This window comes from Pseudomonas retamae (assembly GCF_043496865.1).
In the GTDB taxonomy this organism is placed as follows: Bacteria; Pseudomonadota; Gammaproteobacteria; order Pseudomonadales; family Pseudomonadaceae; genus Aquipseudomonas; species Aquipseudomonas retamae.
In genome coordinates this window covers 1-113,220 of the sequence record NZ_JBIEIL010000011.1, presented here as the reverse complement: position 1 = coordinate 113,220, position 113,220 = coordinate 1, and the positions used below count along the sequence as shown (strand labels likewise).

General features: G+C 59.5%; 103 protein-coding genes and 5 tRNA genes (1 of these 108 only partly in view). 50 read left to right on the top strand and 58 right to left on the bottom strand.

Translation table 11 applies throughout. The annotated features are described in order from the left end of the window. The 3 genes from ACGSLL_RS21125 to ACGSLL_RS21115 all read right to left on the bottom strand — a co-directional run. Window positions 1-631, bottom strand: the start of a protein-coding gene (locus ACGSLL_RS21125) for an OmpP1/FadL family transporter (RefSeq protein WP_394507806.1). Its footprint begins 641 nt before the window's first position; 631 of the gene's 1,272 nt are visible here — the first part of the coding sequence; it begins with the start codon at window positions 629-631; its stop codon lies beyond the left edge, outside the window. 146 nt (window positions 632-777) lie between these two features. Further along, window positions 778-1,260, bottom strand: coding sequence for a hypothetical protein (locus ACGSLL_RS21120; RefSeq protein ID WP_394507805.1), 483 nt, complete (start codon window positions 1,258-1,260; stop codon window positions 778-780). A 274-nt stretch (window positions 1,261-1,534) separates the two neighbouring features. Continuing rightward, window positions 1,535-1,759, bottom strand: a complete 225-nt coding sequence (locus ACGSLL_RS21115) for a hypothetical protein (protein WP_047736507.1) — start codon at window positions 1,757-1,759, stop codon at window positions 1,535-1,537. A gap of 963 nt (window positions 1,760-2,722) precedes the next feature. On the opposite strand from ACGSLL_RS21115, the gene ACGSLL_RS21110 reads away from it, so the two are divergent. Together ACGSLL_RS21110 and ACGSLL_RS21105 are read left to right on the top strand one after the other, a co-directional pair. Next, complete coding sequence (locus ACGSLL_RS21110; protein WP_394507804.1) at window positions 2,723-3,046, top strand: SEL1-like repeat protein; 324 nt, start codon at window positions 2,723-2,725, stop codon at window positions 3,044-3,046. A gap of 175 nt (window positions 3,047-3,221) precedes the next feature. Beyond that, window positions 3,222-4,586: a DNA recombination protein RmuC gene (locus tag ACGSLL_RS21105; protein ID WP_394507864.1), complete on the top strand. Its 1,365-nt coding sequence runs from the start codon at window positions 3,222-3,224 to the stop codon at window positions 4,584-4,586. A gap of 478 nt (window positions 4,587-5,064) precedes the next feature. Here the strand turns inward: ACGSLL_RS21105 and ACGSLL_RS21100 are convergent, their stop codons facing one another. Both ACGSLL_RS21100 and ACGSLL_RS21095 read right to left on the bottom strand, forming a co-directional pair. Next, window positions 5,065-8,535, bottom strand: coding sequence for a hybrid sensor histidine kinase/response regulator (locus ACGSLL_RS21100; protein ID WP_394507803.1), 3,471 nt, complete (start codon window positions 8,533-8,535; stop codon window positions 5,065-5,067). 223 nt (window positions 8,536-8,758) lie between these two features. Continuing rightward, window positions 8,759-9,301: a TetR/AcrR family transcriptional regulator gene (locus ACGSLL_RS21095; protein ID WP_394507802.1), complete on the bottom strand. Its 543-nt coding sequence runs from the start codon at window positions 9,299-9,301 to the stop codon at window positions 8,759-8,761. 91 nt (window positions 9,302-9,392) lie between these two features. On the opposite strand from ACGSLL_RS21095, the gene ACGSLL_RS21090 reads away from it, so the two are divergent. The 4 genes from ACGSLL_RS21090 to ACGSLL_RS21075 all read left to right on the top strand — a co-directional run bounded on the left by ACGSLL_RS21090 (window position 9,393) and on the right by ACGSLL_RS21075 (window position 14,174). Then, window positions 9,393-10,580 (top strand): MFS transporter, encoded by a 1,188-nt coding sequence (locus ACGSLL_RS21090; RefSeq protein ID WP_394507801.1) that lies wholly within the window; start codon window positions 9,393-9,395, stop codon window positions 10,578-10,580. Window positions 10,581-10,632: 52 nt separating this feature from the next. Continuing rightward, window positions 10,633-10,944 (top strand): cupin domain-containing protein, encoded by a 312-nt coding sequence (locus ACGSLL_RS21085; RefSeq protein WP_394507800.1) that lies wholly within the window; start codon window positions 10,633-10,635, stop codon window positions 10,942-10,944. A gap of 104 nt (window positions 10,945-11,048) precedes the next feature. Continuing rightward, window positions 11,049-12,200: a TDT family transporter gene (locus ACGSLL_RS21080; protein WP_394507799.1), complete on the top strand. Its 1,152-nt coding sequence runs from the start codon at window positions 11,049-11,051 to the stop codon at window positions 12,198-12,200. A 99-nt stretch (window positions 12,201-12,299) separates the two neighbouring features. Continuing rightward, entirely contained in the window at window positions 12,300-14,174 is a 1,875-nt protein-coding gene (locus ACGSLL_RS21075) for an MFS transporter (RefSeq protein WP_394507798.1), read from the top strand. 114 nt (window positions 14,175-14,288) lie between these two features. Here the strand turns inward: ACGSLL_RS21075 and sugE are convergent, their stop codons facing one another. The 3 genes from sugE to rdgC all read right to left on the bottom strand — a co-directional run bounded on the left by sugE (window position 14,289) and on the right by rdgC (window position 16,757). Then, window positions 14,289-14,603, bottom strand: a complete 315-nt coding sequence (gene sugE, locus ACGSLL_RS21070; protein ID WP_394507797.1) for a quaternary ammonium compound efflux SMR transporter SugE — start codon at window positions 14,601-14,603, stop codon at window positions 14,289-14,291. A 119-nt stretch (window positions 14,604-14,722) separates the two neighbouring features. Then, window positions 14,723-15,688, bottom strand: a complete 966-nt coding sequence (locus ACGSLL_RS21065; RefSeq protein WP_394507796.1) for a bile acid:sodium symporter family protein — start codon at window positions 15,686-15,688, stop codon at window positions 14,723-14,725. 148 nt (window positions 15,689-15,836) lie between these two features. Beyond that, window positions 15,837-16,757: a recombination-associated protein RdgC gene (gene rdgC, locus ACGSLL_RS21060; RefSeq protein ID WP_090282462.1), complete on the bottom strand. Its 921-nt coding sequence runs from the start codon at window positions 16,755-16,757 to the stop codon at window positions 15,837-15,839. 159 nt (window positions 16,758-16,916) lie between these two features. On the opposite strand from rdgC, the gene ACGSLL_RS21055 reads away from it, so the two are divergent. From ACGSLL_RS21055 to ACGSLL_RS21040, 4 genes are all read left to right on the top strand, one after another. Then, window positions 16,917-16,992: transfer RNA gene (locus ACGSLL_RS21055), tRNA-Val, on the top strand. A gap of 19 nt (window positions 16,993-17,011) precedes the next feature. Next, window positions 17,012-17,088: transfer RNA gene (locus tag ACGSLL_RS21050), tRNA-Asp, on the top strand. 190 nt (window positions 17,089-17,278) lie between these two features. After that, window positions 17,279-17,354 (top strand) — tRNA-Val (locus ACGSLL_RS21045). A 19-nt stretch (window positions 17,355-17,373) separates the two neighbouring features. After that, window positions 17,374-17,450: transfer RNA gene (locus ACGSLL_RS21040), tRNA-Asp, on the top strand. A 102-nt stretch (window positions 17,451-17,552) separates the two neighbouring features. Here ACGSLL_RS21040 and ACGSLL_RS21035 read toward each other — a convergent pair. Both ACGSLL_RS21035 and ACGSLL_RS21030 read right to left on the bottom strand, forming a co-directional pair. Beyond that, window positions 17,553-18,686 carry a catalase family protein gene (locus ACGSLL_RS21035; RefSeq protein ID WP_394507863.1) on the bottom strand — a complete coding sequence of 378 codons (1,134 nt, stop codon included), beginning with the start codon at window positions 18,684-18,686 and terminating at the stop codon, window positions 17,553-17,555. A 26-nt stretch (window positions 18,687-18,712) separates the two neighbouring features. Next, window positions 18,713-20,521 carry a di-heme-cytochrome C peroxidase gene (locus ACGSLL_RS21030; protein ID WP_394507795.1) on the bottom strand — a complete coding sequence of 603 codons (1,809 nt, stop codon included), beginning with the start codon at window positions 20,519-20,521 and terminating at the stop codon, window positions 18,713-18,715. Window positions 20,522-20,791: 270 nt separating this feature from the next. On the opposite strand from ACGSLL_RS21030, the gene ACGSLL_RS21025 reads away from it, so the two are divergent. The 7 genes from ACGSLL_RS21025 (at window position 20,792) to ACGSLL_RS20995 (ending at window position 28,925) form a co-directional block, all read left to right on the top strand. Continuing rightward, window positions 20,792-21,508: an FKBP-type peptidyl-prolyl cis-trans isomerase gene (locus ACGSLL_RS21025; RefSeq protein ID WP_007919751.1), complete on the top strand. Its 717-nt coding sequence runs from the start codon at window positions 20,792-20,794 to the stop codon at window positions 21,506-21,508. Between the two features lie 294 nt (window positions 21,509-21,802). Beyond that, on the top strand, window positions 21,803-22,258 hold the full coding sequence (locus ACGSLL_RS21020) for a YkvA family protein (protein ID WP_394507794.1): 456 nt from the start codon (window positions 21,803-21,805) through the stop codon (window positions 22,256-22,258). A gap of 112 nt (window positions 22,259-22,370) precedes the next feature. Further along, window positions 22,371-22,712, top strand: coding sequence for a helix-turn-helix domain-containing protein (locus ACGSLL_RS21015; RefSeq protein ID WP_394507793.1), 342 nt, complete (start codon window positions 22,371-22,373; stop codon window positions 22,710-22,712). Continuing rightward, window positions 22,709-23,080, top strand: coding sequence for a hypothetical protein (locus ACGSLL_RS21010; RefSeq protein WP_007898892.1), 372 nt, complete (start codon window positions 22,709-22,711; stop codon window positions 23,078-23,080). Before ACGSLL_RS21015 ends, ACGSLL_RS21010 begins: the two co-directional genes overlap by 4 nt. After that, window positions 23,081-23,488 (top strand): SEL1-like repeat protein, encoded by a 408-nt coding sequence (locus ACGSLL_RS21005; protein ID WP_394507792.1) that lies wholly within the window; start codon window positions 23,081-23,083, stop codon window positions 23,486-23,488. It abuts the gene before it with no gap. Between the two features lie 239 nt (window positions 23,489-23,727). Continuing rightward, window positions 23,728-28,509 (top strand): RHS repeat-associated core domain-containing protein, encoded by a 4,782-nt coding sequence (locus ACGSLL_RS21000; RefSeq protein ID WP_394507791.1) that lies wholly within the window; start codon window positions 23,728-23,730, stop codon window positions 28,507-28,509. Then, the gene (locus ACGSLL_RS20995; RefSeq protein WP_394507790.1) at window positions 28,506-28,925 is read left to right on the top strand and encodes a hypothetical protein; all 420 of its coding nucleotides are present in this window, start codon (window positions 28,506-28,508) and stop codon (window positions 28,923-28,925) included. Before ACGSLL_RS21000 ends, ACGSLL_RS20995 begins: the two co-directional genes overlap by 4 nt. Window positions 28,926-28,938: 13 nt before the next feature. On the opposite strand, the gene ACGSLL_RS20990 is transcribed toward ACGSLL_RS20995, so the two are convergent. Together ACGSLL_RS20990 and ACGSLL_RS20985 are read right to left on the bottom strand one after the other, a co-directional pair. Beyond that, entirely contained in the window at window positions 28,939-30,729 is a 1,791-nt protein-coding gene (locus tag ACGSLL_RS20990; RefSeq protein ID WP_394507789.1) for a bifunctional diguanylate cyclase/phosphodiesterase, read from the bottom strand. A gap of 131 nt (window positions 30,730-30,860) precedes the next feature. Beyond that, on the bottom strand, window positions 30,861-32,945 hold the full coding sequence (locus ACGSLL_RS20985; RefSeq protein WP_203421307.1) for a carboxy terminal-processing peptidase: 2,085 nt from the start codon (window positions 32,943-32,945) through the stop codon (window positions 30,861-30,863). Between the two features lie 138 nt (window positions 32,946-33,083). Between ACGSLL_RS20985 and ACGSLL_RS20980 the strand changes: the two genes are divergently transcribed. Next, window positions 33,084-34,046: a zinc-binding dehydrogenase gene (locus ACGSLL_RS20980; protein WP_394507788.1), complete on the top strand. Its 963-nt coding sequence runs from the start codon at window positions 33,084-33,086 to the stop codon at window positions 34,044-34,046. 154 nt (window positions 34,047-34,200) lie between these two features. Here ACGSLL_RS20980 and ACGSLL_RS20975 read toward each other — a convergent pair whose 3' ends face one another. The 7 genes from ACGSLL_RS20975 to ACGSLL_RS20945 form a co-directional block, all read right to left on the bottom strand. After that, window positions 34,201-35,262 carry a hypothetical protein gene (locus ACGSLL_RS20975; protein ID WP_394507787.1) on the bottom strand — a complete coding sequence of 354 codons (1,062 nt, stop codon included), beginning with the start codon at window positions 35,260-35,262 and terminating at the stop codon, window positions 34,201-34,203. Between the two features lie 863 nt (window positions 35,263-36,125). Then, the gene (locus ACGSLL_RS20970) at window positions 36,126-36,779 is read right to left on the bottom strand and encodes an HAD family hydrolase (RefSeq protein ID WP_258449942.1); all 654 of its coding nucleotides are present in this window, start codon (window positions 36,777-36,779) and stop codon (window positions 36,126-36,128) included. 111 nt (window positions 36,780-36,890) lie between these two features. Further along, window positions 36,891-37,880 (bottom strand): ABC transporter ATP-binding protein, encoded by a 990-nt coding sequence (locus ACGSLL_RS20965; protein ID WP_394507786.1) that lies wholly within the window; start codon window positions 37,878-37,880, stop codon window positions 36,891-36,893. Beyond that, window positions 37,877-38,677, bottom strand: coding sequence for an ABC transporter permease (locus ACGSLL_RS20960; RefSeq protein ID WP_090282475.1), 801 nt, complete (start codon window positions 38,675-38,677; stop codon window positions 37,877-37,879). Before ACGSLL_RS20960 ends, ACGSLL_RS20965 begins: the two co-directional genes overlap by 4 nt. Next, window positions 38,664-39,500 carry an ABC transporter permease gene (locus tag ACGSLL_RS20955; protein WP_208941129.1) on the bottom strand — a complete coding sequence of 279 codons (837 nt, stop codon included), beginning with the start codon at window positions 39,498-39,500 and terminating at the stop codon, window positions 38,664-38,666. The genes ACGSLL_RS20960 and ACGSLL_RS20955 overlap by 14 nt, the downstream gene beginning before the upstream one ends. A 5-nt stretch (window positions 39,501-39,505) precedes the next feature. After that, window positions 39,506-40,312 (bottom strand): alkaline phosphatase family protein, encoded by an 807-nt coding sequence (locus ACGSLL_RS20950; protein WP_394507785.1) that lies wholly within the window; start codon window positions 40,310-40,312, stop codon window positions 39,506-39,508. Between the two features lie 181 nt (window positions 40,313-40,493). Beyond that, window positions 40,494-41,561 (bottom strand): ABC transporter substrate-binding protein, encoded by a 1,068-nt coding sequence (locus ACGSLL_RS20945; RefSeq protein WP_394507784.1) that lies wholly within the window; start codon window positions 41,559-41,561, stop codon window positions 40,494-40,496. A 351-nt stretch (window positions 41,562-41,912) separates the two neighbouring features. Between ACGSLL_RS20945 and ACGSLL_RS20940 the strand changes: the two genes are divergently transcribed. Beyond that, on the top strand, window positions 41,913-42,626 hold the full coding sequence (locus ACGSLL_RS20940; RefSeq protein ID WP_093103228.1) for a UTRA domain-containing protein: 714 nt from the start codon (window positions 41,913-41,915) through the stop codon (window positions 42,624-42,626). 582 nt (window positions 42,627-43,208) lie between these two features. On the opposite strand, the gene ACGSLL_RS20935 is transcribed toward ACGSLL_RS20940, so the two are convergent. From ACGSLL_RS20935 to minC, 8 genes are all read right to left on the bottom strand, one after another. Further along, window positions 43,209-44,543: an amidohydrolase gene (locus ACGSLL_RS20935; protein ID WP_394507783.1), complete on the bottom strand. Its 1,335-nt coding sequence runs from the start codon at window positions 44,541-44,543 to the stop codon at window positions 43,209-43,211. A 63-nt stretch (window positions 44,544-44,606) separates the two neighbouring features. Beyond that, window positions 44,607-46,760, bottom strand: coding sequence for a mechanosensitive ion channel family protein (locus ACGSLL_RS20930; protein ID WP_394507862.1), 2,154 nt, complete (start codon window positions 46,758-46,760; stop codon window positions 44,607-44,609). A 75-nt stretch (window positions 46,761-46,835) separates the two neighbouring features. Beyond that, window positions 46,836-47,012: a hypothetical protein gene (locus tag ACGSLL_RS20925; RefSeq protein ID WP_167359889.1), complete on the bottom strand. Its 177-nt coding sequence runs from the start codon at window positions 47,010-47,012 to the stop codon at window positions 46,836-46,838. A gap of 228 nt (window positions 47,013-47,240) precedes the next feature. Continuing rightward, a complete protein-coding gene (locus ACGSLL_RS20920; RefSeq protein WP_394507782.1) occupies window positions 47,241-48,530 on the bottom strand; it encodes a M18 family aminopeptidase in 1,290 nt (429 codons plus the stop codon). A 178-nt stretch (window positions 48,531-48,708) separates the two neighbouring features. Beyond that, entirely contained in the window at window positions 48,709-49,344 is a 636-nt protein-coding gene (locus ACGSLL_RS20915) for an RluA family pseudouridine synthase (protein ID WP_208938147.1), read from the bottom strand. A gap of 90 nt (window positions 49,345-49,434) precedes the next feature. Further along, window positions 49,435-49,689: a cell division topological specificity factor MinE gene (gene minE / locus ACGSLL_RS20910; protein WP_003223146.1), complete on the bottom strand. Its 255-nt coding sequence runs from the start codon at window positions 49,687-49,689 to the stop codon at window positions 49,435-49,437. Continuing rightward, complete coding sequence (minD, locus tag ACGSLL_RS20905) at window positions 49,689-50,501, bottom strand: septum site-determining protein MinD (RefSeq protein WP_007913953.1); 813 nt, start codon at window positions 50,499-50,501, stop codon at window positions 49,689-49,691. The genes minE and minD overlap by 1 nt, the downstream gene beginning before the upstream one ends. 170 nt (window positions 50,502-50,671) lie before the next feature. Then, window positions 50,672-51,409: a septum site-determining protein MinC gene (minC, locus tag ACGSLL_RS20900; protein ID WP_090282485.1), complete on the bottom strand. Its 738-nt coding sequence runs from the start codon at window positions 51,407-51,409 to the stop codon at window positions 50,672-50,674. 117 nt (window positions 51,410-51,526) lie between these two features. On the opposite strand from minC, the gene ACGSLL_RS20895 reads away from it, so the two are divergent. After that, on the top strand, window positions 51,527-52,459 hold the full coding sequence (locus ACGSLL_RS20895) for a lipid A biosynthesis lauroyl acyltransferase (RefSeq protein ID WP_394507781.1): 933 nt from the start codon (window positions 51,527-51,529) through the stop codon (window positions 52,457-52,459). 35 nt (window positions 52,460-52,494) lie between these two features. Continuing rightward, window positions 52,495-53,664, top strand: a complete 1,170-nt coding sequence (locus ACGSLL_RS20890; protein WP_394507780.1) for a patatin-like phospholipase family protein — start codon at window positions 52,495-52,497, stop codon at window positions 53,662-53,664. 130 nt (window positions 53,665-53,794) lie between these two features. Here ACGSLL_RS20890 and ACGSLL_RS20885 read toward each other — a convergent pair whose 3' ends face one another. The 9 genes from ACGSLL_RS20885 to puuE all read right to left on the bottom strand — a co-directional run bounded on the left by ACGSLL_RS20885 (window position 53,795) and on the right by puuE (window position 61,936). Next, window positions 53,795-54,580, bottom strand: coding sequence for an outer membrane protein OmpK (locus ACGSLL_RS20885; RefSeq protein WP_394507779.1), 786 nt, complete (start codon window positions 54,578-54,580; stop codon window positions 53,795-53,797). A gap of 38 nt (window positions 54,581-54,618) precedes the next feature. Continuing rightward, complete coding sequence (locus tag ACGSLL_RS20880; RefSeq protein WP_394507778.1) at window positions 54,619-54,954, bottom strand: hypothetical protein; 336 nt, start codon at window positions 54,952-54,954, stop codon at window positions 54,619-54,621. Between the two features lies 1 nt (window position 54,955). Beyond that, window positions 54,956-55,741, bottom strand: a complete 786-nt coding sequence (locus tag ACGSLL_RS20875; RefSeq protein WP_394507777.1) for an outer membrane protein OmpK — start codon at window positions 55,739-55,741, stop codon at window positions 54,956-54,958. A 163-nt stretch (window positions 55,742-55,904) separates the two neighbouring features. Further along, window positions 55,905-57,257, bottom strand: a complete 1,353-nt coding sequence (locus tag ACGSLL_RS20870) for a nucleobase:cation symporter-2 family protein (RefSeq protein ID WP_394507776.1) — start codon at window positions 57,255-57,257, stop codon at window positions 55,905-55,907. A 168-nt stretch (window positions 57,258-57,425) separates the two neighbouring features. Continuing rightward, window positions 57,426-58,739: a urate hydroxylase PuuD gene (locus ACGSLL_RS20865; protein WP_394507775.1), complete on the bottom strand. Its 1,314-nt coding sequence runs from the start codon at window positions 58,737-58,739 to the stop codon at window positions 57,426-57,428. Between the two features lie 51 nt (window positions 58,740-58,790). Continuing rightward, the gene (locus ACGSLL_RS20860) at window positions 58,791-59,294 is read right to left on the bottom strand and encodes an ureidoglycolate lyase (RefSeq protein ID WP_016982872.1); all 504 of its coding nucleotides are present in this window, start codon (window positions 59,292-59,294) and stop codon (window positions 58,791-58,793) included. A 120-nt stretch (window positions 59,295-59,414) separates the two neighbouring features. Next, window positions 59,415-60,410, bottom strand: coding sequence for an allantoicase (alc, locus tag ACGSLL_RS20855; protein ID WP_122602866.1), 996 nt, complete (start codon window positions 60,408-60,410; stop codon window positions 59,415-59,417). A gap of 87 nt (window positions 60,411-60,497) precedes the next feature. Beyond that, entirely contained in the window at window positions 60,498-61,013 is a 516-nt protein-coding gene (gene uraD, locus ACGSLL_RS20850) for a 2-oxo-4-hydroxy-4-carboxy-5-ureidoimidazoline decarboxylase (protein WP_394507774.1), read from the bottom strand. Then, window positions 61,010-61,936, bottom strand: coding sequence for an allantoinase PuuE (gene puuE / locus ACGSLL_RS20845; protein ID WP_208938137.1), 927 nt, complete (start codon window positions 61,934-61,936; stop codon window positions 61,010-61,012). The genes uraD and puuE overlap by 4 nt, the downstream gene beginning before the upstream one ends. A 430-nt stretch (window positions 61,937-62,366) precedes the next feature. Here puuE and uraH point away from each other — a divergent pair, with 430 nt between their 5' ends. Further along, window positions 62,367-62,720 carry a hydroxyisourate hydrolase gene (uraH, locus tag ACGSLL_RS20840; RefSeq protein ID WP_394507773.1) on the top strand — a complete coding sequence of 118 codons (354 nt, stop codon included), beginning with the start codon at window positions 62,367-62,369 and terminating at the stop codon, window positions 62,718-62,720. Between the two features lie 100 nt (window positions 62,721-62,820). Here the strand turns inward: uraH and ACGSLL_RS20835 are convergent, their stop codons facing one another. The 7 genes from ACGSLL_RS20835 to ACGSLL_RS20805 form a co-directional block, all read right to left on the bottom strand. After that, window positions 62,821-64,338: a hypothetical protein gene (locus ACGSLL_RS20835; protein WP_394507772.1), complete on the bottom strand. Its 1,518-nt coding sequence runs from the start codon at window positions 64,336-64,338 to the stop codon at window positions 62,821-62,823. 89 nt (window positions 64,339-64,427) lie between these two features. Then, window positions 64,428-66,089 carry a hypothetical protein gene (locus ACGSLL_RS20830; protein ID WP_394507771.1) on the bottom strand — a complete coding sequence of 554 codons (1,662 nt, stop codon included), beginning with the start codon at window positions 66,087-66,089 and terminating at the stop codon, window positions 64,428-64,430. 236 nt (window positions 66,090-66,325) lie between these two features. Further along, window positions 66,326-68,194: a hypothetical protein gene (locus ACGSLL_RS20825; RefSeq protein ID WP_394507770.1), complete on the bottom strand. Its 1,869-nt coding sequence runs from the start codon at window positions 68,192-68,194 to the stop codon at window positions 66,326-66,328. 170 nt (window positions 68,195-68,364) lie between these two features. After that, the gene (locus ACGSLL_RS20820) at window positions 68,365-71,877 is read right to left on the bottom strand and encodes a calcium-binding protein (RefSeq protein ID WP_394507769.1); all 3,513 of its coding nucleotides are present in this window, start codon (window positions 71,875-71,877) and stop codon (window positions 68,365-68,367) included. A gap of 237 nt (window positions 71,878-72,114) precedes the next feature. Next, complete coding sequence (locus tag ACGSLL_RS20815) at window positions 72,115-72,744, bottom strand: LysE family translocator (protein ID WP_394507768.1); 630 nt, start codon at window positions 72,742-72,744, stop codon at window positions 72,115-72,117. Between the two features lie 86 nt (window positions 72,745-72,830). After that, the gene (locus tag ACGSLL_RS20810) at window positions 72,831-74,180 is read right to left on the bottom strand and encodes an NCS2 family permease (RefSeq protein ID WP_090282498.1); all 1,350 of its coding nucleotides are present in this window, start codon (window positions 74,178-74,180) and stop codon (window positions 72,831-72,833) included. Window positions 74,181-74,496: 316 nt separating this feature from the next. After that, window positions 74,497-74,943: a MarR family winged helix-turn-helix transcriptional regulator gene (locus ACGSLL_RS20805; RefSeq protein ID WP_394507767.1), complete on the bottom strand. Its 447-nt coding sequence runs from the start codon at window positions 74,941-74,943 to the stop codon at window positions 74,497-74,499. Window positions 74,944-75,025: 82 nt separating this feature from the next. Here ACGSLL_RS20805 and ACGSLL_RS20800 point away from each other — a divergent pair, with 82 nt between their 5' ends. Next, window positions 75,026-76,192, top strand: coding sequence for an aminotransferase-like domain-containing protein (locus ACGSLL_RS20800; RefSeq protein WP_394507766.1), 1,167 nt, complete (start codon window positions 75,026-75,028; stop codon window positions 76,190-76,192). 161 nt (window positions 76,193-76,353) lie between these two features. Here ACGSLL_RS20800 and ACGSLL_RS20795 read toward each other — a convergent pair whose 3' ends face one another. From ACGSLL_RS20795 to ACGSLL_RS20775, 5 genes are all read right to left on the bottom strand, one after another. Further along, complete coding sequence (locus tag ACGSLL_RS20795) at window positions 76,354-76,725, bottom strand: glutathione S-transferase N-terminal domain-containing protein (protein WP_394507765.1); 372 nt, start codon at window positions 76,723-76,725, stop codon at window positions 76,354-76,356. Between the two features lie 105 nt (window positions 76,726-76,830). Then, window positions 76,831-77,376 carry a GTP cyclohydrolase I FolE gene (folE, locus tag ACGSLL_RS20790; RefSeq protein WP_003236739.1) on the bottom strand — a complete coding sequence of 182 codons (546 nt, stop codon included), beginning with the start codon at window positions 77,374-77,376 and terminating at the stop codon, window positions 76,831-76,833. A 79-nt stretch (window positions 77,377-77,455) separates the two neighbouring features. Continuing rightward, the gene (locus ACGSLL_RS20785; RefSeq protein ID WP_394507764.1) at window positions 77,456-78,013 is read right to left on the bottom strand and encodes a Smr/MutS family protein; all 558 of its coding nucleotides are present in this window, start codon (window positions 78,011-78,013) and stop codon (window positions 77,456-77,458) included. 74 nt (window positions 78,014-78,087) lie between these two features. After that, window positions 78,088-78,408 (bottom strand): hypothetical protein, encoded by a 321-nt coding sequence (locus ACGSLL_RS20780; RefSeq protein ID WP_007914024.1) that lies wholly within the window; start codon window positions 78,406-78,408, stop codon window positions 78,088-78,090. Between the two features lie 130 nt (window positions 78,409-78,538). Next, window positions 78,539-79,129: a cysteine hydrolase family protein gene (locus ACGSLL_RS20775; protein WP_090282502.1), complete on the bottom strand. Its 591-nt coding sequence runs from the start codon at window positions 79,127-79,129 to the stop codon at window positions 78,539-78,541. A gap of 238 nt (window positions 79,130-79,367) precedes the next feature. Between ACGSLL_RS20775 and prmB the strand changes: the two genes are divergently transcribed. After that, window positions 79,368-80,276: a 50S ribosomal protein L3 N(5)-glutamine methyltransferase gene (prmB, locus tag ACGSLL_RS20770; protein WP_394507763.1), complete on the top strand. Its 909-nt coding sequence runs from the start codon at window positions 79,368-79,370 to the stop codon at window positions 80,274-80,276. 99 nt (window positions 80,277-80,375) lie between these two features. Here prmB and ACGSLL_RS20765 read toward each other — a convergent pair whose 3' ends face one another. Both ACGSLL_RS20765 and ACGSLL_RS20760 read right to left on the bottom strand, forming a co-directional pair. Next, window positions 80,376-81,167, bottom strand: coding sequence for a hypothetical protein (locus ACGSLL_RS20765; RefSeq protein WP_394507762.1), 792 nt, complete (start codon window positions 81,165-81,167; stop codon window positions 80,376-80,378). A 99-nt stretch (window positions 81,168-81,266) separates the two neighbouring features. Beyond that, the gene (locus tag ACGSLL_RS20760; protein ID WP_394507761.1) at window positions 81,267-82,220 is read right to left on the bottom strand and encodes an alpha/beta hydrolase; all 954 of its coding nucleotides are present in this window, start codon (window positions 82,218-82,220) and stop codon (window positions 81,267-81,269) included. 130 nt (window positions 82,221-82,350) lie between these two features. On the opposite strand from ACGSLL_RS20760, the gene aroC reads away from it, so the two are divergent. The 5 genes from aroC (at window position 82,351) to mtnC (ending at window position 86,571) form a co-directional block, all read left to right on the top strand. Further along, window positions 82,351-83,442, top strand: coding sequence for a chorismate synthase (gene aroC, locus ACGSLL_RS20755; RefSeq protein ID WP_394507760.1), 1,092 nt, complete (start codon window positions 82,351-82,353; stop codon window positions 83,440-83,442). A 34-nt stretch (window positions 83,443-83,476) separates the two neighbouring features. Next, complete coding sequence (locus ACGSLL_RS20750) at window positions 83,477-84,622, top strand: MFS transporter (RefSeq protein ID WP_394507759.1); 1,146 nt, start codon at window positions 83,477-83,479, stop codon at window positions 84,620-84,622. Beyond that, window positions 84,619-85,245, top strand: coding sequence for a methylthioribulose 1-phosphate dehydratase (locus ACGSLL_RS20745; RefSeq protein ID WP_394507758.1), 627 nt, complete (start codon window positions 84,619-84,621; stop codon window positions 85,243-85,245). The genes ACGSLL_RS20750 and ACGSLL_RS20745 overlap by 4 nt, the downstream gene beginning before the upstream one ends. A gap of 92 nt (window positions 85,246-85,337) precedes the next feature. Beyond that, a complete protein-coding gene (locus ACGSLL_RS20740) occupies window positions 85,338-85,883 on the top strand; it encodes a 1,2-dihydroxy-3-keto-5-methylthiopentene dioxygenase (RefSeq protein ID WP_093106868.1) in 546 nt (181 codons plus the stop codon). Window positions 85,884-85,887: 4 nt separating this feature from the next. Further along, the gene (gene mtnC, locus ACGSLL_RS20735; RefSeq protein ID WP_394507757.1) at window positions 85,888-86,571 is read left to right on the top strand and encodes an acireductone synthase; all 684 of its coding nucleotides are present in this window, start codon (window positions 85,888-85,890) and stop codon (window positions 86,569-86,571) included. Window positions 86,572-86,751: 180 nt separating this feature from the next. On the opposite strand, the gene ACGSLL_RS20730 is transcribed toward mtnC, so the two are convergent. After that, window positions 86,752-87,030, bottom strand: coding sequence for a DUF3509 domain-containing protein (locus tag ACGSLL_RS20730; RefSeq protein WP_016773780.1), 279 nt, complete (start codon window positions 87,028-87,030; stop codon window positions 86,752-86,754). A 383-nt stretch (window positions 87,031-87,413) separates the two neighbouring features. Between ACGSLL_RS20730 and ACGSLL_RS20725 the strand changes: the two genes are divergently transcribed. From ACGSLL_RS20725 to ACGSLL_RS20680, 10 genes are all read left to right on the top strand, one after another. Continuing rightward, window positions 87,414-89,252: a long-chain-acyl-CoA synthetase gene (locus ACGSLL_RS20725; protein ID WP_394507756.1), complete on the top strand. Its 1,839-nt coding sequence runs from the start codon at window positions 87,414-87,416 to the stop codon at window positions 89,250-89,252. Window positions 89,253-89,348: 96 nt separating this feature from the next. Further along, window positions 89,349-89,867, top strand: a complete 519-nt coding sequence (locus ACGSLL_RS20720) for an ankyrin repeat domain-containing protein (protein WP_394507755.1) — start codon at window positions 89,349-89,351, stop codon at window positions 89,865-89,867. Between the two features lie 86 nt (window positions 89,868-89,953). Then, on the top strand, window positions 89,954-90,484 hold the full coding sequence (locus ACGSLL_RS20715; RefSeq protein ID WP_394507754.1) for a hypothetical protein: 531 nt from the start codon (window positions 89,954-89,956) through the stop codon (window positions 90,482-90,484). Window positions 90,485-90,556: 72 nt separating this feature from the next. Next, entirely contained in the window at window positions 90,557-90,748 is a 192-nt protein-coding gene (locus ACGSLL_RS20710; RefSeq protein ID WP_090282512.1) for a PLDc N-terminal domain-containing protein, read from the top strand. A gap of 243 nt (window positions 90,749-90,991) precedes the next feature. Continuing rightward, window positions 90,992-91,867 carry a polyamine aminopropyltransferase gene (gene speE / locus ACGSLL_RS20705; RefSeq protein ID WP_090282513.1) on the top strand — a complete coding sequence of 292 codons (876 nt, stop codon included), beginning with the start codon at window positions 90,992-90,994 and terminating at the stop codon, window positions 91,865-91,867. Between the two features lie 206 nt (window positions 91,868-92,073). Continuing rightward, window positions 92,074-92,307, top strand: a complete 234-nt coding sequence (locus ACGSLL_RS20700; protein ID WP_394507753.1) for a hypothetical protein — start codon at window positions 92,074-92,076, stop codon at window positions 92,305-92,307. A 211-nt stretch (window positions 92,308-92,518) separates the two neighbouring features. Further along, entirely contained in the window at window positions 92,519-92,866 is a 348-nt protein-coding gene (locus tag ACGSLL_RS20695; protein WP_007960698.1) for a ribonuclease E inhibitor RraB, read from the top strand. A 484-nt stretch (window positions 92,867-93,350) separates the two neighbouring features. Continuing rightward, complete coding sequence (locus ACGSLL_RS20690) at window positions 93,351-94,760, top strand: circularly permuted type 2 ATP-grasp protein (RefSeq protein ID WP_090282516.1); 1,410 nt, start codon at window positions 93,351-93,353, stop codon at window positions 94,758-94,760. A gap of 12 nt (window positions 94,761-94,772) precedes the next feature. Next, entirely contained in the window at window positions 94,773-95,723 is a 951-nt protein-coding gene (locus ACGSLL_RS20685; protein ID WP_007914063.1) for an alpha-E domain-containing protein, read from the top strand. Further along, on the top strand, window positions 95,720-96,523 hold the full coding sequence (locus ACGSLL_RS20680) for a transglutaminase family protein (protein WP_394507752.1): 804 nt from the start codon (window positions 95,720-95,722) through the stop codon (window positions 96,521-96,523). The genes ACGSLL_RS20685 and ACGSLL_RS20680 overlap by 4 nt, the downstream gene beginning before the upstream one ends. Window positions 96,524-96,641: 118 nt before the next feature. Here ACGSLL_RS20680 and ACGSLL_RS20675 read toward each other — a convergent pair whose 3' ends face one another. Beyond that, window positions 96,642-97,421 (bottom strand): c-type cytochrome, encoded by a 780-nt coding sequence (locus ACGSLL_RS20675; RefSeq protein WP_394507861.1) that lies wholly within the window; start codon window positions 97,419-97,421, stop codon window positions 96,642-96,644. 627 nt (window positions 97,422-98,048) lie between these two features. On the opposite strand from ACGSLL_RS20675, the gene ACGSLL_RS20670 reads away from it, so the two are divergent. The 3 genes from ACGSLL_RS20670 to ACGSLL_RS20660 all read left to right on the top strand — a co-directional run bounded on the left by ACGSLL_RS20670 (window position 98,049) and on the right by ACGSLL_RS20660 (window position 102,245). Then, window positions 98,049-99,254 (top strand): acetyl-CoA C-acetyltransferase, encoded by a 1,206-nt coding sequence (locus tag ACGSLL_RS20670; RefSeq protein ID WP_394507751.1) that lies wholly within the window; start codon window positions 98,049-98,051, stop codon window positions 99,252-99,254. Between the two features lie 25 nt (window positions 99,255-99,279). After that, window positions 99,280-101,424, top strand: coding sequence for a 3-hydroxyacyl-CoA dehydrogenase NAD-binding domain-containing protein (locus ACGSLL_RS20665; protein ID WP_394507750.1), 2,145 nt, complete (start codon window positions 99,280-99,282; stop codon window positions 101,422-101,424). A 92-nt stretch (window positions 101,425-101,516) separates the two neighbouring features. Continuing rightward, the gene (locus ACGSLL_RS20660; RefSeq protein WP_394507749.1) at window positions 101,517-102,245 is read left to right on the top strand and encodes an amidotransferase; all 729 of its coding nucleotides are present in this window, start codon (window positions 101,517-101,519) and stop codon (window positions 102,243-102,245) included. A 91-nt stretch (window positions 102,246-102,336) separates the two neighbouring features. On the opposite strand, the gene ACGSLL_RS20655 is transcribed toward ACGSLL_RS20660, so the two are convergent. The 3 genes from ACGSLL_RS20655 to ACGSLL_RS20645 all read right to left on the bottom strand — a co-directional run bounded on the left by ACGSLL_RS20655 (window position 102,337) and on the right by ACGSLL_RS20645 (window position 105,071). Further along, the gene (locus ACGSLL_RS20655) at window positions 102,337-103,308 is read right to left on the bottom strand and encodes a magnesium and cobalt transport protein CorA (RefSeq protein WP_206414991.1); all 972 of its coding nucleotides are present in this window, start codon (window positions 103,306-103,308) and stop codon (window positions 102,337-102,339) included. Between the two features lie 132 nt (window positions 103,309-103,440). Continuing rightward, window positions 103,441-104,163 (bottom strand): lysophospholipid acyltransferase family protein, encoded by a 723-nt coding sequence (locus ACGSLL_RS20650; protein WP_394507748.1) that lies wholly within the window; start codon window positions 104,161-104,163, stop codon window positions 103,441-103,443. A gap of 218 nt (window positions 104,164-104,381) precedes the next feature. Then, the gene (locus tag ACGSLL_RS20645) at window positions 104,382-105,071 is read right to left on the bottom strand and encodes a crotonase/enoyl-CoA hydratase family protein (protein ID WP_332761749.1); all 690 of its coding nucleotides are present in this window, start codon (window positions 105,069-105,071) and stop codon (window positions 104,382-104,384) included. A 292-nt stretch (window positions 105,072-105,363) separates the two neighbouring features. Between ACGSLL_RS20645 and ACGSLL_RS20640 the strand changes: the two genes are divergently transcribed. The 4 genes from ACGSLL_RS20640 to ACGSLL_RS20625 all read left to right on the top strand — a co-directional run bounded on the left by ACGSLL_RS20640 (window position 105,364) and on the right by ACGSLL_RS20625 (window position 107,767). Then, window positions 105,364-105,453 (top strand) — tRNA-Ser (locus ACGSLL_RS20640). A gap of 198 nt (window positions 105,454-105,651) precedes the next feature. Further along, the gene (locus ACGSLL_RS20635; protein WP_394507747.1) at window positions 105,652-106,083 is read left to right on the top strand and encodes a LexA family protein; all 432 of its coding nucleotides are present in this window, start codon (window positions 105,652-105,654) and stop codon (window positions 106,081-106,083) included. Further along, window positions 106,070-107,350, top strand: coding sequence for a Y-family DNA polymerase (locus ACGSLL_RS20630; protein WP_394507746.1), 1,281 nt, complete (start codon window positions 106,070-106,072; stop codon window positions 107,348-107,350). The genes ACGSLL_RS20635 and ACGSLL_RS20630 overlap by 14 nt, the downstream gene beginning before the upstream one ends. Before the next feature lie 96 nt (window positions 107,351-107,446). Then, window positions 107,447-107,767: a YbjQ family protein gene (locus ACGSLL_RS20625; RefSeq protein ID WP_394507745.1), complete on the top strand. Its 321-nt coding sequence runs from the start codon at window positions 107,447-107,449 to the stop codon at window positions 107,765-107,767. A gap of 55 nt (window positions 107,768-107,822) precedes the next feature. Here ACGSLL_RS20625 and ACGSLL_RS20620 read toward each other — a convergent pair whose 3' ends face one another. Next, window positions 107,823-108,101, bottom strand: coding sequence for a hypothetical protein (locus tag ACGSLL_RS20620; protein ID WP_394507744.1), 279 nt, complete (start codon window positions 108,099-108,101; stop codon window positions 107,823-107,825). 225 nt (window positions 108,102-108,326) lie between these two features. On the opposite strand from ACGSLL_RS20620, the gene ACGSLL_RS20615 reads away from it, so the two are divergent. The 4 genes from ACGSLL_RS20615 (at window position 108,327) to ACGSLL_RS20600 (ending at window position 110,028) form a co-directional block, all read left to right on the top strand. Then, on the top strand, window positions 108,327-108,515 hold the full coding sequence (locus ACGSLL_RS20615; protein WP_394507743.1) for a hypothetical protein: 189 nt from the start codon (window positions 108,327-108,329) through the stop codon (window positions 108,513-108,515). 300 nt (window positions 108,516-108,815) lie between these two features. Beyond that, entirely contained in the window at window positions 108,816-109,187 is a 372-nt protein-coding gene (locus ACGSLL_RS20610) for a bacteriocin (protein WP_394507742.1), read from the top strand. 135 nt (window positions 109,188-109,322) lie between these two features. Next, window positions 109,323-109,742, top strand: a complete 420-nt coding sequence (locus ACGSLL_RS20605) for a YMGG-like glycine zipper-containing protein (protein ID WP_090282530.1) — start codon at window positions 109,323-109,325, stop codon at window positions 109,740-109,742. Window positions 109,743-109,860: 118 nt separating this feature from the next. Continuing rightward, window positions 109,861-110,028, top strand: a complete 168-nt coding sequence (locus ACGSLL_RS20600) for a hypothetical protein (RefSeq protein WP_394507741.1) — start codon at window positions 109,861-109,863, stop codon at window positions 110,026-110,028. 89 nt (window positions 110,029-110,117) lie between these two features. On the opposite strand, the gene ACGSLL_RS20595 is transcribed toward ACGSLL_RS20600, so the two are convergent. Next, window positions 110,118-110,543, bottom strand: coding sequence for a DUF6896 domain-containing protein (locus ACGSLL_RS20595; RefSeq protein WP_394507740.1), 426 nt, complete (start codon window positions 110,541-110,543; stop codon window positions 110,118-110,120). Continuing rightward, on the bottom strand, window positions 110,540-113,220 hold a 2,681-nt coding region (locus ACGSLL_RS20590), incomplete at its 5' end, for an RHS repeat-associated core domain-containing protein (RefSeq protein WP_394507739.1). The genes ACGSLL_RS20595 and ACGSLL_RS20590, both read right to left, overlap by 4 nt.

Here is a 113,220-nt window from a genome sequence, read left to right as displayed (position 1 = left end):
CCAGCACGCCGATGTTGTAGCCCAGCGCGGTGTCGTCACCCTTGATCTTGACCTTGCCGTCCGGCAGCGCCTGGGTGATCGACAGGTTCGATTCCAGCGAGCCGTCGATGCGGTTGATGGTCGGGCCAAAACCGATCGACACCTTGTCGTTGAAGGCGTAGCTGACGGTTGGCTGGAAGGTGATGACCTGCACTTCGGACTTGCTGCCGAAGTAACGGCCGGCAAAGCCGTTTTCGTAATCGGTGATCAGACCGAACGGCACGTACACGCCCAGACCGAATGCCCAGTGATCGTCGATCGGCTTGACGTAGAAGCCCATCGGCACGGCGGTCAGGGGCACCATGTCGCCCTTGTTGCTGCCACGGTTTGGGCTGGAGCTGGCGTCGCTGATGTCGGTATGTGCGTCGACCAGGGCTACACCGCCAGTGACTTGTTCGCGCTTGATGCGCGCCATGCCGGCAGGGTTGCCATAAACAGTGCTTGCGTCGTCGGCAGAAGAAGATCGCCCGGCAAAACCAGTCCCCATCCCGCTAATGCTTTGTTCGTTGAGGGCAAAACCTGCCGCGAAAATTTGCGTGGAGGCGAGGGTTACGGCGAGGCTAAGGGTGGTTTTGAGCATGACTTTTTTCATTATTAGAACTCCTGGTGATCACCGGGGCGAAAATTACCAACATTTTCGCCGCAGCGCTATAGCCCGTATGCCTTGAGTTAGAGCGGTTTTGTAGGACAATCCGACCAAAATGGCGGCTTGTTACGAGAACTTGCGAAACCGCTTGGTCAGCAGGCGACCTGATTCAGCGGTGAAACACAGCTTTGCCACGCGCATGTGAAGTCGCGCAGACGACCCTGGGGCTGGAAGGTCTGACGCCAGATGCGCGCCATGGCCAACAGATCGTCGGGTGCGGGGAGGGTGGGGTTTTGTTCTTCGACCAGCAGCCAGGCGATGGCAGTGGCGTAACGCAGGTTGACGGTCAATTCGACATGTGGACCGCTGAGAAACGCATGCTGACTGGCGAGGCCGCGTACCAGGCTGGCACGCTCCGGGTCGAGCGCAATGTAGTCGTCCCATAGCGCTTGATGGCGCTGCTCGGCAATGCGGTATAGCCCGTGGCCACGGCGGTCATGCAGGGCGGATCCGAGGGCTGACTGGCTGGCGGCGATGCCCAGCAGCAGTGCTTCGGCGGTGGCGCAGTGACGGCCCAGATAAATCAGCGTGGGGCGGATCACATATCGACACAGTTCGCTGGCAGCGATACCCATAAATCCCTCGGTTCACGTAGTGAGTGGCGAGGCCTGAAGGAGGCTTGGCAGCGGTGGATCGGTTCAGGCCCGCCATGAGCGGATCATGCCGCTCGAGTTGAAGTGTAGTGTCATATTCGCGACGTAAAGGCCTGTTTTTAAATTCTTTTCGGCTTCGAGTTATAACTGTTATATCCGAAGGTGCTTAAACGCGGCAGGCAAAAAGCGAAACATCGGGCAATAAAAAGCCCCGCATATTCATGCAGGGCTTGTGCTTTTGCAGCCTTTTCGGCTCTCAGGCAATCAACGCCTGACGTGTACGCTCGATCACGGCCTGCAGCGGTTCGGCGCTGGAGTACTGATCGGGGTACAGACGCTCGCTGTGGCGGGCGATCCCGTGTTCATTGACCACGGTGAAGCTGAAGCAGCCTTTGCGAGCGGCCATGATCAGGCAGTTCATCGGTGCAAAGGCGTTGGTTAGGGTGCGGATGGCATCCTGAGTCTGGATTTGAGTAGACATGATTATTAGGTGTTCCTACAAATGACACGGATAAGAACCGTGCAACGTTAAAACGTTCCAGTAACGTCGATCACCATTGACCGAACGAAGAACCCGACTGGAACAAAGCAGCCAGTTGCAGCGCTATTAAGTTGGCGCGCTTGGGCTGGCAGGTAGGTACTTAGGAGGACAGGCATCACAACAAGGGCAAAGGTTCTGGGCCCGGGGTGAAGATCCTGATCAATTTGCAGGTTGGTTCGGTCAGAGTAAGTGTTCCTGGCAACACCCTTCACATCGGAGGAAGGCTGTGTTGACGCAAGATTTACCTGGAAACCATCGAGGGGTCGTTTCCCGCTTTTTTCGGTCTGGCTTCTTTACGAAAGGTTGACCGTGGGGGATGTGTTCGACCGGAATTGACTTTCAGCTTGGTACTAACGCCGCGGATAGTAACGGATCGATATCGTTAAAGCAAATGGCCTGCGGAAAAAACATTGCAGCCCAGCAATGGGTTTGCCTGGGCACGGAATCTGGCCGCCCGAAAACGGGCATTTTTCGACCGTCGGTCGGTGAGGTTTCGCTGATCGGCCGTACTGGCAAGCGGCTTATCAGACAATCAACTGTCAAAACGACCCGAAAAAGCGCAGCGATATAACCAGGTAACAGGTACTTGTGCACATTAGTTGCGCGGCCTGTCACAGCGCTGTCATATCCATCCTGACCCCGGTGGCTGCCTGCATCGAAAGTTTAAGTCAATGAAAAACATCGCTTTTTTTTGTTGGTGAAAAAATCGTCAGTTTGACTGCGAGCCCCGTTCCATAAGGCTTTGCGCGGATTGCAGGACGGTTGTCCACTGAGTTATCCACAGCTTCTGTGGATTGTCCCGAGCGCTTGCTCTAGCACGGGCGTGCCGGGTTGTTTTTAGACTTTACCTGTAAGAAAAAAAGAGTAGAGTGGCGCGCCTTCCGATTCGTCCCACAGTGCTTTATGAAGTTTCGCTCAGTATCAGACTCTGTTACCCCAGACCTTCCGCCTGTTACCTCGCCCAAGCGATTTTCCGTACGCGTTGCGGAATGGCTGCTCGACAGCCCGCGTCTGAGCGCCAGCCATAACGCCAAGCACCTCGCTGGCCGCCTGCTCAAGCAACCGGCGCGCGAAGGCGTGGTCACAGCGCAGAGCCGCCTCGGTCAACTGATGTGCCGCGAGTGCGGTAACGCCAGAGATCGACGCATCGGCCAGGAGCTGCTGCGCCAGGCCGCCCGCGCTGGCGACCGTCGCGCGCAACGGGAACTCGGCCTGCTCGAAGACTGAGCTGTCCAAGACCTGACACCTTGGTTAACCTTCAGGCTTTATCGGATCGGCAGGAGTCGCTATGGCTATGGACTTGACCAGCGTATTGCTCGGTCTCGCAGCGGCAGGGCTGCCCTTGTTGGCACTCGCCTGGCAACTGCAGCGCCGGGCGAGCAACGGGCAAGCTGCGCAGGCCTTGCTGGAAGAGCGGCTGGCGATGGCGCAACTGGCCCAGGACGGCCTCAACGCGCAGCTTGAGGCCTGTCGCGATGAAGTCGCCGATCTTGGCCAGGCCAATGCGGCCAAACAGGCTGAGCTGGCGGCCCTGCGTCGCGAAGTCGAACTGCTGCAGATCGAGCGCGACGATGCCCGCGACGCCGCCCACGCCTGGAACCTGGAACGCGCCAACAAAGAAGCCGAACTGCGCCGCCTTGATGCGCAAGCCGCGTCGCTGAACGCCGAGTTGCGCGAACAACAGGAAAGCCATCAGCAACGCCTCAACGATCTGCAAGGCTCGCGCGATGAACTGCGCGCGCAGTTTGCCGAACTGGCCGGCAAGATCTTCGATGAGCGCGAGCAGCGCTTTGCCGAAACCAGTCAGCAACGGCTCGGCCAGTTGCTCGATCCGCTGAAGGAACGCATCCAGTCCTTCGAAAAACGCGTCGAGGAGAGTTATCAGGCTGAGGCTCGTGAGCGCTTTTCCCTGGCCAAGGAACTCGAACGTTTGCAGGCGCTGAACCTGCGCCTGAGCGACGAAGCGACCAATCTCACCCGTGCCCTGAAAGGGCAGAAGACCCAAGGCAACTGGGGCGAACTGATTCTCGAGCGGGTGCTTGAGCACGCCGGTCTGGAGAAGGGCCGCGAGTACCAGACCCAGGTCAATCTCAAAGGCCCGGACGGCGAGCGCTTCCAGCCGGACGTGATCATTTACCTGCCCGGCGACAAGCAGGTGGTAGTCGACTCCAAGGTCAGCCTTACCGCCTATCAGCAATACGTGGCCGCCGACGATGACACCCTCGGGCAGATCGCGATCAAGCAGCACGTGCTGTCGCTGCGCAATCACGTCAAGGGCCTGGCCGGCAAGGATTACAAGCGTCTGGAGGGGCTGCACAGCCTCGATTTCGTTTTGCTGTTCGTGCCGATCGAAGCGGCGTTCTCGGCGGCGTTGCAGGCCGAGCCGACGCTGTTTCAGGAAGCGTTTGACCGCAATATCGTGATTGTCAGTCCGACCACCTTGCTTGCTACGTTGCGGGTGATTGACAGCCTGTGGAAGCAGGAGCGTCAGAGTCAGAATGCCCGGGAAATCGCTGAGCGCGCCGGGTGGCTGTATGACAAGTTTGTGTTGTTCATTCAGGATCTGGACGAGGTGGGCAATCGCTTGCAGCAGTTGGACAAGGCTTACAGTTCGGCGCGTAACAAGCTGACCGAAGGGCGGGGCAATCTGGTCAGTCGCAGTGAGCAGTTGAAGTTGTTGGGGGCGCGGGCGAGCAAGAGTCTGCCGGCTGATTTGCTGGAGCGGGCGATGACGGATGTTGATGGGCTGGTTGAGTTGCCTGACTAGAAGCTTGGCGCGCTCGGTTGTTGAGTGTATATCCGTTGCTTCGGGTGCTGCGGCCGGCGGTTTCGCCCTTACGGCGAGTCCCTTTTTCAGACGCCAAAAAGGAACCAAAAGGCTTTGCTCCTGCGTCCGGCCCTCGCAGGCTCGGGTTCCTTCGCTCCGGGATCGACCCCTCCACTCAGCCTTCCGACGTCGCCGGTTAGGCGAGATCAAGATCAAGGGCACTCGAGCTAACGCTCATTGTTGAGTGGTTAGAGGCGGTTGTTCGGCTTGGGATTTGTGGTGTGGCTGCCCCTCACCCCAGCCCTCTCCCGAGGGAGAGGGAGCCGATCTTGGTTGGCTTCTAAGTTTGCGTACGACTCGGTATCGCAGGTCGGTGTAGCTCTCGCATTCACCACGGTCAGTTCCCTCTCCCTCCGGGAGAGGGATAGGCGGGCGGCGTTCCGATGAGGGGCTTTTGATTCTTTCTTTGAGGTCACCCTTACAACGGCAAATACCTGCTCAACAACGCCCGCAACGCCGCCGGTTTCACCGGTTTGGCCAGATAATCCAGACCCGCTGCATGCACTTGGGCAACCATTTCCGGGCGCCCGTCAGCACTGATCACCACACCCGGCACCGGTTCACCGAGGCGCGTGCGTAGCCATGCCATCAGTTCGGTGCCGGTGTCGCCGTGGTCGAGGTGATAGTCGACCAGCGCCAGTTGCGGGCGGACGCCTTCGCTGAGCAGCGCTGCGCATTCCTCGCGGTTGCGCGCGGTCCAGACTTGGCAGCCCCAGCGGCTCAAGAGGCTGTTCATGCCGATCAGGATGCTGTCTTCATTGTCGATGCACAGCACCTGCGCACCGCTGAGCAATTTGCCATTGATTTCCGCGATGACGCTTGCCGGCGCGGCCTGCGATTTCGCGAGTGGCACGCTGACGCTGAATACGCTGCCACGCCCTGGCCACGAACGTACGCGTAGGGTATGACCGAGTACTCGGCATAAGCCGTCGGCGATCGCCAGGCCGAGGCCGAGGCCTTTTTCGGCGCGGGTCTGGTGGCTGTCGAGGCGTTTGAATTCCTCGAATATCACCTGCTGTTTGTCCTCGGGAATGCCCGGCCCGCGATCCCACACTTCCAGGCACAGCTCGCCACTGCGCCGACGTACGCCAAGCAGCACCGGGCCTTTGGCGTAGCGAAAGGCGTTGGTGAGGAAGTTTTGCAGAATCCGCCGCAGCAACTTGATGTCGCTGTCGATGCGCAAATGACTGCCGCGCACGCGGAAGGTCAGGCCCTGTTCCTGCGCCAGTGCCTTGAATTCGGCGCCAAGAATGTCGAACAGTTCGTTGAGCGCAAAGGGCTTGCGATCGGGATTGATCTTGCCGTTTTCCAGGCGGGAAATATCCAGCAGATCGCTGATCAGGTCTTCGGCTGAGCGCAACGAGCTGTCGAGGTGCTGCACCAGTTTTTGCGCGTCGCTGCTCAAGCCTTCGCTTTGGTGGGAGAGGGCGGCGGAGAACAGGCGGGCGGCGTTGAGCGGCTGCATCAGGTCATGACTGACCGCCGCCAGAAAGCGGGTTTTCGACTGGCTGGCCGCTTCGGCGGTGCCTTTGGCCGCGGTCAGCGCAAGGTTGAGCTGCGACAGCTCCTGGGTACGTTCGCTGACCCGTTGCTCCAGCCCTTCGTTGGCTTCGGTCAGCGCCTGTTCGGCTTCGCGGAACGCGGTGATGTCGGTGAAACTCATGACGAAGCCGCCGCCGGGCATCGGGTTGCCGATCAACTCGATCACCCGGCCGTTGGGGAACAGCCGCTCGGAGGTATGCGCGCGGCCCTGGCGCATCCAGTGCAGGCGCCGCGCGACGTGGACTTCCGCTTCGCCGGGGCCGCACAAACCGCGTTCGGCGTTGTAGCGAATGATGTCGGCAATCGGCCGGCCGACGCTGATCAAGCCGTCGGGATAATTGAACAGCTCCAGATAACGGCGATTCCACGCCACCAGTTTCAGCGACTGGTCGACCACGCTGATGCCTTGAGTGATGTTTTCAATCGCGCCTTGCAGCAGCGCGCGGTTGAATTGCAGCACTTCGGAGGCTTCGTCGGCGATGCGCACGACGTCCTCCAGCTGCATTTCCCGACCTTCGATGGCGGCTTTTACCACCGCGCGCGTTGAAGACGCGCCGAGTACACCAGCCAGCAAGCGTTCGGTGTGGGCGATCCATTCGCTGTCGGCATTCTGGTTCGGGTTGAAGCCTTTGCCCTGGCGGTAGGCGAAGCGAATAAAGCTCTGCCGCGCACGTTCTTCACCGACGAAGCGCGCGGCCAGTTGCAGCAGATCGTCGATCTGCACCGCCAGCATCGAGCGTGCGCTGGGTCGTGCGCTGATCTCCTGGCCGATGAAACGCCCGGCCTGCCAGTGTTCCGATACCCGCGTGCGCGACAGCACCGAGACCCAGGCGAACAGGGTGAAGTTGCCGGCCAGCGACAGCACCACGCCTTGGGTCAGCGGGCTGATCGGCAGGTTCAGCGGATTGCTGTGCAGCCATGCCAGCCCCGGAAAGCTGTTCAGTGACCAACCGAGACTGTGCGCGGCAATCGGCAAGACCAGTGTGTAGAACCAGAGGAATGTGCCTGCGGCGAGGCCGGCAAACACACCGCGGCGGTTGGCCTGTTTCCAGTACAGCGCGCCGAGCATGGCCGGGGCCAGTTGCGTCACTGCAGCGAAGGCGATCTGGCCGATGGTTGCCAGGCTCGCGGTGGAGCCGAGCAAACGGTAGCTGACGTAGGCCAGCAACAGAATGACCACGATGCTCACGCGGCGCACCGACAGCATCCACTGACGGAACACTTCAAACGGCCGCTCGGCATTGTTGCGCCGCAGCAGCCACGGCAACAGCATGTCGTTGGAGACCATGGTCGACAGCGCCACGCTGGCGACAATCACCATGCCGGTGGCCGCCGACGCGCCGCCGATAAACGCCAGCATCGCCAGCGCCGGATGCGCCTGAGCCAGTGGCAGGCTGATCACGAAGGAATCGGGCAGCACGTCACTGGGCAGCATCATCTGACCGGCCAAAGCAATCGGCACTACAAACAGCGCCGCCAGTGCGAGATAAGCCGGAAACACCCATTTGGCCAGGCGCAGATCCTGCGGATCGATGTTCTCCACCACGGTGACGTGGAACTGCCGCGGCAGGCAGATGATCGCCATCATCGCTACGCCGGTCTGCACCACCATCGACGGCCAGTTGATCGTTTCTTTCCAGTATTGCTCGAGGCGCGGCGCGAGCATCGCTTGATTGAACAGATCATCGAAACCGTCATACAAGCCGTAAGTGACAAACGCGCCGACCGCGAGAAATGCGAACAGCTTGACCAGCGATTCGAAGGCAATCGCCAGGACCATGCCGCGGTGGTGCTCGGTGGCATCGAGGTTGCGCGTACCGAAGACAATGGTGAACAGCGCCAGCACCAGCGAGACGATCAGCGCGGTGTCCTGCGCACGCGTGCCCATCGCGTCGGCGCCGGCGCCAATCAACAGGTTCACGCCGAGGACGATGCCTTTGAGTTGCAGGGCGATGTAGGGCAGCACGCCGACCAGACAGATCAGCGCCACGACCACCGCCAGCGATTGCGATTTGCCGTAGCGCGCGGCGATGAAGTCGGCGATGGAGGTGATGTTCTCCTGCTTGCTGATCATCACCATTTTCTGCAGGACCCACGGCGCGCCGACCAGCAGCAGGATCGGCCCGAGGTAGATCGGCAGGAATGACCACAGTTGTTCCGCCGCCTGACCGACCGCGCCGAAAAACGTCCAGCTGGTGCAATAAACCGCCAGCGACAGGCTGTACACCCAGGCACGCACACGCGGCGGCAACGGCGTGCTGCGACGGTCGCCGTAAAAGGCGATGGCGAACATGATGGCCATATAGGCCAGGGCGACGGCGGCGATCAGCCCGGTGGACAACGACATGCAACACTCCCGACAAAAGACTCCCGGGGCACTCCTGCCCGGGCGGACAGTCTGGCATGCGCGCGGCGGTTAGTCAGTGTCGACCATGGTCGTGGCGTGGCGGGGTGTCGCAGGTGTGGAGCCAGAGGGTTTTGTGCTGACCGACCTGGCCTTTTCGCGAGCAGGCTCGCTCCCACAGGGAGAGCGCATTGCCAAGGTGGGAGCGAGCCTGCTCGCGAAGGCGTCAGTCCAGACGCAGTGCAATATCGATCAGCCGATGCAGTTCTTCAATTTCCAGCGCCGCCGCCGAAAACAGAATCCGGAACACCACCGGCGCTACCACCAGATTGATCAGCCGATCGACACTCGGCGCCGGTTCATCCGGATAACGGTCAACGATGGTCTGCAACTGTGCACCGATAATCGTCACGCAATAGCCCGGCGTCGCGCTCGCCTGCACGTCGCGCATCATGTTGCGTCCGATCTCCGAACTCATCTCATCAAGATACTGCTCGGCCCAGGCCCGAACATCGCCGCGCAGACTGCCGGTGTCGGCCGGTTCGCTGTCCGGGCGCAGGCGGGCGAGGGCGACATCGGCAAGCAATGCCGCCAGATCGCCCCAGCGGCGATAGATCGTCGAGGGGGTAACCCCCGCGCGCGCGGCGATTTGCGGCACGGTCACGGTAGAGCGCTCCTGTTCTGCGAGGAGCGCACGGACAGCCGAATGAACCGACTCTTGCACCCGGGCACTGCGGCCGCCGGGGCGTAAACCTTCTTTAATAGCCATGGCGCAGACCTTAACACAAAGAATTTGCTTTAAGCGCGAGGCAGTAGCACACTCCGCAAAAGCAAAAAATTAGCTTTTGCGGAGTGTGCCCATGTCCAGCCTTGCATCCAATCGATCCAGCCTGTGGTTTCTGGCGATCACCTTACTGAGTTTTCTTGCCGCCTCCACCGCGCCAACCCCGCTGTATCATCTGTATCAGGAGCAACTGCAATTTTCCGCGACGGTGCTGACGCTGATCTTTGCCGTGTATGCGCTCAGTCTGCTTGTGGCGTTATTGACCGTGGGTTCGCTGTCCGATCACCTCGGCCGCAAACCGGTAATCTTTGCGGCGGTGGTGCTCAATGTTCTGGCGATGCTTTTGTTTATCTACGCCAACAGCGTGGAATGGCTGATCAGCGCACGCGTGCTGCAAGGTTTCGCCACTGGCATGGCCACCGCAGTATTAAGCGCGACATTGCTCGATACCGATCGCCAGCACGGCCCGCTGATCAACAGCGTGGCACCGTTGCTGGGCATGGCGCTGGGCGGGATGGGTTGCGGTTTGCTGGCCGAATTTGCCCCGGCACCGTTACAACTGACGTACTGGCTGTTGCTGGCGCTGTTTGTCTTGCAGGGCTTGTATGTCTGGCGGTTGCCGGAAAGCGTTACTCCGCAAGCGGGCGCGTGGGCTTCTTTGCGGCCGACCTTGCATGTGCCGATACAAGCCCGATCGACCTTGTGGCGGGTCTTGCCGCTAAACACAGCCACGTGGGCGCTTGGCGGGTTTTACGCCTCTCTCGCGCCATCGCTGGTGCGCACCGCGACCGGGTCGACGTCAAATCTGATCGGCGGCGCAACGGTAGCCGTGTTGACCGTGACCGGCGCGATGATGATTTTTATCATGCGTCAGCGACCTGCATCGCAAGCGCTGCGTTCAGGCGCCAGCCTGCTGCCGGTTGGTGTGATTTTGATTCTGCTGGGCGTGCACAGCGCCAGCCTGCCGTGGTTTTTCTTCGGCACACTGGTGGCCGGTTGTGGCTTCGGTTCGGGTTTTCTCGGCGCCGTGCGCAGCCTGGTGCCGCTGGCCTTGCCCCACGAGCGCGCCGGGTTGATGGCGGCGTATTACGTGCTCAGTTATCTGGCGTTCTGTTTGCCGGCGCTGCTTGCCGGGCACTTTTCGCATAGCTACGGGCTAGTGCGGGCAACGGATGGTTACGGCGCCGTGCTGATCGTTATGGCTGTCGCGGCACTGCTGCTCAGCTTGCGTGCAGCGTCCGCCAAAATGTGCAGCGCTCCATAATCCTCGAGGTTTCGGTTAGCCTTGCCTTCGCCATTCTTCTCACGGACCGATCATGAAGATTATCCGCAGCAAAGCCTTCACCGCCGAACGCGCCTGGGGCGCGCTGGACATTGCCAACATGAACGGCATCACCACGCGTCTGCACTGGACTGATCAACCGTACAAGTGGCACGTCAACGATGGCGAAGAAGTGTTTGTCGTGCTCGATGGCCAAGTGACGATGCATTACCGCGAGCAAGGCGAAGAAAAACAGGTGCAGCTCGACGTCGGTGACATTTTCTACGCCAGCGTTGGCACCGAGCATGTCGCCCATCCGCAAGGCGTGGCGCGGATTTTGGTAATCGAAAGCGAAGGCAGCGTTTGACCGCTTATTGATAAACCAGATAACAGTTAGAGAAATTACCCGTTATATAGATATTCGATTCGGTTCTACCATGGGCTCAACCTCACCGGAGGAAGGAGTTCCTGATGATTTGCCCACACACCGCCAAACCCGGCCTCAAGCCGTTCAGCCAGCTTCAGCACCCGCGCGAAGTGATTCGTCAGTTCACCCCCAACTGGTTCGCCGCGACCATGGGCACCGGTGTGCTGGCGCTGGCGCTGGCGCAACTACCGTTTGCCGTCCCCGGCCTGCACGTCGTGGCTGAAGCGCTGTGGTTGTTCAACATCCTGTTGTTCACCCTGTTTACCGCTGCCTACGCCGCGCGCTGGATCCTGTTTTTCGATGAAGCCCGGCGCATCTTTGGTCATTCCACCGTGTCGATGTTCTTCGGCACGATTCCGATGGGGCTGGCAACGATCATCAATGGCTTTCTCGTTTTCGGCCTGCCGCGCTGGGGTGAGGGCGTAATTGATCTGGCCGAAGTGCTGTGGTGGCTGGACGTGGCAATGTCGCTCGCTTGCGGCGTATTGATTCCCTACATGATGTTTACCCGCCAGGAGCACAGCATCGACCAGATGACGGCGGTGTGGCTGTTGCCGGTGGTCGCTGCGGAAGTGGCCGCGGCCAGTGGTGGCCTGCTTGCGCCGCACCTCACCGATGCCCACGCGCAACTGGTGGTGCTGACCACAAGCTACGTGCTCTGGGCATTTTCCCTGCCCGTGGCGTTCAGCATTCTGACCATTCTGCTGCTGCGCATGGCCCTGCATAAATTGCCCCACGAAAACATGGCCGCGTCGAGCTGGCTGGCGCTCGGGCCGATCGGCACCGGTGCGCTGGGCATGCTGCTGCTGGGCGGCGATGCGCCGCTGATTTTCGCTGCCAACGGTTTGCCGGGCATCGGTGAAATCGCGGCGGGGCTCGGGCTGGTGGCCGGTATCACGCTGTGGGGCTTTGGCCTTTGGTGGATGTTGATGGCCCTGCTGATCACCGTGCGCTACCTGCGCGATGGCATCTCGTTCAACCTCGGCTGGTGGGGGTTTACCTTCCCGCTGGGCGTGTATTCGCTGGCCACTTTGAAACTGGCGAGCACCCTGAACCTGACGTTTTTCAGCGTCGTCGGCACGGCGCTGGTGATACTGCTGGCGCTGATGTGGCTGATCGTCGGCAAGCGCACCGTGCAAGGCGCCTGGCGTGGCGAGCTGTTTGTCTCGCCTTGTATCGCAGGTTTGAAGCAATAACCTGAAAAGTTTAGGTAAGGTGTGGCCTGGAACGCGCTTCGAGATTCCAATAAGCAGTATCCAGGCCTCGCTACCTTAAACATCAGGGAAACACGGAAGATGAGTCACCCCTCACAGTTCAACCTGCTGCGCACCCGGCGCTTCCTGCCGTTCTTCATTACGCAGTCGCTCGGTGCGTTCAACGACAACGTGTTCAAGCAGTCGTTGATTCTCGCGATTCTCTATCGGCTGACCATCGAGGGTGACCGCTCGATCTGGGTCAACCTGTGTGCGCTGTTGTTCATCCTGCCGTTCTTTCTGTTCTCGGCACTGGCCGGGCAGTTTGGCGAAAAGTTCGCCAAGGACGCGCTGATCCGTCTGATCAAACTCGCGGAAATCGCGATCATGGCCGTAGGATCAATCGGTTTTCTTTTCGATCATTTGTCGCTGATGCTGGTGGCGCTGTTCGCTATGGGCACTCATTCGGCGCTGTTCGGGCCGGTGAAGTATTCGATCCTGCCGCAGGCGCTGCGTGACGATGAACTGGTGGGTGGCAACGGTCTGGTGGAAATGGGCACTTTTCTGGCGATTCTCGCCGGGACGATTGGTGCCGGGATCATGATGTCCTCAGAGCACTACGCGCCGGTGGTGTCCGCCGCCATCGTCGGCATTGCCGTGCTGGGTTATCTGGCCAGCCGCAGTATTCCGCGCGCCGCTGCGTCCACCCCCGAAATGCGTTTGAACTGGAACATTTTCAGCCAGTCCTGGGCGACGTTGAAGCTCGGCTTGGGCCAGACGCCCGCCGTGTCGCGCTCGATTGTCGGCAACTCGTGGTTCTGGTTCGTCGGGGCGATTTACCTGACGCAGATTCCGGCCTATGCCAAGGAGTGGATGCACGGCGATGAGACCGTGGTCACCCTGATCCTCACTGTGTTTTCGGTGGGCATTGCGCTGGGTTCGATGCTTTGCGAGAAGCTGTCCGGGCGCAAAGTCGAGATCGGTCTGGTGCCGTTCGGTTCGTTCGGTCTGACGGTGTTCGGCCTGCTGCTGTGGTGGCATTCCGGCGGGATTCCCGACAGCGTCAACGGCCATAGCTGGACTGAGGTGCTGGGCTTCGTTCACACCTGGGCGGTGCTGATCGACATTCTTGGCCTCGGGATATTCGGCGGCTTTTATATCGTGCCGCTGTACGCGCTGATCCAGTCGCGCACCGCCGAGCACGAGCGCGCGCGGGTGATTGCCGCGAACAACATTCTCAACGCGCTGTTCATGGTGGTTTCGGCGATTGTTTCGATCGTTTTGTTGAGCGTGGCCAATCTGTCGATCCCGCAGTTGTTCCTTGTGGTGTCGCTGCTGAACATCGGCGTCAACGCCTACATCTTCAAGATCGTGCCTGAGTTCAGCATGCGTTTCATGATCTGGCTGCTCAGCCATTCCATGTACCGCGTCGAGCACCGCAACCTTGAAGCGATTCCCGATGAAGGCGCGGCGTTGCTGGTGTGCAACCACGTGTCGTTCGTCGATGCCTTGCTGATCGGGGGCGCAGTGCGCAGGCCGATTCGCTTTGTCATGTACTACAAGATCTACAACCTGCCGGTGCTGAACTTTATCTTCCGCACCGCTGGCGCGATTCCCATCGCCGGACGCCAGGAAGATATCCAGATTTACGAAAAGGCCTTCAGCCGTATTGCGCAATATCTGAAGGATGGCGAACTGGTGTGCATCTTCCCGGAAGGCAAATTGACTGCCGATGGCGAGATCAACGAGTTCCGCGGCGGGCTGACGCGGATTCTGGAAGAGACGCCAGTTCCGGTGATTCCGTTGGCGTTGCAGGGGTTGTGGGGAAGTTTTTTCAGTCGCGATCCGAACAAGGGCTTTTTGCGCCGGTTGTGGTCGCGGGTGACGCTGGTGGCGGGTGCGCCGGTAGGCGTTGAAGCGGCTGAGCCGGCGAATTTGCAGGTGTTGGTGGGGGCGTTGCGCGGGGCAGTCAGATAGTCGACGATTTTAAGGACCTCTTCGCGAGCAGGCTCGCTCCCACAGTTGATCGTATTCCTCTGACGGAACGCGATTGAATGTGGGAGCGAGCCTGCTCGCGAAAGCGGTAGTGGCCTAAGCGCTGATCTTAAGGCCAATCAACCCCGTGACGATCAATGCCACACTCGCCAGCCGAATCAATGCCATCGATTCGCCAAACAGAATGATCCCGGCGATCACCGTGCCGACGGCACCGACACCGGTCCAGATCGCATAAGCCGTACCCAACGGCAAATCCTTCACCGCCAGCCCCAGCAGGCCAAGGCTGACGGCCATGGCTGCAATGGTCAGTACGGTGGGCAGGGGGCGGGTGAAGCCGTCGGTGTATTTCAGGCCGACGGCCCAGCCAACCTCGAACAGGCCGGCGAAAAACAGAATGATCCAGGACATGCAAGACCTCCATCGATTGACGGGGTCGTCCCCAGATTGATGACTCGAGCGAGCCGCAGGGTCGTCCCCGCGTTGCGCCACAGTCTGCCGAGCATTAACCCGGGGATCAAGTTTGCGCCTCAGTCGGCCGCTTGTTGCGCCGCCGTCTCACGGTCTGCCTTTTCACTCATCCGGCGGAAATACGTTGATAGCAGTGCGCCGGAAATATTGTGCCAGACGCTGAACAATGCACTCGGCACTGCCGCCAGTGGCGAAAAGTGTGCACTGGCCAGCGCGGCGCCCAGCCCCGAATTCTGCATGCCGACTTCCAGCGCCAGCGACTTGCGCTGCGCCAGCGGCAATTTGAACAGGCGTCCGGTGAAGTAGCCGAGCAAATAACCAAAGCTGTTGTGCAGCATCACCACCGCCATGATCAGCAGGCCCGACTCGGCGATCTTCGCCTGACTGGCCGCCACCACCGCCGTGACGATGATGACGATGCTGACCACCGACACCAGCGGCAGCACGTCGACCGCATGCCGAACCTTGTCGCCCAGCATGCGCTGGGCCACCACGCCCAGAACGATCGGCAGCAGCACCACTTGCAGGATCGACCAGAACAGCTCCATGAACGACACCGGCAGCCACGCCGAAGCCAGCAGCCAGATCAGCGCCGGGGTCAGCAGCGGGGCGAGGAGGGTGGTGACGGCAGCGATGGCTACCGACAACGCCAGATCACCGCGCGCCAGCCAGGTCATCACGTTGGACGACGTGCCGCTCGGGCAGCAGCCGACCAAGATCACGCCGACGGCGATTTCCGGCGGCAGGTGAAACACCTGGCAGAGCAACCACGCCACACCGGGCATGATCACGAAATGCGCAACCACGCCCAACGCGACACGCCACGGATGGCGGGCAACGGCAGCGAAGTCGTCGAGTTTGAGGGTCAGGCCCATGCCGAACATCACCAGCCCCAGCAGCGGCACGATGGCGCTTTTCAGGCCGAGGAACCACGCCGGTTGCAGAAACGCGATCACGGCGAAAATCAGAACCCAGTAAGCGAAGGTATTGCCGACGAAGCGGCTGAGTGCAGCCAGTGCGCGCATGACCTGGTCCTTGTTATTCAATGAACACCACAAATCGAACTGTGGGAGCGAGCCTGCTCGCGAATGCGGTCAGCCAGACAATAATGTTGACTGACCCACCGCATTCGCGAGCAGGCTCGCTCCCACAGGTTACAAACTCACAAGGTTTTTAGATCCCCTGCGGAGTCTCTTCCCCGCCCAGCGCTTCCACCAGTGCCGGCAGGAAGTCGCCGAAGGTCAGCATCATCAGGGTGAAGCTGGCGTCCAGTTGGCCGAGAGCTTCGTCGCCGCCGTCCTGTTCCGCCTGATCCTGCAGCAAGTCCTCGAACTTCAAGCGCTTGACGGTCATTTTGTCGTCGAGCATGAACGACAATTTGTCCTGCCACGCCAGCGACAACTGGGTGACCACTTTGCCGGTGCTCAGGTGCAGCTGGATTTCTTCGCTGGTGAGGTCCTGACGCTTGCAGCGCACAATGCCGCCGTCTTCATGGGTGTCACGCAGTTCGCACTCGTCCAGTACATAGAAGTCGTCGGCGGCTTTTTGCGTGGTGACCCAATCGGTCATCACGGCGGTCGGTGCCATTTTCACCGTCAACGGACGCACGGGCAGGGTGCCGATCACCTCACGCAGGGTCGACAACAAGTCTTCGGCGCGTTTCGGGCTGGCCGAGTTGACCAGGATCAGCCCCTGTTTCGGCGCGACGGCAGCAAAGGTCGACGAGCGACGGATGAATGCGCGTGGCAGGAACGCCTGGATGATTTCATCCTTGATCTGGTCGCGTTCCTTTTTATAGACCTTGCGCATCTGCTCGGCTTCGATCTCTTCGACCTTTTCCTTGACCGCGTCGCGCACGACGCTGCCCGGCAGAATGCGTTCTTCCTTACGCGCAGCAATCAGCAGGAAGTCACCGCTGACATGCACCAGTGGCGCGTCTTCGCCTTTGCCGAACGGCGCGACGAAACCGTAGGTGGTCAACTCCTGGCTTGCACATGGACGCGCCAGTTTGGTGGCCAGTGCAGTTTCCAGCGCCTCGGCATCGACAGGCAGGTCTTGGGTCAGGCGATAGATAAGCAGGTTCTTGAACCACATGGGGTGAGTCTCTCCTTTATACAAAGGGGGGCATTATTGTCTTCGCCGTGGCATAGGCCAACCCTTCTCTAAGCCTTTGGAAGGCCTCGGAAAATTATTTAAAAAAGTGCTTGCCAGAGGTGGGGGCGCTCCGTAGAATGCGCGCCACACCGAAGCGAAGGGTGATTAGCTCAGCTGGGAGAGCGTCTGCCTTACAAGCAGAATGTCGGCGGTTCGATCCCGTCATCACCCACCATTCGTTTCAAGTGTTTAGCGCAGCGGTAGTTCAGTCGGTTAGAATACCGGCCTGTCACGCCGGGGGTCGCGGGTTCGAGTCCCGTCCGCTGCGCCATATTCGGTAACCTGGACCACTGAACGCCAGGTACCACGGAAGAGCCCGCTGAAGCGGGCTTTTTTCTGCCCCAAGGTTGTACCCGCGGGATGCATCGTTTCACCGGTTTTCGGATTTATTTGAAAAAAACTTCAATTAAATCAACACATTACGAAAACTTGTGGCATAATGCGCCCCGTAACGAAGCGAAGGGTGATTAGCTCAGCTGGGAGAGCGTCTGCCTTACAAGCAGAATGTCGGCGGTTCGATCCCGTCATCACCCACCATTCGTTTCAAGCGTTTCGCGCAGCGGTAGTTCAGTCGGTTAGAATACCGGCCTGTCACGCCGGGGGTCGCGGGTTCGAGTCCCGTCCGCTGCGCCATATTCGGCATCTGGAACACTGAACGCCAGATACCACGGAAAGCCCGCCTAGTGCGGGCTTTTTGCTGTCTGGCGTTTGGGTATTCTGCGCTGCGTGCGGTTCTTATTCGCCGTTGCGTTGATGACGATAGTCGCTGATGGCCTCGTACACCGCTTTGCGCAGGCGATTGATGCCACCAATCGGGCGATGCGCTTCGATGCCGAACCACGGGTTGAATGACAGGTTGTCGCATTGCAGATTCAGCGCCGGGATGTCGAAATCCTGCGGTGGCAAAGTGATCCGCGCGACGGTTTCAAAAGGCGAATCCTCTTCGCGCCATTCAATGCTGGTGTCCTCGATCGGCATGAATTTGTTGGCATCCTGACGCTGAATCTGCAGAACGAAGCAGGCCGGCACGCGGTCGGTCGACAATTGTTGAATCAAAGCACTGCGCAGAAAGTTCGGCAGATCATGGTTTTGCTTCGGCAATGTATAGGCCGGGCAATTGTCCGGGTCCGGTGCAACGCGAAACTTCGCGTTGGCCTCGCCAAATTTATACGGCGATACCGAAAAGTACGTCGTTTCGGTCGGACTGTCCGGTGGCGGTGCGAGGGTTGCCAGCGCGATAAACAAATGGCGAACCTGCCAGGTGCGTGGATCCCAGGCAGGGAAGAACGCCATGACCTTTTTACCATCGGCCTGCGCCGCCACATTCTGCCGGTACTCGGCGACATCACTGACAAAGAAGTTCGGGTGACTGAACATGACGAAATCCTGTTCAGCCAGAGCCTGGCGCGTGCCGAGCAGCTGTTTACCCGGCACATCGAGCAGTTTGATCGCCATGCCGCGAGCGTCGCGGATGCTGTCGAACTGCGGATAGGCATTGCCGTTCGATAGCCGGATCAGCGCCTGCCAGGTTTTTCCCGGCTCACTGAACACGCCTTGACGCAGGGACTGCTCGAGATCCGGCAAAACCTGCACCTGCGCTTTGACACAGCCGTGGGCCTTGGCGTGCGCATCGCGCAGGTAGCGCGTCGGTTCGCGATGCTGATCGACGATACGCACGGCGGTCTGGATCACGCTTTGCGTCAGTGCCGCTTCGCCGGGCGGAATCTGCTCGAGTGCCGACACCGGGCCGCGGTGCTGCCACGCGAACCAGGCGCTGGCAATGGCCCAGCCGAGCAGGCCGACGGCGAGCACGATCAGTAACAGCTTGCCGAGCCATCGGCCGATGCGCAGCCAGATCCGCGCCAGCAGTGGCAGTTCTTTCTTGAAGGTCGAGATCATGGCAATTGCGCCTCCAGCGGGCCGCCGAGCACTTTCAGGTATTCCAGCAAGGCCCAGCGCTCTTGCGGCTGCAACAACCGGCCAATCACGCCGTTGCCGCGTTCGCCGGCACGAAATTCATGACCGCTGTTGTGGTTGCCGCTGATGCGCGTATCGAACAGGAAGCCATTGGTAAAGGCTTCGGTGCGGTAACCCAGATGTCGCGGATCGTATTCGAAACTGCCTTTATAGAAGGTGGTGGCGCGCTCATCCTGCGGCGACAGCAACTGATAAATACTCGGCACCGAACCGTTGTGCAGAAACGGCGCTGTAGCCCAGACCCCGGCCAGTGGCCGCGCCTTGTAGGCGACTTTTTCTCGGACGCCGATCGGCAGGCCGAAACCGTCCAGTTGCGGTTTCTCCTGCGGCGTGACGTTGGCTTCACGATAGGCGCGGTCCTCGACAAAAGCGGTGACGTACGCCAGGCCCTTGGCCACGGACAACTGGCTGAGGTCCAGCGGTTCCTTGGGCGTCGGGTGCAGTTTGACGTCCATCGTTTGCAGCTCTTTCAGGTCCCATTGCAGCGCGCTCAGGTCGAAACGGTGGCTGGCAATGTTGTTGGCGGCGTTCGGATCGGTACCGATCACAGCGACCGGCAGCATGTGCAGACTTTGCACCCAGCGCTCGCCTTCCAGCTTCTGCGGCGGCACATGGCAACCGGCGCAATTCTCGGTAAACAGTGCGCGGCCCTTCGCGGCCAGCGGCTTGTCGATGGCACCGAACAGCGTCTCAGGCCAGGCAGGCGGGCGGAGTCTTTGCAAGCTTTCTTCGATGGTGTGCAGATCACGCACCCTTACGCTGGATGCGTAGCGCGCATCGCCTTGCAGCGGTTGGCCGTTGCTGTCAAAAAAATTCAGCGTGGCGCCGACACCCAGCGCTTCGCCGATATTGCGCGCCATCGGCTGTTGCGCCGAGCCGTTCCACTGCACCCAATCGAACGTCCACATGTTCCACAGTTGCGGGTAATCCACCGGCGCATCGGCCACTCGGTAATTGCTCGCGGAAATCGCATCGCCGAATGTGGCGTTGGCGATCCGCCCGAACGCATCGGCGCGTCCGGGGCCTTCTTCAGTCGGATAGAGGCCGCGATGAGTATCGTTCCAGGCCACTTTAATAAAGGTGTCCAGCGAGGATTTGAAGTCTCTGCGCAACTGTTGGTGACCCGCATCGTAGGCGTCGCCCAATACGTTCCTGGCGAAACGTTCGAATTTCCATGGGTTGTAGTAAGTCGAGGTCAGACTGGCCACCAATGCCTGTCCAAAACTGCCTCCGCGCAGCGTAGGAACGCTGGAAGGCAGCACGTGTTGTGCCGTGCCGCCGTCAATTCGCAGCGCCTGGCCTTTGAAACGCAATTCGCCGGTGTGGCAGGCGGCGCAGGTGATGTCCAGATAATGTTCGCCACTGCCAGGGTTCTGATGCCGAGCGAAGCCGACGGGCAGGTTGCCGGGGTTGTTCGGCGAGGCTTTCTGCTGCGGATCGATCAGGAAGCCGAAGCGTGCGAGGTACTCGGGCGAGGCGAAACGCTGCTGCGAAAAGGGCAGTTCGAGTGCCTGGAACCATTCGTAGCGCAGGCCTTTGACCTGCGTGCCTTGTGGCGTGAAGTAATAGGTTTGCCGGTCCTGCTCGCTCCACTGGTCAAGGTAATGCACCTGCTCGGCGGGCGTGTAAAAGGGCAATTTCGGATTGGCGACGTAATACAGCACCACGGCCAGAACGAGGCCCAGCAGTACGACGATCAGGGTCAGTACACGGAATAAGAGGCGCAAGATAAACGTCCTTGTCGAATTGTTGCGCTGTTATGCCTGAGCGAGGCCCTGTGCGGCAAGTGGCCATTACGCCAGATATGGCGAGAAGGGCTGACTGCGATTGTCGGAAGAAGATGACAGAAGCTTCATCGTTGCTTGCGGCCAATGCGTTTGAGTCCCTGAACTTATCGCAAGTTTGCTGCTCTCATGCCGGTAGCCATTGGTCGTGGCGGCCTGATAAGCTCGCGGCTTTACTCGATTGCCCATTCGGCGCATGAACAAGGAAATAGCATGAAACAGCATCGGTTGGCGGCGGCGGTAGCCCTGGTTAGCCTGGTACTCGCGGGTTGTGACTCGCAGACCAGCGTAGAGCTGAAAACCCCGGCGCAGAAAGCTTCCTACGGCATCGGCCTGAACATGGGCAAAAGCCTGGCTCAGGAAGGCATGGATGACCTGGACTCCAAAGCGGTAGCCCAGGGCATCGAAGATGCCGTCGGCAAGAAAGAACAGAAGCTGAAAGATGAAGAACTGGTCGAAGCCTTCGCCGCACTGCAAAAGCGTGCCGAAGAGCGGATGGCCAAGATGAGCGAAGAGTCGGCAGCCGCCGGCAAGAAGTTCCTCGAAGAAAACGGCAAGAAGGCCGGCGTGACCACTACCGCTTCGGGTCTGCAGTACGAAGTCGTCAAGAAAGCCGACGGCCCACAGCCCAAGCCGACTGACGTAGTGACCGTTCACTACACCGGCAAGCTGACCAACGGCACCGTGTTCGACAGCTCCGTCGAGCGCGGCAGCCCGATCGATCTGCCGGTAAGCGGCGTGATCCCGGGTTGGGTTGAAGGTCTGCAACTGATGCACGTTGGCGAGAAGTACAAACTGTACATCCCTAGCGATCTGGCTTACGGCGCACAGTCGCCAAGCCCGGCAATCCCGGCCAACTCGGTTCTGGTCTTCGACCTTGAACTGCTGGCCATCAAGGATCCAGCCAAAGAAGCTGCCGCTGCCAAGTAATTGGTAAACGCATCGACAACAACGCCTCGCTAATGCGGGGCGTTGTTGCATCTGGACCCCGGCAAGGGTAAACAGAACGAACCGATGCCGCTTGGCACAGTCATAGCCATTGAGGCTGCCCGCGCTAGCCGCCCTGAGCAGCCAAGTCAATGAAATATTGGGGTTTTTTATGTGAGTAAAAAACGCCCGATCTGAGCGCAGCCCTTATGAAACGGGGCTTTCAGCGCTGAAATGCAGCTCTGTTCACAAGGTTATCCACAATTTGTGTGGATAACATTTCAGTGGGAGGAATAGATGAAAGCTCCGTGGAATTTCGTTCGATTCCTGCCCTTGGCCGGGCGTCTGCTGGCCCGAGGTCGTTTGCCGACATTGCTGTTCGCGGTGGCCAGCAAGGGGGCCGCGCAAGGCAATCGTCTGGGTAAGCTCAAGGATGATCTGCGCCTGCTTCAGTCCTTGTGTCTGGCCTACTGGCGTGGCGAGTACCGGGCCATCAGCGGCAAAGCGCTGATTTCGGTAGTGGCGGGTTTGATGTACTTCCTCAGCCCGGTGGATGCGGTGCCGGATTTCATTCCCATGTTCGGCATGCTCGACGACGTCGCCGTGCTCGCTTGGCTGATGAAAACCCTCAGCGATGAGCTCGACGCCTTTCGCCAGTGGCGCAACCGTCAGCATCCGGAAAAACTGGCGGTGGTCGAACGCCTGCCGGACACCCCCGAACAACTGCAACTTCAGGGACCCAAAAAGCCCTGAATGTGTAAACCTGCCTGCAGATAGATACCCCCCGCGACCTTGGCCGCTGTTAGGATTACACTTCTAGGGAAAAGTGCCGACTCGCTAAGTGTTGTTGTCCTACGGGGTAGTCATGGATATTCAGATCATTGCACGCGATGGCGAACCCGAATACGCGGTTCTGCCGTGGGCTCAATATCAGGCTCTACTAAAAGCAGCAGGTATCGACGAAACACCAAAACGCGCGGCAGCCACGCCGCTCGCGGCCACAGCAGACCCGATTCTTCCGGGTCTGGATCAACTACGCAGTTTGCGCGAAGGGAAGGGCATCGCCATCGAGGCGCTGGCCCGCACGGTAGGCATCAGCCCGTCTTATCTGGCCATGATCGAAAGTGGCGAGCGTCAGCCCGACGCCGCGATTCGCCGCAGCCTGGCCTGGGAACTGACGGTGCCAGGGTGGAGGGAGGAATCGTGAGCGTACGCATCAGCCGTCAACATTGGGATGGATTGCTGGGGGAGCTGGATCAAGCGCGACGTCAGCGCCATCTGCTGACCTATCGGGCCTTGCTGGAGCGGTTGCAACTGCCGACCCCGGCCATGCAGACCCTGACCGCCGCGCTTGAACATCTGGCGGCGCTGGACGCCAGGGCCGAACAGCCGCTGCGCAGTTCACTGGTGATCAGCCAGGGCGCAAGCCGTTTGCCCCGCACCGGTTTTTTTGAATGCGTTGAACGTCTCGGACGTTTTTCCGGGCCGTCCGATGGCGTCGCTGCGGCCTCCTGGCATGCCTCGGAAGTGGTGCGTGTCTTTGAATACGAGTACCCCGAATCGGCGGAGGCCTGAGTGTTCTTGCGCCTCAAGGCGCGGGCCGGCTACTGGCTGGCCCGCCGGCTGTTTCATTGGTCGTGGCTGGTGCGCCAGCCGCGTGGCTGGCACTGGCTGGAAGGCCAGTTTGCGCGCATGGCCAACCTTGGCGATGTCGGTGCGCAAAGCTTCTACGGGCACATCCTGACCTTTCGCGGCGTCGGCCTCGGTGCGCGCGAAGAGGGCGTGCGCTTGTTGCGTCTGGCAGCGCTCGGTGGTGACGGCAAAGCGGCTTATCAGCTCGGCGTGATCAGCCTCGCCGGCACACCGAGCAAGGCGCCGGACGCCGTCGAAGCTGCGCGCTGGTGGGGCATCGCGGCCAAGGCTGGGCACCCTTTGGCCGAGCTAAAATTGCAAGAACTGAGCCGCGGCGATTCAACGCAGTAAATCCGTTTCTGTCAGTTCTATAAACGTGGCGTGAGGTTTTCCTCACGCCACGTTTGCGTTTTTGCGTATCTGTTTATCAGGTAGCGATTTATTACAGACAAGTCCTACAGGCAGCGCCTACTTGCCTGACTTCTTTCCCGATTGATCCCCCGCACAGTTCCCGCGCCTAACTTTTTGCGCGAGGGAACGCTCATGTTTGACCCGCTGAACCCTTCCACTTCGCACCTGCGCGTGCGCTGATGGACGCCATCAACCGCATCGAGCAAGCACTCGACAGCTTTCCCGGCACCCTCAGTCTCTATCGCCAGCAACTCGAGCATTGGCTCAGCCGTACAGCCGACTCGGTCAGCCATGCGGCGGATCTGCCATCGCTGATGGGCATGGAGCGAATCATTCGCTTCGGCGAACACAGCACCACCGTCAGCAGTGCCGACGACCAGTTTTTCTCAGGGGTCGTGCAGTGTCCGCAGGGCGGGGTGATGCAGATCGAGAGCAAGTTCGAGTCGGTCTACGACATTGCGCTCGGCAACATTCAAGTCGATGTGATTGCCATGGACGGTGGCGAAACGACGCCGGTGACTCTTGACGCACAAGGCAAGGGCTCGTTTGAAGGCACGCCGGGCAAGTTCTACCGGGTGCAGGTGCACAGCGAAGTCACGCCAGGCCAGCTCGACGATCTTTTCAAAGCCTACGATGGGCTGACCCGCGAACTGGACGGCTGGCTGCGCAGCGAATGGCAAGGCTTCAAGCCGCAATGGTCGCAGTCGGTGGCGACGGCAGCCGGCAACGGCATGCTGGCCGGCAGTTGGGCGGCGATCGAGGGCGTCTGGGACAGCATCGGCCTGCTCTCGGACATCTTGCGAGACCCCGGCGCGTTTGTTGAACGACTGGGCAGCGGCGCAACCGAGTTGATGGAACTGGCCACGACGGCGCCTGAGCTGATGGAAAAGCTGCAGTTGCTGGCCAGTGACGAAGCGGCGCTGTGTCTGCTGCTGCGTACGGCCAGCCTTTGGCTGGAGATGTTGCCGCCCAGTGAGATCGCCGGCAAGACCGCCGAAGCCGCATCAATGATGATGGTTCAGTTGCTCATCGATGTGCTGATCGGCGTGGTCCTGACGTTCGCCAGTGGCGGCGCGGGCATTGCCTATCTGAGCCTGCGTCTGGCCGACCGCGCCGTGCAATTGCTCGCGGCGGTGAAGCGTCTGGTCCAGGCCATCTTTGGCATCGTCAGCACGTTCATTGAATACGTCGACCGCTATAAAAGCGTCGCCGCTCGCGGTATCGCTGCCGGGGTGAAAAAAGGCCGGATGCAACTGCGCTGGGATGCCAGGCGCAACACCACGCTGAAGAAAGACGAACCGCACGACGACTCCCCCGACCAGGCCAAAAACCCCAACGGCGACAGCGCCGATTGCGTGCCGCACACCTGCACCAATGGTTGCCCGGTGTCGATGGTCACCGGCGAAGAGCTACTGACGCTGACCGATGCGGTGCTCGATGGTGTGCTGCCGTTCGAGTTCAGCCGTTTGTATCGCAGCAGTGCGGCTGAAATCGATGTGGGGATGGGTTTTGGCTGGAGCCATTCGCTGGCGCATCGGCTGGAGTTTGAGGGCGACTTTGTTGTCTGGGTCGACCATGAAAACCGGCGTACGCGGTTTCCCTTGCCCAGCGCGACGCGGCCGGCGATTCACAACAGTTTGTCGCGGGCGGCGGTTTTTCTGGGGGATGAACCGGAAGAGCTGATTCTCGCGCTGGCCGGCGAGGCGGCGCGGTTTTATCACTTTCGCGCCGGGCGGCTGACGGTTGTCAGTGATGCGTATGGCAATCGGCTTTCGGTGCAGCGTGATCGGGCTGATCGGGTGCAGCGACTGGATAACGGCGCCGGTCGGGCTTTGTCGCTGCGTTATGACCGCGCACAACTGGTTGGCGTGGATTATCAGGTGTTTCGTGAGGGCGCCTGGTACACCGAACAGACGCTGGTCAGCTACCGCTACGACGCCTATCAAAATCTGATCGAAGCCACCAACGCGGTCGGCGACAGCGAGCGTTACGACTACGACGACGCTCACGTCATCCTGCAACGACAACTGGCCGGCGGCGCCAGTTTCTTCTGGGAATGGGAGCGCTCCGGCAAGGCGGCGCGTTGCGTCAGGCACTGGGCCTCGTTCTCGCAGATGAACACCCGTTACGTCTGGGCCGACGATGGCAGCGTCGCGGTGCAGTACGTCGACGGCACCGAAGAAACCTACGTCCACGACGACCGCGCGCGGCTGGTGCGCAAGGTCGAGGCGGACGGCGGCGAACACCTCAAGGCCTATGACGCTGCCGGTCGATTGGTGGCCGAACAAGATCCGTTGGGTGCCGTCACCGAATACCGCTACGACGAAGTCGGACGGCTGATCGCGCTGATTCCGCCGGACGAAGCGCCAACGTCCTACGAATACCGCAATGGTTTCCTCTACCGGCGTTCGCGCGGCGATGCGGTGTGGACCTACCGGCGCAACGCCGAGGGCGATGTCACCGAAGCGGTCGATCCTGACGGCCAGGTCACCCATTACTACTACAACGTGCGCGGGCAACTGCTGTCGATCCGCTACCCGGACAGCAGCCGCCATAAGCTGGTGTGGAATCCGCTCGGCCAGTTGACCGAAGAAACCCTGCCCGACGGCGGCGTGCGGCGTTTTTCCTACGACGCGTTGGGGCGAAGGACCACGACCGCCGACGAACACGGCGCCGTCACTCGCCAGCAGTGGGATGCCGTTGGCCGACTGATCCAGACGACTTTTCCTACCGGCAACACCCGCGCCTACAGCTACGGCGCCTACGGCCAGGTCACCGCCGAGCGCGACGAACTCGGACGCATCACCCGCTACGAGTACGACGATGAATTGCACCTGGTCTCGCGGCGGATCAATCCCGACGGCACGCAAGTGCAGTACCGCTACGACCATGCGCAACTGCTGCTCACCGAGATTGAAAACGAGTCTGGGGAAAAATACCGGCTGGACTACACGCCAAGCGGATTGATCCGACAGGAAACCGGGTTTGATGGGCGGCGCACCGCGTATGCCTATGACCTGAACGGGCATCTGCTGGACAAGACCGAGTTTGGTGATGACGGCTCGCAGTTGGTCACCGCCTACAAGCGCGATGCTGCCGGACGCTTGCTGGTCAAGACCCTTCCCGATGGTGTGAAGGTCGAATATTCCTACGACCGACTCGGCCGTCTGATCGCCGTCGATGACGGCCACAACCACCCGCTGGCCTTCGAATATGACCGCCAGGATCGGCTGATCACCGAGCATCAGGGCTGGGGCACCCTGCGCTACGCCTACGACGCCTGCGGTCAGCTCAAACGTCTGCGCCTGCCGGACAACAGCAAGCTCGATTACCACTACGCCAAGGGCGGCGCGCTGACCGCGATCGACCTTAACGGCACGCCGCTGACCCGGCACGTCTACCAGTTCGGTCGCGAAGTGCAGCGCCAGCAAGGCCTGCTGCTCAGCGAATATGCCTACGACGAACAGGGAAGATTGCTCGCCCACGCCGTAGGCCATCAGCGCGATTCGGTCTACCGCCGCGATTATGCCTACAGCGCCAACGGCAACCTTGCCCACATCGCCGACAGCCGCCACGGCCAGCGCACCTACGGCTACGACGCGCTTGATCGACTGATCCGCGTCCGCCATTCGCGCGACGAACTGCCGGAATCCTTCGCCCACGACCCGGCCGGCAACCTGCTGATGCAGGACCGCCCCGGTCCGAGCCGGATTCAGGGCAATCGCCTGTTGATGCAGGGCGACCGCCATTATGACTACGACGCCTTCGGCAACCTGATCCGCGAGCGCCGTGGCAAAGCACAAACACTCGTCACCGAATACCGCTACGACAGCCAGCACCGCCTGATCAGCCTGACCCGCCCCGACGGCCAGACCGCCACTTACCAATACGACGCCTTCGGCCGGCGCATCCGCAAAACCGTCGATGGCCAGATCACCGAGTTCTTCTGGCAAGGCGACCAACTCGTCGCCGAAAGCAGTCAGAACGAATACCGCAGCTACGTCTACGAACCGGGCACTTTCCGCCCACTCGCACTGCTCGACGGCAAAGGCCCGAAAAAAGCCTGCCCGTTCTACTACCAGCTCGACCACCTCGGCACCCCGCAGGAACTCACCGACTACGGCGGCGACATCGTCTGGTCCGCGCAATACGACGCCTACGGCAAAACCGCCGCGCTGACCCTGGCCGGTGACGATTACCTGAACCAGCCGCTGCGTTTTCAGGGGCAGTATTTCGATGTTGAAAGCGGTTTGCATTACAACCGGCACCGGTATTACGACCCGAGGCTGGGGCGGTATCTGACGCCCGATCCGGTGAAGCTGGCGGGTGGGTTGAATCAGTACCAGTACGTGCCGAATCCGACGGGGTGGGTGGATCCGTTGGGGTTGAGTTGCAATTGCCCGCCGTCAGCGCCACGACGTTCGATGCGGTACGAGGCTGGCCGCGTAGTAGTCGAAGAGGGAGCTCCCCCGCTGCCAAAGATGACGACGCAGGAGCGACGGGCGAGACTTGATGAGGTTGCTGAGGAGAATGCAAAACGTCGGGTACATGAATATGAAGAACTTTATGATATGCACACTGTAAAAAAACATAGCTCGGAAATCCACGATCGAGCCCTTAAGCAGCGTGGGATTAATGGAGCGGATCCTCATACCGGGGAGGTGCCGAAAGGTGCCAAAGGTAATCTAAGCTCACAGTTCCATAGTTGGCGTATGCATTTGGGAGCCTTAAATAAAGCGATGACAAAGGATAAAAACGGAATGATTAAGCATACGGGAAAAGATCATAATAAAAATCCAATAGTTAGGTTGGAACTGCCTGGGGCCGGACGCGGATACAAACCCAATAAAAAAGATGCAGAAAAACCGGGGCTTAACGAAACTATGAATTGGTTTGAGGTTAAATTCGACAAAGTAAATACACAGGAGCCCTTCACAGGCTTCCCTGCGGAGGGGAAATGATGCTGACGGACCCATTTTTAAATGAGCTTTTTGTACCTGACTTGATGTGGTTCGTAGGTGTATTTGATGTTTATGATAGAGAAGAGTCCAAAGGTGTAGAACTCGGGAGTTATAATCCGAATGATGAAATTGATAGAAGTGTGCTAATAGCTAAATATTGCCTAAATCAACCTTATTTCTCACATAGGCATAAACTGGCTCTCATTGAAAATCTAGAGGCTGCGCTTGAAGATCCGAACTTCGACTTTCAAGGCGTATTCGAAATAGATGAATGTGAGGCAAATAGCTGGCCGCGTGAGGAATGGTATTTATTAGAAAGTCCGCGCGGTTTTTTTTACGATGTCTATCAACTAGCGAAAGAAATTTGGAAAGAGGATCTGTTGACGGCAGCTAGTGAGGATAGGTCGGCTTGGTGAACTAAAAACGAAGTCAACGTTGGCCGATTAGCTGTGCTGGATGGACGTCGGAAGTGGCAAGGCTATCAATCAAATGCACACTAAACCCCGCCACATTCTTCGCATGATGCTTCGCCTGCGAAGCCATCTCCGCCAGCTGGCTCGCATCCAGCTCCGCGCAGGCTTCCGGGCGAAGGTGCACCACCCCGATCGATAACGACAACAACGCAAACTCCTGCCGCACGCCCTGACGATTCGGCGCGATAAAACACCCCGCCTCAAGATGCTCAGGCCGGTAAAACCGGCGGCATTGGCTCTGAAAGTCGTCGAGCAGTTGATTGAGGCGCTTGCGCCAGTCTTCCGGGCCGAGGACGAGGAGGAAGTCGTCGCCGCCGATGTGGCCGACGAAGTCGCGGGTGGGGTCGATGCGTTCGTTGAGGCATTGGGCGAGGCAGAGCAGGACTTCGTCGCCACGGCCGTAGCCGTAGATGTCGTTGAAGGGTTTGAAGCTGTCGATGTCGACGTAGCAGATGATCGACTCGCGGCCTTGCTGCAGCAAACGGGTCAGGCACTGCTGAATCGGTACGTTGCCGGGCAGCAAGGTCAGCGGGTTGGCGTAGCGGGCCTGCTGGATTTTCAGTTCGGTGATCAGCTTGAGCACGTCGATGACCCGGCCGAGGCCGAGGTAGCTGCCGTTGAGGGTGATGATGAAGTCTTCTTCGATGCGCTGGCGGGCGCGGCTGGTGATCAGGCGGCTGACTTGTTGCAACGATTGGCTCATTTCCACGGCGAGGAAATCTTCGCTCATCAGGCGGCTGATCGGTTTGCGTGCGAACAGGTCGGTGGCGAAAGGCTTCAGCAGGGCGTCGGACAACGAGTGACGGTGGACAATGCCCACTGGTTGGCCCTGTTCGTCGAGCACCGCCAGCGAGTTGAGGTTGGCCTGGCGGCGGAACGCTTCGAGCACGGTCGCGGTGGGGGTATCGCGGTGCACCGCCGGTTGCTCGTTGAGCAGCGCGCTGAGGTCGCTGCCTTCGTCGTTCAGCGCTACGGCGCTACTGTCGTGTTTCGGCATCAAGGCGCGGGCGTCGCGAGGCGGCTGTTCCTGAGGGCGACCAAGCAAATAGCCTTGCACCAGATCGACACCCATTTCAGTCAGAACGGCGAGTTCTTCCGGCAGTTCGATGCCTTCGGCGATCACTTGTGCCCGCGACGCTTTGGCGATCTGCAGGATCGACCCGACAAACTCGCGCTTCAACGCATCCTGATGAATGCCATCGATGAAATGCCGGTCGATCTTCACGTAATCCGGGCGCAGCTCTGACCATAGACGCAGGCTCGAATACCCGGCGCCAAGGTCATCCAGCGCAATGGAAAAACCCATCGCCCGGTAGTGATGCAGGGCGGTTTGCAGCAACTGGAAGTCATCGATGGGCGTCTGTTCGGTGAGTTCGATGACCACCTGACTGGGCGGAATGCCGAAGTCCTGCAGGAGCTGCAAGGTTCGTCCCGGTTGGTGCGCCGCCTCGAGTAACGACTCCGGCGAGACGTTGAGAAACAGTTTGCCCGGGAGCTTTTGCTCATTGAAGCGCCGGCAGGCAGATTGGCGGCAGGCGATCTCCAGCTCACTCAGGCGGCCGGCCTGACGCGCCACGGCAAACAGGGCGATCGGTGAGTGCAGAGGGCTGTTGGACGGGCCCCGAGTCAGCGCTTCGTAACCGAGGATGCGTCGCTCGGAAAGACTGATGATCGGCTGGAACAGGCTGTGCAAACCGCTTTGAGTCAGGATCGAGCTCAACGCGCTCAGCTGTTCGGTCGTGGTCATGGCAGTCTCTGGCGATAAAAAAAGGACCGGGAGCACTCTTGGTTAAGAGTGACTCCCGGTCCTTTATTGCACGACAGAATGATGACTGTTTGATGACGATCCGGGGATCGTCAGCATTAATTTGCCATCACTTACTTCTTGGCCACCTGATTGCTCAGCTTCAGGTAATCGAGCAGTACGCGCCCGGTTTCGCTCAGGTAGGCATCGTCTTCCGGTTTGACTTTGTCCGGATCGGCTGCCGCCAGTGCGTCCTCGTCTTCTTTCTTCAGCTCTTTGAGCGGTTCTTCGCCTTTGGCCTTGCGACGCAGGTTCTCCATCGTCAGCTGCTTGGCGTCGATGTCGGCGTGCTGGGCACGACGCTCGGCTTCGTTGAGGCTGACGGTTTTTTCTTCCATCAGTTTCTGCGCCAGCGCCAGCTTGTCACGGATGAACACGAACTCGGCATCCTTGGCGGTGCGCGTGTCATGTTCGGACTTGAGCTGAGCCAGGTACGGCTTGAACGGATCGGCCGCCGGCTTGATGGCTGCGCGGATGGTGTCCCACGGCATGGCTTCCGGCAAGGCGCTCTCGCCGATTTCCTTGGTGTCGATCAGCGACGGGTAGTCGATATCCGGCAGCACGCCCTGGTGCTGGGTGCTCTGCCCGGAAACCCGGTAGAACTTGGCCAGGGTCAGTTTCAGTTCGCCATGGTTCAGCGGCTGAATGGTCTGCACGGTGCCTTTACCGAAGGTCTGGCCGCCGATGATCAGCGCTCGGTGGTAGTCCTGCATGGCGCCGGCGAAGATCTCCGAAGCCGAAGCGGACAAGCGGTTGACCAGCAACGCCATCGGGCCTTTGTAGAACGCGCCCGGGTTCTCGTCTTCCAGCACGTCGACGCGGCCATCGGCGTTACGTACCAGTACGGTCGGGCCCTTGTCGATGAACAGGCTGGTCAGCTCGGTGGCTTCCTGCAGGGAACCGCCGCCGTTGTTGCGCAGGTCGATGACCACGCCGTCGACCTTGTCTTTCTGCAGTTCGGTCAGCAGCTTCTTCACGTCGCGCGTAGTGCTCTTGTAATCCGGATCACCGGCACGGAACGCCTTGAAATCGAGGTAGAAGGCCGGGATCTCGATCACGCCGAGCTTGTAGTCCTTGCCGTCCTGTTTCAGGTTCAGCACCGACTTCTTCACGGCCTGGTCTTCGAGCTTCACCGCTTCACGGGTGATCGGCACGATCTTGGTGGTCTGGTCGTTCGGCGCATTGCTTGCCGGGATCACTTCCAGGCGCACCACGGTGCCTTTCGGCCCGCGGATCAGCTTGACCACTTCGTCCAGACGCCAGCCGACCACGTCGACCATCTCTTTGTTGCCCTGGGCAACGCCGATGATCTTGTCGGCCGGGGCCACTTGTTTGGTTTTGTCAGCCGGGCCTGCCGGCACCAGACGCACGACTTTCACCTGATCGTTGTCGCTCTGCAACACCGCGCCGATACCCTCAAGGGACAGGCTCATGTTGATGTCGAAGTTCTCCGCGTTATCCGGCGACAGATAGTTGGTGTGCGGATCGTACGACATGGCGAAGGTGTTGATGTACGCCTGGAAGATGTCCTCCGGACGGGTCTGGTCCAGGCGCGCCAACTGGTTCTTGTAGCGCTTGGTCAGAGTTTCCTGGATCTGCTTGGGCTCTTTGCCGGCGATCTTCATCCGCAGCACTTCGTCCTTGACGCGTTTGCGCCAGAGGTCGTCGAGTTCAGCGGTGGATTTGAGCCAAGGCGCGTCCTTGCGATCGATCAGCAAGGTCTCTTTGGTGGTGAAGTCCATCTTGTCGACGCCTTTGTTCAGCTCGGCAAGAGCGAAGTCCAGACGCGCCTTGACGCGGTCCAGATAGCGCTTGTAGATGGTGAAGCCGGCGTTGAGGTCGCCGCTCTTGAGGAAGTCATCGAACTGGGTCTTCCACTTGTCGAATTCAGCGATGTCGCTGGACATGAAATAGCTGCGCGACGGGTCCAGCAGCTTGAGGTAGCTGTCGTAGATGATCACCGAACGCGCATCGTCGAGCGGCGGCTTGCTGTAGTGGTGACGCTTGAGCAACTCGACGACGTTCAGGCTGGCGATGACTTCATCGCGATCAGGCTGCAACTTGTCCCAGCTGTTGGCTGCGAATGTAGTGCCCGACACCGGCAACAGACCGATACCGATGAAAAGAGCGAGGGCGGTGCTGGGGAGCAGATGCTTCATGCTGATTCGACGCGGGGACAATTGATAACGCATATTAGGCCGTCTTTGAAGTCGCCGGTTCTACGAGAGCCGGTCGCATAATGCAAAAAGCCCGGCGCTACAGCTTCGGGCTCAGTCCAGACTCACTATGGAGGCACTGTGAAGGCATTGCAAGGCGTTGACGGTCAAGTGGCATGGGTTGAAGAGCCGAGTCCTACGTGCGATGTAGGACAAGTCCGCATTCGGGTGGCGGCAGCCGGCCTCAATCGCGCCGATTTATTACAGAAAGCGGGGCTGTATCCGCCACCGCCGGGTGCCAGCCAAGTGCTCGGTCTTGAGTGTTCCGGGGTCATCAGCGAGGTCGGCGCGGGCAGCGCGTGGCAGGTCGGCGATCGGGTGTGCGCCTTGCTGGCCGGGGGCGGCATGGCTGAAGAGGTGGTCGTCGATGGACGCCACGTGCTGCCGGTTCCCGAAGGCGTTTCGCTGATCGAAGCCGCTGCATTGCCAGAGGTTTATGCAACAGTCTGGCTGAATCTGTTTCAACTTGCGGCGCTCAAACCCGGTGAGAAAGTTCTTCTGCATGCCGGCGCCAGTGGAATCGGTTCAGCCGCCATTCAGTTGTGCAAGGCGTTCGGTAACCCGTGCTGGGTCAGTGTCGGTTCGGCCGAACGTCTGGCTTATTGCGAGTCGCTGGGCGCGATAGGCGGCGTGCTGCGCACTGACGATCTGCAAAGCCTGCGCGACTTCGGCCCGTTCGATGTGATCCTCGATCCGGTCGGCGGCAACTACTCGGCGCTGAATCTGCAACTGGTGGCGCTGGACGGACGTTGGGTGCTGATCGGTCTGATGGGTGGCCGTGAGGCGAAACTGGATCTGGCGCAAGTGCTGGCCAAGCGTGTGCAACTGCTCGGTTCAACATTGCGCAGCCGCAGTGATCAGTTCAAGGCGGATTTGCTCAGCGATCTCGGCCAACAGGTATGGCCGTTGTTTGCTGAAGGACGGTTGCGTCCGCAACTGGCCAAGGCGTTTGCGGTAAAGGATGCCGAGGCGGCGTTTGCCGAGCTGGCGAGTAACACGGTGGCGGGCAAGTTGGTGTTGGTGATTGATGAAAGCGTGAGCTGAAGTTTATTGCGGGCTTGCTGCGCGTTTGCTCTGTACAGCCTCGACCAGCAATATTTCACGGGGCAAAGATGGCTTTTTCAGAAGTCGCGGTAAATCTGCCAAACAACGGTGTCCCTGTAGCGGACACCATTATTTGGCTGAGTTTTTACTGTGGTCAGGTTCGTGAGCCTGCAAGCGAAGACTCAGTGGATGGTGAAACCCTCACCAGACCTGCAGGAGTAACTTCTACTCGAAGCACTTCTGAGAACATACGTTGCTCACCGCCATTCTTGCGCAATATGGAGTAATTGATGAACACAGTTTTTCCCCGGTTTTCGCTTATCCAGGCGGCGGGAATATCAAATACATTAGCTTGACCGGCGATTACGTTCTGAGCTTCAGTGTCATGGTTCGCTACCCCTGCCCAACGAACTACGACAGAGTAGCCAGTCTGACCTATATACCCCACAGTTACTTTTGAAGCCGAGTAAATGGGTGCTGTTAATGGATGAACCGCTTGTGGATCAATATTCAGACTCAGTCTTTCAGACTCAACCGTTTCACCGTTGCCTTTAGCCTTGACCGAATAACCGACAACGACAGTGCGCCCGATATTATCGATGACTTCCATGCGGGGTATTGCGATCAATCTTTTCCCGGGGGGATCTCCAACCGTAATGATTTCACTGTTGTGATTGACCCGACCTTGCCAGCGTACTCTGATGGTGTCGGTAGCATGCATCCCCTGATAATGAGGTATTTCCACGTACAGATGTGTGTCGTAAAAAATATCGCTCATTCTCAAACGGTCTCCCTCCGTGTTGTACGCTTTCGGAATACCGGGTTTGACTTTTTTTTCTGAAGGCAGCACAGCCTGGTCGGCCGCGTTATAGGTGAATGTCGCATTCTGCGAAGCGGAGCCTGGTAATGTCATACGGATAATAGGAACCACCAAGCCGTTAGTTCGATCGTAGTATTTACGTTGATCAATTCTGGCATTTCCCAAGCCATCATCCATATAAAAGAACGCTTGAATCGGCAATGCCCCTGGATCCCCTTCAGGCCAGGTTTTGATCCGCAACTCGTTATGATCCTGGAAGGCCTCGGTGGGGATCACCTTGCTTACCCGGATGGCTTCATTGAAGGCTTGTACCGCTTCGGTACCCAGATCTTTCGTTACTATAAAAGAACAGGAGTGCGCGGTCTTATAGGTGTTTTCCAGTCGATAATGGTTCACCCACTGCTCTGCGGTAGTGATGTGTTGCTCTCGACAAGGAATGCTGTCGCTGAAAACGCGTGGAGGGAGAATGCTATCTCTACAGCCGTATTGGGTTGCCGCGTTTCGATAAAAAGTATCGCCGTCGAGGGGGAAGAAACAAACTATCTCAGGCTGTGTTTTTTCCGCAGGAGCGTTCTAGTAAGGATAGAAAATTAAACCATTAACTCCATACCAGGACATGCGAGGAAATTTTGCGTCAGCCCTTAAATAGGAAAAGGAGACTGCGCCGGTCGTTCTTGAAAAATCGCTATGATCCCACGGATCGTAATTGGGACTGGTTTTAGTTACCCGCAGCGTGACACCTGAGCAGAGGAAGGCTGGAGAGGTGGGCGTCCCGCAATTGGTGGCGGTATTCAGGTAAGCCTCAGTCAGATTTCTGGCTGTACTCTCACCGTAATCCTCGAGAATATTTGACTCTTGGATATTGGGTGGCGGCAACGGAAGGTGAGCTGCACAGCTAAATAATGCAACGAGTGCAAACGTCGCGAGACAAGCTTCACCGCTTTTATAGCGGACCCATTGCACTATATCCGTTCTCATGATGGCTCCGTCGTGAATCGAATAGGACGGGAGTCATTAACCTATCAAGCAAGCAATGCGTCTACTGTAAGAAATAACAGTTTTGGGTAATGAAACGCACCGTTCATCGGAACTGTACGGAGTCAATCGAAGGCTCGGTCTGAAGCGAGTTGTCGGTTGCTGACACAGCCCGCCCGATCAGGGTGGTGCAATTATCCGTGGCGGACCATGGCATTCTATTGAACTATCACGATCGATTGAGCATGAGCAGACTCGCTTTTCTCATTGTAGACGCCCACTCTCTATTTCCAGTTATGGATGGGCCACTTCGCCTGCTCTGCGTGGATCTTTAATACCGGATCCGGGTTGACTACATGCGGGAAATCCACTTTCAGCAACAACGGCAGATCATTACGCGAGTCGGAGTAGAAACTCGCGCCTTCAAGATTTTCTTCCTCGGCATCCAGCCATTCCAGCAAGCGGGTGATCTTGCCTTCGCGATAGGTCAGGGTGCCGACGGTGTTGCCGCTGTAAACGCCATGGGCGACCTCCAGTTCGATGGCCAGCACCTCATCGATGCCCAGGCGTTCGGCAATCGGCTTGACCAGGTGCGTGCCCGACGCCGAGATCACCAGAATGCGGTCGCCGGCCTGGCGGTGCGCAGCGATGGTTTTGGTGGCGTCGCTGAAGATGATCGGTTCGATGAAATCTTCTACCCACGGGCCGACCAGATGGTCGATTTCTGCCGGTGTGCGGCCGATCAGCGGTTCAAGGCTGAAGGCCATGTAGTCCTCCATCGCCAGGTGGCCGCGGCCGTAGGCGTCCATCAATTCCTTGTCGCGCTGCATGAACGATTCGCCATCGACCCAGCCGAGGCGGACCATTTGCTCGCTCCACAGCGAGGAGCAGTCGCCGTGGATCAACGTTTCGTCCAGATCAAAAATTGCCAAAGCCATGGGTTCTCTCCGAGAACAGCTACAAGCTACAAGCTTCGAGCTGCAAGAATTAAAATCAGGTGCGCCGCAGTCTACAGCTTGAAGCTGATAGCTCGAAGCTTGCAGTTGCTCCTAAGCTACTTCACACAGGGCGGTCGGATCGATCGAGAGTGCCAGGCGCTGACCATCGGGAAGCAAATCCGCTGCCGAGCGGTTGAGCACATCCACCACCAGCTCAACGCCTCGGGCTTCGACGCGATAACGAATGACATTGCCCAGCAGGCTGTGGCTGCGGATCTGCGCGTCGGGTTCGCCGTTGAGGCTCAGTTCAATGGCTTCCGGACGAATCGCGATGCGGTGGTTGATTGGCCGCTGCAGCAGCTTCGAAGCGTCCTCGGCATCGAGCAGGTTGTAATTGCCGATGAAGCCGGCGGCGAACACGTCGACCGGGGCGGTGTAGAGGGTTTCGGCGTCGCCGCTCTGGACGATCCTGCCCTGATTCATCAGGAAGATTCGATCCGACATGGTCAGCGCTTCTTCCTGATCGTGGGTGACGAAAATCGTCGTCAGGCCGAGTTCGCGCTGGATCTGCCGAATCTGTTCGCGCAGGTGTTTGCGAATCCGTGCATCGAGGGCCGACAGCGGCTCATCGAGCAGGAGCAAACGCGGGCGGGTGACCAACGAGCGGGCGAGGGCGACGCGCTGGCATTGGCCGCCGGAGAGCTGGTGCGGGTAGCGGCTGGCAAAGTCGTGCAGTTCAACCAGTTCCAACACCTCGGAAACGCGTTTATGGCTGTCGTCGCTATTGACCTTCTGCATGCGCAAACCGAAGGCGACGTTCTGCTCCACGGTCATGTTGGGAAACAGCGCATAGCTCTGGAACACCATGCCAATGCCGCGCTTCTGCGGACTCAATGGCACGATGTCGACACCGTCGAGCAGGATCTGCCCGCCATCCACCGGCGTTAGCCCGGCTATGCAGCGTAACAGGGTCGACTTGCCGCAACCGGACGGGCCGAGCAGGGTGACGAACTCACCCTTGTTGATCTCGCAGTTGATGTCGCTGAACACGGTGGTGCCCGCATAGTTTTTCTGCAGGTGTTGGACGCTGACATAGCTCATTCGCTTTTGTCCTTGTTCAAGGTGTTGGCGATCCAGGTCAGGACCAGCACGAAAAGGAAATACGAGATCACCAGCGCACTGGTGAAGTGACCGCTGCTGTTGCGCATGTTGTTCAGGTACACCTGCAGGGTTTCGTAGCGGGTGCCGACGAGGATGTTGGCGAAGACGAACTCACCGAACAGGAACGAGAACGACAGCAGCAACGCCACCATCAGGCCTTTGCGCAGGTTCGGCAGCACCACCAGGATTGCCGCTTGAAAGGTACTGGCGCCGAGCAATTGTGCGGCGTCCATCAGGTCGCGCAGGTTGATCGCTTGCAGGTTGTTGGTGATCGCCCGGTACATGAACGGCAGGGCCACGGTGAAGTAGCAACCGATGAGAATCCACGGCGTGCCGACCATCGCCATCGGCCCGGAGCCGTAAAGCTGCAACAGGCCCACCGAGGACACCACCGGCGGCACCGCAAAGGGCAGCAGGATCAGGATGTTCATCAGCGCATCGAGTTTCGGGAAGTGGTAATGCACCACGAACAGCAGCGGCAGGATCAGCACCACCGATAGCACCAGCGCGCCGACGCACACCAGCAACGACTGGCCGAAGGCGTGCAGGAAACGCGGATCGCTCCACAGCTGGATGTACCACTTGAAGGTAAAGCCGCTGGGCAGAATGGTCGCCGACCAACTGCTGGCGATCGAATACACCAGAGTGCCGGCCAGTGGCAGCAAGAGGATCGCGAACAACAGGTACACCACGACGCGGTGGTAGAGACCGGCCGGGCCGGATTCAGCGCGAGACATGGTAGCTCCTCTTCAACAGCAGTTGGTGCACGACGGTGACGATGGTCATCAGCGCCACCAGCACCACGGCCAGCGCGCTGGCCAGATTCGGATCGAGAGAAATGTCCCCGGACACCATCGCCGCGATGCGGATCGGCAGCACGTTGAAGTTGCCGGTGGTCAAGGCATACACCGTGGCATAGGCGCCGAGGGCATTGGCCAGCAGGATCACGAACGTGCCGAGCAGCGCCGGCGTCAGTACCGGCAGGCCGATGTGCCGCCAGAATTGCCAGCCATTGGCACCAAGTAGCGCGGCGGATTCGCGCCAGTCTTCACGCAACGCGTCGAAGGCCGGGTAGAGCAGCAGCACGCCAAGAGGAATCTGGAAGTAGGTGTAGAGAATGATCAGGCCGGTTTTCGAGTACAGGTTGAAGTCCTGAATGATCCCCGACTGTTTCAACATGATCGTGATGCTGCCGTTGAAACCGAGCAGGATGATGAACGCGAACGCCAGCGGCACGCCGGCGAAATTGCTGGTCATGTTGGCGAACGCGTTGACGAAGTTGCGCAGTTTCGAGTCGACCCGACGCAGCGAATACGCACCGAGGACGGCGATCAGGATGCCGAACACACTCGACCAGAAACTGATCTCAAGGCTGTACTGGATCGCCTGCCGATAGAACTTCGAGCCGAAGATTTTGCTGAAGTTAGCCAGGCCCCAACCGGATTCTTCCGATTGCAGGCTGTTGATCATCACCCAGACAAGCGGGGCGATTTCGAAGACGATGAAGAACAGCGCGAACGGCACCAGACACAGCGCCGCCAGCCATTTGCCGCGAGTCATTGCGTTCACTTGAGCAGCTCCCGGCACACGGGTTTATCGTGGGGCACGCCGAGCAGTTCGCAGACGGTGCCGCAGATTTCGGTCTGCTTTGGCGCTGCGCCAGCGTCAAGGCTGAAGGCATCGCCGAGGACGAACAGCGGCACCTGGCGTTCTTCCGGCAGCAGGCCGTTGTGCGAGCGGTCGTTGTTCATGCCGTGGTCGGCGGTCACCAGCACTTGATAGCCAGCGTCCAGCCAGCCCTGCAGGTAATCGGCGAGAACGATGTCGGCCGAGCGCGCGCTGTTGCGATATTGCGAGCTGTCGAGGCCGTGCTTGTGCCCGGCGTCGTCGATGTTCATCGGGTGAATCAGCAGGAAGTTCGGTGCGTGACGCAGGCGCAGGTTTTCCGCGTCGGCGAACAGGTGCGAATCCGGGTAGTGGTCGTTCCAGTAGAAATGCCCGTGCTGGATCGGCAGGGACGGATCGTCGGTGTGCCGGTCACGTGCCGCGACGAAGGGCGAGCGGTTGTACAGTTCGCTGACCCAGTGATAGGCCGCCGCCGCGGTTTTCAGCCCGGCATCGCGTGCGTAGTGATAAATGCTGCGCTGGCTGGACAGGCGCGAGACGTTGTTGTGAACGATGCCGCTGTCGATCGGCGGCACGCCGGTGAGAATGCATTCATAAAGCGGTCGGGACAGGGCCGGCAGTTCGCACTCCAGTCGATAGAGCGCGGCGCGTCCTGCGCCAACATAAGCCTGCAGATGCCCCATGGCGTGACGCGCGACCTCGTAGTTGAGGCCATCGAGCACGACAAGGATGACGTTGTGCTTCATAGGGGCAAGAACTCCGCGAAATTCAAATGTTCCGAAATCAACTCAATCTCCTGTGGGAGCGAGCCTGCTCGCGAAAGCGGTGGGTCATTCAACATTGATGTCGACTGACATGACGCCTTCGCGAGCAGGCTCGCTCCCACATTTGGATCTTCAGCAGATCACGCGATGGTGATCAGTCGCCTTACTTCATCTCTACGATGACTTCTTCGTTCCACACTTGCGGCAAGGATTTGGAGGTCTTTTCCCACGCATCGGCGTCCTTGATCGGGGTGACCTTTTTGTACTGCTCGTTCGGCAGCAGTTTGGCTTTCACGTCTTCCGGCAATTGCAGGTGCTCGGCGCGGATCGGACGGGCGTTGCCGCGGGCGAGGTTGGTCTGGCCGGCGTCGCTGAAGATGTATTCGCGGGTCAGCTTGGCGGCGTTGGGGTTTTTCGCGTACTTGTTGATGATCGTGGTGTAGCCGGAAATCACCGAACCGTCTGACGGGATCAGCACCACGTAATCATCCGGGTTGGCCATCTTCGCCTTGTAGCTTAGGCCGTTGAAGTCCCAGACCACACCGACTTCGATCTCGCCTTTTTCCATGGTGGCGATGGTCGGGTTGGCCATCGACAGGCGACCCTGCTTGGCGATGTCGGCGAACAGCAGAAGGGCCGGCTTGATGTTCTTCTCGTCGCCACCGTTGGCCAGTGCAGCGGCGAGTACGCCGTTGGCCGCTTGCGCTGCGGTGCTCACGTCACCGATGGACACCTTGTATTTGCCGCTTTTGAGGTCAGCCCATTTGGTCGGCACGTCGGAGCCGTGCAGCAGCTTCTTGTTGACGATGAAGGCGATGGTGCCGGTGTACGCCAGTGCCCAGTTGCCGTCCTTGTCCTTGGCCCAGTCCGGCACCTGATCCCAGGTGCTTGGCTTGTACGGTTGCACCACGCCCTGCTTGACCGCGATCGGGCCGAAGGCCGCGCCGACGTCGCCGATGTCGGCGGTGGCGTTGTCTTTCTCCGCGGCGAACTTGGCGATTTCCTGCGCCGAGCTCATGTCGGTGTCGATATGTTTCAGGCCGTAGGTCTTGGCCAGGTCTTCCCACGTGCCTTTCCAGTTGGCCCAGTCATCCGGCATGCCGACGCTGTTGACGGCGCCTTCCGCTTTGGCAGCGGCTTCGAGGGTTTTCAGATCGGTGCCGGCCGCCATGGCGGAGGTGCACAGTGCAATGGTCGAGCCTAACAGTGTTGCCAGGAAAAGCTGTTTCATTCCGAAGCTCCTTGGTCGTGTTCAACGCTGCGATTGCGGTTTGTGTTGGTCTAGGTCAGCAATACCTGAGCCAATTTAAGCGGGCTGGATGACACTTTAATGTCGGCGGCGGTTTGTCCGGCCTTTTCTGTGCCCGGTGTGGGCAGGTGCTCGCTAAGCGTAGACCAACCCCGAAAGCCCGGTACGCAAGGGACTTGGCCGATGTATTGCAAGTCGTGAGTACGACCGCTGGGCAGTTTTGTCATCTGCCGGTCATCTGCACTGCCTAGGCTTGCAGCATCAGCAAATGGCTCGATTGCCGTGCGCTTTTGCCCCGAAACAGTGCTGGTCTAGTCCAGATAGGTAACGTTGATGCGTGATGAGGCAACAAAAGCGGTGACAGCGATTGGCCAGGTGTTGCAGGAGCAACTCGATCACGGCTTGCTGGCGGCGGGCAGCAAGTTGCCGGCCGAGCGCAAGCTCAGTGAGTTGTTTGGCACGACGCGGATTACCGTGCGCGAGGCGTTGTTGCAGCTGGAAGCGCAGGGGCAGATTTATCGCGAGGAGCGCCGTGGCTGGTTCGTCTCGCCGCCGCGTCTGGCCTACAACCTGATGCAGCGCAGTCACTTTCACGCGATGGTCAGTGCGCAGGGGCGGGTGGCGTCGACCGAGGTGATTTCCGCGCGTTTGCAGCCGGCGTCGGCGGCGGTGTGTGCGTGGTTGCAGTTGCCGGCGCTGTCGAGCGTGATTCAGATTTGCCGGTCGCGGCGCATTGACGGGCGGTTGGTGTTGTATGTGGAGCATTATCTGAATCCGCAGTTTTTTCCGGGGATTCTGGAGTTCGATCTGAATCAGTCGATGACCGAGTTGTATGCGCGGCATTTTGATTTGCACTATGGGCGGGTGCGCTTTGAGATTGTGCCGACGTCATTGTCGGTGGATGCGGCGGCTGCTTTGAGGGTGTCGGTGGGGAGTCCGGGGTTGAGGATTGCTCGGGTCAATTATGATCAGCATGAGCGGTTGATCGATTGTGATCTGGAGTTTTGGCGGCATGATGCGATTCACGTTGGGGTTGATGTGGTTTGATCCTTGGCGGCCTCTGGGCCGACCATGCTCTTTGGGTTTTGGGTGAATATCCGTTGCTTCGGGTGGTGCTGATGGCGGTTTCGCCCTTACGGCGAGTCCCTTTTTCAGACGCCAAAAAGGAACCAAAAGGCTTTGCTCCTGCGTCCGGCCCTCGCAGGCTCGGGTTCCTTCGCTCCGGGACCGATCCGGGCGCAGCGGCTACGGTTTGCTTCGCTGCACCTCCTTCCGCTGTGTCTGGCTGCGCCAGACGGTCGCTGCGCTCCCACGCCCGGATCAATCCCTCCACTCAGCCTTCCGATGTCGCTGGTTAGGCAAGATCAAGATCAAGAGCACTCGAGCTAACGCTCATTGTTGAGTGGTTAGAAGCGTCGCATGGCTTTGGGATTTGTGGTGGATTCGCCCCTCACCCCAACCCTCTACCGAGGGAGAGGGGGCCGATTTGTGGGCCATTCAAAACTTGCGTTCGACTTGGTATTGCAGGTCGGCGCAGCGCTCGCATCCACCACGATCAGTCCCCTCTCCCTCCGGGAGAGGGTTAGGGTGAGGGGCTTTTGACGTTGAGGGTTTTCATCCACTTTGGTCTCATTTGCCCACCTCGGCATTCGCATACAGATAATCCGTCGCCAGCGAAGCCAATGTCCTGACTCCAACCACCAGCGCCGATTCGTCGACAAAGAACCCGGGATTATGATTCGGCGCGGCTTTGCTCATGTCCTGATCCCGTGGCGTCACCCCCAGAAACACAAACAGTCCCGGCGCTTCCTTGGCGAAGAAGGAGAAGTCTTCCGCGCCGCCCACCAGCGGCCCTTGCATGACGTCGTCCTTGGCGGCCCATTTCAGGGTCGGGAGCATTTTCTCGGTGAGTGCCGGGTTGTTGATGGTCGGGTCGTATTTTTCGATGATGGTGACGTCGGCTTTTGCGCCGCCGCTTTCGGCGATTTTCTCGATGGTCTGGCGCACGTCTTTGTGCAGTTTCTGGCGGATGCCGTAGTCGTAGGAGCGGATGGTGCCGGTCATGTCGACGGATTCGGGAATGATGTTGTAGCGGGTGCCGCCGTTGATGGTGCCGATGCTGACCACGGATGGATAAGAGGAAATGTCGGTGCGGCGGCTGACCACGGTTTGCAGGCCGACCAGGGTCTGGGCACTGACGGTGATCGGGTCGATGCCGTCCCAGGGGCGGCCGGCGTGGGTTTGTTTGCCGAGGATTTTGATGCGCAGGTCGTCGGAGCTGGCCAGGGTCGGGCCGGGGCGGTAGGCGATCTGGCCGGCGGGGACGCCGGCCCAGACGTGCAGGCCGAATACCGCGTCGGGCTTGGGCGATTTCATCACGCCTTCCTGCACCATCATTTTCGCGCCCCAGGTGTTTTTGCCGTCGGGGATGAAGTCGCTGGGGCCTTCTTCGGCGGGCTGGAAATAGAACACCACGGTGCCGGGCAGGTTGTCGCGCATGCCGGTAAGAATTTTCGCCGTGCTCAGCAGGATCGCGGTGTGGGCGTCGTGGCCGCAGGCGTGCATGACGTCGACTTCCTTGTCGAGGTAGGTGCCTTTGGCTTTCGAGGCGAACGGCAGGTCGGAAACTTCCTTGACCGGCAGCGCGTCCATGTCGGCGCGCAGGGCCACGGTCGGGCCGGGCAGGGCGCCTTTGAGGATGGCGACCACGCCGGTGCGGGCGACGCCGGTTTTTACTTCAAGGCCCATGGCTTTGAGCTGCCCCGCGACCAGCTCGGCGGTGCGTTTTTCGCTGTTGCCGAGTTCCGGGTGGGCGTGCAGGTCGCGGCGGGTTTCCAGCAGTTCGGGCTCAAGCTTTTGCGCTTGTTCGGCGATCTGCTGGCGGCTGCTGTCGAGGGTGGCGGCGCCGGCGTGGCTGGCGATCAGGCTGAGCAAAACAGCCTGGGCAGTGCGCGTCAGTTGCATGGGCTTCTCCTTGATTATTGTTGTTGGCTTCCTTGCCTGTGACTGCAACCGTGCGCCTGAGTGCTATTCCTTCGGCTGCCCGCCACCGGCGGTGATCACCTGCACGCTCATGCGCGGCGTTGCCAGGTCCAGCCCGGCCTCGTCGAGATGGCGTTTGAGCGACAGGTTGAACGCGCGGGAAACCTCCCATTGCTTGATCGGCGCAGTCTTGAAACGCGCGCGCAAAATCGCACTGCCGGACTCGAAACTTTCCACGCCCTGGATTTCCAGCGGCGACCAGATGTTGCGCCGTTGCAGCGGATCGGTGCGCATTTTCTGACCGACGTCGCGCATCAGTTTGATCGCGTCGTCGATTTCCATGTTGTAGGGCACCGCGACGCGGAAGATCGCGTAGCCGAACTCGCGCGAGTAGTTCTTGATGCTTTTGATTTCGCTGAACGGGATCGTGTGGACGATGCCGTCGATATCGCGCAGGCGCACGGTGCGGATGGTCAGGCCTTCGACCGTGCCGAGGTGGCCGCCGACGTCGACGTAATCGTCGATGGCCAGCGAGTCTTCGATGATGATGAACAGGCCGGTGATCAGGTCCGCCACCAGTGACTGCGCACCGAAACCGATGGCCAGACCGATGACGCCGGCACCGGCTAGCAGCGGCGTAACGTTCATGCCCATGTTCGCCAAAGCGACGATCAGCGCGATGATGAAAATTGTCACGAACAGCACGTTGCGGATCAGCGGCATCATCGTTTGCGCGCGGGCGTTGGCCAGGCCTTTGCGTGAGCGGGTGAGCGCGTGGTGAACGGCGGTGTCGGCGAGAATCCAGATCAGCCAGGAAATGATCAGCGTGCCGATCAGGCTGAACAGTTTGACGCTGACGTCATGACCGTCGCCTTCGGCGAAACCGAGCAGCGAATGGCCCCAGACCCGCAGGCCCAGTTCGATGAACAACAGCCACACCAGCAAATGCGCGAGGGTGTAGAAAAAGTTTTTCAGGCGTTCCGAATAGAGCGCATGCCGTTTCGGCCCGCGTTGCGGTTTCAGTGAGTGACGGCGCACGAGGCCGTTGATGACCATGCACAACACCAGCAGCACCGTGCAGATCAGCGACTGGCGCAATGCGGTGCTGGTGTCGCCGGCGGAAACGAAGGTGGCGAACAGCGAAATACCCACCAGCACCAGCGCTGGCACGTACCAGAAGGTGCCAAGGATTTCGATGGTGTCGCTGAGGGCGCGGCGGGTCAGGCGTCGCGACAGCGGCTGGTTGCGGATCAGGTGCGCGATCGGCCGGCGAAAACGCAGGATGAACAGACCGGTCGATAGCGCCGCCAGCACATTGGCCACGGTCGCCGCGGTGTGAGCCAGATGCACGCCGAGGCTGGCGACCAGACGCGGATCGCTCAATGCCTCACCGAACGCGGCGAAGCTGCCGATCAGCCACAGCGGCCGGAAAGCCTGATGACGCAGAATGTACAGGGCGCGATGACGGTGCGGACCGTCGAGCAAGGAAAACGCGATTACGCAGATCGCCGAGAAACAGGTGCCGACCACCAGCGCATAGGCCAGCACCATCGCCAGACTCTTGCCCAGAGACGAGGGCAAGGCGTAGCTCATGTACACGGTCATCACCAACGCGATCAGCCACGGCCCGAGCTTGCGCAGGGCAAAGCGCAGCATGTCGAGGGCGCGCGGGTGTTGCGGCAGTTCTTCGGTGAGGCCGAAACGCAGGCGCACGCGGTGGCCGAGCCAGATCAGCGCGGCGGCGAGCAGGCTCCAGACCATCAGGATCATCGCGAAGCCGAAAATGATCGGCAGCCATTGATTGGCCGGCAGCATCAGGCCGCGCAGTTCGTCCTTGGCCAGATCGAACTCGTCGCCCCAGCGATTGAGCGGGCTGTCGGCGCCGGTGAATTGTTTTTCGAAATTGGCGAGGGTGCCGCCGATCAGGCCGAGCACGCCTTCTTCGGGGCTGGCCTGGGCCTTGTTGGTGGCGTCACGCAGTTTCTTCAGGTCGCTCAACAGTTGCGCGCGCTGCTGGTCGTTTTCCAGAGACTTGATGACTTCGTCGAGGGACTGGCCGAGCGGTTCCTCGGCGACGGGCTGCGCTTTGCCGGTGTTGAGCATGCCGGGCAAACCGACCGCGTGGGCGGGCGCCAGCGGCAGCAGGGCCAGCAGGCAAAAGAGAAACAGGCTGGGTAAGGCAAGAAAACGAGCAAACACGGGACGGTCAACCGGGCAAAGGGTGGATGCGCTGGAGTGTACGAGGCCCATGGGCGCAATGCGAGCCAGCACGGGTTATTCGTTGAGTTTGGCGAGGATCTTGTAGATCACCGTGGCGAGGATCATCAGCATGCCGATCCACATGGCGAACACGCCGGCGTTCTTGTCACGGAAATTGAAACCGATTGCCAGCAGGAGCATTCCGCTCAGGATCGGAATGAGCATGGCGTGGAACGACGACATCGAGATCATGGAGACTGCCTTGTCTGGGTTGATGGTTGCAGTCTAGGCGGCTTTTGCAATCGGGGGCGTGATGTGGTTCAGGAATGCTTCAAGTCAGTGAGGTTTGTGGTGTCTGAACCGGCGCTTTCGCGAGCAGGCTCGCTCCCACAAGTGATGCATTCCAAAGGGATTGATGTGCTCCCACTCTGGAATGCTTTCCAAGGTGGGAGCGAGCCTGCTCGCGAAGCTTTTCAGCCTTTAAGGCAAGTCACGACTGGCATAGAACGCACTGAGCACTTTGACCAGATGCGCCAGATCATGGCTGCCGCACAGCTCGCGGATCGAGTGCATGGCGAAGGTCGGCAGGCCGATGTCGACGGTGCGCACGCCCAGGTGGCTGGCGGTGATCGGGCCGATGGTCGAGCCGCAACCCATGTCGCTGCGCACCACGAAACTCTGCACCGGCACTTCTTCGGCCATGCACAGATGACGGAAGAAACCGGCGGTTTCGCTGTTGGTGGCGTAGCGCTGGTTGCTGTTGACCTTGATCACCGGGCCGGCGTTGAGCTTCGGACCGTGGTTGGCGTCGTGCTTCTCGGCATAGTTTGGATGCACGCCGTGGGCATTGTCGGCCGAGACCAGCAGGGATTTCTGGATGGTGCGAACGAATTCGTCGCCTTCCGGCAGCACGCGGCGCAGGGTCTGTTCGAGCATCGGCCCATCGGCACCGCACGCCGAGCAGGAGCCGACTTCTTCGTGGTCGTTGCACACCAGCACGCAGGTTTCGTCGGTTTCGGCGTTGAGCAAGGCTTGCAGGCCGGCGTAGCACGACAGCAGGTTGTCGAGGCGCGCGCCGGCGATGAAGTCGCCATTGAGGCCAATCACCGCCGCGCTTTGCGTGTCGTAGAAGCTCAGCTCGTAATCGAGCACCACGTCGGCGTTCAAGCCGTGTTCGCGGGCCAGTTGATCGGTGAGCACGGCGCGGAAATCCACGCGCTCGTCACCGGCAAATTGCGCGAGGATTGGCGGCAGCTCGGTTTGCGCGTTGATTGCCCAGCCCTGATTGGCTTCACGGTTGAGGTGAATGGCCAGGTTGGGAATGACTGCGATCGGCGCCTTGAAATCGATCAACTGGCTCTCGACCTTGCCGTCGCGGCGGAAGGTCACGCGGCCCGCCAGCGACAGGTCGCGGTCGAACCACGGCGCCAGCAATGCCCCCCCGTAGACTTCGACGCCCAGTTGCCAGAAGCCCTGACGTTGCAGTTCCGGTTGTGGCTTGACCCGCAGGCACGGGCTGTCGGTGTGCGCGCCGACCAGACGGATACCGCCATGCAGCGGCGAGGTGCGGCCCATTTTGATGGCGACGATGGAAGAGTCGTTACGGGTGACGTAATAGCGGCCGTTCGGCTCGGTGGTCCATGGCTCGCGCTCGTCGAGGCGCACGTAACCGGCAGCCTCCAGACGCTGGACCAGACTGGCGGTGGCGTGAAACGGGGTAGGGGAGGCCTTGAGAAAGTCGATCAGGCCTTGGTTCAACTCTTCGCGCATAAGAAACTCCAGACAGCAATGGGCGGGAGTTTAACGTATTGGCCGAACAATTGAATCCGAACCGGATCCCCTGTGGGAGCGAGCCTGCTCGCGAAAGCGATTGATCATTCAACATCAATGCTGAATGTGATACCGCTTTCGCGAGCAGGCTCGCTCCTACAGGGGGACGGTGTTGCGGTCAGAACGGCGCCGGGCACTCGAAGCGCAGGCGTTCGCCGCTTTGCGGGTGCGTGAAGCTGAGCATGCTCGCGTGCAGGCACAGCCGTGGCCATGCGGCCAAGGCCTGTTCATGGGCGTAGAGCCCGTCGCCGAGCAGCGGGTGGCCGATCGACAACATGTGCACACGCAACTGGTGCGAACGCCCGGTGATCGGCGTCAGCTCGACGCGGCACCAGTCGCCGCAACGCTCCAGGACCTTCCAGAAGGTCAACGCATGTTTGCCGAATTCGTGATCGACCACATGCCGTGGCTTGGTCGGCGGATCGTAACGCAGAGGCAGATCAATGCTGCCGCTGTCGAGCTCCGGCTGACCCCAGGCCAATGCGGTGTAGGCTTTTTCGGTTTCGCGGTCGTGAAATTGTCGCGACAGTTCGCGGTGCGTATCGGCGTCGCGGGCCAACAGAATGATGCCGGAGGTTTCCCAGTCCAGACGATGGACGATGCGCGCTTCCGGGTAGCCGTTTTCCTGCAGGCGGGTGATCAGGCAGTCCTTGTTGTCGTCAGCGCGGCCGGGCACCGAGAGCAGCAAGGTCGGTTTGTCGACCACCAGTACGGCGGCGTCCTGATGGATGATGCGGATGTTGGACAGCGGCATTAAACAGCCTCGTAACAAATGCCAACGGCGGTTCAGGGCCACTCCACTGAAGGAATGGCCCTGAACCGCCGTCGTACCTGCCGGATCGACTCAGCGATCGGGCAGGGTGATGTTGAGTTCCAGAATCGAGCAACTGCCCTGGCTTTCCAGTGCAACATGTACGTCGTCGTTGCCGATGTTGACGTACTTGCGGATCACGTCGACCAGTTCCTTCTGCAAGGCTGGCAGGTAATCCGGCGTGCTGCGCTGGCCGCGCTCATGCGCCACGATGATCTGTAGACGCTCTTTCGCTACCGAGGCGGTACTTGGCTTTTTGTTGGCACGAAAGAAGTCAAAAAGGTTCATTACCTACCTCCAAACAGGCGCTCGAAGAATCCCTTCTTCTCGACATCGAGGAATCGGTGGGCTTTTTCTTTGCCCAGCAGGCGGTCGACGGTATCGCTGTACGCCTGACCGGCATCGCTCTGGTCGTCGAGAATCACTGGCACGCCCTGGTTGGAAGCCTTGAGCACAGCCTGGGATTCCGGAATCACGCCGAGCAGGGTTACCGAGAGGATTTCCTTGACGTCTTCAACGCCAAGCATTTCGCCCTTTTCAACACGCTCCGGGTGGTAGCGGGTGATCAGCAGGTGTTCCTTGATCGGGTCTTCGCCACGTTCGGCGCGACGCGACTTGCTTGCCAGCAGGCCGAGCATGCGGTCCGAGTCACGTACCGAGGAGACTTCCGGGTTGGTCACGACGATCGCTTCGTCAGCGAAGTACATGGCCAGGTGCGCGCCTTTCTCGATGCCCGCCGGAGAGTCGCAGACGACGAACTCGAATTGTTCCTTGAGCTCCATCAGGACTTTTTCCACGCCTTCGACGGTCAGCGCGTCTTTATCGCGGGTCTGGCTGGCGGCCAGTACGTAGAGGTTTTCCAGACGCTTGTCTTTGATCAACGCCTGTTGCAGGTTGGCTTCGCCGTTCACGACGTTGACGAAGTCGTATACCACGCGGCGCTCGCAACCCATGATCAGGTCAAGGTTACGCAAGCCGACGTCGAAGTCGACGATCACTGTTTTGTGGCCGCGCAACGCGAGACCGGTACCGATAGCGGCGCTGGTGGTGGTCTTACCCACACCACCCTTGCCGGATGTAACCACGAGAATCTTGGCCAAGGTGTTTCACCCCTAAGGAAGAAGGACTGTTCAGCCCCTGAAAAACATCTCTTGAAAACTACTGCAGTCGGACAGCCTTGGCTGGAATTTGGCTTAAAGGCCTTTTTCCTACTTCGTTTGAGCCGTTTTCGCTACGTTTTAGAGATGCTTGGAAAATGCGGCAGTATCCGTTAAAGCCGAATGATGTTCAACACGTCGCCCGACAGGCTGACCTGCACGCCCGAACCCCACATCGGGTCGCGGCGCAGATCTTCGGAGACCTTGTAATGACCGGCGATGGAGATCAGTTCAGCGCTCAATTGCTGACAGAAAATCCGTGCCTTGGTATCGCCCTTGACGCCGGCCAGCGCGCGGCCACGCATCGGGCCGTATACATGGATGTTGCCATCGGCGAGAAGTTCCGCCCCCGGACTGACCGAAGACACCACCACCAAATCGCCACCCTGGGCGTATATCTGTTGGCCACCACGCACTGGCGTAGTGATGACACGGGTTGGTTTGACCGTCGGCTCAGGCGGCTTTTCCGGCTTCTTTTTGACTTCGGCTTCGGGCATTTCCAGCGGCCGCTCACGGGCGCCGGACGGCGGCAGCACGGGGATGTCGATGGCGATGGCGGCGGCGATGTCTTCGATGCGGCTGGCGCGAATGGCGAGCGTGCGCAGGCCATGCTGACGGCACACACGCATCAGCCCCGGCAGGTCGATGGCGCCCTGGCTCGGCGGCAGTTTGTCCAGCGCCAGAACCAGCGGCGCGTTGCTGAAGAAATTCGGCGCCTGGGCGACTTTCGCGGCCAATTGCCGATCGAGGCTCTCGAGGTCGTTACGGGCCAGTTCCAGCACAGTAATGGCCAGCATGCTGCCCTTGAGCTGGAATACGGGATCTTGGTCTAACGGGTCGGTTTGGCTCATGTCGGCATACAACGGCTTGTCACTAAAAGTGCCGAGACTTATAACGAGAACGCCCGCGAGCCGCAAGCCGGGTCGAACGATGTAGAATGCGCGGCCACTGTATTTACGGAAGCTTTAATGGATCGCCCGCGTTTTCGAAAAGCATTTCTTGCTCCGCGCTTCTGGCCGCTCTGGTGCGGTCTGGGGCTTTTATGGCTGATCGTGCAGTTGCCGTATCCGGCGCTGCTGACCATCGGTCGAGTTTTGGGCGCGTTGATGTATCGCGTGGCCGGCGACCGGCGGGCCATCGCCCGGCGCAACCTGGAATTGTGCTTCCCGGAAAAATCCGCTGCCGAACGCAAACGCCTGCTCAAGGAAAACTTCGCCTCCACCGGTATCGCCTTCTTCGAAATGGCGATGAGCTGGTGGTGGTCGCGTGAACGCCTGGCGAAACTGGCCCACGTCGAAGGCCTTGAGCATCTGCAGAAGGCCCAGCGCGAAGGCAAGGGCGTGATCCTCATGGCCGCGCATTTCACCACCCTGGAAATCGGCGCGGCGCTGCTCGGCCAGCAGCACACCATCGACGGCATGTACCGTGAACACAAAAATCCTTTGTTTGACTACGTCCAGCGTCGCGGCCGTGAGCGGCACAACCTCGATTCGCTGGCGGTGGAGCGCGACGACGTGCGCGGCATGCTCAAGCTGCTGCGCTCGGGCCGGGCGATCTGGTACGCACCGGATCAGGACTACGGCGCCAAGCAGAGCATCTTCGTGCCGCTGTTCGGCATTCAGGCGGCGACTGTGACTGCCACCACCAAATTTGCCCGTCTGGGCAAGGCGCTGGTGGTGCCGTTCACTCAGGAGCGTCTGGCGGACGGCAGCGGCTATCGGCTGGTCATCCATCCGCCGCTGGACGATTTCCCCGGCGAAACCGAAGAGGCCGATTGCATCCGCATCAACCAGTGGGTTGAAAGCGCGTTGCGTGCGTGTCCCGAGCAATACCTGTGGGCGCATCGACGCTTCAAGAGCCGCCCACCGGGCGAGCCGAAGCTGTACGCCAAACGCGCCTGATCGAGCCTTTTCTGTAAGCACCCTGGAGGGTTGCGATGCGCCCAGCTGAACCGGTCACAGGTCTGATTCTTTCCGGCGGCGGGGCGCGAGCGGCGTATCAGGTGGGCGTGCTGGCGGCGATTGCCGAACTGCTGCCGCTGGGCGCCGACAATCCGTTTCCGGTGATCGTCGGTACCTCGGCCGGGGCGATCAACGCCGTCAGCCTGGCCAGCGGCGCGACGGATTTTCGCGCCGCCATCGAACGCCTGACCTTGTTCTGGCAAGGCTTGCGCAGCCATCGCGTGCTGCGCAGCGACTGGCCCGGAGTGATCCGCCAGGCCAGCCGCTTTGTCAGCCACAGCCTGCTCGGCCTCGGCCGGCAAATGCCGGTGGCGCTGCTCAACAGTTCGCCGCTGCGCGAATTGCTCACTGAAAAACTGCACCTGCCCGGCATCGCCGAATCCATCGCGCGCAAACAACTGCACGCGGTAGCGGTGACGGCATTCGGTTACGAATCGGGGCAAGCGGTGACCTTCTATCAGGGCGGCGGCACCATCGATGCCTGGCTGCGGCATCGGCGCATCGGTGTGCCGACGTCGTTGTCGGTCGAGCATCTGTTGGCCAGTTCGGCGATCCCGTTGCTGTTTGCGCCGGTGAAGCTCGACGATGAGTTTTTTGGCGATGGCGCCGTGCGCCAGTCCGCGCCGATCAGCCCGGCGCTGCACCTGGGCGCCAGCCGCGTGCTGGTAGTCGGTGTCAGCGGCAACCCGCGCGGAGTCGATCCGCAGCAACCGCTGGTACGCAGCTACACCGGTCAGCAGCCGACACTGGCGCAGATCGGCGGGCACATGCTCAACAGTACGTTCATCGACAGTCTGGAAAGCGATATCGAGTTGCTGCAGCGCCTTAACCAGTTCAGTCATCTACTGCCGGAAGGCACGCCGACCCGCGAGTTGGGCGTGGCGCCGGTCGAGGTGCTGGTGATTGCGCCGAGCCAGCCGATCGATGAAATCGCCGCACGCCATCGTCAGGAATTGCCGGCGGCATTGCGTTTGTTCTTGCGTGGGCCGGGGGCGACCAAGACGAGCGGGGCGGGGGTGTTGAGTTATCTGTTGTTCGAGGCGGGGTATTGCAGCGAGTTGATTGAATTGGGGCGAAGGGATGCACTGGCCAAGCGCGAGGAGCTGTGCCGGTTTCTGCGGATATCGGAGGCGGTTCCAGCCTGACATTTGCGGTGCGGCTATCGCTGGCAAGCCAGCTCCCACAGGGGCATGTGTCGTTCAGAATTTTTGAATACACATGGAAACCTGTGGGAGCTGGCTTGCCAGCGAAGGCGTCAGTGAGGACGCCGCCGGATCAGAAGTGGAACTTCACCAGGAAGTTGGTCACGCTCTGATTGGTCTTGAACGCACCGGTGTCGTCGATCCCGTACTTGTCTTTCCAGTAGTCGTATTCCACACCGACATACAACTGCTTCTCGCCAAAGCTCAGCGCTTTGCCCAGGTCGTATTTGACCTGTGGGTTGAAGTGCAGGTTGGCGTGGTAATCGCCCTTGGAGTTGGAATCGTTGTCGGTCACCCAGTCCATGTAACCGTCGATCAGGATGTTCGAGTTGCCCACCGGAATGGTGTAGGACCAGACCGGAGTGATCTGCCAGACGTTGTCGCCGGGACGCGAGCCGTCGGTGTGGCGCTGGTAGAAGTTCAGCTGGAAGTAGTCGAAGCCTGGAATCGCCAGGTCGAAACCCGGACCGATCAGATAGGACTCGCTATCGCCTTCGCCGAACTCGTATGTCATGGCCAGCAGCACGTCTTTGATCGGGCCGAACTCGATCTTCTGGTTGAGTACCTTGCCCAGCGAGATGCGTGGCTGGAACTCGCCGTAGTAGGTGTTCGGACCGTTGTTGAAGTCCTTTTCACCGTTGTAGAAGATCTTGTCGAGGAAGAAGAAGTTGTCCCCGTACTTCCATCCGTCAGCGTGTTCGAAAGTCACGGTCTGCTGAATGCGCGGGTTGACCTGGAAGTCCTTGCCATAGAGGTAGGTCAGGCTGTTGTCCTGCCATTGCAGAAGGCCGTCGGCCATGGCCTGCCCCCCCGCCAGCAGCGATCCCGCAAGCATCAGGCTGGTGCACATACGTTTCATTCGGTTGCTCCCAAAGTAGGTGTTCCACGTTTGTTTTTTTAAGATCGGCGCTCTGGTGTGGCGCCTTTTTTCGTTGCTGCAAAATTCATCCGATCGGTCAGCTTCATTGCTGTTAGCAAGAGCTGAGCCAAGGCGTTCGAAAAGACAAAAAACGCCCGCTCGGCTGCTGAAAAAAACAGTCGATTGCGCGTGTTTTCGGGATGCCTCGGTACTGACCGCGGCCGGGATAAGTTGGCTTTTCGGTCAAGAATTAAATTCGGGCTTTTTTTTAGACCGAATTCAGAAGGCCGCGGAGAATACTGACTCAACGGCCAGGTCTCAAGTGCCCCGCAACAGAGCACCGACGACAGGCAGGGCGCACGGTTGCGGATCATCTTAGAAGTGCACCTTGAGCAGCAGGCTCGCGGAGTTCTGGTTGGTATCGAAGTTGTGGCTGTTTTCGATGCCGTACTTGTTCTTCCAGTAGCTGTATTCAGTGCCGACATACAGCTGCTTCTGGCTCCAGCCCAACGCTTTGCCGAGGTCATACTTGATCTGCGGATTGATGTGCAGGTTGGCGTGGTAGGTGCCGCGCGAGTTCTCGTCGTTGTCGACGACCCAGTCGAGGTAGCCGTCGATCAGCACGTCGGAGTTACCCAGCGGGAAGCTGTAAGACCACGCGGGGGTGATCTGCCAGACGCCGTCGCCGGGGCGCGGGCCTTCGGTCTGGCGGCGATAGAAGTTCAGCGTGACGTAGTTGAAACCGGGCACTTTCAGATCGAAGCCGGGGCCGATCAGGTAGGCCTCGCTGTCGCCTTCGCCATATTCGTAGGTCATCGCCAGCAGCACGTCCTTGATCGGGCCGAACTCGATCTTGCGGTCGAAGATCTTGCCGAACGACAGACGCGGGCTGAATTCGCCGTAGAAGGCGTGCGGACCTTTGTTGGCGTCTTCCTTGCCGTTGTAGAAGATCTTGTCGACGAACAGGAAGTTGTCGCCGTACTTCCAGCGGTCGGCGTGCTCGAAGGTCACGGTCTGCTGGATCGACGGGTTGATGGCGAAATTCTTGCCGTACAGATAGCTCAGGCTGTTGGTCTGCCACAGGAGCAGATCGCCGGCCATGGCCTGACTCGCGGCCAGCAGGCCGCCACTCAACATGACGCTGGTTTGCGTGCGGATCATCGGTTGCTCACTCTTGTTTTTATTGTTTGAGACGCAGAGCTGTAGCTTGCCTCTGTGGGAGCGAGCCTGCTCGCGAAGAGGGCGTGTCAGTCGCCATCACTGTTGAATGACACAGCGCTTTCGCGAGCAGGCTCGCTCCCACAAAGGAAAATCAGTGTTGTGCTCAGTGCGCATGGCAATCATTGATCGCCGCACGCTCCTTGCCGCCGAGAATGTTGAACAACAGGTTCAGCGTCAGCGCGCTGAGGGTGGCCATGGCGATGCCGCTGTGGGTGATCGGGCTCATCCACATTGGCAGGTGCGCGAAGAACTCCGGACGGACCACCGGAATCAGGCCCATGCCGATGCTGACCGCGACCAGCAACTGGTTGCGCCGGTCACCGATGTCGGCTTCCTGAAGAATCTTGATCCCGGTCGCAGCGACCATGCCGAACATCGCAATCGCCGCGCCACCGAGCACCGCCGGCGGAATCGACGCGACCAGAAACGCCGCTTTCGGCAGCAGGCTGAGGACGATCAGCAACCCACCGGCGACGATGGTCACCGAGCGGCAACGCACGCCGGTCATCTGCACCAGGCCGATGTTCTGTGCGAACGAGGAGTGGGTGAAGGTGTTGAAGAAACCGGCGAAGAACGATGCGCCGGCATCACACAGCAAGCCGCGGCGCAGCATGCGCGGGCAGACTTCCTGGCCGGTGATCTTGCCCAGCGCGAGGAACATCCCGGTCGACTCGACGAAGATGATCACCACTACCAGACACATCGACAGGATCGGCGCCAATTCGAACTTGGGCATGCCGAAATGCAGCGGCGTGACGAATTGAACCCATGGCGCGCTGGCCATGCCGCTGAGGTCGACCATGCCGATCACGCCGCACAGCACGTAGCCCAGGCACATGCCGATCAGCACGGAAATGTTCACCCAGAAACCGCGCATGAAGCGGTGAACGAGCAGGATGGTTGCCAGCACCAGCGCGGCGATGGCCAGATAAATCGGTGAGCCGAATTGCGCGGCGTCGACACCGCCGCCGGCCCAGTTCACGGCCACAGGGAACAACGATAAACCGATCGAGGTGATGACCGTGCCGGTCACCAGCGGCGGGAAGAAACGCACGACCTTGGACATGAACGGCGCGATCAGCATGCCGAAGAAACCGGCGGCGATGGTGGCGCCGAAGATACCCTGCAGACCGATGCCGGGCATGCCGGCCATGGCGACCATGCTGCCGACCGCCGCAAAACTGGCGCCCATCATTACCGGCATGCGAATGCCCATCGGGCCGATGCCCAGCGATTGGACGATGGTGGCGATGCCGGCGACCAGCAGGTCGGCGTTGATCAGGAAGGCGATTTCTTCACGACTCAGGCCAGCGGCCTGTCCGATGATCAGCGGCACCGCGATGGCGCCACCGTACATCAGCAGAACATGTTGCAGACCGACCAGGATCAGTTGCAAAAGGGGCAAACGCTGAATGGCGGGTGCGTCGGGGATGCGCGCTTTGGACAGCTCGGACATGCAACACCTCGGATCTTTTTTATTCTTGTGATTGAACAGCTGCCGGGTTGCTGGCAGCTGTTTCTTTGCATCAGGTTGACCGCATTGCGGCCAATCGCTGGCAAGCCAGCTCCCACACAGGCAGTGCAAACCTTGTGGGAGCTGGCTTGCCAGCGATGCTTTTACGGCTTAGTTGGTCTGCGCTCCCTGAGCAATCCAGGCACCGATCAGGTCACGTTCCTGCTGGGTCATCTGAGTGATGTTGCCCAGTGGCATGATCTGCGTGGTGATGGCTTGCGCCTGAATGCGCGCCGCGTTCTGGCGGATCTGCTCGGGGGTGTCGAGTATCACACCCGCTGGCGCTGCGCTGAACAACGGGCTGGTCGGTTTCGACGAGTGACAAACCGTGCAACGTTCCTGAATCACGTGGTGCACTTTGTCAAAACCGGGACCGGCGTTGGAGGCTTGCGCCGGTGCTGCGGCAGGCTCGGCAGGTGCCGCAGGTTGCGCCGCGTCAGCCGGTTTTGCGCCACCCCCCAGCGCCGTTTCCGGCAATGGCTGGTACTCGATTTGCGCCGGTGCCTTGGCCACTTCCGGGGCGTTCGACATTGGCATCGGACCGGTGACGTAAGCCAGGCAGATCATGCCCACCGCGCCGACCGGCAGGGTCCAGGCGAACTTGTGGCTGTCGTGACGGGTGTTGAAGTAGTGACGCACCAACACCGCCAACACCGCGATCCCGGCCAGGATCAACCAGTTGTACTGGCTGCCGTAGGTGCTCGGGAAGTGGTTGCTGATCATGATGAACAGCACCGGCAGGGTGAAGTAGTTGTTGTGTCGCGAACGCAACAGGCCTTTGGCCGGCAGCGCCGGATCCGGCGTGCGGTTCTCAGCAATGGCTGCAACCAGTGCGCGTTGTGCCGGCATGATGATGCGGAACACGTTGCCGACCATGATGGTGCCGATGATCGCGCCGACGTGCAGGTACGCACCGCGACCGCTGAACACTTTGCTGAAGCCATACGCTGCGCCGATGATCAGCACGAACAGAATGAAACCGAGCAGAGCAGGGCGTTTGCCCAGGGCCGAGTCGCAGAGGAAGGAGTAGATGAACCAGCCGACGAACAGCGAGCCGAGACCGATGGCCACGCCTTCCGGACCGCTCAGTGTGCTGCCCGGTGCGAGCAGGTAGAGCGTCGGATTGGAGTAGAACACCACGCACAGCAGCGCGATCCCCGACATCCAGGTGAAGTAGGCTTCCCACTTGAACCAGTGCAGGTTTTCCGGCATTGCCGGCGGGGCCAGTTTGTATTTTTCCAGGTGGTAGATGCCGCCGCCGTGGATCGCCCACAGATCACCGGCCAGACCGGTTTTCGGGTTGACGCGGTTGAGGTTGTTCTCCAGCCAGACGAAGTAGAACGACGCGCCGATCCAGGCCACGCCAGTGATCATGTGAACCCAGCGCACGCTCAGGTTCAGCCATTCCAACAGATGTGCTTCCACAGTCTTTACCTCTCGCCTGTCACTCTTGTTGTCGAGTGATCAGACCTTCTCTTATTGGTGGGGTGCGAGGATCAAACGCTCATCCTCTTTGAAAAAATGCTCATCGCAGTTATTGCCTGTGCCACTGCGATCAACCACCAGGAAGTCATCCCGCTTTTCGATCGTCAGCACCGGGTGGTGCCAGACGCCGCGATGGTAATTGATGCCCTGCCTGCCGTTGGTGACGAAGGCGCGGACCAAGCCTGATACAGGTTCATCGCCAAGTGGCGCGACCACGATCAGAAAGGGGTTGCCGAGCAGCGGAATGAAAGCCTGGCTGCCCAGCGGATGGCGTTCCAGCATGCAAACGGTCAGCGGCATGTCCTGCGCGTCGGCGCGGAAAATGCTGATGATCGCGTTGTCCTCAGGCTGTGCGGTTTCGACCGTCGCCAGTTTGTGGAAGCGCATGGTCGAACCGTTGTTGATCATGAAGTGATCGCTGCCGTCGGTTTCGATCACGTCACCGAAAGGGGCGAAGGCTTCTTTGGTCAGCGGTTCAATCGTCAGTGTGCGCATGCTGTTCTTCTTATCCGGATTCTGTGTTGACTGTTCTGACGCCTTCGCGAGCAGGCTCGCTCCCACCTTTGGAATGCAATCCCCTGTGGGAGCGAGCCTGCTCGCGAATGGGTTCAGCGGTTATTTAGCGACCTTGCCCAGTACACGCAGGCGACTCACGCCACCATCCGGAAACACGTTCAGGCGGATGTGGGTGATCGGGCCCAGTGCCTTGATCTGCTCGACGAAGGTGTGTTCGGCGTGCATTTCCAGCTTCTGGCTTGGCAGCAGTTCGCGCCAGAACAGCGACTGGGTTTCGATCTGGCTGTCGGTGCCGCCCTTGACGAACGCGCCCTGGATCGAGCAGGTGTCCGGGTAGTTGCCCTTGAAGTGCAGGGTATCGACCACGATCTTTTCGATCTCGCCCGGATGACCCAGGGCGACGATCACCCAGTCATTGCCCGGCGTGCGGCGACGTGCGGTTTCCCAGCCGTCGCCCATGTTGATGCCACGGCCCGGGTTGAGGATGTTGCTCATGCGGCCAAAGTGTTCGTCGGAGCAGGCGAGGGCGCGGCCACCGTTGAGGGCTGCAGCCAGATCGACTTGCTCGTTGTCGCCGACCGCCGACCAGTCGCGGAACGGAATGCCGTACACGCGCAGGCGGGCGACACCGCCGTCCGGGTAGATGTTGAAGCGCAGGTGGCTGAACGCCTGGTCGTTGCTGATTTCATGATAGTGGTGGCTGTTGCCCTGCAGCTCGACGGCCGACAGCACTTCGGTCCACTGGGTGTTTTCATCCGGCTCGCCCGAGGCCAGGAAGCACGCTTCCAGCGAGGCCGACGGCGGGTAGTTGCCGGTGAAGAATGAAGTGTCGATGTCGACGCCTTTGATCGAGCCCGGTACGCCGAGGCGGATCACTGCGCTGTCGAAACCTTCGAAGCGCTTGCGGCGCGACTCCCAGCCGTCCATCCACTTGCCGTTGTCATCGAACACGCCCTCCTTCCATACGGCCGGGGTCGGCTGAAACAGACGATTGGCGTCTGCGAACCAGTCATCGGTGACCGAAATGATCTTGGTGCCCAGACGGGCGTCGGCCAGGTTGACGTATTTTTCGAAAGGTACGGCGTAAGCTTTCATTCTTCTTGTCTGCCTTTGAATAAGTGGCTGGGGATGCTTGCAGGGCCCTGGGCGTTTACGCGTTCATTCACGCTCGGGCCAGGCTTGCTAAAGAGTCAGTAAACGGAACAGGGCAATCTTGTTGATCTCCGCCAGCGCGCATTTGAACTCGGCTTCCACCGAATTGTTGATGCGCGTTTCGAACGCCGCGAGGATCTGATGCCGGTTGCTGCCTTTTACCGCCATGATGAAGGGAAACTTGAACTTGGCTTTGTAGGCGTCGTTCAGCTCGGTGAAGCGCTGGAACTCTTCGGCCGTGCATTGGTGAATACCGGCGCCAGCCTGTTCATTGGTGCTGGCTTCGGTCAGTTGGCCCTGGACGGCGGCTTTGCCGGCCAGGTCCGGGTGAGCGTTGATCAATGCCAGCTGACTGGCGTGATCGGCGCTCAACAGGATGTCGCTCATGCGCTGGTGCAGGGTTTCGATCTCGTCGATCGAGGTGTCCGCACCCAGGTCGTAGGCCTTTTCGGCCACCCATGGCGAATGTTCGTAGATGTCGGCGAAGGCGTTGACGAAAGCGTCGCGGCTCAGGGTCGACGGTTGCAGGGTTTGAAAGCGGCTCATTGGGCGGCCTCTTGGTACGGGTGGGTTTCATGCCAGTGGCGCGCGATGTCGACGCGACGGCTGAACCACACCTGTTCATGACTTTTGGCGTATTCGATAAAGCGCTTGAGCGAGGCGAGGCGACCAGGGCGGCCGATCAGCCGGCAGTGCAGACCGATCGATAGCATTTTCGGCGCTTCGGCACCTTCGGCGTAAAGCACGTCGAAGGCGTCTTTGAGGTATTCGAAGAAATCGTCACCCTTGTTGAAACCCTGCACCTGGGTAAAGCGCATGTCGTTGGTGTCGAGGGTGTACGGAATCACCAGATGCGGCTTGCCGGTCGGGTTGTTCGGTTCCCAGTAGGGCAGGTCATCGTCGTAGGTGTCGCAGTCGTAGAGGAAACCACCTTCTTCCATCACCAGCCGACGGGTGTTCGGCCCGGTGCGGCCGGTGTACCAGCCGAGTGGGCGCTCGCCGGTCAGTTCGGTGAGGATGCGGATCGCTTCGAGCATGTGCTCGCGTTCCTGCGCTTCGTCCATGTACTGATAGTCGATCCAGCGGTAGCCGTGGCTGCAGATTTCGTGGCCGGCCTCGACCATCGCGCGGATCACATCCGGGTGACGCTGAGCGGCCATGGCCACGGCGAAGATGGTCAGCGGAATGTCGAATTCCTTGAACAGTTTCAGAATGCGCCAGACACCGGCACGGCTGCCATACTCGTAAAGCGATTCCATGCTCATGTTGCGCGCGCCTTGCAGCGGCTGCGCGGCGACCATTTCGGAAAGGAACGCTTCGGATTCCTTGTCGCCGTGGAGAATATTGCGCTCGCCACCTTCTTCGTAATTGAGCACGAAGGACAAGGCGATGCGGGCATTGCCCGGCCAGTGTGGGTGAGGAGGGTTACTGCCGTAACCGATCAGGTCGCGTGGGTAGTCAGCGCTCACTGCAGTCTTCCTTCTTATACGTTGACAGAGGGTGTGGCGGCCTGGCGGTGAGGGAGCAGGCTGGCGTCACAGCGATGGGCTGATTGTATACAACTTTATTTACATTTTGTAAGCCTGAATTTTCGCATTTTTCGCCGACTGTCATCTTTTCCTGATAATGGCGTGAACCTGCAAGAAACCTGCCTGACCCGTCAGCTATTGAACGGAAGGCGCAATGAATAGGCGTATCGCCGGTTAATCTGGAGGAAAGCCCCGAATGGCGGGGGTGGCAAGAAAAATGTCGTTTTTATTGTGTACAATTTTTTTGAAAAGTGTCTTAATCAGTCGCTCGCCGCAGCGTTTCGTGCCCCGAATCGGTGCGGTCTCCTTTTCAACTGACTTCGGGAGGCGCGAAGTCTGACTGCTCCACGCAGGCAGGCGCGCAGAATCAATGGGACGTTTGACTACTCACGTTTTGGACGCTGCACACGGTTGCCCGGGCAGTTCGATCAAGGTCGAACTGTACCGCGTTGAAGGTTCGCAACTGGAATTGGTCGCCAGTGCGGTCACCAACAGCGACGGCCGGGTCGATGCACCGCTGCTGCAAGGCGAGGACTATCGTACCGGGGTTTATCAGGTTCAGTTCCATGCGGGCGATTACTACCGCGCCCGTGGTGTCCAGTTGCCGGAGCCGGCGTTTCTCGACGTGGTGGTGCTGCGTTTCGGCATCTCTGCCGAGCAGGAGCACTACCACGTGCCGTTGCTGATTTCGCCTTACAGCTATTCCACGTATCGGGGCAGTTGATCCCCCAAGCGGCTGCCCCTGCCGGGAAGCGACTGCGCATATAGCTTCTTTGGTCTTTCGCCCGCTCACACTGCGGGCTTTTTTTCGTCTGGCGGTCCCTTCAACTTTCTCTGACAACAAACAACGTCGTCTGCCCCAGCGCGTCCACTTGTACGCCACCGCGCAACCAGACCGTATCGCTGACGCCGTCACGCGTTCGCATCCGCTCGCCCTCGGTCGGCACCGGCCCGGCATCGTCGAATGCATTCACCGGATAAACCCTCAGTGCAAATACCTGATCGATGCCGTCGCGATGAAAACGCACGTCACCTCTCGTATCTTCCGGTGCGGCGTGTTCGATGACATAGCCTTCGTCGGCCAATACCTCGCTGAACAGTTGTTGCAAGCGGGCCGTTGAGGGCTGGCTGGCAAAGCGGTTCCAGTGTTGAGCGAAGCGTGCGGGGTCGAAGTCCAGCCGCGATAAACCATAATCTGGCGTGGAAGGCAGAGGCCGTGAGCCGGTTATGGCACGCGGCCTGCGTAACATCAGCAGCGGATCGGCCAGTTGTCCTTGCGGCGCCTTGTGCAACTGCCTGTGGGTCCAGTAGTGCAACACTCGGTTGAGCAATGCCAATCCTGTACCGGTGATGATCTCGGAGCGACTGGCTTGATTGAACATGGCCCGGGCCAACGCGCTGACGGAACGGTCGGCCAGCGATTTGAAGGTTCTGGCGATGTATTGAGTGATCGGCATTTCAAAGGGAACGACGCTGTCGAGTACCGTCCATTGGTTGTTGTTCATCAGCGCGTATCTGGGTTGCAGCGAAGGGTGATCCCGCAGCATGTATTCGAAAGCGTCGTACAGGGCCGGTGAGAACAACGGATTTTCCAGATAGACCAGCAGAGAATGCGCATTCACGTCCTGCCTCACTATCGGGTAGAAGTGCCCGTCTATCTCGATGTGTTGCCCTAAAGCCGGGCGAACGCTGCGCGCCCAGTCTCGCCAGAGGCCGAAGCGCAGGTTGAGTGGCCCGGGATGGGCTGAGAGCAGACTTTCGCCGAGTGTCTGGCTGGCGTCTGTAGCTTCATCTGCAGGCTGATTGCCTGGCGGTTTGTGTCGCCACAGCCTGGTCCCTGCAATACGTTCGAACAATACCGTTGGTACGTCGCGCGTTGCTGCAAATACCTGCTGATACTGACCGGCGCTGTTTTTGCGCACCATGACGGTTCCTCGCGCAGTGTCTACATAGGTCTTGCGATGTTTGTCGTAGCGCACGCCATCCTCCGTAGCGGAAGCGGGTGTGAGCCGGGCGGCATCTTGCGCAGCCAGATAAACCGGCGTCTCGGCAACAATGCGCTGAGCATCGGCGTACCGCAGTTCAACTGGCGTGTTGTGCGCCAGCCCGTGCGGATTTTCGAAGGTCTGCAGGGGCTGCGGTTGCGCATCGATAGCCGCCGGTAAGTCGGGCGCGCCGGGCTTGCCGGTGGAATGGAGATGAGCTTTGTATTGATCGGCGAGTCCGAAATGCAAATCTGCGTAAGCAGCGTTGCCGTCGGGCGCGCCCGCTTGCGGGCGTAGCGAGCTCGGCGTGATGTCGGACGGAACGGTCCCCGCCCCGGGCTTTGGTGGTTTGAGCATGATTGGGAATCTCTTTGTGTCAGGTGTCGGTGTGTGGATAGCGGTGTCTGCGCAGGAAACCGTGCATCACCGCCGTTGTCAGGGTTGCTTTAACCCTCACGCACAATGAAAAGTGTTGGATGGTCAGCGGACAGTTGTTGTACGCCGCCCACCAGATGGGCCACTTCCGTTTGTTCAAGGAAGCGGTTCAGGTCGTGTGTGTTCTGGGCATTGAGCAAGGCGAGGAAGCCCGGGTCCGTGAAATTGGAGCCTGGGGTGGTGTAACGGGGCACCCGGTCGCCGACGACGAGGGGCAATTTCAGAATGAACAATGCGGCAAGGTTCGGCGAACTGAAAACCAGCGCATTTTCTTCAAGCCGACGCGTAGACGGAGCCACCGTGTAACCGTTGTCTTGCAGGATGTGCACAAACAATTCATGCAGCTTTGTCGCGGTGGGTGTCGCTGTGTAGGCGGCCCACTGCTGAGGAAATTTTTTCGGATCAAAATCCAGGCGCTGGAGCACGTTGAGGTTAGACGCAGGTAGCGCCAGCAGTCCGCTGCCTGCAACGCCGCCGGGCAGCGTCGGCAGTTTTGGCAGCATCAGCAGCGGGTCGGCCAGGCCAAGTCCCGGGGCTTCGTTATTGACCTTGTCGAGCCAATAGCGGTAGGTCAGCGTCATCACTGACAAGCCATCGCCATTTATCCCGCCGGGCAACGAGGCACGGTTGAACACGGCTCGGGCGAGGTTGCCGATCGATTGATCCGAAAGGTGCTTGAACGCAGTGGAAACGTACTGAGTGGGGGACATTTCAAAGGGTGGGTAATTGTCCAGAACCTTCCACTGGCCTTCTCGTTTCAAAGCCCATTTGGGTTGGCGCGAGGGTTCATGACGCAGCATGTTTTCGAACGCATCGTATCGGTCCGGCGAAAAACCGGGGTGCTGCAAATAGACCAGACCGCTGTCGGCTCCCAGATTCTGCGCAACGGTCTGGTAATGTAAACCGTCTATCTCGATCGATTCGCCGGATGCGGGTCGGGTGGTTCGGCCCCAGTTTTTCCATTGGCCGGCGGAAAGGTCCAGAGCCATGGGCTCTCTCGACAAAAGGCGGGTCATCAGTGTGTCCGTGCCGCGCTCGGCCGATAGCCGTTCTTCTGCGGATGTACGTCTGCCGGGGCCAGCCATCGCGTGCACGGGCTCAGCGATCAGAGGATCAGCTCCGGGCGGAGACTGTCGCGACGTGTCGATCTCGCGCCAGAGCTTGCTTCCCGGAATCTGCTCGACTCGCTGGCCGGTCGGCGTCGATTCGCCGGCGTAGGTTTGTCGCCAGCCATCCGCGCTTTTGCCCACCATGACCACGCCTTCATGCAATTCCACGTAGGATTTGTTGCGCTTGTCATACAGAAACCCTTCGTCGCTGCTTGCCTTGCGCTTGAGTTGAAGGACCGATTCGGGATTGATGTAGACCGGCGGCGAGAACCGCTCGCCGGTGGAAGTGCCGGCCAGCGCAGATTGTTCGCCGTGCGCAGCGCGCAGTGTCAGTGAATCAGCCGTGCGCGCAGTACTTGATGCGGAGTGACTGGCCGGCGCGGGACTGATGATGACGCTGGGGCGCGACACAGGTACAGCCGGCAAGGTGGGAGAAAGTGTCGAAGCCGCATTGGCCCCGCTATCGCCCATTGCTGTGGACGGTTGACCGGGCAGGGGATGTGGCAATGTCGTCGACGGTTCGGGTGATGTCGGGCGAGGGACTTTCTTCGGTGGCTTGGCCATTGCTTGGCTCCGATATAAGGCTGATCAGGGGAGGCCGGCAATCGGGAGACTGGTTCGCGGTGCAGTTGCCCCACCGCGTCCTCGCCCGACTTGTTGGCGTGAAGGCGATAGAGTCGGCAAACGCCGGGCGCGGCGTGCGGTATATATGTATTGAGCGCAGAGAGGTTGCTGCGCAGTGTTACGGGCTCCAGGTACCCGCACTTGCCGACAGATCCGGCGAGTGCGGGTGGTGGTGTTCACCGCTCTCTGATAATGAACACCGAATCCGGATCAGACTCGACCTTCAGTACACCACCGATCAGCCAGACCACTTTGTTTTGTGCCGTGGCGGTGGTCAGGGTACGAAACGCCTCGTCGCCAATCCTGCTCGGCAAACCCGGGTCTGCCAGTTCGTTGCCCGGCGTATGGGACAACCCGACGTGGTCAACCGAGCCCAGTTTGAGGAAATACACCTGCTCATGGGGCTCGCGCCTGAACACCAGGGTTGGCCTGTGATGGTCATGCGTCAGGGGGAAGATGTCGTAGCCGCTACGAATCAACAGGGCGCCGAGCAGACGTCGCAGATTCAGATCGCTGGGGTAGGTCTTGTAATGACTCCATTCGACGGGAAAACGCTGTGGGTCAAAAGTCAGCCGTTGCAGCTCGCTGTCGGATTGCGAGGGCATGGGGATGAGCGTCTTGCCGTTGATATCGATCGAAGGTGCCACCGCCAGCATGTTCAGCGGGTCGGCATAGTCCGGTGCCGTGGGAAAGGGCTTTTGCTTCCACTGGTGCAGAACCGCCTGAATATTCACCAGGCCAGTGCCGGTAATGACGGCCGAGTTGTCCGCCCGTTCAAAGAGCTTTCGCGCGACGGCCCATGCCGTGGCTGCGGAAAAGTCCGGGAACGTGCTGGCAACCGATTGCGCGATGGGCTCTTCGAAGAAGCGTTTTCCAGGGTGGACTTCGCCGGGGTCGTTCCCGATGCGAAACGTGGCGACCGGTTGCAACGACGGTGCGGTGCGCAGCATTTTTTCAAACGCATCGAAGCGCGCCGGGGCGAAGTCGGGATGCTGCACGAAAAAGACTTTGGGTGTGCGGTTGGAGCCGACGGGTACGATCGGATAATGAAACCAGCCAAGCTGGATCGATTCCACCGCAGCTGGTTTGTTCAAATGCCCCCACGGTAACCAGAAAAATGGCGTTTGCTCGCTCGCTACGTCGGCCTCGAGCGCAGTCGGTGCGAGTGAACGCGGCTGCTCTGTGGCATCCGCCCGCGCACGTTTGCTCGCTCCGGCGAGCGGCTCGGCCGATTCTGCAACACGTCGAGAACCCGTTACTGGGGGCGTGTCGGTAGCGTCTATCTGCGCGGCCTTGGGCCGCCAGCGCAGCGTGCCGGGAATCTGCTCAAATACGATGCCGGTGGAATGCCTTGTCGCTGCCGAGGCATGCCGGTACTCGCCTTGCGGATCTTTACGAACCATGACGGTGCCTTGCGCCGTGTCGACGAAAGCTTGCTTGAGCTTGTTGTAGCGAATTCCATCGATTGAAAGCTCGGCTTTGGTCAGGGTGTTGGCGTCCTCCGCGGCAAGATAGCCGAGCGGTTGCGACGTCGCAGGGGCGCCGGAATGGCCTGGCGTCGATTGCCTGCCGGGACGTTGAACGTACCAGTCGGGCCGGCCCTCAATCTTCGTCAGCGCCGCTGCGGGTACGCCGGGTGCAAAGGTCATGGGCAGGTAGTAATCGCCGTGCGCATTCTGTTCGACAAGAAAATGGCCGTCGCTGCCGAGTTGCGCGTAGGTGCGCTGGTCCGGCCCGCTGAACAATCCACTGTTTGCGCCGATTGGTGTCAGCTCATTCAAGCGATTCTGCGGCCAGGCGACTGCATTGCGGGTGGCATTTGCGGCGTCGCTGCCCAGCCCCGGCATTGTGCGTACGGTGATTGCCGCCGGGTACGTGACTGACGTACCTGGCGAGCCTGTGGTCGAATCAACGCCGGAGGCGAAGGCGCCAGGCAGGCCCGTTCGGACGTGCGCGCCGGCACCTGAATCCGACTGCACGACGCGCGTAGTCAGGGTGCTATCGGCAGCTGTTGTCACAGCAATTTTTTTCGGTGGCTTGGTCATACATGATTACTCAATGGGTGATGATAACGAGCGCTATCAGTCGCTCGCCGCAATGCCTCGGCGCACTCGTTTGCTTCCCGCAAGGCCAGGGCCCGGAAAGTGGCGGGGAAGTTTCGGTACTCGCTGGTTTTTGCAGAGTGCGTAGATGATGCTGGTAGTTATGTGAGCCGTTATGCCGGGGGCACATCGATCAAAGGCTGCTTGAAAATAGTCGTATCCTGATGACTGCAGCGATTGATCACTCGTAACTCGGAATACTCGACGCGAGACTTGTTGATGCGCAGAACCCAGTCATAGGCGGCAAAGTCGTAACTGAAAGCCCCGGGCAAGTTGTCGGCAAAAACAATGTTGCGCACTTTAACCACCTGGTCAGCCATGGGTGCAAAGGCCTGCGCAAGTGGTTTGTCCTTTTGCGGTTGCTCGAAGAATCGCGCATCGAGGCCGTCGCGATAGATTCGGTCGAAGGACAGGTCCACCACATGAACGATGCCTTGTTCGCTGATGACACGAACCTGATCGATCAAGTCTTCGCTCTCATAAACGGGTAGGTGAATCGTGCAGGTGCCTATCTGCAACCGATTGTGTTCCAGCTTGATATCGATCTTGCCGAGCGACGTTGCATCGAGTTCCCACGTCGAAGAGTACGGCAGTCGGACCGTGGCATTGGCCAGCGCGCCGGGGGTGGAAAGTTTGAGCGTCATGTCGGCGACGAGGTGAATCAGGTACGTGGCACCTTCGCCTTCAAGGCTTTCCATTGCGGTTTGATCTGGAAGGGAGGTCAGGGCAGCGCAACCGTTTTTGTCTGTCAGTTTGTACGGTTCGTTATTGGGTAGTTCATAGGCGATTTGCTTCTCTCGCGGTTTCAGAGGCAAGTTGAGCGCTGTCGTCCAGTGATTGAAAGCATGCACCTTGTAGTTGTCGTCGGCCGGCGCGGCATCTGTTTCCGGTGTCAATTGCGCATTCAAGGCGACACCGTCATTGAATATCAGAAGGTACTGATGACTAGGGCGCAAGGCCATGGTCCGCAGGATCTTGATCATGTTTCGCGGATCAGTTCCACCTCGGGCCCAGGCGAACTGGCTGAGGGTCAGGGTTTTCGTTCCAAGGTGGTAAACAAGATCACAGCCGGCGAGCAGGTCCTTGTGTTTCTCTGACTCGCGGGCACTGAACTGTGCTTCGACCCTGGTTAACTCATCGCTGGCGTAATCCAGATGAATGCTGGTTACTGTATTGGGCCGTTCTGTCGAATAGAACGAGATGTTTTGCTCGGAGCGGGGAAGATAATATCGAGCTTCGTTCTGATGCAGGGTCCAGCATTCGGGTTTGTAAACAATGACCGGTTTCGCCGGCCGTCCATATTTTATGATCACGACTTCAATATCGACACTTTGACCACTATCGAGCGTTTCCGGCAGGTCAGGCTGCAGCTGATAACCATCCTTGGTCAAGAACGTCAGGTTGGTGTTTTTGACCCGAGTCTCGTTATCGGTCGTTTCATATATATCGTGGATGACTACTACGTTTTTCGGTCTGTCATGAAATTCAAATCCAGAAGTGATAACCAGCGAGTTGTTCTCGATTACCCAACTTTCAATCAGCCCGATACGCCAGTTGAACTCAATGGTACTGTGCTGCGCGCCGTCCTCGATGATGTAAAAACGACCTTCACGGTGATCGATGAAATACTCATCGGCACCTTCTTCTCCCGAGGCTGTGGCCCCTTCATGCCACAGTTGTATCTGATCATTTCCCGCGCCGGCTTTTATCGTGTCGCGGCCACGTGATTTGATGATGTTGCGGTGTTCGGTGCCAGTCACTGTACTGGCAGCACTTCTTACGGTTTCAACGTTCTCGATATTTTCCAGCAGGCTGTGGAATTGATAGGTCGCGCCGTCTTCTGCCTCGATATCGGGTGTTCTGACTTGCAGCGTGCCGGCGGGTAAATCGACGTCATAGCCTCTAGGGGTGTCCTTGAAGCCATTCAGAACCAGGGTGTCGTTGCCTGCCGCTCCTTTGATTTTCGAATAGGCCGACCCTTTCTCGATTTTCGATAGCTGATCCGCAGCCGCTTCAAACACGAAACGATCGTCTTTCTCTCCGCCGGTCAGGTCCTTGGTTCCCGAGCCGTAATGAAAGACATTCGATTTCTTCTCAACGCCCTTGATCGAATCACGTCCATCGCCGATCAGCCAGAGAATGCTCTTGTCGTCTCCGGCAACGCCGAGTGCAGCGCCGGGGGTGTCCTGGGTAACCCCGTCGCGAGCATCGATGGTGTCATCTGCACCGCGGACCTTCGGGACGTTTTCGGTTTGCCAGGCATCGATTTTGGTCCACCAGTTACGCTTCCAGACTTGCGTGGGTACTAGGTCAACATCAAATGCGCCATTGACCACCGCTTCGGTGGAGTCCTTGAGGTCGACGTCGAGCAATCTGCGTGCCGTGCGCTTGAGTTGTTCAGCATGCTGGATCAGGGTTCTGGCCTGGTTGTAGCGGTCCCTGACGCCTTGTTCGACATCCAGCATGCAGAACGAAAAGAAGCCTGAGCGCCAGCGTTCATCGAGTGTCAGTTCGATATAGTCGTCAATGTCATCGACGATACGCACCGCGCCGTACACCTGCGATCCGATCGCCAGCACTGCACCGGCGAGCAAGCCTGCCGGGCCGACAAATGACAAGCCTGCCAATGCCGCGGTACCGAGGATTACGGTCATGGCGGCACTGGTGATGCTCAAACCGGCGCTGACATAATGATCGATGGCTTCCTTGCCGGTTGCGTGGCTGGCGGCATTCAAGGATTTGACCGCGGTGAATACATCGAAGGGCAACGTCAGTGCGCCCCCCAACAGACCGCCGGATCGGCCGAGTCTTAGCGCAAACCTGGTTTTGGCAAAATCCCTGAACGCGTTTTTCCCCGCGGTAAGCATCTCGGTTGCGACCTTGCTGACGCCAACGTCAATGGCAATGGAGCCCAGCTCCGAGGCAATACCCACGCTGTTCAGTACCACTTCAGAGGTGTCGCCCGCCCTGATTGCAGTCACTATGCCGCGCAATCCCATGAATATGCCGAAAGCCTGAATGCCAACACTCGAACCCACGGTGAGATGGGTTTTTGCCGCGGCCACCCAGCGCCGTGTGTTGTTCGGTAGTTGTGTGTGCTGCAAATCAAGTTTCTGTGCGCTGTTCAAAAGCTTTTCGAGCTTGCTGCGATAGTTGCCCGGATCCTCTTCGACTTGCGCGCTTTCCCGGGTTATCCGCGGTGCGGTTATCGGGCGCCGACTGGCGATGTCAAAGAGCAGGGTCGGCAACAGATAAACATCGTGGCCGGTCGAGGACTTCATGTGCCGCGCGATATCGCCCGCGCTGAACTGTAGCGAATTGATGAATGAGCGCTTGGGAATACGAAAGAATGTGTTGTCGCCGTTCAGGGGCTGCCCGTCGATTGTGGCGCCCAATGTATTCAGAGAAGCCCGTGTTATCGAAATCTCACCGATCTGAATGGGGCCGAATATCGTGTCGTTGACAATCAGTTGACCGATTTTGCTTTTGACCTGGGTGTCCACTGGCGTATCGCCGACACCGTCAATATCGATTGTCGAAGTGTTGCGCTCATTGCTCTCGATCCTCATGTCGGTTATGACGACTGGATCGGTTTGAATCGAAGCTTCGCTTATTAATGTGGCCATTTGAACGTCCTTGTTCCGACAGATTGCCGTGGAATAAAGGCCGGATAGTAAGGGGGGCGTTCAAACGATGTACATCAATGGGTTGTTGCGGTGTATTGCATATAAACAAGTAATGATTACTTCGCGAGTTCAAACTATTGAAGGTAATCAGTATGGAAGTCGCCAGTCTGTTCTGTAACTTCGTATGAAGGCTGGCGCCCCCGTGCTGTCAGGTCGGGGGACGCCAGGTCAGTTGGCTTAATGACTGCTGAGCAACGAGGCCGCGCCGGCCCCGCCGAACAGGCCGGCACTGATGCGGTTGAACCAGCTCTGGCCCTTGCCGCTACGCAGGTAACGCGCCGCGCCGTGGGCACCGAGGCCGTAGGCCAGTTTGCACAACAGGTCCAACACGGTCCAGGTGGCGATCATCACCAGCAGTTGCGGCAGAAATGGCTGCTCGGCGTTGAGAAACTGCGGCAGGAACGCAGCAAAAAACAGGATGTCTTTTGGATTGCTGGCGCCCAGCACGAAGGCGCGGGTGAACAGTGCGCGAAAGCGCGGCACCGGCGCGGCTTGCGGAACATCGGCACCGACCGACGGCTGACGCGACTGTTGCCAGCTCTGCCAGGCGAGGTAGAACAGATACAGCGCGCCGACGATTTTCAGCGCGCTGAACAGTTGCTCGGAGGCGAGCAGCAATGCACCCAGACCCAACGCCGATGCGCTGAGCAGACAGATCGAGGCCGTGACACCGCCGAGAAACGCCGGGTACGAACGACGCAGTCCGTAGTTCAGGCTGTTGCTGATCATCAGCAAGGACAACGGCCCGGGAATGAGGATCACCACCAGCGCGGCGCCGCTGAACAGCAGCCAGGTTTCCAGACTCATTTTTTGCTCCTTTTTGTTGTGTTCATGAATGTGCAAAAGCCCCACCGGTGAGGGTGAGGCTGTTTGAAACCCGGACCGCGCAGCGCTTACAGGAAGATGAACTTGGCGATGAAGATTGCGCAGAGCACCCACAGGCTGACGGAGATTTCCTTGTACTTGCCGGTCCCGGCCTTTAACGCCACGTAAGTGATGAAGCCCAGTGCAATGCCGTCGGCGACCGAAAAGGTCAGCGGCATCATGATCGCAGTAACGATGGCCGGGATCGCATCAGTGGCTTCGTCCCATTCGATATGGGCCATGCCGCCCATCATCAGCATCGCGACGTAGATCAATGCACCGGCAGTGGCATACGCGGGAATCATGCCGGCCAGCGGTGCGAAAAACATCGCCGCTATAAATAGCACACCTACGGTGACGGCGGTAAGACCAGTCCGACCACCAGCGGCCACACCTGCGGCACTTTCCACGTAACTGGTCACCGGCGGAACACCGACCACGGCGCCGAATACGCTGGAGGCACTGTCGGCTTTCATCGCGCGGGAGAGGTTTTCGATACGACCATCAGGGTTGACCAGATTGGCGCGCTGGGCGACACCCATCAGCGTGCCGGCGGTGTCGAACATGTGCACGAACAGGAAGGCGAGGACCACGCTGATCATGCTGACGTTGAACACGCCGGCAACGTTCATGGCCATCCAGGTCGGCGCCAGGCTTGGCGGGGCGGACATGATGCCCTGGTAATGAACGATGCCCAGACCCCAACCGGCGAGGGTAACGGTGATGATGCTGATGAGAATGGCGCCGAAGACTTTGTGGTAGCTGAGGATCGCAATCATCAGAAAGCAGATCGCGGCGAGCAGCGGGCCGGGTTCGCGCAGCGAGCCAAGCTTGATCAGGGTGGCTGGGCTATCGACGACGATGCCGGCGGTTTTCAAACCGATCAGGCCGAGAAACAGACCGACCCCGGCGCCCATCGCAAAGCGCAGGCTGACCGGAATGCTGTTGAGCAGCCATTCGCGGATGCGCGAGAACGTCAGGATCATGAACAGCACACCGGAAACGAACACCGCGCCCAGTGCGGTTTCCCAGTTGTAGCCCATGGTGCCGACCACGGTGTAGGTGAAGAATGCATTGAGGCCCATGCCCGGCGCCAGGCCCACCGGCCAGTTGGCGTAGAGGCCCATCAACAGGCAGCCCAGCGCGGCGGCGATACACGTGGCGACAAAGGCTGCACCGTGATCGATCCCGGCATCGGCCATGATGTTCGGGTTGACGAAGATGATGTAAGCCATGGTGATGAAGGTTGTCAGACCGGCAATCAGCTCGGTCTTCACCGTGGTGCCATGCAAGCTGAGTTTAAACAGACGCTCCAGCAGGCCAGTGCGTAAGGGCGGCGAGAGATCCAGCGGCGATGCTTCGGATTTGCGGCTTTCCACAGCGAGTACTCCTCAAGAGTTTTATTGTTATTTCCAGGGCCGGACCCATGAGGGGTGGCAGCGGCCCTTTGAGGCATACGCGAATTTGTTGACCATGCGGTCAGGAACTCGCACGCTGTGGATTATGCTTTTGTGTACAAATAAAGCAAATATTGTTTTTGGTTTTGTCTTCAGTTTTTCCATTGATAGGGATATATGGCCCTTCAGGGCCCTATCGCTGGCAGGCCAGCTCCCACAGGAGTCGTTGGTTTCTTCATATCTGTGTACTCCCTTGGTCATTGTGGGAGCTGGCTTGCCAGCGATGAGGCCCGAACAGTCAATCGAGAGCTGCCTGGCGCTTGCCCAGCGCCACATTCACCGCCAGCCAGCCATTCACCGCCGCCTCGCCAGCCTCGGCAAATACCCGCTCGAGCAATTTCACCTGTTCGCGGCGCAGCGCCTGCTCGAACTTCGCGCCTTCCGCAGTCAATTCCAGCAGGCGTTTTCGCTTGTCGGTCTGCGACGCCACGCTGTCGACCAGATGCATTTCCTGCAACTGGCGCAACGGTATGTTCAGCGCCTGTTTGCTCACACCGAGCAGCGCCAGCAATTCCTTCACGCTCAGATTCGGGTAACGCGCGATAAAAAACACGATGCGCTGATGCACCCGCGACAGACCGCGGCGTTCGAGCATTTCGTCTGCCTTGGCAGTGAACGCCTGATAGCCGAAGAAAAACGCTTCCATGGCGTGCTGCTGGCTGGTCGGGTTTTTAAGGTCAAGCATGTTGACGTACTCGCTGGTGTTGGCGTAATTTCAGTCAAGCAGTTTGACTTATTTTCCTTACGCCTCGCTACCGGTGACTTCCATGGCTTTTTCCGAACGTGTCACGCGCCTTAAAAGTTCTTTGATCCGCGAAATCCTCGCTGCCGCTCAGCGCCCCGAGGTGATGTCGTTTGCCGGTGGCTTGCCCGCCGAGGCCATGCTGCCGAAAGTCGAGTGGGCCGACATGCCGCTGTCGCTCGGCCAGTACGGCATGAGCGAAGGCGAACCGGCGTTGCGTGAAGCGTTGGCGGCGCAGGCGAGAGCGCTTGGGCTGGAATGCCAGGCGAGTCAGGTGCTGGTGGTCAGCGGCTCCCAGCAAACTCTCGATCTGGCGGCGAAACTGTACATCGACAAAGGCACGGAGATTTTGCTCGAAGCGCCGACCTATCTCGCCGCGCTGCAGATATTCCAGCTGTTCGGCGCCGATTGCCTGACCGTCGCGCAAGAGGCCGACGGTCCGAATCTGGTGCAATTGCGCCAACGCCTGGAACAGCATCGTCCCGCGTTCATCTATCTGATCCCGACCTTTCAGAACCCGTCCGCCGTGCGCTACAGCGAAGCCAAGCGTGCCGCCGTCGCGGCGCTGCTCGATGAATTCGGCGTGACGTTGATCGAAGACGAACCTTACCGTGAACTGACGTTCGACGGCGCCAGTGCCAGACCGATCGCCGGCCGCTTGCAAAGCGCCAGTTGGGTCTACACCGGCACCGTGTCAAAAACCCTGCTGCCAGGGTTGCGCGTCGGCTATCTGATTGCCAGCCCCGACCTGTTTCCACATCTGCTGAAACTCAAGCAATCCGCCGATCTTCACACCAATCGCATCGGCCAGTGGCAGGCACTGCAATGGATTGGCAGCGACAAGTATCAGCGGCATCTGAGCGAGCTACGCGGGTTCTACCGGCAGCGGCGCGATGCGTTTCAAGCGGCGCTGGAAAAGCATTTTGCTGAATTGGCGGATTGGGAAACGCCTCAGGGCGGGCTGTTTTTCTGGCTGACACTGAAGCGGCCGCTGGACACGCGAACGTTGCTCAACGATGCCTTGGCCAACGATGTGGCGTTCATGCCAGGTGAGCCGTTTTTCCCGGAGCCGGATAACCACCTTGGGCATTTACGTTTGAATTTCAGCCACATCGAGCCGGCGCGACTGGATGAAGGATTGCAGCGATTGGCGGCGGTGGTGCGCAAGGCTCAGCACGATAAAGCGGCGTAAAAAAAACCGGCTTGAGGGCCGGTTTATTTTTGTCTGGGATTTTTGGTGCCTGGCAGGGCCTCATCGCTGGCAAGCCAGCTCCCACAAATTTTTTTAACGCCACAGATCAATGTGGGAGCTGGCTTGCCGGCGATGAGGCCATCAGCAACTCCGCCCAACCATCAGACCGCAGCGAAGCGCTTGTCCAGATAATCAATAATCACCTTGGACTCATACATCCAGGTCGTCTGGCCATTCTCTTCAATGCGCAGGCAAGGCACCTTGATGCGGCCGCCCTGTTCCAGCAGGGTCTGCCGGTCCTGTTCGTTATTCTTCGCGTCTTTGAGCGCCACCGGCACATTCAGGCGACGCAGGGTGCGACGGGTCTTCACGCAGAACGGGCAGGCATGGAACTGATACAGGGTCAGATCCTTGGCGGCGGCGTCGACTTGCGCCTGAGCAGCGGCAGGGCGTTGTTTCTTGCCCGGACGGGTGATGAAATCGGCGAAGATAACCAGTTGGCCGAGGCCGACACGAAGCGCTTTGACGAACACGTTGAAAGCCTCACGGTGCGAATTGAGAAAGGCGCGCAGCTTACCCGATTTTTTGCGGACGAAAAAAAACCGGCGATGAAAGCCGGTTTTTTCTGCGGCGGCGAATTACTTGATGAGGCTGAGGAACTCGCTGCGGGTCGCGGCGTTTTCGCGGAATTCACCGAGCATCACCGAAGTGATCATCGACGAGTTCTGCTTTTCGACACCGCGCATCATCATGCACATGTGCTTGGCCTCGATCACCACTGCAACGCCCAGCGCACCGGTCACCTGCAACACGGCATCGGCGATCTGACGGCTGAGGTTTTCCTGAATCTGCAGGCGACGAGCGTACATGTCGACGATCCGCGCAACCTTCGACAGGCCCAGCACCTTGCCGCTCGGGATGTAGGCCACATGCGCCTTGCCGATGAACGGCAGCAGGTGGTGCTCGCACAACGAATACAGCTCGATGTCCTTGACCAGCACCATTTCGCTGTTGTCGGAGCTGAACAGGGCACCGTTGGTGACCTCTTCGAGCGTCTGTTCATAACCGCGGCAGAGGTACTGCATGGCTTTGGCGGCACGCTTTGGCGTGTCGAGCAGGCCCTCGCGGGAGACGTCCTCGCCCAGTTGGCCGAGAATCGCGGTGTAATTCTGTTCCAGGGACATGAAACTACCTGTGGGGGGATTTTCGCAAGCGGCAAGGGTACGGCGGCGGACACAACCCTGCAAGTTCGGTGTGACGCGATTATTCGTCGCGGCCTTCCATCATGGTGCGTTTGAGCATCACATAAACCGCGCCGGCGCCGCCGTGTTTTGCCTGGCAAGAGCAGAATCCGAGGACCTGCGCATGCTGGCGCAGCCAGGTGTTGACGTGGCTTTTGATCATCGGCCGCTTGCCGTCCAGCCGCACAGCCTTGCCGTGGGTCACGCGTACGCAGCGGATTTCAAACTTGGTCGCTTCGGCGAGAAAGGCCCACAGAGTTTCCCGGGCCTTCTCCACGCTCATGCCATGCAGGTCGAGGCTGCCTTCGAACGGGATCTGGCCGATCTTGAGCTTGCGCATCTGGCTTTCCTGCACCCCGTCGCGTGCCCACATCAATTCGTCTTCCGGGCCGACGTCGATCACGAACTGGTCGGACAGGCCGTCAATGATGGTGGTATCGCTGCGCACGGTGGCGGACTGGCGCAACTTGGCGATCTGCGCGCGGTCAGCCTTGGGTTTGCCGGTGTCGGCGCGGTCGTGCTTGATCGGCTTGACGCCTTGGATGGCACTTTTGAACAGGGAAAAATCGTCGTCTTGCATGTCAGCCTCCGCGAAGGGCGGCCAGTTTACCCAAGTCGAAACAAAACGGCCCGGCAAAAAGCCAGGCCATTGAATCAGTCGTGTTTCTTCATCAGGTGCGGGGACATGTTCAGTTCCCGCGATTGCCGGGCGCGACGGCGGCAACGGCGCCACAGGGCGACACCGAAATACAGAAACAGCAAGCCGACCGCCAGAATGATTGCCGAGCCCATCGGCGTAGCGTTCAGGTCACCGAGCGCCGGCGGGCGCCCGAGCAGGCTGGCCGCCCCGGCCATCGCCAGCAGCACGCCGAACGTCGCCAGAATGGCGGCGATCGCAGCGCCAAATCGAAAACGCCAGTTGCTTTGGCCTTTGGGCCGCAAGCGGCGTGCGTCAAATCCATCGGATAACTTCATTCCGACCTTCCTCAATGGGTATCGGCCCTTCGACCGGGAGTTGACCGGGTTGTTCCTGAGGCTATGGCATTTGCGGCAAATCAGCGGGCTTTATGGATGAGCGGCGCCGCAAGCCGCTCATCCGCGCAGATCAGATCAGGTCTTGCGTCAGGGCGAGGGTGGCGAAGTTGTCCGCCATGATCGCCATTTCGGCTTCCTGCACTTGCTCGGCCTTGAGCACGCCGCCCTTGAACGGCAAGTCGCGGGTAGCGCAGGCGTCTTCGACCAGGGTGCAGCGAAAACCCAGATTCTTCGCTGCGCGCACGGTGGTGCTGACGCTGGAATGGCTCATGAAACCGCAGACGATCAGGTCCAGCGAACCCAGATTCTGCAGGCGGTCGAGCAATTCGGTGCCGTGAAACGCGCTCGGCAGCAGTTTGCCGATGATGGTTTCATCGCCCTGCGGTTCAAGGCCTGGGATGAATTCGCCGCGCTCGCCCTGCGGGTCGAACAGGCCACCGACGGTGCCGAGGTGGCGCACATGCACGATCGGCCGCCCGGCGGCACGGGCTGCGGCAACCAGTTGTTTGATGTTCGCGACGGCCGCGTCCATGCCGCTCAGGGCCAGCGGGCCACTAAGATATTCTTTCTGGGCATCGATGATGACCACGGTGGCATGACTCAGTGTGGCCGCTGCGTAACCGCGACCGCTGAGTTGAAACATCGTTTTTGGAACGGACATTCTGGGGCTCCTTGGGGTGGGGCTTTTGCGACATTGTCCTCTGGCTGAGCGTTTCTGTGAATCGCTACCATCGTAGGCGCCGTCGTTATTGGCCTGCAGCCTTGTCAAGTTACACCTTCTGTTCAATAGCTGATGCAAAAAACAGAAAACTCCTACCGTCGCCGCACGGGTTTTCCTGCGTCGTCGTCACGCGTTTTGGCTGTTAGAATCGCCAGTCGTTTTTTCAGGAGTTCTGCCCGTGATCACTTCCCGACTTCGTACCCTGCGCGACCATATCCGTTGGGCCGTCAGCCGCTTCCATGGGGAGGATCTGTTTTTCGGCCATGGCACCGACAATGCCTGGGACGAAGCCCGGCAACTGGTACTGGGCGCCCTGCATCTGCCGTGGGAGATCGCCGACAGCTACCTTGATTGCGCGCTGGAAGACGATGAGCTGGTCAACCTGCAACGGCTGCTCAAGCGTCGCATCGAAGAGCGCATTCCTACCGCGTACCTGCTGGGCGAGGCGTGGTTCTGCGGCATGTCGTTTATCGTCGACGAGCGCGTGCTGATCCCGCGTTCACCGATTGGCGAGCTGATCGAAAACCGCTTTGCACCGTGGCTCGGCAATGACCCGGCGCGGATCCTCGACTTGTGCACCGGCTCCGGTTGCATCGGTATCGCCTGTGCCTACGAGTTTCAAAATGCTGAAGTAGTGCTGGCCGATCTTTCGTTTGAAGCGCTGGAAGTGGCCAATCAGAATATCGAACGGCATGGTGTCGACGAGCGCGTCTATACCGTGCAGGGCGATGGTTTCGATGGCTTGCCGGGGCAGCGTTTCGACCTGATCGTGTCTAACCCGCCCTACGTGGACGCGGAAGATTTCGCCGACATGCCGGATGAATATCAACACGAACCCGAGCTGGGCCTGGCCTGTGGCGATGATGGCTTGAACCTGGTCCGGCGCATGCTCGCCGAAGCGGCGGATCATCTGACCGAGAAGGGCCTGCTGATTGTTGAAGTGGGCAACAGCCAGGTTCATGTCGAGGCGTTGTACCCGGAAGTGGATTTTGCCTGGCTGGAATTCGCCCGTGGCGGGCATGGCGTGTTCATGCTGACGGCGGAGCAGTGCCGCGCGCATCAGGCTTTGTTCGCGTCCCGCGTCTAAAGACTAAAAGCTTCGCGAGCAGGCTCGCTCCCACAGGGAAATGCATTCCAGGGTGGGAGCGAGCCTGCTCGCGAATGGCCGCGCCTCAGTCTGAAGCCTTTACCGGTGCGTAGCAATCCAGATCAACAGCCCCGCCTGAAACACCGCAAACGCCACCAGACAGGTAATGGTGAAACGCAACCCGGCGTCTTCACGCTTGAACTTGCTGACTTTCTCTTCCTGCTTTTTCAGCTTCACTTCCTGCTCGGCCAGATTCTGCTCGGCCTGCTGGAGCATCTGCGCCGCTTCAAGAATTTCGACGATCTGCAGCTTTTCGCTGTTCCAGTCACCGAGCAGATCGCCGACCTGCGCGGTCTTGATACTGCCCTTGAGATGCTGGGCATCGGCGTACGCCACGTCGAAACCATGTACCCGTAGAAAGTGATCGCGACGCAGACGGGTGTCTTCGTTCAGCGCGTCCTTGTTGTTCAGATCCATGCCGTCGACGGTGTAGCCGGGCCAGCGTTTTTTCGCCCAGTTGATGCCTTGCGCGGCGATGAAACGGCCGATGCCACGGTTCAGCGGTTCGATCTGCAAGCCGCTGTCCGGACCGAAGCGCACGCGCTTGGTGCTGTGATCAGCCCACACGTCGAGGACATTCTGTTCCTTGCGCACGCGCTGGCCGGGCAGTTTGATTGCCATGCGCATCAGGCTGTGTTCTTTGCTGTGACGCTCGGCGTAGCCGAATTCGACGAAGCGCAGCGGCCGCCCGCCGGTGTGGCGATCGGTCTGCAGTGGCGCCAGGCGGAGCATCTTGTGGTGCTCGGCGTGAACATCCGCCCACGGCAGCTCGACCGCTGGCGGTGCGTCTTTTTCAGCGGTGGTGTCGGGTGAAGTCTGGGTATCAGTCATAACGGCGCGATCCTGTCCATGCCCTGCTTGTCACCAGCCGTTGCGCTGGCGACAAAGGCTTATCGGCCGTTTTTTCAAGGACTGGAGGGTAAACAGCGGTTAACGGGTGCGAAGTCCGTCAATAAAACCGAGAATCGCCGAACCAAGCTCGGCAGCCAGCGGCAAATTCGGGTCCTTGTACGAGGCCAACTGCCGTTTCATGTCGTTGTGAACGATGCGCAGCACGTGGTTCATGCCTTCGATCACCACCAGTTGCGCATCCGGTTTGGCGGCCTTGAGCAGCTTCGCGTCTTCGGTGCCGACCTGGATGTCATTGCTGCCCTGAACGATCAGCGCCGGCATCTGCAACTGCGCGAAGGCTTTGGCAGGGTCCTGGCGGAACAGCGAAATCAGGTATGGCTGCACGCTCGGGCGGAAAATCACCTGCAACGGTTGCGGCACATTGTCATCGGTGCGCCCGGCCTTGAGGCTGTCGAGCAGTTCATTGCTGCGCAGCATCAGCGGCGGCGGCAGGCTGCGTGCCAGTTGTTCGCGGATCACCTGATCGACCGGCCGCGCGCTGCCGGACAGGGAAATCACCGCCGCCGCATCGAGTTTTGGCGCGGCGAGGCTGGCGATCAGCGCACCTTCGCTGTGACCAAGGACGATCAGCGGGCCGAAACGCGGGTCGGCCTTGAGCTTCTGCCCCCACGCCACGGCGTCCGCCGCGTAAGACTCCACCGACAGATTGCGCTCGTCCGGCGTCGCAGCGAGGCTCGCGGCCACCCCGCGTTTGTCGTAACGCACGCTGGCGATGTTGTGTTTGGCCAGCACCCAGGCCAAACGCTTGAGGCTGTCGTTGCGCCCGCCGTCGGGGTTGTTGCCATCACGATCGGTAGGACCGGAGCCGGAAATGATCAGGACAACCGGCACCGGGCTGTCAGACTTTGGCAGCAACAGCGAACCGTAAAGTTCGCCGTTGTCTGTAGTCAGAGTGACCGGGCGTTGCAGGACCGTCGCTTGGGCAAAGCCCGTGAACAGGGTAAGACTCAAGATCAAAACTCGCAGCATCATCACGCCATCATTCGCCAAGGTGCCGGTTGGACTCGCCAACACCGCCAAGGTTCGAGGATGAACTACTCGGTTAGCCTGCGTATACTGGCGCGCATCAAGAATTCGGGTTTGATTTCACGGAGCGTCCTGCATGTCCGGCAATACCTACGGCAAGTTGTTCACTGTCACCACCGCTGGCGAAAGCCATGGTCCGGCGTTGGTCGCCATTGTCGACGGCTGCCCGCCGGGCCTGGAGATTTCCCTGGAAGATCTGCAGCGCGACCTCGATCGCCGCAAGCCGGGCACCAGCCGCCACACCACCCAGCGCCAGGAAGCCGACGAAGTCGAAATCCTCTCGGGCGTGTTCGAAGGACGCACCACCGGCTGCTCGATCGGCCTGCTGATCCGCAACACCGACCAGAAGTCCAAAGACTACTCGGCGATCAAGGATCTGTTCCGCCCGGCCCACGCCGACTACACCTACCACCACAAATACGGCGAACGCGATTATCGCGGCGGCGGTCGCAGCTCGGCGCGGGAAACCGCAATGCGCGTGGCGGCCGGGGCGATTGCGAAGAAATACCTGGCCAGCCAGGGCATCGTCATTCGTGGCTACATGAGCCAGCTCGGCCCGATCGAAATCCCGTTCAAGACCTGGGATTCGGTGGAAGAGAATGCCTTTTTCAGCCCTGACCCGGACAAGGTGCCGGAGCTGGAAGCCTACATGGACCAGTTGCGTCGCGATCAGGATTCGGTCGGGGCGAAGATCACTGTGGTCGCCGAAGGTGTCATGCCCGGCCTGGGCGAGCCGATTTTCGACCGTCTCGACGCCGAACTGGCCCACGCGCTGATGAGCATCAACGCAGTGAAAGGCGTGGAAATCGGCGCCGGTTTCGCCTCGGTCGCCCAGCGCGGCACCGAGCACCGCGATGAAATTACTCCCGAAGGTTTTCTCAGCAACAACGCTGGCGGCATTCTCGGTGGTATCTCCTCCGGTCAGCCGATCGTCGCCCATCTGGCGCTGAAACCGACATCGAGCATCACCACTCCGGGCCGTTCGATCGACATTCACGGCAACCCGGTCGATGTGATTACCAAGGGCCGCCATGACCCGTGCGTCGGCATCCGTGCCACGCCGATTGCCGAGGCAATGATGGCCATTGTGCTGATGGACCACCTGCTGCGTCACCGTGGGCAGAACGCCGATGTACGTGTGAGCACGCCGGTGCTGGGCCAGCTCTGATGGCTGCGCTCAAAGCCGTCGCGGCATAACCGGCGTGGCGGCGCTTGCGTACTGGCGGCTGTCCAGTTTCTATCTGTTCTATTTCGCCTTGCTCGGTTCGACGGCGCCGTTTCTGGCGCTGTACTTCGATCATCTCGGCTTCAGCGCGGCACGCATCGGCGAGCTGGTGGCGATCCCGATGTTGATGCGCTGCGTGGCGCCGAACATCTGGGGCTGGCTCGGCGACTACACCGGCAGGCGCCTGGCCATCGTGCGCTTTGGCGCGGTGTGCACGCTGCTGACCTTTTCGCTGATCTTCGTCAGCAAGAGCTACGCGTGGCTGGCGATGGTCATGGCCCTGCATGCGTTTTTCTGGCACGCGGTGCTGCCACAATTTGAAGTCATCACCCTGGCGCACTTGCAGGGTCAGACTGCACGCTACAGCCAGATTCGCCTGTGGGGCTCGATTGGTTTCATCATTACCGTGGTCGCGCTGGGCCGGCTGTTCGAGTGGTTGAGCCTCGATATCTACCCGGCGGCGCTGGTGCTGATCATGGCCGGCATCGTCCTCAGCAGCCTGTGGGTGCCGAACGCGCAGCCGCCACAAGGCAACCGGCCGAGCGGCGAGGGCTTTCTCAAGCAGTTGCGCAATCCTGGCGTGCTGGCGTTTTATGCCTGCGTTGCGCTGATGCAGATGAGTCACGGCCCGTACTACACCTTTCTGACCTTGCACCTGGAACGACTCGGTTACAGCCGCGGCGTGATCGGCATGCTGTGGGCGGTAGGGGTGGTGGCCGAGGTGCTGATGTTCATGGCCATGAGCCGGATTCTCGCGCGGTTTTCCCTGCGTCGGGTGCTGATGGCGAGTTTTCTGTTGGCGGCGCTGCGTTGGGTGCTGCTGGGCACATTTGCCGAATTTCTCTGGGTGCTGCTGTTCGCCCAAGTGCTGCATGCGGCGACCTTCGGCAGCTTTCACGCCGCTGCCATCGCGTTCGTGCAACGTAGCTTCGGCGCACGTCAACAAGGCCAGGGCCAGGCGCTGTATGCGGCGCTGGCCGGCACCGGCGGTGCGCTTGGCGCGCTGTATTCCGGCTACAGCTGGAATGCCCTTGGCGCGACATTGACGTTCAGTATTGCCAGTCTCGCGGCGCTCGCCGCGGCCGTTATCATTGCCACACGTATGCAAGAGGACAGGCCATGAGCCTTACCCGTGAACAACTCGCTCAGCAAATCGTCGACGCCGGGCGCTTCCTCTATGGTCGCGGCTGGTCGCCGGCCACCAGCAGCAACTACTCGACGCGCCTGTCGCCGAGCCAAGCGCTGCTGACCGTGTCGGGCAAGCACAAGGGCCAGTTGGGCCTGGACGATGTGCTCGCCACCGATCTCTCCGGCAACAGTCTGGAACCGGGCAAAAAGCCCTCCGCCGAAACCCTGCTGCACACCCAGCTTTATAGCTGGCGCGCGGAGATCGGCGCGGTGCTGCACACCCATTCGGTGAACGCCACGGTGCTGTCGCGCCTGACGCCGGACGACTTTATTGAGTTCGAAGACTACGAACTGCAAAAAGCCTTCAGCGGCATCTCGACCCACGAATCGCGGGTGCGTGTGCCGATTTTCGACAACGATCAGGACATTGCGCGCCTCGCCGCCAAGGTGCAGCCTTGGCTCGACGCCCATCCCGATTGCGTCGGCTACCTGATTCGCGGCCACGGCCTGTACACCTGGGGCGCGCACATGAGCGACGCACTGCGGCAGATCGAGGCCTTTGAATTTCTGTTTGAATGCGAGTTGAAAACCCGCAGCGTCATGAACCGTCAGGGCTGACTGCACCGCAAGCCGCCCGTTTGCCTGATAAAACGCACTGCCCGACCGGTCTGCAAGAGCCGGACGGCAAGGCCGATACCGAGGAATTGCCCATGAGCAGCCTGTCCGTTTACCACGTTTCCAGCCCTGAGATTCCCAACAAGGTGCTGACCCATTTCGAAGACATCGCCTCGACGCTGGCCGAGCAGGGCGTGCGCTTCGACCGCTGGCAAGCCGCGGCGAAGATTCAGCCCGGTGCCACCCAGGAAGAAGTGATTAGCGCGTATAAAGAGCAGATCGACAAGTTGATGACCGAGCGCGGTTACATCACCGTCGATGTGATCAGCCTGAACAGCGATCACCCGCAAAAAGCCGAATTGCGCGCGAAGTTCCTCGAAGAGCATCGGCACGGCGAAGACGAAGTCAGATTTTTCGTCGCCGGCCGTGGCTTGTTCACCCTGCACATCGACGATTACGTCTACGCCGTGCTTTGCGAGAAGAACGATTTGATCTCGGTTCCGGCGGGCACCAGGCACTGGTTCGACATGGGTGAGCATCCGCACTTTGTCGCGATCCGTCTGTTCAACAACCCGGAAGGCTGGGTTGCCAATTTCACCGGCGAAGATATCGCCGGCCGCTTCCCGCGTCTGGAGGACTGAGCCCGTGTCGATCAAAGCCATCCTCACCGATATCGAAGGCACCACCAGCGCGGTCAGTTTCGTGTTCGATGTGCTGTTCCCCTACGCGGCCAAACATCTGCCGGATTTCGTGCGCAAGAACGCCGAGCGTGCCGATGTCGCTGAACAGCTTGATGCAGTACGCCGTGACAGCAACGAGCCGAACGCGGACGTTGAACGAGTTGTTGAAATCCTCCTCGGCTGGATCGCCGAAGACCGCAAAGCCACGCCGCTCAAGGCCTTGCAGGGCATGGTCTGGGCCGAGGGGTATCACGCCGGGCAATTGAAGGGGCATGTTTACCCGGATGCCGTGGAAGCGCTGCAACGTTGGCATCAGGCCGGTTATCAGCTGTTTGTTTACTCGTCCGGCTCGATTCAGGCGCAAAAGCTGATTTTCGGCTGCTCGGAGGCGGGAGATCTGACGTCGCTGTTCAGCGGTTACTTCGACACCACGTCGGGCGGCAAGCGCGAGGCGCAGTCCTACACCAACATCCAGCAAGCGCTGGGCGTGGCGCCGGAGGAGATTCTGTTTCTTTCGGACATTGTCGAAGAACTGGACGCTGCGCAAGCCGCCGGCCTGCAGACCTGCGGCCTGGCGCGTGAAGGCGGGGAGCTGGGAAGCCACATCACCGTCGGCAGCTTCACCGGCATCGAACCGGAAGCCTTCTGACCTAGCAGTGAAAGGAAAATGTGAGAGCGAGCTTGCTCGAAAGCGGTGTGTCATTGAAACAATGTGTACCTGACACACCGTACTCGTGAACAGGCTCGCTCCCACAGTGGATTTCTTCCCCGGAAAAAACAAACAGGCCGTGAAGCGCATGCTCCACGGCCTGTTTTTGTTTAAAGCGAGTTACAGCGAGTGATACGTCGGCAGGGCAAAACGCTGCTGGCTCTGCAGCATTGCAATTTGCGGCAGCTCACTGGCTTGTTCGGCCAGGTCACGACGAATCGCGCTGATCGCCCACGACAGTTGGTCGCCAGCGTGCAGTTGCTGATACGAGAGTGCGCGTTTGAAGACTTTGCCGTCGCTGCTACGCAGAGTGAGCAGGATGCCACCGTCAGGACGTGGGGCAGTGCTGACTTCGTAGTTGGAGAACAGCGATGTAAATTTTTCTTGAATCAGGCTCATGTCATCAGCTCCGTATGTACTTGAATGGCAAGCATGCATAGGAGGTTGCAGCGATTGTGCCAGCATTTATCTTTTTATAAGTTCTTTAAAAACAAGGAGTTACGACGATACAAATTTTGGCTTGTCGTGCAAACTGCATGAATGGCCATCGTGCATCCTGCATTTTGCGGGATTATTCCTGGCACCATGGAACCAAATGCCACAGTGAAGATCCTCGCGTTGGCCGCGTGACCGGCGGATACAAAACATTGCAAAAACCGCGTGTACAGCCCGCGAAGCGCTGACGTATTTTCAAGCTCGACCCGCGTTCGAAGGCGCCGGTTGCTTCAAGCCATGCCCGACAATAAAAACATTGGCCAGCCAAGGTCGAACGGGGAGCTTTCATGCGTCACGCGCCAAGCGACACGATTACCTGGGGCATGATGCTCCGCAAGCTGCCGATGATTGCCAAAGCCATCCCGCGGGTGGTCAAGGGCATGAAAGCCGCCAACGTCACGGACCCGACGCAGAGCTGTGGCCTTGGCTGGACGTTCGAACAAGCAACGCTGCGCAACCCCGACGGCCCGGCATTGATGCAGGGCGATGTGCGGCTGACTTACGCGCAGGTCAATCAATGGGCCAATCGCATCGGTCACTACCTGGGCGGGCAGGGCATCGGTAAGGGCGACGTGGTCGCGGTGTTCATTGAGAACCGCCCGGAATTGCTCGTGACCATTCTGGCGCTGGCCAAGGTCGGCGCGGTCAGTGCCTTGCTCAATACCGCACAGACCCGCGATACGCTGATTCACAGTATCAACCTGGTCGCTCCGGTGGCGATCGTGGTCGGCGAAGAGTTGCTGCCTGCCTTTGCCGCCGTCCGCGAGCAAGTGTCGATTGGCGCGCAACGCACCTGGTTCGTGGCGGATCAGGACACCTACAGCCATCCCGGCATCGCGCCCGAAGGCTACATCAACCTGATCAGCGCCAGCGCCGATGCCAGCAGCGACAACCCGCCGAGCAGTCAGCAGATCTTCTGCAACGATCCGTGTTTCTACATCTACACCTCCGGCACCACCGGCCTGCCCAAGGCCGGGGTGTTCAAGCATGGGCGCTGGATGCGCAGCTCCGCGAGTTTCGGCATGATCGCCCTCGACATGAGCCCTGAGGACGTCGTCTATTGCACCTTGCCGCTGTACCACGCCACCGGTCTGTGCGTGTGTTGGGGCTCGGCGGTCAACGGCGCGGCGGGTTTTGCGATCCGGCGAAAATTCAGCGCCAGTCAGTTCTGGAGCGACGTGCGCCGCTACCGCGCAACCACGATCGGCTACGTCGGCGAGTTGTGTCGCTATCTGGTCGATCAACCGTTGAGTGCCGACGACAGTCGCCACGACGTGCGCAAGATGATCGGCAATGGCTTGCGCCCCGGGGCCTGGGCCGAGTTCAAGGGTCGTTTTGCCGTCGAACACATCTGCGAGCTGTACGCGGCGAGCGACGGCAATATCGGTTTCACCAACGTGCTCAACTTCGACAACACCATCGGTTTCTCGCTGATGGCCTGGGAGCTGGTGGCTTACGATCACGACAGTGGCGAGCCGCTGCGCAGCGCCGATGGTTTCATGCGCAAGGTCGACAAGGGCGAGGAGGGCCTGCTGCTGGCGCGGATCGACGAAAAAGCCCCGCTCGACGGTTACACCGACCCGCAGAAAACCGCCCGGGTCGTGCTGCACGACGTTTTCACCCAGGGTGACCGTTATTTCAACACCGGTGATCTGCTGCGCAATATCGGTTTCGGTCATGCGCAGTTTGTCGATCGCCTCGGCGACACCTATCGCTGGAAGGGCGAGAACGTCTCCACCACCGAAGTCGAAAACCTCCTGCTGCAACACCCGCACATCTCCGAGGCGGTGGCCTATGGCGTGGAAATTCCCAACACCAACGGCCGCGCCGGGATGGCGGCCATCACCCCGGCGGAATCCCTGGCGACGCTGGATTTCGCTGAGCTGCTGACCTTCGCCCGCGAGCGCCTGCCGTCCTATGCGGTGCCGTTGTTCTTGCGGGTCAAGGTGAAAATGGAAACCACCGGCACCTTCAAATACCAGAAAACCCGTTTGAAAAATGAAGCTTTCGACCCCGGCCAGACCGGGGGCGACCCGATTTACGCGTGGCTGCCCGGCACGCAGACGTATAGCCGAGTGACCGAGCAGGTGCTGGCGGAAATCCTCAACGGCAAACACCGTTATTGATTTCAACTATGGCGGCGCTGTGGAAAAAGAGGGTGACAGTTTTCGTCGGCCTCGGGAAACTGTCGGTTTTCCGATTGACCGAAGTGGAGTTGCCCCATGTCCGACCAAAGCCGCCAGATGACCCCGGAAGAAGCCGCCGAATTCACCGAGCAGGTCTTCAACAAGGCGCGTGACGGTGATGCCGAAATGCTTGATCGTTTGGTGACGGCCGGTTTGCCGGTGAACCTGAAAAACAGCAAGGGCGACACCTTGCTGATGCTCGCCAGCTACTACGGCCATGTCGATGCCGTGAACGTGCTGCTCAAGCACAAGGCCGATCCGGAAATGCGCAATGGCAATGGCCAGAGCCCGATTGCCGGCGCCGCGTTCAAAGGTGATCTGGCGGTGGTCAAAGCGCTGGTCGAAGCAGGCGCCGAGATCGAAGGTTCGTCCTTTGATGGCCGTACCGCATTGATGATGGCGGCGATGTTCAATCGTGTTGCAATCGTCGATTACCTGATCAGCAAGGGCGCCGATCCCAAGGCCAAGGATGCCAATGGCGTCACCGCGCTCGACGCAGCGCGCACCATGGGCGCTGTCGACACCACCGCACAACTCGAGAAGCTGTTGGGCTGAAATCCGCCCCGCCGGACTGTGGTGAAGCAGAGAATGCGTTATCCTTCGCGCCCTTGAAATCTCCCTTCGCCACAGGATCCGCCCTCATGAAAGCCGCACTCGTCGAACTCATCAGCAAAATCAGCTCCGGCTGCATGGGCGAGGACGAGATCCTGAAAGTGGCTGACGAAGCGGCGCAAGCTTACGCCGATGCCGACGCCTTTCTGACCGCCAACCCGGACATCAACTACGACGACACCTTCCCGATTCCTTTGGGCGAGTGGGTGGTGGTCGGCAGCCTGCCCGAAACCGTGTTGTTCCAGGCTGACAGCTACGTTGACCTGTTCGCGCAAATCGTCGCCTCATTCGGGCCCGGTGTGGATTTCAATCTCAAGCCCAAGCAACTGGCCAAGACCGAAGCCTTGACCGCGCTGAACCGCATTCAGGTGCAGATGAGCAGCCTGAACAAGGAGAACGGTGGTTACACGCTGATGAACTTCAGCCAGTTGCTCGACGACGAACTGCAAATGGTGCTGGTCTACGGCAACCACGTGCCGCGCGTACTTGAGCTGTGCGCCGAAGTCGGCATCAGCGCTGTACCGGCACTCGAAGCGTTGAAGGTCGCCGTTCACGTCTGATTCGCAATAAAACGGAACCCTGCGCCGGGCCGTCTATCCTAGAAGTGCATGCCACTATTCTGGAGCGACATTATGGGTTCCACGTTCAACGGTCTGATCGGCCTGATCATCCTTGCCCTCGACATCTGGGCCATCATCAATGTGCTGAAAAGCGGCGCGTCCACCGGAATGAAAATCGTCTGGGTGCTGCTGATCATCCTCCTGCCGGTGCTGGGCCTGATCATCTGGGCGATTGCCGGACCGCGGGGCAATGTGCGGGTCTGAGCTGACTTTCGATCACACAGTCATCCCTGTGGGAGCGAGCCTGCTCGCGAAGACGTTGTGTCAGTCGCCATCCCCGGCAACTGATGCTCCGCTTTCGCGAGCAGGCTCGCTCCCACAGTGGTTTGCGCTGGTAAAAAACAAGCTGAGGTTCGACCTGTCATCTTCGGCAACGTAGAATGCGCGCCTTTCCCGGGCAATCGTCCCCCACGATTGCGCCCGCGCATTTCATCGGAGCACTTGACCATGACCGTCACCAAAACCAGCGAGTACCTGGAAACCCTCTACGAAGGCTACGGCCAGCGTTTTCGCATGGAAAAACTGCTGCACGAAGTGCGCACCGAACACCAGCATCTGGTGATTTTCCAGAACCCGCGCATGGGCCGGGTAATGGCACTGGACGGCGTGATCCAGACCACCGAAGCCGACGAATTCATCTACCACGAAATGCTTACCCACGTGCCAATCCTCGCCCACGGCAGCGCCAAGCGCGTGCTGATCATCGGTGGCGGTGACGGCGGCATGCTGCGCGAAGTGACCAAGCACGCTGGCGTTGAACACATCACCATGGTCGAAATCGACGGCACCGTGGTCGACATGTGCAAAGAGTTTCTGCCGAACCACTCGGCCGGTGCCTATGACGATCCACGCCTGAACCTGGTGATCGACGACGGCATGCGTTTCGTCGCCACTACCACGGAAAAATTCGACGTAATCATCTCCGACTCCACCGACCCGATCGGCCCGGGCGAAGTGCTGTTTTCGGAGAACTTCTACCAGGCCTGCCACCGCTGCCTCAACGAGGGCGGCATTCTGGTCACGCAGAACGGCACACCGTTCATGCAGATCGACGAAGTGAAAACCACTGCCGGTCGCCTCAACAGCCTGTTCCCGGACTGGCATTTCTATCAGGCGGCGGTGCCGACCTACATCGGCGGCTCGATGACCTTCGCATGGGGCTCGACCAACCCGGCCTACCGCAAACTCAGCCGTGAAACTCTGCAGCAGCGCTTCATCGGCAGCGGCATCGTTACCCGCTACTACAACCCGGAAATCCACATCGGCGCCTTCGCCTTGCCACAATACGTGCTGCAGGCGATCAACAAGCCGGGCAATAACTAACTCGACACCGCGTCAGTCCCCCTGTGGGAGCGAGCCTGCTCGCGAAAGCTGTGGATCAGTCAGACATATTTATCTGACACACCGCCTTCGCGAGCAGGCTCGCTCCCACATTGCGTTTTGCGCTGTGTAATCCTTTTGAACCAACTATCGCGGCAAAACGTCCAGATAGAGGTAAGCCCATCTACGGGTTGATCGAGGAGGCACTGATGCAAAAGTGGAAAGTCACTTTCGTGGATGATCATGGTGAAATCGTTGATGAAATCTTCGAACGTGAGGAATGCCCGACCGACGATGAAGCCGCCCGGCTGATCAAGGAAAGGCTCCTTCCGGTGGCGGCCCAACTGGATCTGAACGATCTGGAAGGACGCACCGCCGATGCTGGCGTTAAAAACCTCAAGATCCAGAACGGCATCGAGATCCGCAGCATCACGCCAATCTGAATACTTCCTGTCATCTCGTAAACCAGGCCTTGGCAGCGCCGCTCTCTTGCGGCTACTCTGCAGGGGAGATCAGCGAATGGATCGCTAAGGTCTGGTCTTGTCAGCTACATGCTTGTTCCCGCGCACAACCGCAGCGTTGTCGAAGTACTTAGGCCACAGGCCCGGGGCGGGAATACGGAAAGTCTATCCATCTATGCGAGGGGGACGATTCATGAGCACAGCCTATCAAGAAGACATCAGCAGCAATGTTCTGCGCCGCATGAAAGAAGGCGGTTTCGACTTTTCCCGGTTTCATCCCATCGAGTTCTACGCCATTTTCCCGGACGAGGAGCGGGCGCGCAGGGCGGCAGGCAAGTTTCGCGGTGAATCCATCAATGCTCAGGTCAGCGCGCGCGATGATGGCGCCTGGTCGCTGGAGCTCAGCAAGGTCATGTACGCGACCTATGACGATATCGGTGATTTCGAGCAGGGCTTTTCCGCCGTGGTCGAACCGCTGGGCGGCATCATCGAAGGCTGGGGCGTCAAGCAGGAGGTGCGCAACCGCCACCGTTTGAACTGATCGCTTGCACGGCTTGTAGCGCAACGGCTGACCTTCGGGTCGGCCGTTGTCGTTTGTGCGCCGCGCAAACGCTGTGGCAAAACCCTGAAACAAGAATCCGAGGCAAAAAAAAGCCACCGGAGAGGGTGGCTAAAAGGGAAGAGCGATACGCGCTGAAACCCTTGCGGGCTATAGCGGGCGGGCTGCCGGAGCAGTCCAGGTCAGTTGGGCTGGCAGTTTCGCGAGGCGGTGGCCGGCGAAGTTTTGCAGCGAATGCGCGGATTATCCGTACGCCGCAGCGGGCAGTGAAATCAGTTCTGACTATGCTGGTGATAGTCGTTGCAATGCGTCGCAATGAAGCGGGGGCAATCCTGTTGGAGCATTTGTCGCACAGGAATGGTGCGGCGTCTGCGATGTGAATATCCAACCGATTGAAATCAAAGCGTTTATGCCGATGGCACGGGCCTTGCGAAGGCTTGTATGTCCGGGTGACAAGGAGTACGGCATGATCCGCACCTATTTTGATGAGATGTACGATGCCGGCGGCCAGGTTCGCCCGCATTATCGTGAGTTCGCCCGATGGCTGGCCGATACGCCGGACGAACTGCTGGCGCAACGGCGGCGCGAAGCCGATCTGCTGTTCCACCGCGCCGGGATTACCTTCACGCTCTATGGAGACGAGCAGGGCACCGAGCGCCTGATTCCTTTCGACACTATCCCGCGCAGCATTCCTGCCAGTGAATGGCGGATCGTCGAGCGCGGCTGCATCCAGCGGGTCAAGGCGCTGAACATGTTTCTCGCCGACCTGTATCACGAGCAGCGCATCATCAAGGCCGGGATCATTCCCGCCGAACAGGTGCTGGCCAACGAGCAATACCAGTTGGCGATGCAAGGCCTGGATCTGCACCGCGATATCTATTCGCATATTTCCGGCGTCGATCTGGTGCGCGACGGCGACGGTACCTATTACGTGCTCGAAGACAATCTGCGTACGCCGAGCGGCGTGAGCTACATGCTCGAAGACCGCAAGATGATGATGCGCCTGTTTCCCGAACTGTTTTCCGCCCAGCGTATTGCGCCGATCGACCACTACCCGAACCTGTTGCTCGACACCCTGAAAAGCTCAAGCCCGATCGATGACCCGAGTGTGGTGGTGTTGACGCCTGGGCGCTTCAACAGTGCGTTTTTCGAGCATGCGTTCCTGGCGCGGGAAATGGGCGTGGAACTGGTCGAGGGCGCGGACCTGTTCGTGCGTGATGACAAGGTGTTCATGCGCACCACCGACGGCCCGAAAGCGGTCGATGTGATCTATCGTCGCCTCGATGACGCCTTTCTCGACCCACTGGCGTTCAATCCGGATTCGATGCTCGGTGTGCCAGGGCTGCTGTCGTCTTACCGCTCCGGCAATGTCGTGCTCGCCAATGCCATCGGCACCGGCGTAGCGGATGACAAATCGGTGTATCCGTTTGTCACCGACATGATCCGCTTCTACCTCGACGAAGAGCCGATCCTGAAAAACGTGCCGACCTGGCAATGCCGCAACCCGTCTGAACTGTCCCACGTGCTGGCCAATCTTCCAGATCTGGTGGTCAAGGAAACCCAGGGCTCCGGTGGTTACGGAATGCTGGTGGGGCCGGCCGCGACGACGGCCGAAATCGACGCGTTTCGCGAGCGCATCAAAGCCAAACCGCATGCGTACATCGCCCAACCAACGCTGTCGCTCTCGACCTGTCCGACCTTTGTCGAAAATGGCATTGCGCCGCGCCATATCGATTTGCGCCCGTTTGTCCTGTCCGGACGCGAAACCCGGGTGGTGCCCGGCGGTTTGACCCGTGTCGCGCTGCGCGAGGGCTCCCTGGTGGTGAATTCCTCTCAGGGTGGCGGAACCAAGGACACCTGGGTGGTCGAGGATTGAAGGAAGCTTGCCATGTTAAGTAGAACTGCCTCGGATCTGTATTGGATGTCGCGTTATCTGGAGCGCGCGGAAAACCTCGCGCGCATGCTCGACATCAGTTATTCGCTGTCGCTGATGCCGCAGGACGGGCGTGGTGATGGTCTGCATGAGCTGGCGATGCCGCTGCTGATCACCGGCACCCTCGATGATTATCTGGAGCGCCACGGCGCACTGCATGCCGAACGCCTGCTGCACTTTTTCGCCCTCGACGCGGCCAACCCGGCCAGCATCTACAGTTGCCTCGGCGCCGCACGGGCCAGCGCTCATGCGGTGCGCGGGCGAATCACAGCGGACATGTGGGAGAACATCAACGCGACCTGGCTGGAGATTCGCGGGATCGCCGAGCAGGGCTTGAGCCGCTATGGCATGAGCCGTTTTTGCGAATGGATCAAGGAGCGTTCGCACCTGTTTCGTGGCGCGTCCTACGGCACGATCATGCGCAACGATGCGTTCCGCTTCATTCGTCTGGGCACGTTCATCGAGCGCGCAGACAACACGCTGCGCTTGCTCGATGCCCGTTATGAAATGGCCGGCGATCAGGCCGAAGCCGTCAGCGACGGTACCGCGCACGCGTATTACCAGTGGAGTGCCTTGCTGCGCGCGTTGTCGTCCTTCGAGGCCTACACCGAAATCTACCGCGACGCCCCCGGCGCCCGTCACGTTGCCGAACTGCTGCTGTTGCGCGCTGATGTGCCGCGTTCGCTGCGCGCCTGCACCGAAGAGATCGACCAGATCCTCGCGCAGCTGCCCGGTGCCAACGGGCGCCCGGCGCAACGTCTGGCCGCGGAAATGGACGCGCGCCTGCGCTACACCGGCATCAACGAAATCCTCGAGGAAGGCCTGCACGCCTGGCTGACCGAATTCATCCCCTTGGTGCGCCAGTTGGGCAACGCCATTCACAGTTCCTACCTGGAGGCTGCATGAGACTCTCCATTAGCCACGAGACCACCTATCACTACGAAGATCAGGTGCGCGCGAGCATCCAGTACCTGCGCCTTACACCTCACGACAGCGAACGTCAGCATGTGCTGAGCTGGCAACTCGACCTGCCGCGTCCGGTGCGCGCGCAACTCGATCCGTTCGGCAATATTCTGCATGTGCTGACCATGGACGAGCCGCACGAAGCGATCATCATCGGTGCGCGCGGACAGGTCGATATCGACGAACTGCGCGAGGCCGAACACGAGAGCCAGTCGGCACTGCCATTCCTGCGCTTTACCCGGCTGACCGAGGCGGACGAGGCGCTGCGCGCATTCGCGGAAAAATCCTGCAAGCAGCGCCGTGATCGCACGGCGTTGATCGACTTGATGCATGGTTTGAATCAGTACATGACCTACACGCCGGGCTCGACTGAAGTCGACACCAGCGCCAGCGAAGCTTTTGCCGGGCGCGCCGGTGTGTGCCAGGACCACACCCACGCGTTTCTGGCCTGCGCCCGTAGCCTGGGGGTTCCGTCACGTTACGTATCGGGCTATCTGTACAGCGAGGATTGCGAGCATCTGGCCAGTCACGCCTGGGCGGAAGCCTGGCTGGATGACGCCTGGTACAGCTTCGACGTGACCAATCAACTGGCGCGGCCCGAGCGACATCTGAAGCTGGCGGTGGGCCTGGATTATCTGGATGCCTGCCCGGTACGCGGCATGCGCCGTGGCGGCGGGTGTGAGCAGATGCATGCGAAGGTGCTGGTGTCGCCGACGCCGGTCATTTCTGTGCAACAACAATAAGGCCTACCTATAACTCCTGTGGGAGCGAGCCTGCTCGCGAAAGCGATATATCAGCCAGCAATTCAGCGACTGATGCACCGCCTTCGCGAGCAGGCTCGCTCCCACAAGGGGAATGGCGTCAGGGCTTAACCTTGCGTCCGGCCATATGCTTTAGATACCCCACCAACATTTCCAGCTCCCCATCCGGCAACACCTCTGCGGAAAACCTCGGCATCTTCGCCTGCGGCCACTGGCGCAAACTCTGCGGATCGCGGATGTAGCGCTTGAGGAAGTCCGCACCGAAATACTCGGTCGGGTTGTACGGAATATTCAGGTCCGGCCCGAATTGCGCGTCTCCCGCGCCGTTCAAGCGGTGGCACGCCAGGCAGTTTTTCTGAAACAGCGCAAAGCCCCGATTCACTGGGTCATTCGTTTTCAACGCCGGGTCAGGCAGCAGGGCAGGGAAGCGCTCGGCGACGGGCGCCATGCGCTTGATGCTCGCCACTTCGAATGGCCATTGCTCGGGACTGATGTGACCTTTCTGCGGATCGCTCCAGACCAGATAGAACGGCCCGGCACTATGCTTGCCTGCCGCCAGCGGTGGCCAGGGCTGCGCCGGGTCTTCGATGGCCAGCCACGCTCGTGCGCCGTCACGGTTGAGCAACGGCGCCGCAGCCAACTCTGCGGCAAAGCCGTCCAGCGCGACCGCTTGCAGGTGGTCTTGCGGCTGGATACCGGTCAGCAACGCGGCCATTGGCACGACGCGATAGGTCATGTCCCTTTTGTAGGACACGTCGTCTTTGATCGTCAGGGTTTGCACTTGAGGATGCTTGAGCAATTCCTCGGTCTGCCAGGTGCGAGCGGTTGCGCCCAACTGCACATCAAGCTGAGCGGCTGACAAGGGCATGCTGAGCAGCATCGCCCCGAACACAATGAGCGCTTTCAAATGAACGCCATCCCTGTCGTGGAAAGGCGCAAAGATTGGCACAGCCACGCTGGCCCGGATAGCGGGCCAGTCATATATTCAGTAGCGATTGACTGCACCTGCCGCTTGATTCAGCCAATGACCTTGGTCAGATTCGGCAAAATCAACAACAGCGTCGTGGCAAAAAGAATGAGCCCTGCTTGACGTACTTTCGGTTGTTTGAACATGGCTTGACCGCCTTTATTGTTATTTCCTGATGCCTGCCTGCATATCCATGACGGCACGCGCTGCACTTCCTGTTGAAGAACGCCGGCCTCGGCAAAACCCGACGACCATGACGTACACCTTCTACATTAGGGCCCACGCTGACCGTGCCTTAGATCCATTTCATATGTCCTTGCTGCGATCAGCGATTAAAACGCTATGAGGCGTATTGCCAGCTTCTTTGCTGGCCGCTGGCTAGACAACTCGCCGACCTGAACCGGTTCACCTGATGGCTGACGACCGTCCGTCTGAGCGTGTGCGTCAAGCGCTTTGAGCGCTGGGGTCATTGAATCCTCGGCCGTTGCGGTCGAGAGTGAGGCAACAACCATTCACTGACCGCCCAGGTTCGAGGACGCCATGACCGAAGCTTTGATATTCGATGCGTTACGCACGCCCCGCGGCAAAGGCAAGGCCGACGGCGCCTTGCACAGTGTCAAACCGGTGAATCTGGTCGCCGGGCTGCTGACCGCATTGCAGCAACGCACCGCGCTGGACACCAGCCAGGTCGATGATGTGGTACTCGGCTGCGTCACGCCGGTTGGCGATCAAGGCGCGGACATTGGCAAAACCGCAGTGCAGGTCGCTGATTGGGACGTCAGCGTGGCGGGGCTGCAGATCAACCGTTTCTGCGCCTCGGGCCTGGAGGCGGTCAATCTTGGCGCGATGAAAGTGCGTTCGGGTTTCGAAGAATTGGTCGTGGTCGGTGGCGTCGAATCCATGTCGCGGGTACCGATGGGCAGCGATGGTGGCGCCTGGGCGCTGGACCCGCAAACCAACCTGCACAGCCATTTCACTCCGCAAGGCGTCGGCGCGGACCTGATCGCGACAATTGAGGGCTTCAGCCGCCACGACGTCGATGCCTACGCGCTGCACTCCCAACAAAAAGCCGCGCGGGCCCGGGCCGATGGCTCGTTCAACAAATCACTGGTGCCGGTGCAGGACCAGAACGGCATCATCCTGCTCGATCACGATGAGTTCATTCGTGCCGAATCGACGCTGGAAGGGTTGGGCAAACTCAAGCCGAGTTTCGAAATGATTGGTCAGATGGGCTTCGACGCCACCGCGCTGCGCGTCTACAGCCATGTCGAGCGAATCGATCATGTGCACACGCCCGGCAATAGTTCGGGGATCGTTGACGGAGCCGCGCTGATGCTGATCGGCTCTGAAGCCAAGGGCAAAGCGCTGGGCCTGCAACCACGCGCGCGCATCGTCGCCACGGCAGTGACCAGTACCGACCCGACCATCATGCTCACCGGCCCGGCACCGGCCACTCGCAAGGCTCTGGCCAAGGCCGGGCTGCGTGTGGAGGACATCGACCTGTTCGAGGTCAACGAAGCGTTTGCCTCGGTGGTGCTCAAATTCATCAAGGACATGGCCGTTGATCCGCACAAGGTCAACGTCAACGGCGGCTCCATCGCCTTGGGCCATCCGCTCGGTGCCACCGGCTGCGCGATTCTCGGCACGCTGCTCGATGAGCTGGAGGCGCGGCGCTTGCGCTACGGCCTGGCGACGCTGTGTGTCGGCGGCGGCATGGGCATTGCCACCATCATCGAACGCCTCTGAGCCCTCGCATTCAAGGAACCGTGTCATGAACCAAGCCATTCGTTACGAAGCAGGCCCGGACGGCATCGTCGTGCTGACCATTGACCTGCCGGGCCAGAGCGCCAACACCATGAACGCCGTGTACCGCGAGGCCATGGCCGCTTGCGTCGCCCGGCTGGTCGCGGAAAAGGATCAGATTGCCGGGGTGATCATTACCTCGGCGAAGAAAACCTTCTTTGCTGGCGGCGACCTCAACGAGCTGATCAAAGTCGGCAAGCCCGAAGCCAAAGCTTTTTACGACATGGTGCTAACCCTCAAAGGGCAATTGCGCACCCTGGAAACCCTCGGCAAACCGGTGGTCGCGGCGATCAATGGTGCGGCGCTGGGCGGCGGTTGGGAGATCTGTCTGGCCTGCCACCACCGGGTGGCGCTCGACGATGCTTCGGTGCAGCTCGGTCTGCCGGAAGTGACCCTGGGCCTGTTGCCAGGTGGCGGCGGCGTGGTGCGCATGGTGCGCATGCTCGGCATCGAAAAAGCCCTGCCGTATCTGCTCGAAGGCAAGAAAGTCCGTCCGCAGCAAGCGCTGCAGGCAGGGTTGATCGACGAGCTGGCGGCGGATCGAGACGAATTGCTGGCCAGGGCTCGCGCCTGGATCGTCGCCAACCCGACGGCGGTGCAGCGCTGGGATGTGAAGGGTTACCAGATTCCCGGCGGTACACCGTCGAACCCGAAAGTCGCACAGATGCTGGCGATTGCGCCGTCGATCCTGCGCACGAAAACCCAGGGCACGTTGCCAGCGCCGGAGAAAATTCTCTGCGCGGCGGTGGAGGGCGCGCAGGTTGATTTCGATACCGCGCATTTGATCGAAACCCGTTATTTCACCGAACTGACCACCGGGCAGATCTCGAAAAACCTGATTGGCACGTTCTGGTTTCAGCTCAACGAAATCAATGCCGGCGGTTCGCGGCCTCAGGGTTTCGCCCCTTACAGGACGCAGAAAGTCGGTGTGCTCGGCGCGGGGATGATGGGCGCCGGCATTGCTTTCGTCAGCGCGTCGGCGGGTATCGACGTGGTGCTCAAAGACATCAATCTCGCCGCCGCCGAGAAGGGCAAAGCGCATTCAACGTCGTTGCTCGACAAAAAAGTCGCCCGCGGCCAGATGAACGCGGCAAAGCGCGAGGCAGTACTGGCGCGGATTCAGACCACCGACAATGATGCCGATCTGGCCGGTTGCGACCTGATCATCGAAGCGGTGTTTGAAGATCGCGAACTCAAGGCCCGGGTTTCTGCGGCGGCACAGCGTGTCGTGGGACAGGAAGCGGTGATCGCTTCCAATACCTCGACCCTGCCGATCACCGGGCTGGCCGCTGCTGTGCCTGATCCGGGAAAATTCATCGGTCTGCATTTTTTCAGCCCGGTGGAAAAGATGCCGCTGGTGGAAATCATCAAAGGCGCACACACCAGTGCTGAAACCCTGGCCCGTGGTTTCGATTTCGTCCTGCAGATCAAGAAAACCCCGATCGTGGTCAACGACAGCCGCGGTTTCTTCACCTCGCGGGTATTCGGCACCTTTACCAATGAAGGTATCGCCATGCTCGGCGAGGGCGTGAGCGCGCCGATGATCGAGACCGAAGCGCGCAAGGCGGGCATGCCGGTCGGGCCTCTGGCGATCTCTGACGAAGTTTCCCTCAGCCTGATGAGCCATATCCGTCAGCAAACCGCCAAGGACCTACAGGCTGAAGGGAAACCGCTGACTGAGCACCCGGCCTTCGCCGTGATCGACTTGCTGCTCAACGAATACAAGCGCGCGGGCAAAGCGGCCGGCGGCGGTTTCTATGCATACCCGGTCGGTGCGCAGAAGCATCTGTGGCCAGAACTGAAGGCGCGTTTCGAGAAGGCCGACGGGCAGATTCCAGCCAAGGATGTGCGTGATCGACTGTTGTTCGTACAGGCTCTGGAAACCGTGCGCTGTGTGGAGGAGGGGGTGTTGACCTCGACGGCTGACGCCAACGTCGGCTCGATTTTCGGCATCGGTTTCGCCGCGTGGACCGGCGGCGCTCTGCAGTTCATCAACCAATACGGCGTGAAGGACTTCGTCGCCCGTGCGCAGTACCTGGCCGAGCAGTACGGCGAGCGCTTTGCACCGCCGGCACTGTTGCTGGACAAAGCGGCGAAAGGTGAACTGTTCTAAGACACGGGAGCACTGCGGGGCTTGCCTTGGCCGGGTGTTTCAGGGCAGGCTCTGGGGTGTGCAATATACCCATCACGTGTCAGGTATTTTTTATGTCGCTACGCATCTGCATTCTGGAAACCGACATCCTGCGTCCGGAACTGGTCGACCAATATCAGGGTTACGGGCAGATGTTTCAGCGCCTGTTCTCGCAGCAACCGATTGCCGCCGAGTTCACCGTCTACAACGTGATGCAGGGCCAATACCCCAGCGATGAGCTGAGCTTCGATGCGTATCTGGTCACGGGCAGCAAGGCCGATTCGTTCGGTACTGACCCGTGGATCCAGACCCTCAAGCAATACCTGCTCAACCGCTACCAGCGTGGCGACAAGCTGCTGGGCGTGTGCTTCGGCCATCAACTGCTGGCGCTGCTGCTGGGCGGCAAAAGCGAGCGCGCCACCCAAGGCTGGGGCGTTGGCACGCACCAATACAAGCTGGCGGCCAAGGCGCCGTGGATGAGCCCGGTGCGCGAAGAACTGACGCTGCTGATCAGCCACCAGGATCAGGTCACTGCGCTACCGGAAAACGCCACGGTGATCGCTTCCAGCGACTTCTGCCCATTTGCCGCGTACCACATCAACGATCAAGTGCTGTGCTTCCAGGGGCACCCGGAATTCATCCACGACTATTCGCGAGCGTTGCTCGATTTGCGTCAGGAGGCGCTGGGTTCGCAGATCTACAGTCAAGGCGTGGCGAGCCTTGAGCAAGAGCACCACGGCGCGACGGTCGCCGAATGGATGATGCGTTTTGTCGCGCACAAGCCGGAAACCGTTCAAGGCTGAAAAGCTTCGCGAGCAGTCTGGCTCCCAACTTTGACACCGATCAATGTGGGAGCGAGCCTGCTCGCGAATCGCCCGGACAACTCGATTCCCATTACAACCACCCAGACCGCTTGAAACTCGTCCACAACCCCACACACCCCACCGTAATAAACCCCAGCACCGCAAAATAGCCGTAGTGCCAGGTCAACTCCGGCATGTTCTCGAAGTTCATCCCGTAAATCCCCGCCACTGCCGTCGGGAACGCCAGAATCGCTGCCCACGCGGCAAACTTGCGCTGCACCACACTCTGCCGTGACGCCTCGAGCAACACGCCAATCTCGATGGTCTGGCTGGCGATATCGGCCAGCGTACTGAGATCCTCCATCTGCCGCGTGACATGAATCTGCACGTCACGAAAGTACGGGCGCATGTTCTTGTCGATAAACGGGAAGCTGAGCTTTTGCAGCTCCTCGCCAATTTCCACCATCGGCGCTGCGTAGCGGCGCAGGCGCACGACATCACGGCGCAAGCCATGCAGCTTTTGAATGTCACGCTCGTTCAACGCGCTACACAAGACGTTGCGCTCCAGCTCATCGATCTCGGCATGAATTGCTTCGCCCACGGGCTGGTAATTCTCGATGACAAAATCGAGCAAGGCATACAGGACGAAATCTTCGCCGTGCTCCAGCAGCAGCGGCCGTGCCTCACAGCGCTGACGGACATGCGCGTACGACGCCGAATGGCCGTTGCGGGCGGTGATGATGTAGCCCTTGCCGGCAAAAATATGCGTCTCGATGAATTGCAGAACGCCGTTTTCACGCACCGGTGAGTAGGTGACGATAAACAAAGCGTCACCGAAGGTTTCCAGTTTCGGCCGGCTGTGTTTTTCCAGAGCGTCTTCGATGGCCAGTTCATGCAGGTTGAACTGGCGTTGCAGATTGAACAGTTCCTGGGCGTCCGGTTCTTCAAGGCCGATCCAGACAAAGTGGCCGGGTTTTGCCGCCCAGGCTGCGCCTTCGTCGATGGAAATATCGCTAACTTTCTTGCCTTCGCTGTACACCGCAGCAGCAACAACTCGACCCATGGTGGTGATTCACTTCTTCTTGGCAGGTGGCAGGGATTCACGGCATCAGCTTAGCCGTGTCGCTGCTTGAGAGTCAGTGAAATCTGCACAGTTCAGCCGGCAAAAGAAAACCCGCACAGGGCGGGCTTCATTTCACGCGGCTTGCAGTTGCCGGTCCATCGATGCGATGCACTCGCGCATCTGTTCGCGGCACTGATCGATCAGCCTGGGCATGTCGTCCATGGTCAGGCCGGCGGTAGGAATGGCCGGTAGCGAGCGTATGAGAATGTCGCCGCTGCGCCAGCGATCGAGGCGCATCTGTTTAACGTAACTGCTGACACACACCGGAACGATCGGCACACCGGCGGCGATGGCCATTTGGAACGCGCCTTTCTTGAACGGCAGCAGTTCCTCACCCAGATTACGCGTGCCTTCCGGGAACACCCAGATCGACGTGTCTTCGTTCTGCAAGGTGTGGGTGGTGGTGAGCATCGACTGGCGCGCCTTGTGCGCGTTGCCACGGTCGATCAGCACATTGCCGGCCAGCCAGAACAACTGCCCGAACAGCGGCACCCACTTAAGGCTCTTCTTGCCGATGCACACGGTACGCCGGGGCACCACGTTGCCGAACACGAACAGATCATAGTTGGACTGATGGTTGGCGATGATCACGCAGCTGTCGGGCTTGTTCATCAGGCCGCTGACCTCGGACTTCACCCGCAGGTGCAAGATGCACATTGCCGGCAGTGCGTAGAGGCGGGCACAGAGGCGACTGTTGTCGGGATTGAACGGACGGCAAAGCCCAAGAATCACACCAAGCACACCGGCCAGTATAAAGTGCAGGCCCATCAACAACATACGAAACACGAACAGCATTTTCAGGCCCATCGGGACAAAAGGTGGCGCAGTGTACGGATGTGCACTGTTTTCGGCAATTGCCGCCATAGAGGGCGCAGATAGGCGATGTTTAAGCGCATGTTTCAGTGGGGGCTGTCAGGCGCGTCCTAGAGCCACCCGCGAATGTTCAACAACGGGCGTAAGAAAAAGCCCGACACGACGGTCGGGCTTTTCTGGTGCTCTGCATTCGCCAGGGATCAACCCAGATGCTGCTGATCCATCGCGATCGCGTTATCGAGAGTTTCCAGCAGCGCCTTGCGTACCTTCAGCTTGGTGTTCTTGTGCGCCGTCATGTTGATCTTCTTCAACTGACGCGCAGCGGCGAGGGCGGCCCCTTGCAACTCCTCGGCCGAAACTACCTTGTCGAGGAAGCCGGCATCTACCGCGCTTTGCGGATCGAACATCTCGCCGTTGATCACCGAGCGATGGAACGCCGAGCGGCGCAGACGATCACGCGCCAGCTCGATACCCGCATGGTGCATAGTCATGCCGATCTGCACTTCGTTCAGACCGATGCTGAACGGGCCGTCGACGCCAATCCGGTAGTCGGCCGACAACAGAATGAACGCGCCTTTCGCCACCGCATGCCCTGGGCAAGCGACGATGACCGGGAACGGGTGAGCGAGCAGACGACGCGCCAATGTCGAACCGGCCGTCACCAGCGACACCGCTTCCTTCGGCCCGGCGGTCATGACTTTCAAATCATAACCACCCGACAGAATTCCCGGCTGCCCGGTGATGATCACCACGGCACGATCAGTCACCGCCTGATCCAGCGCCGCATTGAATGCCGCAATCACATCCGGCGAAATGGCATTGACCTTGCCATTGTTCAGGGTCAGGGTCGCGATACCGTCTTCGAGGTGGTAGGCAATCAGCTCACTCATGACGCTATTCCTTATTAGAAAGATGGGCAGACGTTACCCACCGCCGCAGGCCAGGTAAAGCGCCGTGACTGACCCGCCAGTCACCGTTTTCCGGTTCTACCTGCGCAACGAGGCGCTTGCTTCTATAAGGACGCACGGAGACCACCGGAGATTGGCCGGTTTGGCATGGCCCGCCGATGCAGGAAACGTTTCTCGCTTAACCGCATGAAAATTCTAAAAAAAAATTTGCCATCGCAAAAGCTTTCGACTACATTAGCGCGCCTCGACAGACAGAACATGTTTGAAGAGATACGGTGAAGTGTCCGAGTGGCTTAAGGAGCACGCCTGGAAAGTGTGTATACAGGAAACTGTATCGAGAGTTCGAATCTCTCCTTCACCGCCACATTCAGTAAACACAAACCCCTGATTTTCCTAGAGAAGGTCGGGGGTTTGTGGTTTTTGGCGTTTGAAAAATGCTATTTGCTTAAAGCTGTACAAAACCCTGTCACCCGTCGAAATCTCCTACACACCTCATTGACCGACTGAAGCCTCACGCGTTTACTGTATGCGCATACAGTAAACTCACTATCAGGTTCGTCACATGAGCGTCACCTTCCTTGGTCCCCTTGCCGACGCCGGCGAAAAGCTTCCGCTGTATTCGTTTCAGATTCCTGCGGGTTTTCCTTCGCCGGCGGCTGATCACATCGAAAAGCACATTTCCCTCGATGAGGTTTTCGAGATTCGTGCGCCGCACGTTTATCTGGCGAAGATCGAAGGGGAGAGCATGCGCGATGCCGGGATATTTTGCGGCGATCTGGTGATTGTCGATCGCAGCCGCACGGCCGAGCATGGCGATATCGTTATCGCCGGGCTCAATTGCGAGCCGGTCTGCAAACGCCTGCACATGCGCGATAACACTATTATTTTGCTGTCGGCCAACAGTAAGTACCCGCCGCGCTATGTGATGGAGGGGGACGAGCTGGTTATCTGGGGCGTGGTGACTTACAGCGTGCGCGACCATGGCAAATCGTGACCAGGTCTTTGCCCTGATCGATTGCAACAGCTTCTACGCAAGCTGCGAGCGGGTATTCCGGCCTGATCTGGCGAAGACGCCGATCGTGGTGCTGAGCAATAACGACGGTTGTGTTATCGCGCGCAGTTACGACGCCAAACCTTTTGTGAAGATGGGCGCGCCGTACTTTCAGATTCGCGATGATCTGCTCCGGCACGGCATCCAGGTGTTCAGCAGTAACTACGCGCTGTATGGCGACATGAGCGAACGGGTGATGACGATCATCGAGTCCATGGTGCCCGCCGTCGAGGTGTACAGCATCGATGAGGCGTTCGCCGATCTCAGTGGCATTCCTGGCGATCTGACGGCGTTTGGCAGGACCATTCGTGCTGCCGTTTACAAACGCACCGGTATCCCGGTCGGCGTCGGCATCGCGCCGACGAAGACACTGGCCAAACTCGCCAATCACACGGCAAAACGCTTACAGGCGCACACCGGCGGTGTTGTCGATATTTGCGACCCGGTCAAACGTGACTGGGTACTGCGCAACACCGACGTGGGCGACGTGTGGGGCGTTGGCCGACGGATGAAAGCGCATCTTGAAAGCATGCAGATCAGAAGCGCGATGGACCTGGCGAAGGCTGATCCGTGGACATTGCGGCGCAAATTCAGTGTGGTGATCGAGAAGACTGCGCGCGAGCTGGGCGGAACATCCTGTCTGGAGCTGTCGGAAACAGAGCCGCCGAAGCAGGAAATCTGCAGCAGCCGCATGTTTGGTAAACGCCTGACTACAATCGAACCGATCAAGGAAGCGGTGGCGACCTATGTGCATCGCGCCGCAGAAAAGCTGCGCGCGCAGGACTCCTTATGCAAGAAGATCCGCGTGAGCATCCGCACCGGCATGTTCAATCCGGAGGAGGCCAAGTACGCCAATGGCGCGCTGATCGAGCTGCCTTACCCGACGAACGACGTGCGCTTGCTGTGCAAGGCGGCGAGCGAGGCGGTTGACCGGTTGTTCAGGCCGGGCTTCAAGTACAGCAAGGCTGAGGTGTTGTTGATGGATCTGCGCCAGCGCGGAGAATTTACCCAGGACTTGTTCGCTGAGTCCCAACCGCAGGCGGCGGAGAAAGTGATGGGCGTTCTCGATCGGATCAATCAGCGCTGGGGCAGCGGGACGCTGCGCGCGGCGAGCGTGCCGACGGATCCTGCCTGGGGAATGCGGCGGGAGATGATGAGTTCGAGTTTTACGACGAGGATCGATCAGTTGTGGGTGGTTAAATGCAATTGAGGCCACAAGGATTCCGGTTTGGTGTCGCGTTGCTTCAATCGAGTGGATCGGCCTTACAATCGCGGCCTTCACTTTCGCAATAAAAGGACGTTTCTCATGATCATTTCCACCACTCATTCCGTCGAGGGGCGGCAGATCACCGCGTACCTGGACATTGTCAGCGCCGAGTCTGTACAAGGCGTCAACGTTATCCGCGATATGTTCGCGGGCATGCGCGACTTCTTTGGCGGGCGGTCGCAGACGTTGGAGCGTGCGTTGAAGGAAGCTCGCGTTCAGGCAACCGACGAACTAAAGGAGCGTGCGCGGGCATTGCAGGCTGACGCCGTGGTCGGCGTGGATTTCGAGATCAGCATGCCGGCAGGCAAGGGTGGCATGGTGGTGGTTTTTGTGACCGGAACGGCGGTGAAGCTGCGCTGATCATCGCCGTCAGGGCCAAGCCCATTCGCACAAGGAATGGGCTTGGCCGCGTCAATCAGCCTTGCGGCTTGAGAGTCACCGCACCTTTTGAGTCATAGGTCAGCGGTGTATCGATGGCGACAAGAGGCGGTGTTCCGTCAGGTTGGGTCGATGGCGTTGGCTCGCTGGGATGATAAATGACGCCTGGCTGCAGAAGCGGTTTGTCCGGGTATTTGATGGTGATCTCGCCCGAGGCGATCTTTTCCTTGAGTTTTTCCGCAGCGGCTTTGCCGGCTGCGATCTGCTCGTCCGTGAGTTTTACGACTGGCATGTTCGGGAATCCGTTGATCTGCATGATCTCTCCTTGAGATTCATTGGTAGGAACAAGGGCAACGGCTGTTCAACGAAAATCTTTAGGGGAGGATCGCTATGGTCGCGTCGCTTGATCCATTCGTCGGTGATCAGCATGGTTGAACGGCAAGTCCAGTAGTGACCGACTAGTCTCAAGCGCGCTAGGGGCGATATTTTTTCAGGCAAAACTGTTTTGCCGGTGTCGACCCGGTTATGCAGGGGAGAGGCTATGACAGATCCGTATGTCGAAGATGATGGCGCTGAGTTTTCATTCAATAACTGTGTGCGCTGCGGTCAGTCGGAGTATCAGTCGGGTTTTGGCGAAGATCCGGTGAGCATCGGCAAGATCAAATCCACGGCCCCAAAAGGGCCGAAAGCGAAATTCCTGCCCAAGGTCACGGCAAGGACCAGAAAGTGATTTTGCCCCGTAGCCCCGTCATCGAACGGGGTTTTTTACGTGTGCAGGAATGTGCCCATGGCGTTGACATAAATGTGGTTTTTTTTTCACAAACTTTTCACGTTGGTCAACGTAGGGTGAAGCCATCCGTTAGAAAGCAAGTCTCCAGCCCGTCTCCCCAGCGGGCTTTTTTTTGTCTGGCATAAAACCTTTTCTCTGATTGCGGTCCAAACGACGCTGTCGCGTGCGTCTGGACTTTCCCGCGCCAAGCGCATTAAATCCCGGCCCTTCTTGTCATCCCGTTTATTTGAGGTTTTCGTCATGCGTTTAACACTGCCTGCTCTGGTTCTTGGCCTTCTGGTTACTCAAGGTGCAATGGCTGCTGGCGACGGCACCGCTGCGCTGGGCGGCGGCCTGGGTGGCGCGTTGGGTAACGTGGTCGGTCAGAAAATGGGCGGCAGCACGGGTGCCGCCATTGGCGCTGGCGTCGCGGGCGCAGCGGGCAGCGCAGTCGCCGCACGCAAGGGCAGTCGCACCAAAGCGGCGATCGGCGGCGGTGTCGGCGCGGCCGGTGGTTCGGTGATCGGCAACAGTCTGGGCGGCCGGAACGGCGCGACTATTGGCGCGGGTCTGGGTGGAGCGGCCGGCGGCGCGGTGGGCAGCAACCTGGGCAAAGGTCACAAGCGTCACTGAGCCTGATGGCTGGTCAGAAGAAGCCCGACTTGATGTCGGGCTTTTTCATGGCTGAACGTTTCGTCAGAAATCATCTCCAATCTGCATACGCCCCGCTTGGGCGGACTGTCCCGATTCGGGAACTGCGAGGTTCAAATGCGATTGTCATTATCTGCACTGTTTTTCGGTTTGTTCGTGGCGCAGGGCGCGATGGCTGCCGGAGACGGCAGCGCTGCCGTGGGCGGTGGTCTCGGCGGTGTGCTGGGTAATGTGGTTGGCGGACAACTCGGCGGCAGCACGGGAGCAGCGGTCGGCGCGGGTGTTGGCGGCGCGGCGGGCAGTGCCGTCGGCGCGGACAAACGCAATCGAACCGAAGCCGCAATTGGTGGCGGTCTTGGCGCCGCAGGCGGCTCGGTCGTCGGCAACAGCCTCGGCGGCTCCACCGGCTCCGCTATTGGCGCCGGTCTAGGCGGCGCAGCGGGCGGTGCGGTCGGTAACAACCTTGGCGACGACGACGGTGGATCTCATTCCGGCGGCCATAAGCACAAGAACAAACACAAAAATAAACATCGCTGATTGATCCACGGAAACCCGGCGTGGCGCCGGGTTTTTCGTGTCTGGCAGTTGGAAAGAGGAACGATTGGCGGCGGGGCTTTTCGAACGTCATACATCCCACGCGATCAAGAGGTTCGCCATGACTCCTGAAACTGAAGGCAAAGAAGAGAAGGGCCCGAATGGACAGCCGTTTATCAATGATCCGGGGAATGAGGATCCGGGGTCGTTGATGGATGATGCGACGGTGCCGTTGAATGATGCGGATAAGGCGGATATGGAGTATGAGGAGGATGAGGATGAGCAGTAATCTACTTTTGGATTGAATTTTTAGGGCCTGTTGTTTTAGGCCCTTTGAATATTAGGAATTTCAAACGTGTAATTCTCACTTGGTTTTTCTCATGAATGAGGGTTACTTGCAAGGATATAAAGGCTGTCAGATGCGGACATTTTTTCAATTTTTTTGGACAAGATTAAATCGTTAAACTCTTTTTCGAGTATTTTCTTATCGCAAAATTTTTTATACGTAAGTGGTCTGTCCAAAGCATAGATGTACAGGCGCCATGCATCGAATCCGTCAATTCTGTTGTTGAACCCATAGTCGAAATTCACTGATTCGGTAGCTAAGTGAACAATGCAGCCAACTCCATGGAGTTCATACTGAGCGTCACTAGTTATGTCGCCGCAACGTTGTATTTGGTTGCTGCGCCAAAGCCTGAGAATATTTTTCGTACCAAATTTTTTCTCGAGTAGTAACGTCGCAGTGTCAACCTTAGCGAGGAAGTCATTAATGAGATCTTCAATGTCGTTATGCTGTTTGTTCATCTTCTTCTGTGATGCTCCAGTCTGTCATTGCCAACGTTATCGGCTGATTCTAGTACCTCCTCAATAGTGTTTAAGGTGCCGTGGTGATCTCGTATATTGGTTATCAGTTGTATTGTAACTTCCGTAGAGGTTTGTCGTGCGGCCGAAGCTCGATGATGACCGTCCAGAATGTAATGTGTGCCGTTATGCTCAGCAACATCTATAGGGTAATCGCTATTAAATCCATTGCTTCGCATTTCATCTCTCATTAGCTCGATTAGTTTAGTTGAGGTTTTGCCCATAAGGGCATGTGTTCGTTTCAGTGTTTTGGGATCTACGCCATGAGTTACGCGTGGTAATTGGGGCTCCCCCTCGTCAACCTTAACCCCATCACTCGCCCCCGGCACCTCACAACCCGGCTTCTTCGGCGGCGGGCAGTTGGAGTTCAGCCCCAACGGATCCACCCACCCCGTCGGATTCGGCGTGTACTGGTACTGATTCAACCCACCGGCCAACTTGATCGGGTCCGGGGTCAGATACCGCCCCAGCCTCGGGTCGTAATACCGATGACGGTTGTAATGCAGGCCACTCTCGGCATCGAAGTATTGCCCCTGAAAACGCAGCGGCTGGTTCAGGTAATCGTCGCCGGCGAGGGTCAGTGCGGCGACTTTGCCGTAGGCGTCGTATTGCGCGGACCAGACGATGTCGCCGCCGTAGTCGGTGAGTTCCTGCGGGGTGCCGAGGTGGTCGAGCTGGTAGTAGAACGGGCAGGCTTTTTTCGGGCCTTTGCCGTCGAGCAGTGCGAGTGGGCGGAAAGTGCCCGGTTCGTAGACGTAGCTGCGGTATTCGTTCTCGCTGCTTTCGGCGACGAGCTGGTCGCCTTGCCAGAAAAATTCGGTGGTCTGGCCGTCGACGGTTTTGCGGATGCGCCGACCGAAAGCGTCGTATTGATAAGTCGCGGTCTGGCCATCGGGGCGGGTCAGGCCGATCAGGCGGTGCTGGCTGTCGTAGCGGTATTCGGTGACGAGTGTCTGTGCTTTGCCGCGGCGTTCGCGGATCAGGTTGCCGAAGGCGTCGTAGTCGTAATGCCGGTCGCCCTGCATCAGCAGGCGATTGCCTTTGACTTGGCTCGGTCCGGGGCGGTCCTGCATCAGCAGGTTGCCGGCCGGGTCGTGGGCGAAGGATTCGGGCAGTTCGTCGCGTGAGTGGCGGACGCGGATCAACCGGTCGAGGGCGTCGTAGCCGTAGGTGCGCTGGCCGTGGCGGCTGTCGGCGATGTGCGCGAGGTTGCCGTTGGCGCTGTAGGCATAATCGCGGCGGTAAACCGAATCGCGCTGATGGCCTACGGCGTGAGCGAGTAATCTTCCCTGTTCGTCGTAGGCATATTCGCTGAGCAGCAGGCCTTGCTGGCGCTGCACTTCGCGGCCGAACTGGTAGACGTGGCGGGTCAGCGGTGTGCCGTTGAGGTCGATCGCGCTCAGCGCGCCGCCCTTGGCGTAGTGGTAGTCGAGCTTGCTGTTGTCCGGCAGGCGCAGGCGTTTGAGCTGACCGCAGGCGTCGTAGCCGTAACGCAGGGTGCCCCAGCCCTGGTGTTCGGTGATCAGCCGATCCTGGCGGTCGTATTCGAAGGCCAGCGCGTGGTTGTGGCCGTCATCGACGGCGATCAGGCGGCCGAGGCGGTCGTAGGAATATTCGACCTTCACACCATCGGGCAGGGTCTTGACCAGCAAGCGACCGGCCGCATCGCGCTTATAGGCGGTGACTAGCTGCGAGCCGTCATCGCCAAACTCGGTCTTCTCCAGCAGATGCCCGTTCAGGTCGTAGGCATACGCAGTCCGGCGCCCATCAAATCCGATTTCCTGTCGGATCAATCCGCTTGGCGTGTAGTCCAGCCGATACTTTTCCCCGGACTCGTTTTCGATCTCGGTGAGCAGTAGCTGCGCATGGTCATAGCGGTACTGCACCTGCGTGCCGTCGGGATTGATCCGCCGCGAGACCAGGTGCAAGTCATCGTCATACTCGTAACGGGTGATGCGCCCAAGTTCGTCGCGTTCGGCGGTGACCTGGCCGTAGGCGCCGTAGCTGTAGGCGTGGCTGCTGCCGGTAGGAAAAGTCGTCTGGATCAGTCGACCAACGGCGTCCCACTGTTGGCGGGTAACGGCGCCGTGTTCGTCAGCACTTGTAGTTCGCCTCCCCAATGCGTCGTAGGAAAAACGCCGCACGCCACCGTCGGGCAGGGTTTCTTCGGTCAACTGACCGAGCGGATTCCACACCAGCTTATGGCGACTGCTGTCCGGGTAGCGGATCGACAGCAGTTGCCCCCGCACGTTGTAGTAGTAATGAGTGACCTGGCCGTCAGGGTCGACCGCTTCGGTGACATCGCCCTCGGCGTTGCGCTGATAAGTCCACACCGCATCGCCGCGCGAACGCCGGTAGAGGAAACCGTTGCGATACTCGTAGGACGTTGGCGCGTCGTCCGGTGGAATCAGCGCGATCAGCCGTCCGACTTCGTCGTAGCGGTATTCGGTGACAGCGCCTAAAGGGTCCTGCTCGGCGATCAAGCGGCCCGCCGCGTCATAGGCCTTGAGGTGTTCGCCGCCGTCCGCCTCGACCTTGCGCACCAGCCGCGCGCGGTCGTCGTGGACGTAGGTTTCTTCGGTGCCGTCGACGTACTGCACCGCGACGCTGCCATCGTCGG

What these genes read in the sequence shown, in the direction of transcription:
- ACGSLL_RS20825 (WP_394507770.1), bottom strand. Translation starts at nt 68,194, where the DNA reads ATGACCAAGCCACCGAAAAAAATTGCTGTGACAACAGCTGCCGATAGC.
- ACGSLL_RS20675 (WP_394507861.1), bottom strand. Translation starts at nt 97,421, where the DNA reads ATGCTGCTCAGCATGCCCTTGTCAGCCGCTCAGCTTGATGTGCAGTTG.
- ACGSLL_RS20890 (WP_394507780.1), top strand. Translation starts at nt 52,495, where the DNA reads ATGCGCCCAGCTGAACCGGTCACAGGTCTGATTCTTTCCGGCGGCGGG.
- rdgC (WP_090282462.1), bottom strand. Translation starts at nt 16,757, where the DNA reads ATGTGGTTCAAGAACCTGCTTATCTATCGCCTGACCCAAGACCTGCCT.
- ACGSLL_RS20765 (WP_394507762.1), bottom strand. Translation starts at nt 81,167, where the DNA reads ATGACTGATACCCAGACTTCACCCGACACCACCGCTGAAAAAGACGCA.
- ACGSLL_RS20935 (WP_394507783.1), bottom strand. Translation starts at nt 44,543, where the DNA reads ATGCAACTGACGCGCACTGCCCAGGCTGTTTTGCTCAGCCTGATCGCC.
- ACGSLL_RS20990 (WP_394507789.1), bottom strand. Translation starts at nt 30,729, where the DNA reads ATGACCACGACCGAACAGCTGAGCGCGTTGAGCTCGATCCTGACTCAA.
- ACGSLL_RS21100 (WP_394507803.1), bottom strand. Translation starts at nt 8,535, where the DNA reads ATGTCGTTGTCCACCGGGCTGATCGCCGCCGTCGCCCTGGCCTATATG.
- ACGSLL_RS20655 (WP_206414991.1), bottom strand. Translation starts at nt 103,308, where the DNA reads ATGGGTCGAGTTGTTGCTGCTGCGGTGTACAGCGAAGGCAAGAAAGTT.
- ACGSLL_RS21110 (WP_394507804.1), top strand. Translation starts at nt 2,723, where the DNA reads ATGAAGTTTCGCTCAGTATCAGACTCTGTTACCCCAGACCTTCCGCCT.
- ACGSLL_RS20835 (WP_394507772.1), bottom strand. Translation starts at nt 64,338, where the DNA reads ATGCTCAAACCACCAAAGCCCGGGGCGGGGACCGTTCCGTCCGACATC.
- sugE (WP_394507797.1), bottom strand. Translation starts at nt 14,603, where the DNA reads ATGTCCTGGATCATTCTGTTTTTCGCCGGCCTGTTCGAGGTTGGCTGG.
- ACGSLL_RS20945 (WP_394507784.1), bottom strand. Translation starts at nt 41,561, where the DNA reads ATGAAACAGCTTTTCCTGGCAACACTGTTAGGCTCGACCATTGCACTG.
- ACGSLL_RS20780 (WP_007914024.1), bottom strand. Translation starts at nt 78,408, where the DNA reads ATGAAGTTATCCGATGGATTTGACGCACGCCGCTTGCGGCCCAAAGGC.
- minE (WP_003223146.1), bottom strand. Translation starts at nt 49,689, where the DNA reads ATGAACCTTTTTGACTTCTTTCGTGCCAACAAAAAGCCAAGTACCGCC.
- ACGSLL_RS20830 (WP_394507771.1), bottom strand. Translation starts at nt 66,089, where the DNA reads ATGGCCAAGCCACCGAAGAAAGTCCCTCGCCCGACATCACCCGAACCG.
- alc (WP_122602866.1), bottom strand. Translation starts at nt 60,410, where the DNA reads ATGAAAGCTTACGCCGTACCTTTCGAAAAATACGTCAACCTGGCCGAC.
- ACGSLL_RS21095 (WP_394507802.1), bottom strand. Translation starts at nt 9,301, where the DNA reads ATGGCTATTAAAGAAGGTTTACGCCCCGGCGGCCGCAGTGCCCGGGTG.
- ACGSLL_RS21020 (WP_394507794.1), top strand. Translation starts at nt 21,803, where the DNA reads ATGAAAGCTCCGTGGAATTTCGTTCGATTCCTGCCCTTGGCCGGGCGT.
- ACGSLL_RS20690 (WP_090282516.1), top strand. Translation starts at nt 93,351, where the DNA reads ATGATCCGCACCTATTTTGATGAGATGTACGATGCCGGCGGCCAGGTT.
- ACGSLL_RS20800 (WP_394507766.1), top strand. Translation starts at nt 75,026, where the DNA reads ATGGCTTTTTCCGAACGTGTCACGCGCCTTAAAAGTTCTTTGATCCGC.
- ACGSLL_RS20695 (WP_007960698.1), top strand. Translation starts at nt 92,519, where the DNA reads ATGAGCACAGCCTATCAAGAAGACATCAGCAGCAATGTTCTGCGCCGC.
- ACGSLL_RS20815 (WP_394507768.1), bottom strand. Translation starts at nt 72,744, where the DNA reads ATGAGTCTGGAAACCTGGCTGCTGTTCAGCGGCGCCGCGCTGGTGGTG.
- ACGSLL_RS20870 (WP_394507776.1), bottom strand. Translation starts at nt 57,257, where the DNA reads ATGTCCGAGCTGTCCAAAGCGCGCATCCCCGACGCACCCGCCATTCAG.
- ACGSLL_RS20610 (WP_394507742.1), top strand. Translation starts at nt 108,816, where the DNA reads ATGCGTTTAACACTGCCTGCTCTGGTTCTTGGCCTTCTGGTTACTCAA.
- ACGSLL_RS20605 (WP_090282530.1), top strand. Translation starts at nt 109,323, where the DNA reads ATGCGATTGTCATTATCTGCACTGTTTTTCGGTTTGTTCGTGGCGCAG.
- ACGSLL_RS20620 (WP_394507744.1), bottom strand. Translation starts at nt 108,101, where the DNA reads ATGCAGATCAACGGATTCCCGAACATGCCAGTCGTAAAACTCACGGAC.
- ACGSLL_RS20720 (WP_394507755.1), top strand. Translation starts at nt 89,349, where the DNA reads ATGTCCGACCAAAGCCGCCAGATGACCCCGGAAGAAGCCGCCGAATTC.
- ACGSLL_RS20925 (WP_167359889.1), bottom strand. Translation starts at nt 47,012, where the DNA reads ATGATCTCGATGTCGTCGTTCCACGCCATGCTCATTCCGATCCTGAGC.
- ACGSLL_RS20670 (WP_394507751.1), top strand. Translation starts at nt 98,049, where the DNA reads ATGACCGAAGCTTTGATATTCGATGCGTTACGCACGCCCCGCGGCAAA.
- ACGSLL_RS20880 (WP_394507778.1), bottom strand. Translation starts at nt 54,954, where the DNA reads ATGATCCGCAACCGTGCGCCCTGCCTGTCGTCGGTGCTCTGTTGCGGG.
- ACGSLL_RS21085 (WP_394507800.1), top strand. Translation starts at nt 10,633, where the DNA reads ATGAAGATTATCCGCAGCAAAGCCTTCACCGCCGAACGCGCCTGGGGC.
- ACGSLL_RS20635 (WP_394507747.1), top strand. Translation starts at nt 105,652, where the DNA reads ATGAGCGTCACCTTCCTTGGTCCCCTTGCCGACGCCGGCGAAAAGCTT.
- ACGSLL_RS20615 (WP_394507743.1), top strand. Translation starts at nt 108,327, where the DNA reads ATGACAGATCCGTATGTCGAAGATGATGGCGCTGAGTTTTCATTCAAT.
- ACGSLL_RS20920 (WP_394507782.1), bottom strand. Translation starts at nt 48,530, where the DNA reads ATGCGCGAAGAGTTGAACCAAGGCCTGATCGACTTTCTCAAGGCCTCC.
- ACGSLL_RS20775 (WP_090282502.1), bottom strand. Translation starts at nt 79,129, where the DNA reads ATGTCCGTTCCAAAAACGATGTTTCAACTCAGCGGTCGCGGTTACGCA.
- ACGSLL_RS20985 (WP_203421307.1), bottom strand. Translation starts at nt 32,945, where the DNA reads ATGAAGCATCTGCTCCCCAGCACCGCCCTCGCTCTTTTCATCGGTATC.
- ACGSLL_RS20600 (WP_394507741.1), top strand. Translation starts at nt 109,861, where the DNA reads ATGACTCCTGAAACTGAAGGCAAAGAAGAGAAGGGCCCGAATGGACAG.
- ACGSLL_RS20960 (WP_090282475.1), bottom strand. Translation starts at nt 38,677, where the DNA reads ATGTCTCGCGCTGAATCCGGCCCGGCCGGTCTCTACCACCGCGTCGTG.
- ACGSLL_RS20665 (WP_394507750.1), top strand. Translation starts at nt 99,280, where the DNA reads ATGAACCAAGCCATTCGTTACGAAGCAGGCCCGGACGGCATCGTCGTG.
- ACGSLL_RS21015 (WP_394507793.1), top strand. Translation starts at nt 22,371, where the DNA reads ATGGATATTCAGATCATTGCACGCGATGGCGAACCCGAATACGCGGTT.
- ACGSLL_RS21080 (WP_394507799.1), top strand. Translation starts at nt 11,049, where the DNA reads ATGATTTGCCCACACACCGCCAAACCCGGCCTCAAGCCGTTCAGCCAG.
- ACGSLL_RS20645 (WP_332761749.1), bottom strand. Translation starts at nt 105,071, where the DNA reads ATGAGTGAGCTGATTGCCTACCACCTCGAAGACGGTATCGCGACCCTG.
- ACGSLL_RS21075 (WP_394507798.1), top strand. Translation starts at nt 12,300, where the DNA reads ATGAGTCACCCCTCACAGTTCAACCTGCTGCGCACCCGGCGCTTCCTG.
- ACGSLL_RS20700 (WP_394507753.1), top strand. Translation starts at nt 92,074, where the DNA reads ATGCAAAAGTGGAAAGTCACTTTCGTGGATGATCATGGTGAAATCGTT.
- ACGSLL_RS20885 (WP_394507779.1), bottom strand. Translation starts at nt 54,580, where the DNA reads ATGAAACGTATGTGCACCAGCCTGATGCTTGCGGGATCGCTGCTGGCG.
- ACGSLL_RS20970 (WP_258449942.1), bottom strand. Translation starts at nt 36,779, where the DNA reads ATGGCTTTGGCAATTTTTGATCTGGACGAAACGTTGATCCACGGCGAC.
- folE (WP_003236739.1), bottom strand. Translation starts at nt 77,376, where the DNA reads ATGTCCCTGGAACAGAATTACACCGCGATTCTCGGCCAACTGGGCGAG.
- speE (WP_090282513.1), top strand. Translation starts at nt 90,992, where the DNA reads ATGACCGTCACCAAAACCAGCGAGTACCTGGAAACCCTCTACGAAGGC.
- ACGSLL_RS20965 (WP_394507786.1), bottom strand. Translation starts at nt 37,880, where the DNA reads ATGAGCTATGTCAGCGTCCAACACCTGCAGAAAAACTATGCGGGCACC.
- ACGSLL_RS20740 (WP_093106868.1), top strand. Translation starts at nt 85,338, where the DNA reads ATGAGCAGCCTGTCCGTTTACCACGTTTCCAGCCCTGAGATTCCCAAC.
- ACGSLL_RS20820 (WP_394507769.1), bottom strand. Translation starts at nt 71,877, where the DNA reads ATGGCCACATTAATAAGCGAAGCTTCGATTCAAACCGATCCAGTCGTC.
- ACGSLL_RS20650 (WP_394507748.1), bottom strand. Translation starts at nt 104,163, where the DNA reads ATGCTGTTCGTGTTTCGTATGTTGTTGATGGGCCTGCACTTTATACTG.
- ACGSLL_RS20805 (WP_394507767.1), bottom strand. Translation starts at nt 74,943, where the DNA reads ATGCTTGACCTTAAAAACCCGACCAGCCAGCAGCACGCCATGGAAGCG.
- ACGSLL_RS20595 (WP_394507740.1), bottom strand. Translation starts at nt 110,543, where the DNA reads ATGAACAAACAGCATAACGACATTGAAGATCTCATTAATGACTTCCTC.
- ACGSLL_RS20630 (WP_394507746.1), top strand. Translation starts at nt 106,070, where the DNA reads ATGGCAAATCGTGACCAGGTCTTTGCCCTGATCGATTGCAACAGCTTC.
- ACGSLL_RS20915 (WP_208938147.1), bottom strand. Translation starts at nt 49,344, where the DNA reads ATGCCGCTGTCCAACATCCGCATCATCCATCAGGACGCCGCCGTACTG.
- ACGSLL_RS21115 (WP_047736507.1), bottom strand. Translation starts at nt 1,759, where the DNA reads ATGTCTACTCAAATCCAGACTCAGGATGCCATCCGCACCCTAACCAAC.
- ACGSLL_RS20875 (WP_394507777.1), bottom strand. Translation starts at nt 55,741, where the DNA reads ATGATCCGCACGCAAACCAGCGTCATGTTGAGTGGCGGCCTGCTGGCC.
- ACGSLL_RS20860 (WP_016982872.1), bottom strand. Translation starts at nt 59,294, where the DNA reads ATGCGCACACTGACGATTGAACCGCTGACCAAAGAAGCCTTCGCCCCT.
- ACGSLL_RS20710 (WP_090282512.1), top strand. Translation starts at nt 90,557, where the DNA reads ATGGGTTCCACGTTCAACGGTCTGATCGGCCTGATCATCCTTGCCCTC.
- minC (WP_090282485.1), bottom strand. Translation starts at nt 51,409, where the DNA reads ATGAGCCAAACCGACCCGTTAGACCAAGATCCCGTATTCCAGCTCAAG.
- ACGSLL_RS20715 (WP_394507754.1), top strand. Translation starts at nt 89,954, where the DNA reads ATGAAAGCCGCACTCGTCGAACTCATCAGCAAAATCAGCTCCGGCTGC.
- ACGSLL_RS20730 (WP_016773780.1), bottom strand. Translation starts at nt 87,030, where the DNA reads ATGAGCCTGATTCAAGAAAAATTTACATCGCTGTTCTCCAACTACGAA.
- ACGSLL_RS20955 (WP_208941129.1), bottom strand. Translation starts at nt 39,500, where the DNA reads ATGACTCGCGGCAAATGGCTGGCGGCGCTGTGTCTGGTGCCGTTCGCG.
- ACGSLL_RS20895 (WP_394507781.1), top strand. Translation starts at nt 51,527, where the DNA reads ATGGATCGCCCGCGTTTTCGAAAAGCATTTCTTGCTCCGCGCTTCTGG.
- ACGSLL_RS20995 (WP_394507790.1), top strand. Translation starts at nt 28,506, where the DNA reads ATGATGCTGACGGACCCATTTTTAAATGAGCTTTTTGTACCTGACTTG.
- ACGSLL_RS20785 (WP_394507764.1), bottom strand. Translation starts at nt 78,013, where the DNA reads ATGCAAGACGACGATTTTTCCCTGTTCAAAAGTGCCATCCAAGGCGTC.
- ACGSLL_RS20660 (WP_394507749.1), top strand. Translation starts at nt 101,517, where the DNA reads ATGTCGCTACGCATCTGCATTCTGGAAACCGACATCCTGCGTCCGGAA.
- uraH (WP_394507773.1), top strand. Translation starts at nt 62,367, where the DNA reads ATGGGACGTTTGACTACTCACGTTTTGGACGCTGCACACGGTTGCCCG.
- uraD (WP_394507774.1), bottom strand. Translation starts at nt 61,013, where the DNA reads ATGAGCCGCTTTCAAACCCTGCAACCGTCGACCCTGAGCCGCGACGCT.
- ACGSLL_RS21025 (WP_007919751.1), top strand. Translation starts at nt 20,792, where the DNA reads ATGAAACAGCATCGGTTGGCGGCGGCGGTAGCCCTGGTTAGCCTGGTA.
- ACGSLL_RS20625 (WP_394507745.1), top strand. Translation starts at nt 107,447, where the DNA reads ATGATCATTTCCACCACTCATTCCGTCGAGGGGCGGCAGATCACCGCG.
- ACGSLL_RS20725 (WP_394507756.1), top strand. Translation starts at nt 87,414, where the DNA reads ATGCGTCACGCGCCAAGCGACACGATTACCTGGGGCATGATGCTCCGC.
- ACGSLL_RS20745 (WP_394507758.1), top strand. Translation starts at nt 84,619, where the DNA reads ATGAGCCTTACCCGTGAACAACTCGCTCAGCAAATCGTCGACGCCGGG.
- ACGSLL_RS21090 (WP_394507801.1), top strand. Translation starts at nt 9,393, where the DNA reads ATGTCCAGCCTTGCATCCAATCGATCCAGCCTGTGGTTTCTGGCGATC.
- ACGSLL_RS20760 (WP_394507761.1), bottom strand. Translation starts at nt 82,220, where the DNA reads ATGATGCTGCGAGTTTTGATCTTGAGTCTTACCCTGTTCACGGGCTTT.
- ACGSLL_RS20940 (WP_093103228.1), top strand. Translation starts at nt 41,913, where the DNA reads ATGCGTGATGAGGCAACAAAAGCGGTGACAGCGATTGGCCAGGTGTTG.
- ACGSLL_RS21000 (WP_394507791.1), top strand. Translation starts at nt 23,728, where the DNA reads ATGGACGCCATCAACCGCATCGAGCAAGCACTCGACAGCTTTCCCGGC.
- ACGSLL_RS21065 (WP_394507796.1), bottom strand. Translation starts at nt 15,688, where the DNA reads ATGCGCGCACTGGCTGCACTCAGCCGCTTCGTCGGCAATACCTTCGCT.
- ACGSLL_RS21120 (WP_394507805.1), bottom strand. Translation starts at nt 1,260, where the DNA reads ATGGGTATCGCTGCCAGCGAACTGTGTCGATATGTGATCCGCCCCACG.
- ACGSLL_RS20680 (WP_394507752.1), top strand. Translation starts at nt 95,720, where the DNA reads ATGAGACTCTCCATTAGCCACGAGACCACCTATCACTACGAAGATCAG.
- ACGSLL_RS20685 (WP_007914063.1), top strand. Translation starts at nt 94,773, where the DNA reads ATGTTAAGTAGAACTGCCTCGGATCTGTATTGGATGTCGCGTTATCTG.
- aroC (WP_394507760.1), top strand. Translation starts at nt 82,351, where the DNA reads ATGTCCGGCAATACCTACGGCAAGTTGTTCACTGTCACCACCGCTGGC.
- ACGSLL_RS20950 (WP_394507785.1), bottom strand. Translation starts at nt 40,312, where the DNA reads ATGAAGCACAACGTCATCCTTGTCGTGCTCGATGGCCTCAACTACGAG.